Here is a 103,562-nt window from a genome sequence, read left to right as displayed (position 1 = left end):
TTCTAATTTTTTTTATTTTTTTGTGTGGTTTTTTTTTTTTTTTTTTGTTTTTTGTTGGGGGGGGGGGGGGGGGGGGGGGGGGGGGTGGGGGGGGGGGGGGGGGGGGGGGCCCCCCCCCCCCCCCCTCCCAGCCACGCCCGTGTTAGTTGCTTCGCTGCGCGCTTGATACTGAGCTAGATGCTTTAGCAAGCGGGTCGCGGTTTCTATTCGTCGTCGATGGTGCACAGCACCTCGGAGGCGGAGACTGTCCCGCCAACGCTGACCTTGAGTTTCTTGATCACACCGTCGCGGTGCGCGGTGATCGGTTGTTCCATCTTCATCGCTTCAAGCACCACGACCAGATCCCCTTCGGAGACCTTAGCGCCTTCCTTGACGGCAACCTTGACGATCGTGCCCTGCATCGGGGAGGTCAAGTCATTGCCGGAAGCTGCGGCAGCTGCGCCGCCACGTGCACGCTTAGGGCGCTTCGGTTTGTGCTGGGCGCGGGCACCCGAACCGGAGCCGAGCGAGGCCGGCAGAGCGATCTCGAGCCGGCGCCCACCAACCTCGACCGTGTAGTGCTGGATGTCCTCGTCTTCTTCCTCAGCCGGGGTGGCTTTGGTGTAGGGCTTGATGGTGTTCTTGAACTCGGTTTCGATCCAGCGGGTGTGAACCTCGAACGGCTTGTTCTCATCCTCCGGGATGAACGCTGGGTCTTCCATCACGGCGCGGTGGAACGGGACCACGGTCGCCATGCCTTCGATCTGAAGTTCCTTCAACGCGCGGCGGGAGCGTTCGGCGGCTTCCTGGCGGGTGCGGCCGGTCACGATGAGCTTAGCGATCATCGAATCGAAGTTACCGGTCACGGTCTCGCCCTGCTCAACACCGGTATCCACGCGCACACCCGGGCCGGTAGGGAACGTCAAGGTTGTGAGGGTGCCCGGGGTCGGCATGAAGTTACGGCCTGGATCTTCACCGTTGATGCGGAACTCGAAGGAGTGCCCGCGCAACTCAGGGTCTTCGTAGCCCAGGGTTTCGCCTCGTGCGATGCGGAACTGTTCACGCACCAGGTCGATCCCGCTGATCTCTTCGGACACGGTGTGCTCAACCTGGAGGCGAGTGTTGACCTCGAGGAAGGAGATCACTCCGTCCTGACCCACGAGGAATTCACATGTTCCTGCGCCGACGTAGCCGGCTTCCCGCAGGATCGCCTTCGAGGATTCATACAGGCGCTGGTTCTGTTCATCCGTCAAGAACGGTGCAGGGGCTTCCTCAACGAGCTTCTGGTTGCGGCGCTGCAGCGAGCAGTCACGGGTCGAGACAACAACCACGTTGCCTTGCCCGTCCGCAAGGCACTGGGTTTCGACGTGGCGTGGGGCATCCAGGAAACGCTCGATGAAGCATTCACCGCGGCCGAAAGCGGCGGTCGCCTCACGCACAGCGGAATCGTACAGCTCCGGGATGTCGGAGCGGTCACGCACAACCTTGATGCCGCGGCCGCCACCACCGTGGGCCGCCTTGATGGCGATCGGGAGGCCGTGCTCGTCAGCGAAGTCGAGGACCTCCTGGGTCGAGGAGACCGGGTCTTTCGTGCCCGGAACCAGTGGAGCGCCCACCTTTTGCGCGATGTGGCGGGCCTGGACCTTGTCGCCCAACGCACGGATCGCTTCAGGGGACGGGCCGATCCAGATCAAACCGGCATCGAGCACAGCCTGGGCGAAGTCAGCGTTCTCGGCGAGGAAACCGTAGCCCGGGTGCACAGCATCAGCTTTCGCGCGCTGAGCGACCGAGATGATCTTCTCGATATTCAAATACGATTCGGTAGCGGAAGCCCCGCCCAGCGCGAACGACTCATCAGCCATGCGTGCGTGCATAGCGTTACGGTCAGAGTCGGCGTACACGGCGACGGACTTGATGCCCTCATCGGCCGCCGCGCGAATAATGCGGACAGCGATCTCGCCACGGTTGGCGATCAAAACCTTCGTCAGTTCTGGCATGAGCCTGGCTGCTCCTTACGTTGCATAGACTCTGTGAGCCTATCCGATATGTGGGGAACCTCCTGAATTCTCCAGGAATTCCCGCCCCAATTGGCCTGTATTTTGTGGGAACCCTACAGGCCGTTGCATTGCCTTAAGCCTACGACGACCCACGCGCCGTGGTCACTGCCCTCACTCGTGCGCAATCTTATGCACAGCCTTGTGCGCAGTCTTGTGTTCAGCGCGGCCACACGAGCGTGAGTGGTAGCCCCAGCTGGTTGAGCATGCGCCGCAACGCCGCAGGGGAGAGGCCAACCACGGCGTGGAAGTCGCCCTCGATGCCGTCGATGAGGGCAGCGGCTCGGCCATCGACCGTGAAAGCGCCGGCGCACGGCAACGGTTCCCCGGTAGCGATGTAGGCCTCAACTTCCTCATCGGTGACGAAAGCGAACCGGACCGTGGACGAGACGCACTCGGTAGCTTTCTGCCCTGTCTGCAGGTCGATCAAGCAATGACCTGAATGCAACACGCCTTCACGGCCGCGCTGGGAAAGCCACCGCTCACGGGCTGCTTGAGGTGTGTGGGGCTTCCCGTACGCTACGCCTTCGAATTCAAAGACCGAATCACACCCTAAAACAAGCCGCGAACCGGTCGGGTTGCGGCTTAAGGTTTGGGCGACATCGGCGGCTTTCGCTTCAGCCAGTAACTGTGCTTGAGCAGCAGGCGTCAGGTGCGCTTTAGCCTCTGCGGTGGCCGCGGCGACCACAGCATCCTCATCCACATCAGAGCCTTGCTGAGAAAAAGCGATGCCCGCAGCTGTCAGCACAGCGGCACGCCCGGGGGAGGTCGAACCCAACACGAGTGCTGCAGGCGCCTCGCTTGCAGAAAGTGAAGCATTTGCGGCGCAGGCAGGCACGGTGCCGGAAGCGTCAGCGACCAAGGTGGCCCTCCAAGCGTTCGGCACGCAGCGTGACAATCGAAGGGATCAGCAGGGGAGTGAGCTCAACGCCGGTCGCGACCGTGATCAGCTCATCAGCCAAGGCTGGGTTGCGAGCCAAGACAGGCCCGTGCGGATACGTCCCGTACACGGTGCCCTTGACGGCCCCTTCCGTGCCGTCGCCGTTGCCGATACCCTCGATCACATCAGCCAACGGCTCTGTACCAGCCGAGAGTCGCGTCTGGCCGCCATGGTTCTCAAAACCGGTGATCAACGCGTCGTTGCCGCTCACGCCACGGCGGCGGGTCACAATCTCACCCACTGCACGCGGATCCCGGCGCACCGTGTGGGCATTCAACAGCCCTAAACCTTCACGCTCGTCATTATCGTGGCCGACCGTGAACGTCTCACCCAGAATCTGGTAGCCCGCACACACACCGAACACGACCGCGCCGCGCTCAACAGCGCGGCTCAGCACGCCATCGGCGGCAAGGGCACGCACCGCGGCGGTCTGCGCGCCGTCTTCACCGCCACCCAAAACATAGATGTCAGCGTCATCCGGGACCGGGGCGCCTGGCTCGGCAACATGCTCGGTCACTTCGGCGCCGCGGCGGCGGGCACGCTCGGCCAAAACCATCGCATTACCGCGGTCACCGTAGATCCCCAGCAACGACTGATACACGTTCACGATACTGAGTGAGCGGCCAGCTAATTCCAGCGGTGCGGCTGCACTGTTTGTTGGGGCTGTACTGCTTGTCGAACTCATGCTGCCCGTCGTGTTTGGGTTGTTTTTCGTGCTCACTTGGCGCCTCCCATACGACGCAAAACCTGAAACGGAGTGTAGGTAGCAATAACATCGAGGGTCGCATCCGGATCCTCAAGCATTGAGCCTGCGGTCTCAATGGCTGTACCGAGGTCCTTGATGGTTTGACACTCAACGCCCGCGTAATCGAGGCGGACGGCAAGATCAAACGTGTTCCGGCCGGTCGCGATCACTTTCCGGCCTCGCAGGGACTCAAACTCAACATCCCACAGCCACGAAACATCCCGGCCGTCAGCAAGCACCGAATCGATCGCCAGGACCAGCGGGTCACTCACACCCAGCGGCAAAGACTCAGCCCAGCCGGCAGGGTTCTTCGAAAGCATCAACCGGCACTTCACGCCGTGAATCTCGTTAAGCCCGAAACGCCCGGCAGGAGCCTGGACCTTACGCATCCCCACCAACGCGGTCTGAGTATCCACACCCAGCTCACGCACGGTAGCCAACGCGACAGCGGCGTTACCCACGTTGAAACGGCCCGGGACATTCAACTGAAGATCCAGCTCGCTACCGTTGGCATCGCGCACAGTTTCACCGCGGACCACAATCGTGGAGTCCTGCTGGTGGCGGCCACAGCCAGGGCAACGCCACGTACCGGCAAATGTGACGGTCCCGGAATCATCGACCTCCGGGTTTTCACGATCCAGAACCGTGTCACATCCCGGGCATAACACCGCGTCATCGTTCCATACCGAGCCAGGGTTGACCCAGACCGTCTCACGGGCGGTCTCAGCGGCCCACGCAACCAACGGCTCCTCCGCGTTCGCGATCACGAGCGGGCCGTCCTCACCGGCTTCCTCGAGCGCGTTACGCCACGCACGGGCCAGCCCCTTGATTTCGTGGTTGCGGTCCAACTGGTCACGCGAGAAGTTCAACATCACCAGAATCTTCGGCTTACCAACCTTCACCAGGTCAGCCACTACGCGCTCATCGACCTCCAACACGGCAAGGTCCGCTTTCGGGGCCTCTGACAACGCAGAGGCGATACCGCGATGTAGGTTTGCGCCATCGGCGTTTGTGACCAACCGGGCGGCATCCTCACCCAACGCCTCACGCACAGCGGATGCGACAAAGTGGGTGGTTGTTGTCTTGCCGTTCGTGCCGGTGACCGCAACGATGGTGCGGCCGGCGAGCAACTGCTCAAACGCGCGCGGAGCCAAGCGGGTGAGGATTGCGCCCTGAATCGATTGACCTGAGCCGCGACCCACCAACCGGGAACCGAGCCGCGCGGTGCGGCCTGCGAACGTAGCGAAAGACAAACGCGCACGGTCCAAGACCGGCATGCCGGCCCTCGCGCGAGGATTGGATGCGGGAGGTTCGGGTAGATGCTGAGAAACCATAGGTTCTATCTTCCCACGTGGGGAAGCGCCTTTCGGCACTTCCCCACGAGGGATCACAGGTTGACTCGGTCACAATACGGCCTGCGGCCGGCGGGGCTGTTAGCTCAGCTCCCGCCGCAGCGAATCCAGGCCCATGCCGCCGAGCTTCAGGGCGCGGGTGTGGAAGTCTTTAGCGCTGAACTCATCACCTTCGCGTTCTTCGACCTCCGCGCGGATCTGCATCCAGATCTGCTCACCGATCTTGTAGGCCGGAGCCTGGCCTGGCCAGCCCATGTAGCGCAGCCACTCAAATTCGATGCGGCCTTCGGACTCGAACACGTTCTTCTTCAAGAACTCAAGGCCCTTCTCAGCGGTCCAGACCCCTGCGCCCCAACGCTGCGGGACCTCGAAGCCGCAGTGCAGACCGATATCGAAGACGACGCGGGCGGCACGCAGACGCTGGCCCATGAGCATCCCGAGGCGGTCGCCTGGATCTTCGAGGTAGCCGAGCTCTTCCATGAGGCGCTCAGCGTAGAGGGCCCAGCCCTCACCGTGCCCGGAAGTCCAGGAGAATTCGCGGCGGAAGCTGTTGAGCTCATCCGAGTTCATGGTTGAGGTAGCGATCTGCAGGTGGTGGCCTGGGACGCCCTCGTGGTAGACGGTCGAGGTTTCCGACCACGTCGTGAACGTGTCCTCACCCGCTGGCACGGACCACCACATGCGGCCTGGGCGGGAGAAATCATCGGATGGGCCCGTGTAGTAAATGCCGCCCTCATTGGTAGGGGCGATCATGCACTCGAGGCGATCCATAGGCGGTTCAATATCAAAGTGGGTTCCGGCAAGCTCCCGGACAGCCTTATCCGAAAGCCCCTGCATCCATTCGCGCAACGCATCCGTGCCGTGCAGCTGGCGTTGAGGGTCCGCGTTGAGAGCCTCCATCGCTTCTTCGATGGAGGCGCCCGGCTTGATCTGCTCGGCGACTTCCTCTTGCTCTGCGATGATCCGGTCGAGCTCTTCAACGCCCCACTTATACGCCTCTTCCAGATTGACTTCAGCGCCAAGGAAGTCACGCGATGCGAGTGCGTAGTATTCGCGGCCGCACGCGTCTTCTTGGCGGGCCGATGGGCGCAGAACGGTGGTGAGGTAGTCAGCGAACTCGGCATAAGCCTTCCCCGCATCAGCTGCTGCCGTTGCGAGAGCCTCGCGGGCGGAATCATCGAGGGACGCCGGTGCCGCGATCTCGGTGAGTTTGGCGAAATAGCCGTCCTCAGCTGCGTATGCCGCACACTGCTCAGCGACGATGTCCACCTGGCGAACCGCTGGAGCCTTACCGTTGGTACGCGCCTCTTCCAGAGTTGCGCGATAACCAGCCAACGCCTCCGGGATGTGGGTTACACGGCGAGTGATCACGGCCCAGTCCTGGGCGGTCTCTTGCGGCATGAGGTCCAGTAGTGAACGAATACCTTGGGCGGGGGAAGCGAGGTTATTGAAATCCGGTACCCCGGAATCCAACAGCTCAAGTTTGACCGTGAGGCGTTCGTTCATGATGTCGAGCGTTACGGCATCTGCATCATCGACCGGTTCGATGCTTGAGATCTTCTGCAGCGTCGAAGCGTAGAGCTCACGCTCCTGCGCTGTACCGGCAGGGGAATAGTCCGCGTAATGGTCGGGGGCGTCCGGGCTCCCGATGCTCACGAGGTGTTCAGGTACGAGCTTGCCGAACGCGGTCATAAATTCCTCGGCAACGGCATCGATCGCCGAAGGGGTACGTGGTGATGTAGGTGTAGTCATGAAACTAGCCTAAAACGTTATCGCTCTAAATGAGAGCTCGGTCACGGTTGGCCGCGTTCCGCTGAGGGAGGAACCGGCTCACACGGTCCGGCCCGCCCAGGGCACGCAGCGCGTACAGGATGCACGCGAGGTCCACGACTTCCTGCAGTAGCGCGCCGAAGGTTGCCGGGATGAACCCGAACGCCGCGAAACCCATGAGGCCCAGCGAGAGGGCGATACCGATGAGGATCGCGGTGATGGCAACCTGGTAAGTCCATTTACCGACGTCGACTGCGCGGGCCACCAGCGAGATGTCTTCGCGGGTGATGACGGCGTCGGCGGATTCACTAGCGGCAGATGCGCCGCGGGCACCCATCGCAACACCCACGCCAGCGGCTGCAAGGACGGGGGCGTCGTTGATGCCGTCACCCACCATGAGGGCCGGTTGCTGCATCTGGGTGATGCGGCTGACCTTATCTTCAGGCAGAAGATTGCCGGCGATGGAACTGACGCCGATGTGTTGCCCGACTGAATCTGCAGTGGCCTGGTTATCGCCGGTCAGCAACGCGATATCGCTGATTCCCAGTTCCGTCAGGGCCGTGATGGTGCCGGCTGCTTCTGCGCGGACCTCATCGGCCATGAGGATAATGCCGCCTAGTCTGGCATCAACGCTGATGTATACAGCGGTTTGCGAAGCGTGCAGGTCAGGCTGTGAAACCTCACCGGCGACTTCCTCGATAAAGGTCTTCTTGCCTACGCGAACGTTCTGCCTGTCAACGATGGCGCTCACGCCGTTGGTGGCGATCTCGCTGGCATCGTGGGCTTCCAACATCGCGGTCCCGCGTTCTTCAGCGGCTTCGATGATGCCATCAGCCAGAACGTGGGAGGAGAACTGCTCCGCGGTTGCCGTGAGTTGTAGCAGGCGAGCCTCATCGATTCCGTCAGCGGGAATGATCCGGTCGATGCGGGGGCGGCCGAACGTAACGGTGCCCGTCTTGTCGAACGCGGCCGATTTTGCACGCGATAACGCCTCGAGGGTTGCGCCTCCCTTCACGATCACGCCCAAGCGCGAGGCGCGCGACATCCCGCCCATGAACGAGACCGGCGCACCGATCAGTAGCGGGCATGGGGTCGCCAAAACCAGAACTTCAGCGAAACGCACAGGATCGCCTGAGAGCGACCACGCAATACCCGCGACGATGAGGGACACGATCGTGAACGGGACAGCGAAACGGTCTGCAACCCGGACCGTTGGTGCTTGCTGCTGTTCGGCCTCGCGCACCAGCTGAACAATCCGCTGGTACTGCGAATCCTCAGCGGTCGCGCTCGCGCGAATGCGGATCGCTGTGTGTCCGTTCACGGAACCAGACATGAGGCGCTCGCCGCGGGTCTTCGTCACGGGCAAAGGCTCGCCTGTGAGGCTCGCTTCATCGACCGAGGCGTGCTCATCGAGCAGTTGTGCATCCACCGGAACCACCTCAGAGGGACGAACCATGAGGGTATCGCCCACCTTGACCTCTGTGACTGGAACGTCTTCAAGACCCAGCCCCGCATGTTCTTGGCCTGTTTGGTCAGGCCCTGCGCTGTCGATGCTGTGCTGCGCACCGACTGTGTTTTCCGGGGTGATGCGGTGGGCGGTATCGGGCGCGCGGTCTACGAGTGCTGTGAGTTCGCGTTGAGCCCTGGAAGCCGCGTAGTCTTCGAGCGCTTCACCGCCGGTAAGCATGAGCGCGATGATCGTGGCAGCGACGTATTCGCCGACCAGTAGCGAGGAGATCATTGCGACAACCGCGAGGATGTCGAGGCCGAAGTTGCCGCGCAGTACGTCCCGGATCATGTCGATGGCGGTCACGAGGATGATGATCGAAACATAGACGGTCGCGACCCACTGGGCGGCAGGACTGCCCAAGACCCTCAAGGTGACAACCACCGCAAGCGCGATCAATGCCGTGCACGCAAGAAAATATTTCTGTGCAAAACCTATGAATCTGCCCATGAGTCAATAGTTCGCTAAAACCCTGACGGTTTCTAGCGAAGAAAGGCTAACCATAGTGAACGCAGGCTCACTTCATCTATACGCGGAGCGTCTAGGTTCATATGGACTAAGTAATTCTCGTGTCTGAAATTCTTAGCTAAGGTGATGGTCAGATACGGTGATGTAGGTCACGCGCTGACGCGGGAATGTGAGGCTGGTTACGGCCGCACAGGAACTTGGCCAGCACCACTGCACGCCGAGAAGAAAGCCCTAACTAACGTGAGGAGTGGACCTGATGTTCATTGCGCCAGCCGCAGTGGTTCGAGCCACAACATCAGAAGACATGGCTGTATCCCGCGAGCAAGCCAAGACCTGGCGCTCCGAAGGCATGGGGATCCCGGACCGCTTCCTCACGGATGCCGCGCTTGCGGATCTCGCCGCCACGGCCGAATCCCTCGGTAACGAAACCTTCGTGCGCACCATCGCCGCGGTGCAAGCCGCACGCAAAGGCGACTACGGGACCATCCCGAGCATCGAATCAGCTGAAGCCCTCTTCAAGCAGTTCCTCGCCGATGACAAGATCGACGGCTGGGTCTATGTGCAAGAAGAAGACGGCTACCTGCACCCCTACCTTGTAGCTGATATCAAGTTTGAGCACGCGGACATCTCCCGGGATGCACGCGTCAAGATCACGATGGAAGCGGACAGCCCCACCGTGCAGCGCCCATCCAAGACGCCGCGGTTGCTGTTGCTGGAAGACTCCGCGATCGTGGGTAAAACTCCCGAGCAGGCGCTGACCGCCCAGGGTGCCTTCCATGAAACTGAAGAGCTCAAGACTGCATATCAGAAGCGCCGGGATGTCTATCAGGACATCATCGATAACGGTTTTGCCCAGCAGTTCATGTTCACAGGGACCGCGATCCGCACCGAAGACCACAAGTCGCCTAAGAACCGCACCAACCGCAAGGTCGTCCAGGATGTGAAGCCAGGCTCGATCGCCCCGCTGCGCACCGGGTCCCCGTCCGTCCTGGCTGATAACACCGACGGGCAGGGCATGGGTGAAGTGCCCGTCGTCACCGCTGTCGCTGTCTTCGACCTCGCAGCGCAAGACTACATCGACGTCAACGTTGGCGACCTCACCCCGTACGAATACGACGAAAACCTGCGCGAGAAACTCGTGTTGCCACAAGAACAGGTTGAGCTACTCGACATCCTGACCTCAGATATTTCGGTGTTCACCGGCGACATCATCGAAGGTAAATCCGCAGGCAACGTGATCCTCGCCCGCGGCCGGCCAGGCGTGGGTAAAACCTTGACAGCGGAAGTCTATGCCGAGGTATCGCACCGCCCGCTGTACTCGATCCACACCGGAACGCTCGGGATCAACCCGGAATCGATCCGTAAAAACCTCGAGACCGCATTCGAACGCGCCAAACGCTGGGATGCAGTGTTGTTGCTCGACGAAGCAGACGTGTTCGTGCTACAGCGCGGGCTTGAGCTTGAACAGAACGCGATCGTCGCTGAGTTCCTGCGCACCCTCGAGTACTACGACGGGCTGCTCTTCCTGACCACCAACCGCGTGGACGGGGTTGACGAAGCGATCCTGGCCCGTTGCGCGGTCGTGATCGACTACGACCTGCCAAGCCGCGAAGACGCCCGCACCATTTGGGGCATGCTCGCTGAAGGCCACGGAGCCAACCTCGGGGATGAGCTGCTTGACACCCTCGTGGAAACCTTCCCGAACATCACCCCGCGAGACATCAAGATGATCCTGCGCCTCGCGCTACGCATTGCCGCCTTCCGCAAGGACGAGGCGAACCTCGAAGCGTTCATCACCGCCGCGAAATACCGCGGCATCCACCCCGCATAAGCCACCGTCACGGCATCAACCCGGGTGCCGCAGCGGATCAGCAAGACCAACCCAAACCGCTTCAACTGAAACCCCGGATTCAGCTGAATAAGTTTCAACCACTAGAAGGAGCAATCATGGCTACTCATCACACCCAGGCATCTGAAGCCCGCGCCGCAGACTCCGGTGCACAGGCATCAGCCCGCTTCAAGGACCGCGCTGCCGCACATCGTGGCGATCAGCCAGTTGACCACGAGCGCGTCAACCTGCTGGCCGGTAAGGCTATCAAGGCGTTGACCGACATCGTCTACGAAGACAAGGTCTCCTACGACGAATACAACGCTTTGAAGTCTTGGCTCATCAAGGTTGGTGAAGACGGCGAATGGCCACTGTTCCTCGATGTGTGGATTGAGCACGCAGTTGAGGACGTAGCAACCGAGCACCGAGAAGGCTCCAAGGGCACCATCGAAGGCCCGTACTACGTCGAGGACTCCCCAGAGTACGAATGGGACGCCAAGATCCCGATGCGCGAGGACGAGCCAGGCACCCCGTTCCGCTTCAAGTCCAAGGTCACCGCGGTTGATGGCACCCCGCTGTCGAACGCGAAGATCGAGATGTGGCACGCGGACGAGTACGGCCTGTACTCGCAGTTCGCACCAGGCATCCCAGAGTGGAACCTGCGCGCAAGCTTCCTCGCCAACGAGGACGGCGAATTCGACATCAAGACCATCCGCCCTGCGCCTTATCAGATCCCAACCGAGGGGGCATGCGGTCAGCTGATTGAGGCCGCCGGCTGGCACGCATGGCGTCCAGCGCACATCCACGTCAAGGTCTCCGCACCGGGATATGAGCTGCTCACCGCGCAGCTGTACTTCCCAGGCGATGAGCACAACGACGACGACATCGCATCGGCAGTCAAGCCGGAGCTCATGCTCGATCCGAAGCCATCGAGTGACGGCGAAGGTGAAGAGGTCCAGTACGACTTCGTTCTCGACCCAGAGCGCTGATCCGTACAGACCGCTGACCTAGCTAAGGCGTTGGGCGACGCCTTGCGGGTGAGGTGGGAGAGTGGCTCCGACCGTGGAGGTCGGGGCCACTCGTATTTAAAATCAAAGGCTTTCATACTGTTTGCTCGCTGGTTGATACACGCTGTGTTTCAAAGTCGCTTTAGTTTCTATATTTATCCATTATGCAATCTATTTGACGTGTCGCTTGGGGCAGTTTTGTAGCTTGAGAAACCTTGGGAACATGCGCGTCTAATTGCTTCAATCTTTAGTCCATGTAAAGCGATCCCCACTATTTTTGAATAAAAGAATGTGTATTCTGTGCAGATTCATGCCGGTTGATTAACTGTTAGCTTGGTCTCAATCGCACGTTCTGTGATGTGCGTTACACCAGGAGGCAAAACCGTGCAGTTTCATATTTCCGGATATTCAACAGGCGATCCGCTCGAACAGCCAGCGGCGGGCTATGGCGTGGATAGGCCCGAGGAGCTCCCAGACACGATGGATGTTCTGGTTGTAGGGTGCGGACCGGCAGGCTCGATCGCGGCAGCACAGCTCTCGCAGTTTCCGAACGTGAACACTCGCCTGATCGACCAGCGTCCACACCGCCTCGAGCTCGCCAACGCGGACGGCGTGCACTCCCGCACCATGGAGACCTTCCAAGCCTTCGGCTTCGCTCACGAGATCTTCGCTGAGGCCCACGAGATTACCGACATGGCGTTCTGGGTTCCGGACCCGCAGAACCCAGAGAACATCATGCGTGAAGTCAGCACCGCCGAACTTGGCCCTGAATACAGTGAATGGCCGATGATGCTCATCACGCAGGTGCGCATCATCGATCACTTCAACCGGTTCATGCGCAACTCCCCAACCCGCATGAAGCCTGACTACGGTTGGGAGTTCGTTGACCTCGAGGTCGCGCCCGAGTCTGCTAAAGAGGAATACCCGGTCACGGTCACCTTGCGGCGCAACGGTGGGCCAGAGGACGGCAAGGAACGCCAGGTCAAAGCCAAGTACGTTGTGGGCGCCGACGGGGCGAAGAGCAAGGTGCGTAAATCGCTCGGCTATCGTCTTCGCGGTAACCAGGCTAACCACGCGTGGGGTGTCATGGATGTCTTCGCTGACACCGACTTCCCGGATGTGCGTAAGAAGTGCACCATCAAGGGCAACTCGGGCCGTTCGATCCTGCTCATCCCGCGTGAGGGCGGCTTCCTGGTGCGCTACTACGTCGACCTCGGTGAGGTTGCAGAAGACGATAACCACGCAGTGCGTGAGACCCCGCTGCAGACCGTGATCGATACCGCGAACGAGATCATGCACCCCTACAGCATCGACGTCAAAAACGTTGTGTGGAACACGATCTACGAAGTCGGCCACCGTGTATCCGATCACTTCGATGACCGCGACTCCACCTACACTGACGGAGATCACCCCCGCGTGTTCATCGCAGGCGACGCATGCCACACCCACTCCGCTAAAGCGGGGCAGGGCATGAACGTCTCGATGCAGGACGGCTTCAACCTCGGTTGGAAGCTCGGCCACGTGGTTTCCGGTAACAGCCCAGATGAGCTGCTGCGCACCTACGCCGAGGAACGCAAGGACATCGCCCACCGGCTCATCGAATTCGATAAAGAGTGGTCCACCCTCATGGCGACCCCGGCAGACCAGCTGCCGGACCCGCAGACCGTGCGCCGCTTCTATAACAAGACCGCGGAGTTCAACGCCGGCTACCTCACCGAATACGAGCCATCCATGCTCACCACCAATGACGAGCATCAGGGCCTGGCTACCGGATACCCACTGGGTAGGCGCTTCCGGTCCGAGATGTGTGGGCGGGTGTGCGATCTGGTCCACACCCACATCGGGCATGAACACACAGCTGATGGGCGCTACCGCATCTATGTTTTCGCTGATGCAGAAATGCCCGGCGAATCGGAGCGTCTCAACGCGTGGGCGGACTGGGCGCATGAGCACCTCGATTCGAGCTTGTTCGATGTCAAGGTGATCTTCCAACAGCACTACCGTGCATTCGATATGCGGCACGTGCACCCGGCATTCAAACCGCGCGTGGGAGACTTCCAGTTGCTCAACATGGAAAACGCGTGGGGAACCCTCGAAGACGTCGACATCTTCGAAACCCGCGGCATCTCCCGGGACGGGGCGGTAGTGGTGGTCCGCCCAGACCAGTACGTAGCCGGTATCTTCCCGCTGGATCAGACCGATGAACTCGCAGAGTTCTTAGGCCGGACCTTCAACGACGTCAAAGCTAAGGCTTCAGCTGTGAAGGCGTAACCGCAATCCACCAACGCTAAGGGCGCCGCATCCATGCAAGGATGCGGCGCCCACTCTCGCTGACGCGCAGGCTGCTGAGACGCAGGGTGTGCGCTTTACAGGTCGACGCGGTAGCGGGTGAGTTTGTCTTCGTCGATCTCAGCGCCCACGCCAGGGATGTCACGGACTGCGATGCGCCCGTCGATGATCTCGATCGGGTCGGCGAGCAGGTCATCTGCCATGTCGAGGAAGTTAGACAGCTCGCCGGCGCGTGCCGATGACGCCTTGTGTGCCGCACCGAAGGCCACCGTTGCCAGGGAGCCGATCTGGGTGTCGATCTGGTTGCCCATCGTCACGTCCACGCCGAGGCCCGTGCACAGCCCAAGGATTTCGGTCGCCTCGGTGAAGCCGGAGCGTGCGGTCTTGATGCAGATCGCGTTGCAGCCACCGGATAGCAGCTCGCGCGATGCGTCCCCTGCGGTCGGAACCGACTCATCGCCCACAATCGGGATGCGCGAGTGGGTCACCAAGCGGCGGCGGCCCATCGCCTCCTTCGCGTCATTCGGTTCTTCGAACAGCGTGATCGGGAGGTCCTCGATCTGCCGCAGAACATCCATCGCCTGGTTCGCGGTCCAACCGCGGTTGGCATCCAAATAGATCTCGACGTCGTCGCCAAGGTGCTCAACGAGCGCGTGGCAGGCCTCAACATCCTCACTGACAGGCAGCCGGCCCACCTTGAGCTTGAACGTGGTGATGCCGTACTTCTCACCGAACATCTGGGCTTCCTCAACCAGCTCAGCGGCTGGTTTGAAACCGAGCATGTGGGAGACCCGCATCGAGTCCGTGTAGCCGCCCAAAAGCTTGTGCACGGGCTGTTCGGTGATCTTGCCCGCGATGTCCCACAACGCAATATCGACGGCACCTTTAGCGACCTGATTGTGGATCGTGCGGTGCATGATCGCGCGCACCTTCTCACGATCCAACGGGTTCAAACCGATGATCTCCGGCGCGAAAACCTCGTCGATGATCGTCTTGATCGAATGCTGGGTTTCCCCGTAGGTATAAGGCCGCGGAGGGGCATCCGCGACACCCGTGACGCCGGCATCAGTGTGGATGCGCACCAGCACGTGTTCAGCGTTGTGCACCTCGCCGGAGGCGAACTTGAGCGGCTTGACGTACGGGATGTTGTACGGGATCGCCTCGATGCCAGTAATTTTCACGGTGTCCTCCCACGGTCTGTAGGTTTTTGGCTTGTGTATTTGCGGTTGCGGCTGGAAATCTCCGGTTGAGGCAATGTAGCCGCCGCGTCGATAGTGGTGGTGATGAAGTTCTCTGCGATAGGGGTCAGCGCATCACCCTTCCACGCGATGCCGAGGCTGACCGTGATATCGGTCTGGAGCGGACGAAGGATGATGGATTCCTGGAACGGGTAGTGCGCTGAATATGGTACGAACGCGACCCCGATGTTGGCGGCCACGAGCGCGTTGAGTGTGCTGGTTTCGGTTGCGGTCTGCACCACCCGCGGCCGGAAGCCGTGTTCGCGGCACGCTTGATGCGCAAGGGATGCAACAGCGGATGCGCGCGGATAACTCACGACGTCGATGTTCATGACGTCCTCGGGGCTGACCGGCCCGGAGTCTTCGGCGAGGGGATGGTTGCGGCTGATCGCCAACGCGAGCCGGGTATCCATGATGGGCTTGTAGTTGAGTTCATCGGATGAAATAGGCGGCCGCAGCACCGCCAGGTCCATCCGGTTATCGAGCAGGGCCTGCTCCATGTGAGGGGTCAGCAGTTCACCGAACACTTTGAGCCGCACCAACGGATAGCGGTGGTGGGAGAGCCGGATCGCAGCCGGCATGAGCTCGTGGGTCGCACTGCCTGTGAACCCGACCCGCAACACACCGGCTGAGCCGGCGCCGACATCGGCCACATCGCTTTGGGCTGACTCTACGGCAGAAAGAATCCCGGTTGCGCGTTCAAGCAGCAACTCCCCGGCAGGGGTCAGATCAACCCGACGCGTCGTGCGCTCAAACAGCTGGGTTCCGAGTTCTTGTTCGAGCTGCTTGATCTGTGCTGAAAGCGGCGGCTGAGCGATATGTAGGCGTTGCGCGGCGCGTCCGAAGTGCTTTTCTTCTGCCACCGCAACGAAGTACCGCAAATGGCGTAACTCCATGGGTTCTCTCCGTTCCGTCGAGGCAGTGATACTCGGTCGCGTCATCGTCGGCGCACCTGGCTGCGTCTGCGGAGGCCGGGGCGTCGAGTCCGGTGACGTATCTCACCTTAGATTCAGCTGGGTGGACTTGTGAAAGACTTTTATGAACCCTACTCATATAGCACAAGTATCAATGCCGGTGGTTTAGGTACTTCAGACTACGGTAAAGGGTGAATAGGGTGAAGCCTAGATACCCCAAGTTTCGATAGGCACAAGTTTCGATAGATACAGGACTTGTTAGGCACAAGCCTTGTTAGGCAGAAGACTTGGTACACATATACGAAGGAGATCACGATGCTGTTCCTCGCCCGCATGGACGTTAACTTCCCGGAAGATATGGACCCGGACACGATGGCCGATTTTCAGGCACGAGAGAAGGCCTACTCCTCTGACCTGCAGAACCGCGGCATCATGAAGGGCATCTGGCGCGTGGTAGGGGAGTACTCCAACTACTCGATGTATGAGGTCGATGGACACGACGAGCTCCACGCGATCTTCCAGGGCTTCCCAATGTTCAAATACATGGACGTCAAGGTGACCCCGCTGGCAACCCACCCGAATGCAACCAAGGACGACTTCTTCGCCCCTGCAACCGGGAACTGATGCCCGGGCATGAGCCGGAGTTAAACGGGCGGGCCCCAGAGAACACGTTCTCTGGGGCCCGCCCGTTTTAGTTCAGTGCGTTGTTAGCTCAGCACGTTCCGTCTGACACGTAGCTGATTAGAACGCTGGGATGACGGTTCCGTCTTTCCAGTTGTCCTCGATGAACTTCTTGACTTCATCCGAGTGCAGCAGGTCATTCAGCTTCTGGATGTTCTCGTCGATCTTGGTGGACTGGCGGACGACCAGCAGGTTGGCGTACGGGTTGTCTTCAGGCTTCTCGAGGAACAAGCCGTCCTTGGACGGGGTCAGCCCGCCTTCGAGTGCGAAGTTACCGTTGATGACTGCACCGTCGAGGTCTTCCATGACGCGCGGCAGGGTAGCGGCATCGGCTTCTACGAACTTGATGTTCTTAGGGTTCTCGGCAACATCGTGGGTCGTTGCAGAAACAGCCTCGACGCCGTCCTTGATCTTCAGCAGGCCAGCGTCTTCGAGCAGCTTCAGCGAGCGGCCCATGTTGGACGGATCGTTAGGGATAGCGATCTTGGCTCCGTCCTTGATGTCTTCGACCTTCTTAGCCTTGGACGAGTAGAGGGCCAACGGCTCGATGTGGATGCCCCTGAAGTGGGAGAATTCGTAGCCCTTCTTGTCGATTTCTTCTGTCAGGTATGGCTCGTGCTGGAAATAGTTGGCGTCGATATCGCCGTCATTGAGTGCCTGGTTAGGCAATGCGTAGTCGGTGAACTCCTTGATCTCAAGATCGAGGCCTGCGTCCTTGGCGAGGTTATCGTCCACGAACTTCAAGATCTTCGCCTGCGGGACCGGGGTCGCGCCGATCGTCAGGACCGTGACGTCGCCGTCTTTCTTACCGACGCTGTCTTTGTCGTTGCCGCCCATCAGGCCGCATCCGGCAAGGCTCACGGTGACTGCTAGCGCGGCGGTTCCTGCCGCGAACTTACGAAAGAAGCGCATTCTTCTCCTCCGAAGGGTTGAGCAACCTCAGGCAGAACTGAACCTGAGGAGTGATGGTTAGCGGTGGTTGACGCGGCGTGCGAGCCAGTCACCGAACATTTGAATAGCAATAACGATGGCGACCACCACGATGATGCACGCGATCATCGTGTCAGTCTGGTACTGGCTGTAGCCGTAGTTCATCGCAAGCGCGCCGAGGCCTCCGCCGCCAACCGCACCGGCCATCGCGGTATAGGAAACCAGCGTGACTGCAGTGACGGTCGCAGATGAAACGAGCGCGGGCAGCGCCTCGGGGATCAAGACTTGCCGTACGATCTGCCCGTTGGTGGCACCCATCATCTGTACGGCTTCGATCTTGCCTGTTGCGACCTCCCGCATCGCGCTTTCAGCGAGCCTGGCAAAGAACGGGATCGCACCCACCGCGAGCGGGACCACAGTGGCTTCCCACCCGATTGCTTTACCGACCATGAAGCGCGTGAACGGGATCAGCGCGATGATCAGGATGATGAACGGGATCGAACGCCCCAAGTCCACGATCGAGCTGATGATGCGGTGGATCACAGGGTTCGGGGCGAGCCCGCCTTTGGAGGTCATCCACACCCAGATCCCCAGCGGCAAACCGAGGATGATCGCAAACGCCGAGGAGAACACGGTCATCAGCAGTGTCTCCTGGGTTGCTGGCCACAGCGAATCCTGGATGACGGGGTTGTTGAACCACGTTTCACGCTCGGCGGCGAGCACCTGGGTTGGCGCTACCTTCAGCGGTAGCGCGGTGTGGGCTTGTGCGGCAATTGTGCTCAGTTGTGTCATCATGCGGCTTCCTCCACGTGGATGCCACGCTCAGTTAGTGTGCGTCCTAGCACGCGGGTGGCTTGCGCGTCGGTGCTGCGGATGCGCATACGGCCCACGTCCAGGCCCGCGATGCGTTCCAACGTTGCGGCTTCGACTTCCACGATCGGGGTTCCGGCGCGTTGAGCGGCATCGAAAACCTCCGCTGCGGAGAGGCCTGCGATGCTGATCTCCAGCATTACGGTGGCGTCCTCGGCGTCACGGATCGGTGCCGACGGCAGTGGGATGAGTTCGCGCGCCAGCGTCGAAGCAGGGGCGGAGAGCACCTCACGCAACGATGCGGTGTGCTGATTGCGGCCCTCAGCAAGCAAGGTCACCGAGTCGCAGATTTCACGCACCACTGACATTTCGTGGGTGATGATCAGCACGGTGATACCCAAGTCATCCCGTAGCTGCTTGATGAGGGCGAGGATCTGGGCGGTCGTGGTTGAGTCGAGTGCCGAGGTCGGCTCATCGCACAACAAAATCTTAGGTTCAGTTGCCAACGCACGTGCGATACCGACGCGTTGACGCTGACCACCCGAGAGCTGGGCGGGATGGTTGTCCTCACGGCCTTCGAGACCAACAAGAGTGATCAGTTCGCGGGCCCGCTGCATCGCCTGCTTCTTCTTGACCCCAGCGATCACCAGAGGGTGCGCGATGTTCTCCAACGCGGTCTTGGAATCCAGAAGCTCCGCGTGCTGGAAAACCATGCCGATCGAACGGCGGGCCTTCCGCAAACGTGCCCCAGTGTAAGCGGTGACGTCTTCGCCGTTGATCTCGACCGTGCCAGAGGTTGGGGTTTCCAAACCAGTCAGGCACCGAATCAACGTCGACTTACCCGCCCCAGAGCGTCCAACGATTCCGTGAATCAGGCCGGACTCAACGTGCAGATCGATGCCGTCTAAAGCGGTAGTGCCTGCGAACTCTTTACGCAAGCCTTTCAACGTAATCATCGGACCCTCCCTTCTAGATACTCTTGCTGACTCAATGCCATTGCCCGCGACACTGTGTTCTTCGGGATACTCCCGGTATTCTTCGCGACACCGCCGCGCGCGCGTGTGTGGGAAACATAAACATTTCCATAGGAAACGCGTGATCCATAAACTGGATGATTCTTGTGTTACACAAGATGTCATTAGAGCGGCTGAAAGCGCGGGTTTCGTGTCAAGGATCACGCGGTAAGTGTGCACGATGCGCAAACCAAGCCGCGCATGCTGTGTGAACCAGCGCGACACTGGGACAGAACCCAACAGGCAACCGCGGGCTGGCCGGGTGCGAATCACTCCTGGTCAGCGAACTGGGTGCGGTACAGCTCGGCGTAGCGCCCGCCGTGAGCCAACAGCTCATCGTGGCTGCCCTGTTCGAGGATCCGCCCGCCCTCAACCACCAAGATCGCATCCGCTGCCCGGATCGTTGAAAGCCGGTGCGCAATCACTAACGCGGTACGGCCTTCCATCGCCTCCGAAAGCGCGGTCTGGACCGCGGTTTCATTCGTTGAATCCAAAGCCGATGTCGCCTCATCCAAAACCACCACGGCAGGTGCCGCGAGAAGCAAACGCGCGATCGTGAGCCGCTGCCGCTCACCGCCAGAGAGACGGTAGCCACGCTCGCCGATCACCGTGTCCAGGCCATCGGGCAACGCTGCGATCACAGGTTTGAGCCGCGCCCGCTCGAAGGCCGACCACAACTGCTCATCTGTAGCGTTTGGGGCGGCGATCGTGAGGTTATCGCGGATCGACTCGTGGAACAGGTGACCATCCTGGGTGACCACGCCGATCGTATGCTTGAGCGAATCGAAACTCACATCGCGAACGTCCACGTCATTGAACGTGATGCTGCCCTCCGTCGCGTCATACAGCCGCGGAAGAAGTGCCGCGATCGTCGACTTACCGGCACCACTGGAACCCACCAGCGCGACAGTCTGGCCCGCCTGAATCGTGAAATCGATCCCGTGCAGAACCTCGGAACTCTCACGCTGATCCAGCACCGAGACGTCCTCAAGGGAAGCCAGAGAAACCTGTTCGGCTGTGGGGTAGGCGAACCGCACGTCGTTGAACGCGACCGTGACCCGACCGGAACCCAACTCGACCGCGTCCGGCTTCTCCTTGATCAGCGGGTCAAGATCCAAAACCTCAAACACGCGCTCGAAAGAAACGACAGCGCTCATGATGTCCATGCGGGCGTTCGCAAGCATCGTGAGCGGAGCGTACAGACGGGTCAACAGCATCGCAAGGGTCACAACCTCGCCTGCGTTGAGATGCCCCAGAACCGCCTGGACGCCACCCACGCCGTAGACGAGCGCCAAAGCCAGCGCCGAAACCAGCGTGAGGGCCTGAACGAACGTGGTCTGCAGCATCGCGGTCTTGACTCCGATGTCCCGCACCCGGCCCGCACGCTCGGAAAACGCCTGGGACTCAGCCCCCGGAGCGCCGAAAAGCTTGACCAGCGTTGCCCCGCCCGCGGAGAACCGCTCCGTCATGCGGGTAGACATCGCCGCGTTATAGTCAGCCGCTTCACGCTGTAACGAAGCCAACCGCCCGCCCAGCAGGCGTGCAGGGATCAAGAAAACCGGCAACAGCAAGATTGAAAACAGCGTGACCTGCCATGAGATCGTGACCATGACCGCAACCGTGAGGATCAGCGAAACGATGTTCGCAACAACACCGGAGAGCGTGTTGGAGAAGGCACGCTGCGCACCGATAACATCATTATTCAGCCGCGATACCAACGCGCCGGTTCGGGTCCGGTTGAAGAACGCGATCGGCATGGTCTGCACGTGATCAAACACCGTGGTGCGCATGTCATAGATGAGGCCTTCGCCGAGCTTCGCGGAGAAGTACCGGTTCAGAAGACTGAAACCCGCATCGGCGAGTGCGAGTGCGGCGATCGCGATGGCAAGCCACACGATCACCTCGACCGGCCCGCCGGAGGTGATCGCGTTGACAACATCGCCGGCGAGGATCGGTGTGATGACCCCGATCACCGAGATCACCACCGAAATGCCTAAGAACAAGAACAGCATCGCCTTGCGTTTAGCCGCGAAACCCCAAATGCGTTTGAGGGTCCCTTTGGAGATCTTTCCGTGGTCCTTGGTCCGTTGGGCCGCCACGGTGCGGTGCAGAACCATCCGCGGTGAGAACTGACTCATCAACATCCTCCTCAGGGCGCAAAAACTTAGACGCGCTACCTAGATGCAGTATCTAACGCGCAAGGCCGATGCGCACGTTAGGTGTACGCATCGGCCTGCCACACAGTGGTGTGGTGTTGGTTGATTAGTTGGTGAAGTATGTGCGTTATTTGCGGCGGAACAGCCCCGGCAAGCTCGTCAACTGGCCGCGGATGGTTGCAGCACGGCGCAGAATCTCGCTACGCGTGGACGGCGGGGCCTGTTCGGCTGCCTGACGCGATTGAGCTTCGGCGAGGATGACCGCGAACAGTGCCGCGATCTCCTCATCGGTCGCTTCACCACGCACCACACGAAGATCGCTCGGCTCAGGTGCCGACTTCTGTTGAGGTGCCCAGGAAAAGTTTTGTGTGGTGTTCACAGCGGAATGTTCCCATGCTTACGGTCAGGGTTGGTCGTGTGCTTATCGCGGGTTGCGCGCAAGCCCTTCACAATCTGGACGCGGGTCTCGCTCGGTGCGATCACCGCATCGACATAACCCAACTCAGCGGCCTGATACGGGTTGAGTAGCTCGGCTTCGTAGCCGTCGATCAGCTCGGTACGGCGAGCCTCGACGTCGCCACCTTCCTGCTCAACAGCTGCCAGGTCACGACGGTAGAGGATATTGACCGCACCCTGGGCGCCCATGACACCGATCTGAGCGGTAGGCCAGGCAAGGTTGATGTCCGCGCCGAGCTTCTTGGAACCCATCACAATATAGGCGCCACCGAAAGCCTTGCGGGTGATGACCGTGAGCTTAGGCACGGTCGCTTCAGCGTACGCGTAGAGCAGCTTGGCGCCGCGGCGGATGATGCCCTGATCCTCTTGATCCTTACCCGGCAAGAAGCCTGGAACATCGACGAACGTCAGCACCGGAATGTTGAAAGCGTCGCAGTGGCGCACAAAACGGGCGGCCTTCTCAGAGGCGGCGATGTCGAGTGTGCCAGCGAACTGCATCGGCTGGTTCGCGACGATTCCGACGGTCGAGCCTTCAACACGGCCGTAACCGATCATGACGTTGGGCGCATACAGCGCCTGCATCTCAAAGAATTCGCCGTCATCGAGTACGGACTCGATGACTTCACGCATGTCATACGGCTGGGACGCCGAATCCGGGATCAGGGTGTCGAGGGCCTCGTCATCCTCGGTGACCTCGAGCTCGGCCTCATCCGCGTAGAGCACCGGCGGGGAAGCGAGGTTATTGGACGGCAGATAGGAGAGTAGCTCGCGCACGAAATCGAGCGCATCCTCCTCATCCTCGGCAAGATACGTGGATGTACCCGTCTCCGTGTTGTGGTGGCGGGCGCCACCGAGGGTCTCCATGTCCACGTCTTCGCCCGTGACAGCCTTGATCACGTCCGGGCCCGTGATGAACATGTGGGAAGTCTTATCCACCATGATGATGTAGTCCGTCAAAGCAGGGGAGTAAGCGGCACCACCAGCAGACGGGCCCATGATCACCGAGATCTGCGGGATCACACCCGAAGCGTGGACGTTATTGCGGAAGATATCGGCGAACATCGCAAGGGAGGCCACGCCCTCCTGGATGCGCGCTCCACCACCATCGAGCAGACCGATCACCGGCATCCCGTTACGCAAAGCGAACTCTTGGACCTTGACGATCTTCTCGCCGTTGACGTTAGAGAGCGAACCACCAAAGACCGTGAAGTCCTGCGAATACACCGCAACCTGACGGCCATCTACCGTCCCGTAACCGGACACGAGACCATCACCGAGAGGATGCTTCTTCTCCATACCGAAAGCAGTGGTGCGGTGCTTAGCCAACGCATCGAACTCAACGAAGGAACCCGGGTCCAAGAACATATCGATGCGTTCACGCGCAGTGCTCTTACCGCGGCTATGCTGCCGTTCAACCGCAGCTTCACCACCAGGGTTGATGGTCTCAGCCATACGGCGATGGAAGTCCTCGAGCTTACCGGCGGTCGTAGTGAGATCCGGGGTGCTGTGCGGATCTGACGGCTGGGCGGTCATCGCTTGCGAACTCTCCTTCGTTTTGGTGGAAACCTCTCAAAAAGAAAGGCATCCAGGCCATTCTACGGGCTATCTTCGCTAAAGCTTTTGTCGGACTCCTACAAAAACAAGCCATAAAGCCCGGCCTGCTCCCACGGAACCCGCGGCTGGATGAGCGCTGCGCGCCACAGTTATCGCGGTAGTTACTGCCCAGTCACTTAGGCAATGTAACCTGGATCACAACACATCGTTTTCGATGCATTCGATACAGCACTGCATTCAGCGCAACCTGCACTCGGTACTGCAACGCGCACGGCAACAACAGGAGGACCACGTGAGCACATCAACCAAAACCCTCAACGGCAAAACCATCCTCATGTCCGGAGGCTCCCGAGGAATCGGCCTCGCGATCGCCCTACGCGCAGCCCGCGACGGCGCCAACATCGCGATCCTCGCGAAAACCGCTGAACCACACGCCCACCTCGAAGGCACAGTCCACACCGCAGTCCAAGACATCAACGACGCCGGCGGCAAAGGGCTCGCGATCGTCGGTGACGTACGCAAAGACGAAGACATCCAACGCGCCGTCGACACAACAGTAGAAGAGTTCGGCGGCATCGACATCGTCATCAACAACGCCTCCGCGATCAACCTCAACCCCACGCCCGCACTCGACATGAAGCGCTTTGACCTCATGCACCAAATCAACATGCGCGGAGCCTTCGCACTACCCAAAACCGCCTACCCACACCTCAAAAAGGCAGAGAACCCACACATCCTCACACTCTCCCCACCACTGAACCTCGACCCGGTATGGGCAGGCGCACACCTGGGCTACACGATGGCTAAATACGGGATGAGCATGACCACACTCGGATTCGCCCAAGAATTCGCACGCGATCGAATCGCCGCGAACTCACTGTGGCCGGCATCCCTCATCCACACCGCCGCGATCGAGAACCTCCCCGGCGGCGAAGCGATGCTCGCCGGCGCCCGCAAACCAGACATCGTCGCCGACGCCGCCCACCACATGCTGACCCAGCCGTCACACACCTTCACAGGCAAATTCCTCACCGACGAAGAAGCGCTCGCCGACGCCGGCGTCACCGACCTCACCGGCTACGCCATCAACCCAGACCACCCGCTCACCGCGGACATCTTCCTCACCAAAGACCGCATGCCGGAAGGCTCCATCTCGCCAATCCCAGGACAGTGACGCGCTGCGGCGGGGAGGGGCTTGCGGGCGAGTTGAACGCGGTATGTTCGTAGGACACCCGATTCTTAGGGCCCGTTTTCAAGGCCCGGCAACTGACGACCAACACGAGCGAAGGTTGACATGCACACACCAGAGCGCCTTGAAGCCGACATCATCACCGCCAACGCAAGCGCCGAATGGGCGGCGTTGCACGGTAGTGAACGTTCCGCCGCGTGGCCGCGCCTCATCGTCAAGGACCACACGGACTCGACGAACGAGGACGCCATCAACCTGTTAGCCAGTGGTGAACTGGGCGGCCCCGATATGCCCGATGCGTCAGGGACACTCATCGTGACGCTGGACCAACGCTCGGGCAAGGGTCGGCTTGGCCGCGATTGGGAAACACCGGCAGGCTCGGGGCTTGCCATGTCCCTCGTGATTCAAGCCCCCGCGAGTGTGCCTACCGAATCGCTAGCGATGGCCTCGACCCTTGTCGGGCTCGTGTGGCGTGACGTGTTAGCTGCAGCGACGGCCTCCGACGTGAGCCTCAAATGGCCCAACGACGTGCTGATCGACGGCGAGAAAGTAGCAGGCATCCTCGCTCAAGTTGCGCCCTCCTTGCCCGGGCCGCGTGGCGTCAGCGTCGGGGACAGCAAGACCGGTGTGGACAAGACTGGACTGACTGATAAGACCGGCGTCACCGGCAAGAACGGCGTTGCAGACAAGACCGGTGTCACTGACAAGACCGGGGGCGCAGGCGGAGCAGGTGCCGGGGGAGCAGGCGCGGGAGGCCTCAACCTCGTCGTAGGTATCGGCACCAACCTGACCCAGACCAAAGAGGACCTGCCGGTGCCCACCGCAACCTCACTCGCGCTCCACAACTGCACCACCGACGTTCACCATCTGATCTCCGCGTTCTGGACCCGCGCTATCGCGGTACTTTCCGAATGGTTGCCAGCGGGTGGCCCGCTCGATCAGCCGCTGGGTTCGCTCGGGTGCATGAGCCTCGTCGATGCGACCCGCAAACACTGCGCAACCATCGGAGTGGACGTGCGGGTCCAGTTGCCCCACGAGGTGACCATCGCCGGCGTGGCACGCGACATTGACGCATACGGCCACCTCATCGTCGAGGACGGCACGGGCAAACGGCATCAGATTTCAGCAGGGGATGTCATCCACGTACGCCGCAGCGACGGCCACTACGCCTAAAGGTGTATATCCAGGCACCCGCGGGCCGCTAAGGTACAGCGTGAGGGCGCTCTAGAGTGGATGAGAGCGTGGAGTGGATAAGAGCGTAAGCTCAGCTGAACGGAAGAGTAAGAATGGTCCCGCGGAAACTTCTACACCCTGGCGAAGAAGCTGTGATCAGAACCCGCCGCCACCCGCGCGCACTTGTGCCCATCGCTGGGGCTCTCCTGCTTATTACGATCATCGGCGCGATGCTGGGCGGATTCGCCTCACGCACCGCGGACCTCGGAGGTGCCTGGGGTTTGGTCTCCCAAGCCCTGCTGGCGCTCGTAGCGATCGGCTGGGGATGGGCGATGTTGCGCTGGGTCCTGCGGCCGTTCTTCGCATGGGTCAACACCCACATCACGCTCACGAATCAGCGTTTCTTCATACAGCGCGGCCGCAGCGTTCAGCACATTCCACTGCTCTACATCAACGGCGTGTGGTTCAAGCCGACCGACCGGATGCCGCGCGCGCCGGGAACCCTCGTCGTGAAGGTTGAGGGGCGAGAAGCCACGTTCCGAAACGTCCCCGACGTCGCGCATGTTGCTGACAGCATCAGGCGAGAAGCAGCGGCGGCCCATCAGTACAGGGTTATGGTGCCGTACGGGCTGTGAGGGCACATGTTGGCTCCCGAACCGCCCAAGTAATGCCCATATTGTGGACACTGCGTGACCTTTGACACATTTTTCGCTGTGAGGGTGTAAGAATGGACAGGGGCATTTTTGACGTCGGCTGACACATGCGCAAAGAAGAACGATTTCAACGGGAAGGACGGTGCCGGCAGTGAGCCAAGGAAACCCACCTGAGCGCACCGAAAACCCGGAACACAACTCCAAAACACAGAACCCCGAAACGCGGAACGCGAAGCCACAGGACTCGGAGACACATACCCCGGGGACACAGAACCCGCAAGAAAATGGTTCGGTCACGCACGGATTCGCGACTCAAGGTTTCGATGCAATCAAGGCCTTCGAAACGGAGCAGGACTTTGGTGTGGGCAAGCAGGGTCGCGCTCACCTCATCGATGACGGTGGCAGCGATGCAGGGCCTGGCGATGCGGGGGTCGGCGATGACGGGTTCACTGATGTGGGGTTGAGCCCGGTCCCGCCGCCGTCGTTGAAGCCCGTGACGGAAGAACCATCAGATTCCCAGCCACATGAGGCGGGCAGCACCGATCAGTCAGCGCCTCAACAGTCCGAGAGTGAACAGTCAGCCGGTGAGCGGTCAGGCAGTGAACAGCCAGGCAGCGGACGGTCAGGGAACGCTCCGTCCGAGGGGCAGGGCGAACGGGTGGTTACAGCCCAGATGCCGGCAGTCGAGATGCCAGTTGTTTCAGGCCATGTTCCCGTCACCCAGACTAAGCCGAGTGAACCTGCGATGCCGGTGAGCGCATCGAACCCTACCGTGTGGGAAGCATTGGATACCCACGCGATTGGGGCGGTCCCGGAAATCGGGCCGATCACCACGTCGATGCCGGTTTTGGAAACCAAGACCGAAACCGACGATGAGGTACGGGCTGCCGCGCACCGCCTTGAGATGCGGTTGCGGGGCTCGGCACGGACCATGCGTCGCCGCGAAATCGCGGCACACGTCGGTATCTCGCTGCACTCGGCTCGCAAACTCTGGCGGGCCCTGGGGCTTCCGCGGGTTTCAGATGACCAGGTCGCGTTCACGATGCGGGATCAGCGCGCCTTGGACACGATGGTTGAGCAGGTGCGCAAGCGTCGCTTGTCTGAGGACGCGATGCTCTCGATCGCCCGTTCGATCGGGCAGCTGACAGACCGGATGGCGATCTGGCAGATCGAGGCACTCGTTGAAGACCTCGTTTCGACTCACGGGATGAGTGACCCGGAGGCGCGCCGCCAGGTTGTGCTGATGTTGGACGAAATGTTGGATCCGCTTCTGAAGATGGTCAACTATTCGTATCAACGCAACCTTGCGGCGGCGATTCACCGGCAGGTTTTGCGTGCCGAGTCTGGTTTGCGTTCCTCGAATGAGTACCGCACTGGTACTGAGGACGATGCCGCGCTCCCGTTGGCGCGTGCGGTGGGTTTCGCTGACATGGTGTCTTTCACCTCGCTTTCGCGCGGTATGGATGCGCGGCGTTTGGCGCGGCTGGTTCAGAACTTCGAGGCCCGTTGCGCCTCGATCATTTCGACTGGTGGTGGCCGGCTGGTCAAGACGATCGGCGACGAGGTTCTCTATGTCGCTGAAACCCCGCAGGCCGGTGCGAGGATCGCGTTGACGTTGGCGCGCGCTTTCAGCCCTGAAGAGGACATGCCGGAGGTCCGTGTGGGGCTGGTGTGGGGCCGTATTTTGTCGCGTCTGGGCGATATTTATGGTGCGACCGTGAACATGGCGGCACGCTTGACTGCGATGGCGGAGCCGGGCCAGGTTTTGATCGATTCGTTGACGAGCCAGGTGCTCGATGACGATGAGCGGTTCGTGATCGATGAGTTGTCGCCGGTGGAGCTGCAAGGCTTCGGGGCGGTGACCCCGTTTGACCTCTCGCCTGGCCCTGACGCTGTATTGCCGATCGACTAACGGGTTCGGTCCGTGGCGTTATTCAAACTGTCAGACCCCTGGGGCATGATTGTTTTGTGGCATTTGAGAACGCATCGACATCATCGTCTTCTGTAACCGGTGAAGACCCCAACGAGCCCGCGGCTATTGACTCTGCGACCGTTGAGCCCGCGGCTGGAGATTCTGCGGATGTTCCTGCGCATGCGTTGCGGGAGGAATACGCGGAGCTGGTGGATAAGGTCCGTAAATATCGGCACGCGTATTACAACGAGAACACGCAACTGGTATCTGATGCCGAGTTCGATGAGCTTTTCGCTCGGCTTGAGGAGCTTGAAGCGCTACACCCCGAGTTGGTGACCAACGATTCACCGACCCAAGAGGTGGGCGGCGAGGTTTCCGCGGCGTTCTCCCCGGTTAAGCACCCGAGCCAGATGTATTCGCTCGAGGACGTTTTCAGCTATGAAGAGCTTGAAACCTGGTTCGAACGCGCCCGCGCCAACAGCGCCTCTTTCGCCCCAGGGGTTGAGGTGAAGTGGCTGACTGAAGTCAAGATCGATGGGCTCGCGGTCAACCTGATTTACCGCGATGGCGTGTTGGATGTCGCGGCAACTCGCGGGGACGGGACCACGGGTGAGGACGTGACGGATAACGTCAAGACGATCGCGGACATCCCGCACCGGCTCGAGGGTGAGGGGTGGCCCGCCGAGCTTGAGGTCCGTGGTGAAGTATTCATCCCCTCGAAAGAGTTCGAGGCATTCAACGCCTCGTTGATCGCGGAAGGTAAGGCGCCGCTAGCGAATCCGCGTAACGCGGCGGCGGGCTCGCTGCGGCAAAAAGACCCAGCCCAGACTGCTAAGCGTCCGTTGCGGATGTTCGTGCACGGCGTGGGTGCTCGCGAGGGGATGGACGTTGAATCTCAGCACGAGATTTATGCGCAGCTTGAAACGTGGGGGCTTCCGGTGTCCCCGTATAACAAGCTCTTCGATACCTCGGAAGAAGTGTTCGGCTATATCGACCAGATCGGTCAGGACCGCCACGGCTTGGTCCACGAGATCGACGGCATGGTCATCAAGATCGATGACTTCCAAGCCCAGCGCGCCCTGGGCTATACCTCGCGCACGCCTCGCTGGGCTGTTGCCTATAAGTATCCGCCGGAGGAAGTTCACACGGATCTTCTGGAGATTCGCGTGCAGGTGGGGCGCACCGGACGAGTGACACCGTATGGAGTGATGCGGCCGGTGACTGTGGCTGGCTCGACGGTTGAGCGGGCTACCTTGCACAACCGCGATGTGGTCAAGGCGAAGAACCTGCTGATCGGCGACGTTGTGGTGTTGCGTAAAGCAGGGGATGTGATCCCGGAGATCGTTGGGCCGGTTCTTCCGTTGCGTGAGGGCCGCGAGGACGAGCTATCCGAGTGGGTCATGCCGAGCGAATGCCCGTCGTGCGGAACACCGTTGCGTCCCGCGAAGGAAAGCGATGTGGATCTTCGTTGCCCGAACAGCCAGCACTGCCCCGAGCAGTTGGCTCAACGCGTCGAATACGCGGCCTCTCGCGGCGGGCTGGACATCGAGGCTCTCGGCGCGGAGGCGGCCATCGCGTTGACGATCGGCCCAGGGCCAGACCCGGCCGAAAACAGCGGGGTTCCAGCACCATCCGGACCTGGTCCATTGACGACAGAACGCGACCTTTTCGATCTGGCTGACCCGGAGTCTGAGTTATCGAAGTCGCTCGCGGATGTTCGAGTGTGGCGCGAGAAGCGTTCCAAAGGCCAAGGCACTGGCGTATGGGAGCTCCGCCCCTACTTCTATACGCGGGGAACATCCGCGAAACCGGCAGGACCGAACGCGAATACGCAGAAGTTGTTCCGTGAAGTCGCAGGTGCGATGGGCAAGGAACTGTGGCGGGTTTTGGTCGCGCTGTCGATCCGCCATGTAGGCCCGACCGCATCGCGGGCTTTGGCCCAACGCTTCGGATCGATGGATGCGCTGCGTGAAGCCGTGGCGAGCGAGAACGCGCTCGAGATCCTCTCCGATATCGACGGCGTGGGGACCATCATCGCCGAGGCCCTAGTGGATTGGTTCAAAGAAGACTGGCACGTTGAGATCGTGGACGCGTGGCAGCAAGCCTGGCGCGCGAACGGTTACGAGATGGCCGATGAACGCGACGAAGCAATCGCGGCGATCCTCGAAGGCCTCACAATTGTTGTGACCGGATCCCTCGAAGACTTCTCCCGAGATGAAGCCAAGGAAGCGATCCTCGCCCGCGGAGGCAAAGCAACCGGCTCCGTCTCCAAGAAAACAAGCGTTGTGGTTGCCGGTGAAGCCGCAGGCTCCAAACTCACGAAAGCCCAAGAGCTCGGCATCCCAGTGCTGGATGAGGACGGGTTCAAAGAATTACTCGCACACGGCCCATCCGTGCTTGAAAACGACGCAGCACGTGAGGAAAGGGACGACGCGTGAGCCACGCACAAACTGCACCAGACTCTGTGCTGGCTGAGGTGTTCGATGTCGCTCTGGGCGCTGCCCACGAAGGAGCGAAGGTTCTTGCCGCGATGCGGGGCCAGGCCGAGGTCGTCGCTGAAGCAGACACGAAATCCGCGGCAGGGGACTGGGTCACCCAAGCCGACCGCGCATCCGAGCAAGCGATCCGCGAATACATTCACGCTCGCCGGCCCGAGGATGTCCTCACGGGCGAAGAATACGACGCAAGCGGAGACATCCACGCCGAATACCGATGGTGCATCGACCCGCTGGATGGGACCGCGAACTTCGTGCGCGGGCTGCCGCACTACGCGGTGTCCGTTGCGGTGACGCGCCGCGAATACTTCCGTGAGAATCTTGATGAAGACGGCAACCCAACCGAAGACACCCCATTCGTTGAACGCTGGGTTGCCGGTGTTGTGATCGCCCCCGAGCTGCAGAAAATGTGGGCGGCCTGCGCATCTGCTGATCCGGTGTCTGCAGATACAGCGCAGGCATACACCGCTGTGTGGGAAGCGGAACACGCTCCGCGCCGGTGCGACGATGAAGCCAGTCGCAGGCTCACGGCGGAGGCATCCGACGGGGCAACTGGTCAGGCCCGGATTCTCGCCTACGGATTCGGCTACGGCGCTGGGCAGCGTCAACGCCAAACCCAAGCGCTCACGCGCCTCATTCCGCACTTCGACAACGTCCGGCGGCTCGGTTCAGCCGCGATCGATATGTGCCTTGTAGCGGACGGGACACTCGATGCCTACGCCGAAACCGACATCAACGAATGGGACTGGGCCGCCGGCTCATTCATCGCGCAAGCCGCTGGGTTCCCTGTGCAACGACCCCTCTGGAACAGTACTCACAGCTACGGGTGGTGCCTCGTAGGTGACGTACACGGCCGATGGCTCGGCCCCATTGCCGCCATCAACACGGGCGATACAGCCAGCGTTAGAGATGCAGCCAGCGGTGACGGTGAGGTCAACGCGGGTGGCATCACGCTCCGTTACGCGACCTACCACGATGATGAAGCGATCGGTGAGATCACCGAGCGAGCGTACCTGCACGAAGGCTACTTCGACTCCGCAGACGACCCCTACATGCAACAGATCGCGCAGGTAGCGGAACGCCGCCGGCACGCGCTCTTGCTCGTTGCCGAAGACCACCAGAACAACATCGTGGGGTCCGTGACGCTCGCGCTGCGAGGTAGCCTGTGGGCCGACCTCGCAGAGGACGGCGAGCTTGAGATGCGGCTGTTCGTTGTGGACCCGGAACATCAACGGACAGGGCTCGGCGGCAAGCTCGTGGAGGCGATCCTCTCATTCGCCGGGACTCTGCCGGGCATCCGCAGGGTTGTCTTGACCACCACGCCCGACTGGGAACCAGCGATGCGTTTCTATGAACGCTACGGCTTCACCCGCGAGGCTCACCGGGACGTCGACATCCCAGAGGTGCCGGGCCTGCGGCTCGCGGCGTTCAGTAAAGCAGTGGGGTCCGCCGCTGAGCCCAACGCATCCTGAACTCGTCAACAGACCTCACATACAGACCTCAAAATGCCAACGACGGCGACTGTGCCTAAACTGGTGCAAGCACTTAAGACTTTCGGGACTTTGAAAGATTGGGAGGGAAATGTCTGGAATCTCTCGTGACCAAGTGGCGCATTTAGCGACCTTGGCGCACATTGCCATGACAGAAGAAGAACTTGACAGGATGTCCACGGAGCTTGACGCGATCGTGGACGCCGTCGCCTCAGTCAGTGAAGCCGCAACGGATGATATCCCGGCAACGAGCCACCCGATCCCGTTGACCAACGTAATGCGTGAGGACGTTGTTGGAGACACGCTCACCCAAGCGCAAGCGCTTGCCAATGCTCCTGATGCCGAAGACGGCCGTTTCCGTGTGCCAGCGATTCTGGACGAGGACTGATAAACCATGGCAGAGATCTACGAACTTTCCGCCTCCGAACTCGCCGCGAAACTGCGTGCAGGAGAGGTCACGAGCGAAGACGCCGTGAAAGCCCACCTCGAGCGCATCGAAAAGCTCGACGGCGTCATCAACGCATACCTGCACGTCAACGCTGAAGAAGCGCTTGAGGTCGCCCGCGAAGTCGACCAGATCCGGGCCGCAGGCGGTGCCGAGGCTGAAGCCCTCCACCCGCTGGCTGGCGTGCCGATCGCGATCAAGGACCTCATCGTCACCAAGGGGCAACCAACCACCGCAGCCTCCCGCATGCTTGAAGGCTGGATGAGCCCCTACGATGCGACCGTGATCACCAAGATCCGCGAAGCTAAGTTGCCGATGCTTGGCAAAACCAACCTCGACGAATTCGCGATGGGTTCCTCGACCGAATACTCCGCGTTCGGTGTGACCCGTAACCCGTGGGACCTCGACCGCATTCCGGGTGGTTCCGGCGGCGGCTCCGCGGCGGCGGTCGCAGGCCATCTCGCTCCACTGGCACTCGGAACCGACACGGGTGGATCGATCCGTCAGCCATCCGCGGTCACCGGAACCGTGGGCGTCAAGCCAACCTATGGTGCCGTTTCCCGCTACGGTGCGATCGCAATGGCATCCTCGCTCGACCAGATCGGCCCTGTAGCGCGTACCGTGTGGGACGCGGCGGCGCTGCAGGAGCTCATCGGCGGGCACGACCCGAAGGACTCGACCTCGCTCGAAGGCAGCTCCGAAGGCCTCATCAAGGCCGCCGAAGAGGGTGCGGCAGGCGACCTCACCGGCGTCAAGGTCGGCGTGATTGCACAGCTGCGTGGCGGCGACGGTTTCGAAGACGGCGTGACCGCTTCCTTCGAAGAAACCCTCAAAACGCTTGAGGCGCGCGGCGCCGAGATCGTAGAGATCGAATGCCCTAACTTCACCTACGCGGTGGGTGCCTACTACCTCATCATGCCGTCCGAGGTCTCCTCGAACCTCGCTAAATACGATGGCGTCCGCTTCGGCCTGCGCGTACTCCCGGAGGACGGCCCGGTGACCATCGAACGCGTCATGGGTGCCTCCCGCGCGGCAGGCTTCGGTGACGAGGTCAAGCGCCGCATCATGCTCGGAACCTACGCGCTTTCGGCTGGCTACTATGACGCCTACTACGGTTCGGCGCAGAAGATCCGTACGCTCATCCAGCGTGACTTCGCGGCCGCATTCGAAAAGGTCGATGTGCTTGTGACCCCAACCGCACCGACCGTTGCGTTCAAGATCGGTGAGAAGATCGATAACCCGGTTGCGATGTACCTCAACGACATCGCGACCATCCCAGCGAACCTCGCGGGGATCCCTGGTATCTCGATCCCGTCAGGGCTCTCCGAGGGCCTCCCAGTGGGGGTGCAGTTCCTCGTCCCAGCACATGAGGACGCACGCATGTACCGCATCGCTGCAGCCGCTGAGGCCGCACTTGAAGAAAGCAACGGCGGCCCGATCCTCGCCCAGGCACCAAACCTCAACGAGGAAGTAGCAGCCCGCGTTCAGGAGGCTAACTAAACATGACAGAGATTGTTGATTTCGACGAAGCCCTGACGCGCTATGAGCCAGTGCTTGGCTTCGAGGTCCACGTTGAGCTGAACACTAAAACCAAGATGTTCTCCTCAGCACCCAACGAATTCGGTGACGACCCGAACACCAATGTCAACGAGGTCGACCTCGGCCTTCCGGGCGTGCTTCCGGTGGTGAACAAAGCCGGCGTCGAGTATGCGATCCTGCTGGGTTTGGCACTGAACTGCAGCATCGCGGAATACTGCCGTTTTGCCCGCAAGAACTATTTCTACCCGGACACCCCTAAAAACTTCCAGACCTCGCAGTACGACGAGCCGATCGCTTACGACGGCTACCTCGACATCGAGCTGGACTCCGGGAAGGTCTACAGGGTCGAGATCGAACGCGCACATATGGAAGAGGACGCGGGTAAGCTCACCCACGTCGGCGGTTCCTCGGGGCGTATCCAGGGTGCATCGAGCTCGCTCGTTGACTACAACCGTGCAGGTGTGCCGCTCGTGGAGATCGTGACCCGCCCCATCACGGGTGCAGGCGCTGATGCTCCCGAGCTTGCACGTAAGTATGTTGAAGCGATCCGTGACATCGTCAAGGCCCTCGATATCTCTGATGCCCGCATGGAGCGCGGTAACGTCCGCTGCGATGCGAACGTTTCGCTCATGCCGATCGGCTCCGAGAAATTCGGTATCCGTTCCGAGACTAAGAACGTGAACTCGCTGCGCTCCGTCGAACGTGCCGTGCGCTACGAGATGTGCCGCCACGCAGGCATCCTCGATGCCGGTGAGACCGTGGTCCAGGAGACCCGACACTGGCACGAGGATACCCGCACGACATCGTCGGGCCGTCCGAAGTCCGATGCCGATGACTACCGCTACTTCCCAGAGCCAGACCTCGTACCGATCGTCACGACCGCCGACCAGGTCGCTGAACTTCGCGAACGTTTGCCGGAACTCCCAGCCGCTAAACGTTCCCGCCTCAAGGCGGCGTGGGGCTTCTCGGATGAAGAGTTCCGCGACATCGTCAACGCGGGCCTCATCGACACGATCGAAGAGACCGAGAAAGCCGGCGCGAGCGCATCAGCTGCACGTAAATGGTGGATGGGTGAGATCTCCCGCATCGCTAACGAAGCGGAGAAGGACGTCACCGAAACCGGTATCACCCCGGCTCACGTCGTGGAGATCGAAAACCTCATCGCTGAGAAGAAGATCAACAACAAGATCGCCCGCCAGGTCCTTACACACGTCGCTGACGGTGAAGGTAGCCCGGCCGAAATCGTTGAGAAGCGTGGACTGGCCGTCGTATCTGATGACGGCGCGTTGACCGAAGCCGTCGAACAAGCGATGGCGGATAACCCGGACGTGGTCGAAAAGATCAAGGCTGGCAACCAGAAGGTCATCGGCGCCCTCATGGGCCCGATCATGAAGGCGACCCGCGGTCAGGCTGATCCAGGCCGAGTCCGCGAGATCATCCTCGAGAAGATCAACTAGCCTCGCTTGCTCCCCGTCTCGGGATGGTGACCGTTGGTCCTCACCACGAGGCGGGGACCAGCGGTTAACGCCCTGCCACTTTAAATAGCCTGCCACTTCATACACCGCGCCAGTTCCTACATGGCGCCGTTCATACACCGCGTCAGTGCCACACACGATGCAGTTTCGAGCATCACGCAACGTAGAGCGCATCACGCAAGGAGAGCGCGCATGAGTAAGCCAACCGTCACCGTTGTGGGGTCCACCAACCTGGACATCACCGCTACCGTGCACCGCCTACCGGGGCCAGGTGAGACCCTCCTAGGGCGTACACTCGTGCATTCCCCTGGTGGCAAGGGCGGAAACCAAGCGCTCGCGGCCTCGCGAGCTGGCGCCCGCGTCCGGTTCATCACTGCCATCGGAAGCGACGATGCCGCGCGGGAGGCCCACGAACTGCTCACAGCGGATGGTGTTGACTTGAGCCACGTGCTCGTGCGTGAAGACGAACCAACAGGAACCGCGATCATCACGGTGGACCACGGGGCAGAAAACACGATCATCGTGATCGCCGGCGCTAATCAGCACCTTGATGCAGGGGCCGTGCAGGCACGCGCCCACGCTGTTGAAGGTGTGGTTGTGTTGCAGGGTGAAATCCCGGTCACGGGAATCCAGGCTGCCTTCGCGGCGGCCGAGGACCGGGTGGTTTTCAACCTCGCACCCGTCATCGACGTCCCGGCTGATCTGATCTTGCGGGCTGACCCGTTGGTCGTCAACGAACACGAGGGCGCAGGGGCGCTGAAGATGCTCGGCGGCGACCCTGAGGGGCTGAGCGATAAGGAGATCGTCCGTGAGCTCAAAGCCGCCGGAGTGCGTTCGGTGGTCATGACCCTGGGCGCAAGCGGTTCACACGTGATGGACGAGACCGGCGAACACAAGATCCCAGCTCACACCGTGAAACCCGTTGACACCACCGGTGCCGGGGACGCGTATGTCGGGGCGCTTGCTGCGCGGCTCGCGGCAGGGGACAGCCTCGCCGAAGCGGCCTCCTACGCAAGCCGTTACGCCGCCGACACCGTGACCCGTCCCGGAGCCCAAGCATCCTACGGCGTGTTGCCAGTACGCTGACAGAACCGCTGACCTCGCCCATCCGGAAAGGCTGCCCGTCCGCAGACGCTGCCCGTCCGCAAGCGCCGGAAGCGTGGCGCTGATGTCCGCTGTTGGCTAAGCCTGAGGCTAAACCCTTGCCAAATGCTGGGGCACCTCTGAAAGGATAAGGCTATGGCTACTATCGAGTTCCAAGGTAAGACCCTCAACACGGTTGGCGACCTCCCCGCTGTAGGTAAGGCCGCCCCAGAGTTCACTACCGTCAACACCGACCTTGAAGACGTAACCCTCAAGGATTACGCAGGCAAGCGCGTTGTGTTGAACGTGTTCCCGTCGATCGATACCGGGGTGTGCGCCCAGTCCGTTCGCGAATTCAATAAGCGTGCAGCGGGCCTTGAGAACACGGTTGTTGTGACTGTGTCCATGGACCTTCCGTTCGCGCTCGGCCGCTTCTGCGGTGCTGAAGGCATCGACAACGTTGTTGCGACCTCGGCATTCCGTTCGAGCTTCGGCGAGGACTACGGCATCAAGTTCGCAGACGGGCCAATGAAGGGCCTCATGGCTCGCGGCGTCATCGTGATCGACACGGACGGCACCGTGCTCTACTCCTCCCTGACTCCAAGCGTGGGTGAGGAACCAGCGTACGACGAGGTCCTCAACGTCCTCTAAACCACACACGTGCTGGCGCCCGGGGTCACAGACCCCGGGCGTTTCGCGCATCCACGCAGCAGTGCTCATCTAACAGAACTGGGCGGGCCTTCAACAGCTCAGCCGGATGCGGCAAGTAATCTCCGGAGAAGAACGTGAACACCGACAACGATGGACAACAAATATTTCGGCGCACTGTTTGGCGCCGTGATCGTCGCGTATCTGCTCTTCTTTGTCCCTAACGTGAGCCTCATCATCGGTATCACGGTCGTGTTGATGATCGCATCCTGGTGGGCGGTTGTAGCGTTCTGGCCTATTGAACCGCCAAAGAAACCGGGCGTGCGGACCTACCGCTCGAACTAGCGAGCTCCACAGTATGAGCCCCGTAGCGAGCTCAACAGTATGAGGCCGAGGGGATTACTGCAGCAGCTCGCGGCATACGTGTGCGGCTTGAGCGGCCCGGATGATGCGCGGCTGGGTCTTCCTCAAAAGCCGGCCCCAGGTTTTCACGCCACCGCGTAGTGCGGCGTCAGCCACGCGAGTCAACGCCAATGACCCGTTCCACACGTGGGCTCGAGCCGCGAAGAACTCATCCGGGGCTGACGGGTCGATCACGTCTTGGCCGTGCCACAGGGATAGATGCGCCAGATTGATCGCTGGGTCCCACAAGGATGCTTTGTCCCAGTCGAGGATCCCGATCAGCTCGCCATCACGCCAGTGCATATTCCGGCCCGCTAAGTCCCCATGCACTAAACCACGCCGGAGTGAACCGCGAAGAGCGGCGCCTTGGCCCACCGCGGATCCCATGGCTTGCTCCATCTGACCCAGAGTAGCTAACACGGTAGCGGCACTTGCCCGCACATCGGGCTCAAGCGCATCGATCGCGGCATCGGCGCGGGCCTGGGTCCATTGAGGTTCTGCCTCCCAGGGCGCGCCAACCAGGCCTTCGTAGGCGCTCAACGGAACCGCTTGCAGGTCGGTAATAATCCGCCCCAATACTGCAGGGTCGCCTTGGTGTAGCGGGTGGGCGGCACCTGGGATGAAACGTTGGATGATCCCGCCGGCGGAATCGATCGGGGAGCGGGATTCAGGGACGAGCCACGGAACATGCGGGGCAAGCGCATCCGCTAACGCGGCACGGCGGGCTTGGGCGAGCGCCTCCTCACGAGTCCGGGCCATCCGGAACACAACCTCAGGAACCGGGTCTGCCGGGATGAGAACCAGGTTCGACTTCCCAGATTCCTCAACCCGGCCAGAAACCCAATCCGCGGCAGGGTATAAAGCGTTGGCGCGTTCAACTTCTTCGCTCGTGGGTTGCCTGGCCATGCATCCAGCCTACCGAGCATAATCGGATGCATGAGTGCCCAATCCCCACACGCACACACCCCAGACGGTGACGGCTCAGCGAAGACGCCCGGCCTGGGCGAGCTGGGGGCGCCCTCGCGAAAGGCCCTGGGGTGGGAGATCGGCATCGTCCTGGCGCTCTCTTTGGGCAAATCCGGGGTGTATGCGCTCATCGACTTGCTCGACACCATCACGCGCGGCCCCATCTCCTCCGGGACCGCGGCCCTCAACACCTCAACTAGCACGCGTGAGTGGATTGATCTGCTGTATCAGCTTGCCGGCATCTTCTTTGCGCTTGCCCCGGTAGCGCTCGTGATCTACCTTCTTTCACGCTGGCCGGGCAATAAGCCTTGGCGCAGGTGGGGCATTGACGGTCAACGATGCGGTAGCGACGCCGCAGTGGGTTTCGCATTCTTCGTGCTCATCGGCGTAGGAACCCTCGCGGTATACGCGGTGGGCAGGGCGCTCGGTGTCACGACCGCAATCACGACCTCAGGCCTGCCGGATGCGTGGTGGAGCGTGCCCGTGTTGCTGTTGGCCGCACTCAAGAACGGGTTACTTGAAGAGATCGTGGTGCTCGCCTATCTGCATGAGCGGCTCGCAACACTGAAATGGACGCCTACCGCGATCATCATCTTCTGCGCCGTAGTGCGCGGCTCCTACCACCTCTACCAAGGCATCGGGCCGTTCATCGGCAACGTAGCGATGGGCGTGATCTTTGGGCTCTACTACCTACACAAACGCCGCATCATGCCGCTCATCTGGGCGCACTTCTTACTCGATGCGGTCGCGTTTGTGGGCTACCCGCTGCTCACGGCATGGTTCGGGTACGGCAGCTAGCCCGCGCCGTCGGCCCTGTCAGCCGCCGCCGGGCCAACGCTGTTAGAGGGTTACGAGGCCCTTCGGGGTCTTCAACGTGACCGATTGCAGGCCCGGCATCCCGGAAGGGGAAGTGAAGTTGAATGTGACCTCACCCTTGAAGTCTTCACCTGGGTGGCCGAGCCATTCGTCGATGCGTTCGCGGTTACCGGAGATCGTGAGTTCCACGATTTCCCCGTGTGGCTCTTCAGCCCGGGATGGGTGCAGGTCCTCGAAGCTCTCGTCCCAGCGGAGGAAGTAGGGAAGCTGAGGGTCTGCGATGAGCCCGTTGATGCCGATCTGGCGCCACGTGAGCTCTCGCCCGTCGGGGAACTTACGCGAACCGGGGACCGCGCCGCGTTGCAGGCGCTCCTCGATAGGTGTGAGGTCCTCTACTGAGACGACCCAGCCCATCCATCCGCCACCCATCTCGCTTCGGGCGCGTACTGCCTTCCTGAACGGCTGCTGGAGAGTGGCCGGGTGGTCTAGTACCTCAACGACTTCGAGGTACTGGTGGTTGTGGAGGGGGAAGAACACGTTGCGTGTTCCGAAGCGTGGGTGCACGCCTCCTTTGACGTACCGGAGCCCGAGCTGATCGGCGATACGGTCTGCGGTGGTGATGAGGCCTTCTGGCCCGCAAGCATAAGAAACGTGATCGAGCTTCATGGGTTAAATCTGACACTGTGTGAGCCACATCTCTACTTAGGTTTACCTAAGTTGAAGTCCGGCCTGTGGATCAAACCGGGTGTGGTGGGTGTTATGTGGTGCCAGTGGGTTGGCGTGTTGTAGGCTAATTGCCAAGGTCATGAGTGCCAGTGCAAAACCCCGGTTTGCTGGCCGGCAACCCTCCGTCCGCGGCGGGGTGCCCCGGGTGAGGACCTGGTCACACGGGAATGCCGCTGTGGCAAGCGCGGGCTCTGCCCGCCCGTATCCGGGCGGACGTTACGTCAATTCAACCGGTGTATGCGGGCAAGCCCCTCCTATGAATCAAGGGGTGCACTGTATATGTCGCAACAAAAGTTCGAAACTCGTCAGATCCACGCCGGCCAGACTCCAGACCCGACCACGGGTTCGCAAGCGTTACCGATCCACCTGACCAACGCGTATGTTTTCCCTGACACCGAGGCTGCTGCCAACCGCTTTGCGCTGAGCGAGCTGGGGCCTATCTATACGCGCTTAGGTAACCCGACCACCGAGGTCATCGAGAACCGCATGGCAAGCCTCGAAGGCGGCGTCGGTGCGCTGTTCGTCGCCTCCGGAATGGCGGCTACGAGCTATGCGATCCTCAATGTTGCGGAAGCCGGCGATCACATCGTCGCATCGCCATCCCTCTATGGCGGGACGCAGAACCTCTTCAAGCACACTCTGCCTAAGCTCGGTGTCGAGGTCACGTTCGTGGAAGATCCAGACGACCTGGATGCATGGCGCGGGGCAATCAAGCCGAACACCAAGGCCTTCTTCGGCGAGACCATCGGTAACCCGCGCCAAGACGTGTTCGACATCGAAAACATCGCCGCGATTGCACACGATGAGGCAGGCGTACCGCTCATCATTGACAACACGCTGGCAACCCCGTACTCGCTGCGCCCGATCGAATGGGGCGCCGACGTCGTGGTTCACTCCGCAACCAAGTACCTGTGCGGCCACGGAACCGCGATGGGCGGGGTCATTATTGACTCAGGAAACTTCGACTACACCCAACACCCGGAGCGTTTCCCGGGTTTCAACCAGCCGGATGAGTCCTATCACGGCATCGTTTACGGCCGCGATATGGGTGTTGGCTCGCCACTGGGTGCGAACCTCTCTTACATCCTGAAGATCCGCGTGCAGTTGTTGCGTGACACCGGCGCTGCGATCTCCCCAATGAACTCCTTCCTGATCGCCCAAGGCCTCGAAACGCTCTCTCTGCGTGTTGAGAGGCACATCGAGAACGCGCAGAAGGTCGCTCAATGGCTCGAAGCGCGCGATGACGTCTCCGCGACCATCTATGCCGGCTTGGAATCCTGCCCGTGGTATGAACGTGGCCGCCACTACGCACCCGAAGGGGTGGGCGCGATCGTCTCCTTCGAGATCAGGGGAGCTGAAGACAACGAGGAAGCGGCCCGCGCCTTCGTGGACGCGCTCGAGCTGCACTCGCTCTTGGCCAACCTCGGTGACGTCCGCTCGCTCGTGGCGCATCCATCATCCACAACCCACTCCCAGCTGTCTCCGGAAGAGAAGCGAGCCGCCGGCGTAGGCCCAGGCACAGTCCGCCTCTCAGTGGGCCTTGAACACGTGGATGACATCATCGCCGACCTGCAGAAGGGCTTCGACGCCTTCCACGCCGCCCGCGCCTAGCTAGCGCCGGGACATTGGCATGTAGCAACGAAAGCGATAGAAACTCACGAAGCGAAAGCAGCGTTATGACGTTGGATGTACGAGAACACTCACAACACAACGCCCCCGAGAGCGCTGTGAAGATCCTCCCGCTGGGCCCGCTGGATCTAGAGACAGGCGGGCACCTTCCCCAAACCCATATCGCGTACGAGGTTTTCGGCGAGCTCAACGCTGAGCGCAGTAACGCGGTCCTCGTTTTGCACGCGCTGACCGGCGACACCCACGCAGCCGACGGAGCGCCGGCTAACGATGTGCCGGCTAACGATGCGTCAGTGACCGATGCGGATGCACCGCAGCCTGGTTGGTGGCGCGAGGTCGTTGGCCCGGGTAAGCCGGTGGACACCACCATGTATTGCGCAGTGGTTCCGGCGGCCTTGGGTGGGTGCTCAGGCACGATCGGCCCGGCCTCGCTGGCCGAGGACGGGCAACCGTATGGTTCGCGTTTCCCGTTCGTCACGATCCGCGACATGGTCGAGCTTGAACTGCGCCTCATGCACGCACTCAACATTGAGGCGTGGCACGCCGTTGTTGGTGGCTCGATGGGCGGGGCGCGTGCGCTCGAATGGGCCGTGAGCTATCCGCAACACGTCACCAAATGCGCGGTGATCGCCGCGACCGCTGAATCATCGGCCGAGCAGATCGCGTTCGCGCAGATCCAAACTGAGGCGATCCGGCTCGACCCACAATTCCACGGCGGAGACTATTACAGCCACGGGAACGGGGCCGGCCCGCAGCGTGGCCTAGGTATAGCTCGCCGCCTCGCCCACGTCTCCTACCGCTCCGCTGCCGAGCTGGACCATCGTTTTGGGCGTTCGCCGCAAGGTAGCGAACTTCCGCTGGGATCTGCTGGCCGTGATGAACGCGGCCGCTACGCGGTCGAGTCGTATCTGGACCATCAAGCGCATAAGCTCGTGAATCGTTTCGATGCCAACGCCTACCTGACCCTCACTGAGGCGCTCATGAGCCATGACGTTGGTCGGGGCCGCGGGGGAGTCGAAGCGGCTCTCGCCGAGGTAGTGGGCGTTGAGTTCTTCATCGCGGCCGTGGACACGGACCGTCTGTATTATCCGCAAGAGTCCCAGCGGATCGCGGATGCGCTGCCGGGTGATGTTCCTGTGCACATGGTTTCGACCCCGGTGGGCCACGACGGTTTTCTGACCGATGGGCACCAGCTGGATGCGCCGTTCCGTGCGTTTTTGGGCCCGGTGCCGCCAAGTGCGTGACAGGATGGTTATATGAGTGAAAAGTGGGAACCGTTTGTAGTTGAACATGTGCCGGAGGGCGTGAATGAGTCTGCGCCGCTCTTGGCTTTCTTGCATGGTTTTGGCGCGGATGAACGCGACCTTCTACCTATTGCGAGCATGCTTCCGGGCCAGTTCGCTGTGATGTCAGTGCGAGCACCGCTTGCACTGGGTTTTGGCGGCTACGCGTGGTTCCCGCTTTCAAGCCAGGACCTGGAGTTCAACTCGGCTGATTACAGCCAAGTCGTGGAGGACCTGACACACTGGGTCGCTGAACGGAAGAAGCACCACGAATCGGTCACGCTACTGGGTTTCTCTCAAGGTATGGCGATGGCGACCGCGGTGGCCCGCCGTGATCCTTCCGCGGTGGACGCGCTCGTGGGCTTGTCCGGTTTCACGCTGGAACAGTTCAAGGATGAAACCGGTGCGGACTTCTTCAAAGACCAAGAGCTGGCCGCACGCGAAGAGAAGCTGCCGATGTTCTGGGGACGCGATCCGGAAGACCCGGTGATCCCGGAGCGGTTCATCGAACCGACGAACGCGTGGGCGCGAGCGAACACGGACCTCACCAAGGTCAACTACCAAGGCATCGGCCACGGAGTGGGGCAAGCAGAGATCCGCCACATCGGCGAGTTCCTGACCGCTAAAGTGCTCGGCGCCCAGGTATAGGCGCCAGGCCTGGCCGCCCGAGACTGGCCGCTGCGGCTAGGCTTCGTCTTCGCGCGCCACACGCAACACGTAGTCGTGGAAGCCGACCACGTCGTCGAAATCTAGTTGCCGGCCTCGGCGGGTCTCGACCTCGCCGTTGACGGTTGCACTACCCTCAGCGATCTCTTCGCGTGCCTGCACGCCGTCTTCAACCACGTTGGCTAGTTTCAGAAACTGGCCCAAACGGATGCCTGCGGTGCGTACGGGCACGTCAATGATGTCTACCGAACTCATGCTCCAAGGTTCTCACGCGCCGAGGATCCGCGCACGCGCGCCCGGAGCGTTTCTGAGCTGGGCGAGGATTTCGCGGTGGGCACATATTTGGGCTAGCAAGGTTCAAAACGGGCCAAAAATCAGCTCAACCGTTAGGATTGACGGCAGACCATAACGGACCGCAGCCGGCGGCCCGTATCAACCGATGGAGTTCACTCAACATGGCAGCAGCGTCCAAGCTGGATAAGGTCATTTCACTCGCTAAACGGCGTGGTTTCGTTTTCCAGGCAGGTGAAATCTATGGCGGTTCCCGCTCTGCCTGGGACTACGGTCCGCTAGGTGTGGAACTCAAGGAGAACATCAAACGCCAGTGGTGGAACACGTTTGTGCGTTCCCGTTCGGACATGGTGGGCCTGGACTCTTCGATCATTATCCCGACCCCCATCTGGCAGGCTTCCGGTCACGTAGAGACCTTCACTGACCCGCTCGTGGAATGCCTCTCGTGCCACCGCCGCCACCGCGAAGACCACCTGCTTGAGGCATACGAGGCTAAGAAGGGCCGCATGCCGGAAGAAGGTCTGGCGGAGATCGTGTGCCCTGACTGCGGTAACCGCGGCAAGTGGACCGAGCCACAACAGTTCTCGGGGCTCATGAAGACCTACCTTGGCGCCGTCGATGACGAATCGGGCCTGCACTACCTGCGCCCGGAGACCGCCCAGGGTATTTTCGTGAACTTCCTCAACGTCGTGAACTCGGCGCGCCGTAAACCGCCGTTCGGTATCGGCCAGATCGGTAAGGCGTTCCGCAACGAGATCACCCCGGGTAACTTCATCTTCCGTACCCGCGAATTCGAACAGATGGAGATCGAATACTTCACCCCGCCTGAGCAGGCTTCTGAACTGTTCGATGAGTGGGTTGAGGACTGCTGGAACTGGTTCGTTGAGCTCGGTGTTGACCCGGATAACCTGCGTAAGTTCGATGTCCCTGCAGATGAGCGCGCCCACTATTCTGAGCGCACGATCGACCTCGAATACCGTTTCGGTTTCCAGGGTTCGGAGTGGGGCGAGCTCATGGGTATCGCTAACCGCACCGATTACGACCTCAAGCAGCACATCGAACACTCCAAGACGGACTTGTCCTACTTCGATCAGGCCAAGGGCGAGCGTTACGTGCCGTACGTAGTTGAGCCGTCCTTCGGTTTGACCCGTTCGATGATGGCGTTCCTGGTTGATGCCTATCATGAGGACGAGGCGCCGAACACAAAGGGCGGAACCGATGTGCGCACCGTGTTGAAACTTGACCGTCGCCTGGCGCCCGTGAAGGCCGCGGTTCTACCGCTTTCACGTAACGAGAAGCTGTCCCCGCTGGCGCGTGAGCTGGCTCGCAAGCTCGGTGCGCAGTGGAACGTTGACTTCGATGACGCGGGCGCTATTGGCCGCCGTTACCGCCGCCAGGACGAGATCGGTACGCCGTTCTGCATCACGGTGGACTTCGATTCGCTTGATGACAACGCAGTGACCGTGCGCGAGCGTGACACGATGCAGCAAGAACGCGTCGCGATCGATGAGTTGCCTGCCTACCTGGCAACCCAACTGATGGGAGCTGTATGAGTGCGGCTGAGCTTGAGGGCCTAACGTTTCGCCCGTGGGCGGAAGGTGACGATCTGCGTCTGCTTGAGGTGTGGGGTGGGCCCCGCACTCCGCAGGCGCACGAAGACCGAGCCATGTTGCGGCCCTCGAGCGATGAGCCGTTCGCTCGCTGTATTGTCGCTGAACTGGATGGCGTCCCGATCGCGGCTGGCGTGGTGTATTCCTCGAGCCTGCACCCGCAACGGTATTGGTTCTATGTTGAGGTGGCTTCGGCTGAACGTCGGCAGGGGATCGGGCATCAGCTGCTTGCGCTTTTGAAAGCGGAGCTTCCAGCGGGGGCTCAGTTGAAGTCGCGTTACACGGTGGCCGATGCGGGGGAGAACCCGGATGCCGATGGTGCGGCTGGATTTCTCGCAGCTGAGGGCTTCGGGCTGGTCAATAAGTCGATGCTGGTGGTCGTTGAGCCGTCCGCGTTGCCTTTGCCGGAGTTCGCTGAAGACGGGCTTGTGCTTGAAGAGGCGGCGACCGGTTCGGTTGAGCTTTCCACCACTGTCGCCGAGTTCTATAACGCCACACATGAGTGGGATCCTTCAGCGATGACGGTCGGGCTCACACAGACCATGTTGTTGGGGCCTCACACCGGCGCGAAGGGCGCCGTTGTGGTTCGTGACCGTGCGATGGGTGAGGGTGCGCCGATTCTCGCGTTCGCGGTCTCGTATGAGCCGGCCCGCCCGGATGCTCCGACCGAGGTGCTTCTGGGGTGGAACCCTGAGCTTGATGAGGCTCGGGCATCCCAAGCGTGCCGCGACCTCTTGGCGATGCTGGTGCATCAGTACCCGGTCCAGCTTGAGGTGGATACCGCGATGGTCCCGTTGGGCCGTGTGATCGATGAGCTTGGCCCGAAGGGTCTGGCCACGATCGTCACGACGACTCACATCGTTGCCACGGATGCGTAGAGCACGTCACCAGGGTGGTGCTGGCGGGCGTCACCGCAGCCCGCATCAGGCTGAAGGTAGCCCGCATCGTGCTGAGAACCATGCCCCTCTTGAGGTGCACGGGCATAGCCATGATGCGCCGATCGCTGATCCGCGTTTGCGGCGCCGTGCAACGATCGTTCTGACCTCGATCCTGATTCCGCTCGCATTGCTCACGATCGCCGGCCTTGTGTGGTTGTGGCCGAGCCCGAATGACCGCCCTGAGTCTTTGGGGCAACCGTATTCTGCGGCTCCAGGCGTCAGCATCGTGACGTTGCCGGTGGACAAAGTCGATTCCGAGGGCAGTTGCGCGGCCACCGAAACCCACGCCGGCCGGGTCGAGATCGAGTCGGATGCGACGTGTCGAGTCCCATACGTCACAGACCCGGAAACGGATCAGCTGGTTCCGGTGCAGATCCCACCAGAGGTTGAGAATCACGACCCGCCTGAGGTCGGGGACAAGCTGCGGGTCATGCTCATCAACACCTCCGCTGGTGAGGGAAACGCTGGCGATGGCAACGCTGGCGCGGAACCGGGTGGAGAAGCAGGCGTGGAGCCGGGCGGTGAATCCGGTGCGGAAGCCGGTGCGGAAACGACTGCGACGTTCATCGACTACAACCGTGATTTTCCTGTCGCGTTACTCTCGATCGTGTACGCGCTGTTGGTGATCGTGGTTGCTGGCTGGCGTGGTTTCCGTGCACTGATCGGGCTCGCGTTCTCATTCCTGATTTTCGGTTGGTTCATGTTCCCGGCCCTGCTCGCGGGTAAGCCCGCTTTATGGGTCGGGCTGGTGGGCGCGATCGCGATCATGTTCGTGGTCTTGTATTTCGCCCACGGGCTCTCAGCTCGAACTACAACAGCGTTGCTCGGTACTATCGTGGGGCTTTTCGTGACCGCCGGCATCGCGGTGTGGGCCACCGACAGCGCATCCCTGTTAGGCCAGGGGGAGGACTCCACCTATACGCTGAATCAGGTAGTTCCAAACGTTTCTTTGTCCGGCATCGTGTTGTGCGGCTTGTTCATCGCTGGCCTTGGCGTGCTCAATGACGTGACGATCACCCAGGCTTCGGCCGTGTGGGAGCTTGCCGACGCTAAACCGGATGCCACAGTGCGGGAGCTATTCAGGTCCGCGATGCGCATCGGCCGCGACCACATCGCATCCACTGTGTACACAATCGTGTTCGCCTACGCGGGCGGGGCGATCGCGACCCTGCTCATGATGAGCCTGTATGACTATTCGATGCTGAAGTTCCTCACCACCGGTCACCTCGCCGAAGAGGTCGTGCGAACACTCGTGGCTTCAATCGGACTGGTCATCGCGATCCCGGTGACAACGCTGATCGGTGTGATCGTGGTCAAAGCCTCGCTCCAAGGCACCGAGCCAACACGGCGGGCCGATGTGCGGCGCGGTGGCGGTTTGCGTGGCCGGCTGACGGAGGGTCGTGGCACCATAGAATCGTGACTATTGCAAGCCCTATCGCCTCGTTGAGCACCGGTGAGACTGATCATCCGGTCAAGCTCACGTTGCCTGAGTTGCGTCTTCGGGACCTCAGGTTCGCCTCGCCAGTGGTGCTTTCGCCGATGGCGGGGATCACGAACTCGGCGTTCCGCCGTTTGTGCGCTGAATACGGTGATGGCTTGTTTGTGTGCGAGATGGTGACCTCGCGCGCCTTGGTTGAACGTACCCGGGAGTCGATGCGCATCATCAAGCATCATCCGGCTGAACGGGTCCGTTCGGTTCAGCTGTATGGTGTGGAGCCTAATACGGTGCGCGCGGCGGTCCGTATGTTGGTTGAGGAGGGGCGCGCCGACCACATCGACCTCAACTTTGGTTGCCCGGCACCCAAAGTCACGCGTAAAGGCGGAGGTTCTGCCTTGCCGTGGAAGATCGATCTGTTCCAGCGTCTGCTCACAGGCGCAGTAGAGGAAGCGCACGCGGGCAACGTTCCGCTGACGGTCAAGGTGCGCAAAGGCATCGATGACGATCACTTGACCTATATCGAGACGGGCAAGATGGCCCGCGATGTGGGTGTGGACGCGATCGCACTGCATGCCCGCACCATGAACCAGCATTATTCGGGGCACGCGGACTGGAAGGCGCTTGCGCGTTTCCGCGAGGCGCTCCCTGACATCCCGGTGATCGGTAACGGCGATATTTTCAGTGCCGAAGACGCCGTGGAGATGGTTGAGCAAACCGGGGTTGACGGCGTCCAGATCGGCCGCGGCGTTCAGGGCAAGCCGTGGCTTTTCGGTGATCTTGAGGCCGCTTTGAACGGTTCGCCGGTGCGCTACAGGCCAACACTGGGCGATGTGGCCGGTGTGTTCCGCCGCCATGCTGACCTGCTCATCGAGCATTTCGAGGATGAGTTCCGTGGCTTGCAGGATCTGCGCAAGCATGTCGCGTGGTATTTCAAAGGCTATGAGGTCGGAGGGGAAGTCCGTTCTGGGCTTGCGAGGGTTTCGGCACTCGATGAGTTGGACGATCTACTCGCCAAGCTGGATTGGGACGCGCCTTATCCGGGGAGAGCCGCGGAAGGAACACGCGGGAGAGCTGGCAGCCCTAAACGGCCGCACCTGCCGCAGAACTGGCTGGATTCCCGCTACCTCAACGATGAGCATAAGGCCATGATTTCCCACGCTGAATTGGATATTTCCGGTGGCTGAGCAGCGTTCAAAGCAAGAACAGAATTCGGTGCATCCACGTTCGCATGTGGGCGTTGCAGGTGAAGCGCTCGCCTCCATCGCCGGTTATGAGACCCACGATATGGAGCGTTGGGTTCCCGAGCCGCCTAAGAAGGCCTACCGTTCGGCGTTTGAACGCGACCGTGCCCGTGTTCTGCATTCCTCGGCGCTACGCCGGCTGGGTGCCAAAACCCAGGTTGTTGCGCCGTTTTCTGATGACTTTGTGCGTACCCGTTTGACGCATTCGCTTGAGGTCGCGCAGGTGGGCCGCGAACTCGGCGCCGCGTTAGGCTGTGACCCCAACGTCGTGGATACCGCGTGTTTGTCGCATGATTTGGGGCATCCGCCGTTTGGTCACAACGGGGAGAAGGTCCTGGACCAACTGGCTGATGCGTGCGGCGGTTTTGAAGGTAACGCCCAGACCTTGCGGTTGTTGACCCGGTTGGAGACTAAGACGTTTCGCGCCAATGGCGCCTCGGCTGGTTTGAACCTGACGCGGGCGACCCTGGATGCGACGATCAAGTATCCGTGGACGCGGCAAGAGGCTCCGCTGACGCGTGAGGGCCGCCCCACCCGTAAGTTCGGCGTGTATGCCGATGATGAGCCGGTGTACCGGTGGGTTCGTGATGGCCGCGAGGATTCAGCGACCCCGCTTGAGGCCCAAGTTATGGATTTGGCCGATGACGTCGCGTATTCGGTGCACGATGTTGAGGACGCGGTGAACGCGCATCGTTTTCAGTTGCGGTGGGTTCAGGAGAAGGCACGGCGGGCGCGGGTGATCGATTACACGCGGCGTTGGTATCTCCCGCAGACGCCTGAGGATGAGATCGATGAGGCGCTGAAGCGTTTGGAGCGTTCTGAAGAGTGGGTTCCGGTGGTCGATGGCGGCCGCCGTTCGCTGGCTGCGTTGAAGGATATGACGAGCCAGTTCATTGGCCGTTTCTGTTCTGCAGCGCTCAAGGCCACGCAACAGCGGTACGGGACGGACCCGTTGACCCGTTATGCTGCGAGCCTTGTGGTTCCGCGTGAAACCGAGGTTGAGATCGCTGTCATGAAGGGCATGGCTACCGCGTATGTCATGACCGTTGATGAGCGTCAGCCGATCTATAGCCGCCAAGCTGAGGTTCTTAGTGAGCTGGTTGAGCTGCTGTTGAAGACTGAAGGTGAATACCTGGATCCGATCTTCCGTGAGGATTACATCATGGCGGTCGATGATGCCGCACGGGTCCGCGCGGTGATCGATCAGGTCGCATCGCTGACAGATTCCTCAGCGCTTGAGTGGTATCTCACGTTGGTGCGTGGCGGGCAGTTCCCGCCCGCGGTGGGCACGCATGATTTCTTCGTCCCGGTCTCTATGCCTGAGGGGAAAGCGCCTGAAGGGCGATCACTTCAGGGGCAAACACCCGAGGAGAAGCCATCCGAGGGGAAGCCCTAGAATGGTGGCATCATGGCAGGGCTGATTAAGCGTGCGGATATCGATGAGGTCCGTGAACGCACTGATATTAAAGAGATCGTCCAGGAATATGTCTCACTGAAATCCGCTGGTATCGGTTCGTATAAGGGTTTGTGTCCGTTCCATGATGAGCGCACGCCGTCGTTCCATGTGCGCCCCCAGATGGGTTCCTTCCACTGTTTCGGTTGTGGCGAGTCCGGGGATGTCATCGCGTTTTTGATGCAGATGAATTCGACGTCGTTTGCTGAGACGGTCGAGTATTTGGCTGGCCGTGTGGGTGTCACGCTGCATTATGAGGATGGCGGTTCGGGGCCTAGCAAGGAGCAGGTGGGGCGCCGGCAGCGTCTTTTGGATGCCCACAAGGTTGCGGAGGAGTTTTTCCGCAAGCAGTTGCAGACCCCGGAGGCGCAGACGGCGCGGGAGGAGCTCACGAGCCGGGGGTTCAGCGCTGAACATGCTGAGCAGTTCGGTGTGGGGTACGCTCCGCAGGGGTGGGATAACTTGTTGCGGTTGATGCGCAACCGTGGCTTCACGGAGGATGAGCTCAAAGAGACCGGCTTGTTCTCTGAAGGTCAGCGCGGTATTTATGACCGGTTCCGGGGGCGGTTGATCTGGCCGATCCGTGACCTGACCGGCGCGACGATCGGTTTCGGTGCCCGCAAACTCTATGAGGATGATCCGGGGCCGAAGTATCTCAACACCCCGGAGACTGCGATCTATAAGAAGTCGCAGGTTCTCTATGGCGTGGATTTGGCACGCCGGGAGATCGCTAAGAAGAAGCAGCTCGTGGTGGTTGAGGGCTATACGGATGTTATGGCGTGCCACCTGGCGGGGGTCACGACCGCGGTTGCCACGTGCGGCACAGCCTTTGGCGCGGACCACATCAAGGTTGCGCGGCGCTTGCTTTCGGACTTCGGCTCCGGTGGCGAGGTCGTCTTCACCTTCGATGGCGATGAAGCGGGCCAGAAGGCGGCGTTGCGTGCGTTCCGTGAGGATCAGCGTTTCGTCGCCCAGACGTTCATCGCGGTGGGCCCGGATGGCATGGATCCGTGCGATGTGCGGCAAAAGCGCGGGGATGAGGCGCTGCGTGAGGTCCTGGAGCACAAGACGCCGTTGTTCGAGTTCGCGCTCAAGGCGGAGCTGAAACAACACAATCTAGGAACTGTTGAGGGCCGGGTTTCGGCGATGCGTGCCGCGGCGCCGATTATCGCCTCGATGCGGGATTCTGCGATGCGGCCTGCTTACATCCGTGAGGTTGCCGGTTGGCTTGGCATGGAGGTTGCTGAGGTCCGGCGTGCTGTGGCCCAGGCCGGACGGGGCGGCCAGCACGGCCCCAGTGGGCAGGGTCCGTATCAGCAGGGACCGTATCAGCAGGTTTCAGCGCAGCGGGGCAGCGGCGGGCGCGGAATGCAGCCTCATGTGAACGGGTCGCCGCATGGTTTCTCGGGCGAGCCTGGGAGTCCTTCTGCACCGGCGGGCGTGAACATATCGGATCCGGCAACCAAGATCGAGTGGGATGCGCTTGAGGTTGTGATCCAGAATCCGCACCTGATCGATGCGGATGCGTGGTCTAAGTTTTTTGAGACACGGTTCTTGACTCCGGCGCACGCGGCGATCAAGGACGCGATTGTGGTGGCTGCAAGCATGCAGGTTTCAACGGCGGTGTGGGTTGAGACGATCCGTGAGCAGGTCCCGGAACCCTTGGCCGCCTTGGTGTCGCAGATGGCGGTCGCGCCGTTGCCTGCCTCAAACGAAGACGAGCTGCGGCGCTATTGCAAGGGGATCGTGAACCGTTTGCTCGCGATGCAGGTCAACCGGCAGAAAGCTGATCTTGCTGCAGAACTGCAACGGGTTGCTTCGGATAACCCCGAGCGGGTCGAGCAGCTGCATCGACAGCTTCTGGAGTTGGAGATGGAACGCCGCAAATATCAGTCGGGCGCGCTCTAAATCGGCAACGTATCAGGCGGTTTTGCCTTCCCTGTAAACCCCTGGTAAAGTCTTCTTCTGTTGTTGATCCCTCGTAGCTCAACGGCAGAGCACTCGACTGTTAATCGAGTGGTTACTGGTTCGAATCCAGTCGGGGGAGCTGAACTGAAACCCTGGAACCAAAGTTGTTCCAGGGTTTTTCTTTTCCAGGCCATAGCCGTTCCAGGTTGAAGCTGCTTCATGTTGCAGCTGTACGCGGGGGAGTGAGTCCGTGCAGTTGGTTGTTGATGCGCGTTATACGCGCACTGATCATCACGATGGGATTTCGCGTTTCACCGCGTCGTTGATTGAGGCGTTGGCTCGCAACCATGATGTGCGGATGCTGATCTCGGATGAGGCTCAGCTGCCGATGCTACCGGCGGTGCCCTATGTTGTGATCAATTCACCGACTTCGCCGCTTGAACCGTTGACGTCCTTGCGAGTGAATCGTTTGCGCCCGGATGTGGTGTTCAGTCCGATGCAGACGATGGGTTCGCTGGGGCGTCGCTTCCCGCTGGTGCTCACGCTGCATGACTTGATTTACTATCAGCACCCTACTCCGCCGGGTTTCTTACCGGCTCCGGTGCGCCTGTTGTGGCGTTTGTTCCATAAGGCGTATTGGCCGCAGAGGTTTCTACTGAACCGCGCCGATGTTGTGGCTACGGTTTCTCACACGACTGCTTCGCTGATGCTCAAGCATGAGCTCACGCGTAGACCTATCCGGATTGTCTCTAACGCTTCAGCACCGATGGGTCAGCCCCGCGATCCGAACGAGGGCGCAGCCAATGAGCTGGTCTATATGGGTTCGTTCATGGAGTACAAGAACGTTGAGACGTTGATCCGGGGGATGGCTCACTTGCCTGGCTACACGTTGCGTTTATTGTCCAAGATCAGGCCGGATAGGCGTCGTGATCTTGAAGCGTTGATCCCTGCGGGGGCCTCGGTTGTTTTCCATGATGGGGTGAGCGAGGAGGAGTATGCCGAGCTTTTGCGGCGTGCCCGGGCTTCGGTCACGTTATCGAAGGCGGAAGGGTTCGGGATCCCGCTGGTTGAAGCGATGGGGTTGGGCACGCCCGTGGTGTGTGCTGATACCCCGATCTTCCGTGAGATAGGTGCAGACGCCGCGCTTTTTGTTGACGCGGATGACGATGCGGGCTTTGCGTCCGCTGTTCGTTCGCTTGAGAATACGCATGAGTTTGCGGCCCGTAGTGGCCTCAGCCGCGAGCGTGCTGCCCACTATTCGTGGGAGCGTTCTGCCGAGGATTTATGGCGGGCTTGCCAGGAAGCACGCACTTTATATCACGCCAAAGAGAGATGACTGAGACCTGCTTGAGAGCAGGAAACTGAAACTCATCTTTCTGAGTAAACGGTGGTAGTTTTGTACAAGGAACCACTACCAGGAACCACAAGCGATTCGCACCCGGTTTGTACCGAGTGTGCTAGGAGACCGGATTTCATGACACAGCAGGAGCAGTTGCCTCAACCGCAGAACCTGCGTCAGACCGCATCTGTGATGATGCGTTTGGCCCCTAAACAGATTAATGACGAAGTGCAGTTGACTCTGCGTCAGCTCCAGGCCAAGGGCGTTTCCTTGGGCGTTGCTGTTGCACTGCTCGCCGCAGGTTTGGGCCTTTTGGGCTTGCTGGTGATCGCACTGGTTGTCGCCGCGATCGCGGGCTTGGCAACCGTGATGCCACTGTGGGTTTCCGCCTTGCTGGTCTCTGCGTTCTTCCTGATTTTGGCTTTGATCTTTGTTCTCGTGGGTGTGACCCGCGCAAAGAACATCGTTCCTGAAGCAATCGAGATCCCTAAGAACGCGGCAACGCGCCTGCGTTATGACATGGGTGTGCTTTCGCAGGGAACCGCCTTCAGCATCGCTGAGTTTGAGCAGAAGCAAAAGGAAAAGGAAGAAGAGAAGAAGCGCAAGAAGGAAGCGTCCAAGAAGCAGACCAACCCGAACTCCCGTGAGGATCACTCGCAGACCTATTCGGAGAAGCCTTCCGAGGGCGAGTTGAAGCGCCGCTTGTCCCGCCGCCGTGAGCACTTGGCTCAGTTGCGTGACACCCTGGGACGCCAGTCCGATGTCAAGGCTCGTGTGGGCTCGGTCGCTCAGCGTACCGGCCTGGTCAGCACCGGTGGTGACTCGTATGAGGCCAACCGTGCCGCTGGCGAGAAGGTCATGCCGATCCTGGGCGCGGCCGCAGGTATCGCTACGGCTCTGCTCGTGATCCTGGGCATCTCGAAGAAGCGTAAGAAGAAGAAAGCGAAGAAGGCTGCTAAAGCCTCCAAGTAGGGCTTAGAGCAGTCTCGAATCCACGCTTTGAACATTCTCTGTGAACACTGGCAGGCCGGTAACCCCGGCCTGCCAGTGCATGTCTACACCACATAACATGGTCTGGTTAGCTGTCACGGCGGCCCTCGTATCGGCCGCGTTTCTTGCCTTGGGTACGCAGCGTCAAGCCGCGGCCGTACGCAACGCGCACGGCCGTGAGGTCAGCGGGCGGCAGATCCTGGAGATGCTGAAGAACCGCACGTGGCTCATCGGTCTTCTCTTGATGATCACCGGCGTGGTCCTCAACATCGTTGCGCTCTCGCTCGCCCCGCTCACGGTGGTTCAACCGTTGGGGGCGGTGGCGCTGGTTTTGACGACCATCATCAACTCGTGGGACCGCAAGATCCGCATCAACGGTGCAACCTGGCGTGCGATCACGGTGTGCACGATCGGCGCGATCGGTTTCGTGCTGCTTGCGATCAAGGCGACTCACGAAACCTTCGTGACCGGTAATCAGCGTGTTCTGATCATCATCCTGTTGGGCATCAGCAGCCTGATCCTCGCGATCCTGGCCCTGGTTCACAGGCGCCATAAAGGCGGCGCCATTTTCTACATCGTCGGGGCGGGCATCCTGTTCGGTTTCACCGCGGTCCTGGTTCGCACGATCGCGGTGACGTTCCTGCACTGGGACCCGGAGATGACCTGGTGGAAGCAGGTTCCGTGGGGTGCGATGATCGCGATCGTGATCGTGGGCATCATGGGGCAGTACTTCAACCAGCACGCCTACGCATCCGGCCCGCCAGAACTCGTGGTTGCAGGTTTGACCGTGATCGATCCTATGGTGGGCGTGCTGATCGGGGTCATCATTTTGGGTGAGCTCATGCCTGGATTGCCGTGGTACATTGCGCTGGGAATGATCGCCGCGGGCGTGATCGCGATTATCGGGGTCTTGCAGCTGTCCCGGCACCATCCTGATTCGGTGGCCCCTGAGCGCACCGAGGTTCGATAGAAGGTTCGATAGAATTTAGAGGTTGTAGCCGATGGCGTCGAGAGAAATGGAGCCTGCGTTGGAGACCCGGGAAACTCCCCTGAGAATCCTGATCGCTTGCGATACGTATCCGCCCGACGTCAATGGGGCGGCCGTGTTCTGCTACCGGCTGGCATCCAACCTGACTAAGCGGGGCCATGAAGTCCATGTCCTTGCGGCACGTAGCGACCGCGGCCCGAGCTTTGTGGAGCATCGCCCGGAAGCCACCGTGCACCGTGTCACCTCGCATAAGGCGCCAACACACGAAACCTACCGGCTTGTGACCCCGTTGACCGCCAATAAGATCGCGGGCCAGGTCATGGATGAGATCAGGCCCGATGCGGTGCACATCCAGTGCCACTACATGATCGGCCACGCAGCCCAGAAGCAAGCCACCAAACGCGGCATCCGTTTGATCGCAACGAATCACTTCATGCCGGAGAACCTCGAACCGTTCCTCCCGTTCCCGCAGTGGTTCCTCAACATCGTCTCCCGTAACTCGTGGCGCGACATGGGCAAGATCATGGGCAAAGCCGACGTGGTCACCACACCGACCCCGCTCGCGGCGCGCGCGATGCGCGAGAACGCTGGCCTCAAACACGTCTTGCCGCTCTCCAACGGCATCGACTCGGCCCACTATGAGCTGCGCAAGGACGAGACCCTACCGCAACGCGACTATCAGACAGTGTTGTTCGCTGGCCGGCTTGCCGTGGAGAAGAACATCGATGTTCTTCTGCGAGCGATGGCCCGCCTCAAGCAGCATCCGCAACCCCACGTGCGGATCGTAGGCGAAGGTGAACAGCGGCCCAAGCTCGAAGCGCTAGCGAAGGAGCTGGATATTGAGAACCGCGTCCACTTCCTCGGATTCGTTGACGATGAAACCCTGCGTCAGGAGTACCTGTGCGCGGATGTCTTCTGCCAGCCGGGAACAGCGGAACTCCAGTCGCTCGTGACGCTCGAGGCGCTCTCAGCGTCCCGACCTGTGGTGCTCGCCGACGCGCTCGCCCTGCCGCACCTGGTCAAGGACGGCGTCAACGGCTACCTCTTCACCCCAGGCGATGATCAAGACCTCGCGGCTAAGCTCGCAAGCATCCTGGACCTTTCACCGGCCGAACGCGCCGAGATGGGGGAGGCCGGCCACCAGCTCGCGCTGACCCACGGCGAAGAGAAAACGATCTCCACGTTCGAGGCTCTCTACCGCGGAGCTGACGTCCGCGACTACCTCTAAGGGCCCTCGCGCTAGGAACTTACCGGCGCTCAGGGTTGCCCGGCTTCATCAACGATTCGGCGCCTCAGCTATGTTCGTGCTAGCTGAGGCGCCGAGTTGTCTCTATCCCTAGCTGTTCTCCCTAGCTGTGCCAGGGGTGGGTTGCGAGGAACTCGACTGCCGCTTCGATGTCGGGTGCGAGGAAACGGTCGGGGCCCGGGCCGGGCACGCTCGCGCGGAACGCTTCGATGACCTCTGCCGTGGCAGGTGATGGTTTGAGCGGGGCACGCAACTCGATTGCGCGGGCCGCCGTCATGAGCTCGATCGCCAGGACGCGACGCAACGCATCAACCGAGGTGCGGAGCTTCCGTGCGGCATGCCAACCCAGCGAGACGTGGTCTTCTTGCATCGCAGAAGACGGGATCGAATCAACCGAGGCGGGGGAGGCCAGCCGCTTCATCTCTGCAACCAGGCCTGCCTGGGTGTATTGGGCGATCATGAAACCGGAGTCCACGCCCGGGTCATCAGCGAGGAACGGCGGCAAACCGAAGTTGCGGGACTTATCGAGCATCCGGTCGCTACGGCGTTCAGAGATCGACGCCAGATCAGCCGCCGCGATCGCGAGGAAATCCAAAACATAGGCGACAGGCGCCCCGTGGAAGTTACCGTTCGAAGTGACGGTCCCGTCTTCCAACACGACAGGGTTGTCGATAGCCGAGGCCAGCTCGCGTTCAGCAACGGTTGAGGCGTGAGAGATCGTGTCCCTCACAGCACCAGCAACCTGTGGGTGGCAACGCAACGAGTACGCGTCCTGGACGCGGGAGCCTTCCTTCATGACATCGGCAACGATCGGGGAGTCTTTGAGCCAGCGGTACACGTTAGCGGCCGAGCGCGCTTGCCCCGGATGCGGACGCAACGGTTCGTGTAGCTGTGGTGCGAACACGGTGTCACGGCCACGCAGAGCCTGGATCGACATCGCAGTGGTCAGATCTGCGACATCGACCAGTTCACGCAGATCAGCCAGCGCCATGAGCAACATGCCGAGCATGCCGTCGGTGCCATTGATGAGCGCAAGCCCCTCCTTCTCTGCCAGTTCCAGCGGCTCGATGCCGGCTTCCTCTAACAGTTCAGGCACGGGACGCTCAATGCCTTCGGCATCGCGGGCCCGCCCCTCACCGAGCAACACGATCGCGCAGTGAGCCAGCGGAGCGAGATCACCTGAGCAACCCAGCGAACCGTACTCATGGACGATGGGTGTGATGCCAGCGTTGAGAAGCCCCACGAGGTTTTCAAGCACCACGAACCGCACACCGGTGCGGCCGGTGGCGAGCGTGCGGGCACGCAAGAACATGAGCGCACGCACAACCTCCCGCTCAACCTCCGGGCCGGTACCGGCCGCGTGGGAACGGATCAGGCTCGACTGCAACAGGGTGCGGCGCTCCTGCGGGATCGAGGTATCAGCAAGCGCACCGAAACCCGTGGAAACCCCGTAGACCGGGGTTGTGGAGGCCGCGAGGTCCTCAACGTGTTGGCGGACCGCATCCACCGTCTGGAAAACCTCCGGGCCCAGCTCAATTCGGGCGCCATGACGCGCCACCGCAATGACGTCCTCGGCGCTCACACCGCTCGGGTTCAGCACCACGGTGGACGGGGAAGAGTTCTCTAGATTCTGGTGTAGGGACACTGCGTGCTCCTTCATGAAATTACACAGTCAATACGTGAGCCACAGGGGCCCAGGGTGGTTAGTCGAGTGCGCCGGCGATGATGCGGCCGTTCTTCACGGTTGCGCGGACGCCGACCATGCCTGGCCGGTAGGCCATATGGATCGCGGCGGGCGCATCGAGCACGGCAAAGTTCGCAGGTGCGCTGCGGCTAAGATGCCCGACGTCGGTGCGCCGCAACGCTGCCGCCCCGCCGAGGGTTGCCGCGCGGATCGCTTCGGCAAGGGTCATCTGCTGCTGCAACACCGCGGTGGTGATGCAGAACGGAACCGAAGACGTATAGGAGGTTCCAGGGTTCAGGTTCGATGCGATCGCGACCGTAGCGCCGGCATCGAGCAGCTCCCTCGCTGGCGCTAGCGGTGCACGCGTGGACAGATCGCACGCCGGAAGGATCGTCGCGACCGTATCGGAGGCGGCGAGCATCTCAATATCTTCACTACTCAAGAAGTTCAGGTGATCAACGCTTGCCGCCCCGAGCTCAACCGCCATAGCGGCCCCGCCCGTATGCCCAATCTGGTTACCGTGCACCCGCAAACCCAGCCCGCGCGCCTGCCCGGCCTGCAGAACCCGCATCGACTCCTCGACAGTGAACGCACCCTGTTCACAAAATACATCGATCCAGCCAACATGATCGGCAACCGCATCCAGCATCGGACCACACACCAGATCGACATAGGCGGCACGGTCATGCTCGTATTCAGGCGGGACCAGGTGAGCACCTAAGAACGTGACTTCCTCAACGTGGCGGGCAGCGACACGTGCGGCGAGGGCTTCTGAATCCACATCCAAGCCGTAGCCGGTCTTGGTCTCCAGCGTCGTGGTGCCTAAGGCTGCGGCCTGCGCTACACGATCGGCAACCAGCGCATCGAGTTTAGCCTCGGACGCGGAACGGGTCGCCTCAGTTGTGACCGCGATCCCGCCGGCAGCATACGCCTGGCCAGCCATCCGGGCCTCGAACTCAGCGGAGCGGTCGCCGTCAAAAACCATGTGGGAATGAGAATCAACCCACCCCGGAACCACGGCAGCACCGGCAAGATCAACGCGCGCATCGGCGTCAGGGGCTGCCGAGGCCGGACCAGTCCACGCGATCGCGCCGTCCTCAACCACCAGCGCGGCATTAGCGATAACACCGGCATCAGCCGATGTAGCGAGCTTCGCGGAATCAACCGCGCCATGCTCGGGGTCAAACGACCACAGCTCACCAATCGAGCTATATAGGGTCGAAGTCATCAGCGCTCCTCTCAAACACGCTTGAGCTGATGTGAGTATCCGCGGATGCGGCCTAGTCCCGCACGCGTGGGTTCATCGGCACACGCACACCACGCTCATCGGCAACCTCAACGGCGCGCGAATAGCCGGCATCAACGTGCCGGAAAACACCCATCGCAGGGTCATTGGTCAGCAGCGCCGTGAGCTTGGCCGCCGCAAGCTCGGTACCGTCAGCGACACCCACTTGGCCAGCGTGGATCGAACGCCCCATGCCCACGCCACCGCCGTGATGCAGCGAAACCCAGGTTGCGCCCGAGCTGGCCGCGGTCAGCGCGTTCAACAGAGGCCAGTCAGCGATCGCATCCGAACCATCCAGCATCGACTCGGTCTCACGGTACGGAGAGGCCACAGAACCGGAATCCAAGTGGTCACGGCCAATCACGATCGGCGCGGTGACCTTACCTTCGGCAACCAGACGGTTGAACAACAGGCCGGCCTGGTGGCGCTCGCCGTAACCCAGCCAGCAGATACGGGCTGGCAAGCCTTCGAACTCGACGTGTTCAGCGGCGGCATCCAGCCAACGATGCAGGTGCTCGTTCTCAGGGAACAGTTCCTTGAGCGCCTCATCGGTCACACGGATATCCTCCGGGTCGCCCGAGAGTGCAACCCAACGGAACGGACCCAAACCCTCGCAGAACAGCGGGCGAATATAGGCCGGAACGAAGCCAGGGAAGTCGAATGCGCGCTCGAAACCTGCATGGCGAGCCTCGTCGCGGATGCTGTTGCCATAATCGAAAACCTCTGCACCGGCATCCTGGAAACCAACCATCGCCTCAACGTGGGCGGCCATCGATTCGCGTGCCTTCTTAGTGAAGCCCACCGGATCGGCCTCGGCTTCGCGGTCCCAGTCCTCAAGAGCGATCTCTGCAGGTAGATACGACAACGGATCGTGGGCCGAAGTCTGGTCGGTGACAACATCGATTCTCAGCTCACCAGCCTTGTGCCGGCGCAAAAGCTCGGGGAACACCGCGGCCGCGTTGCCTTCGATCCCAATCGAGACGGCCTCGCCAGCCTCAACGGCCTGCTGAGCGCGCGCTACCGCGGCATCCAGGTCATCTGCGATCTCATCCAAGTAGCGCTTGGAACGGCGGCGTTCAAGACGGTTGCGGTCTACATCGACCACGAGTGCAACACCGCCATTGAGCGTCACGGCGAGCGGCTGCGCTCCACCCATCCCGCCGCAACCCGCGGTCAGCGTGACGGTGCCTTTCAGGGTTCCGTTGAAACGCTTCTTAGCAACCGCGGCGAACGTCTCGAAGGTGCCCTGCAAAATACCCTGGGTTGCAATATAGATCCAGGAACCCGCGGTCATCTGGCCATACATCATGAGGCCTTCGTCTTCGAGTTTGCGGAATTCTGGCCAGTTGGCCCAGTCGCCCACGAGGTTCGAGTTAGCGATCAGCACGCGTGGGGCCCACACGTTGGTGCGGATGATGCCAACTGGTTTGCCCGACTGGACCAGCAACGTCTCGTCATCGGCGAGCTCTTTGAGCGAATCCACGATGGCGTCGTAAGCCTCCCACGAGCGTGCTGCCCGGCCTGTGCCGCCGTAGACCACGAGGTCATCTGGGCGTTCTGCAACTTCTGGGTCGAGGTTGTTCATGAGCATGCGCAGAGGCGCTTCTGCCTGCCACGAGCGGGCAGTGAGCTCGGTTCCGCGGGGTGCACGAACCTCGCGTGGTTCGTGGCCGGGGGAGGTCAAGTGGGCAAAGCTCATGATGGTCTCCTTATGTTGAAGCCGGGTTTGTGGCCTGGAGATAGCTCATCATGAAAATAGTCTCAACGCACTAAAAACCGCGTGATCACGCGAGGCGCGTCCGAGATACCGGACAATGCGAGGTCAGAGGGGGCGGTTTATGCCTCGGTGATGATGTGTGACCTGACCGAGCTGTCGTCTATATTCGCGGCTAGTTCGGGCGAGAGGACCGTCACGCCTTCTTGCTCGATGATCTCGTTCGGCTGGTGAGCGATCTTGGGTGCGAGGATGCCGAGGCGCCGCTGCAGGGTAGCTGCGGCCTCATGGAGCTCCTCAACGCGGTCGTCAAGGACGCGCTGATCAAGAGACGCCTTGCCCCGTTTCCACGTCAAAGCGATCGCGGCGATCGGCCACTTGGAAGCATCCAGGACCGGAACGGCGGCCGAACAGAAGTCCGGGCTGACCAGGCCGTCCTCCCAGCCGTAACCGAGCTCGCGCGTCATTCGGATGGCAATAGCCGCTCGCGTGCGTTCAGGGCCTGAGCGGAAAAGCGCGTTGATCTGCTGATTCGGTAGCTTCGCAAGGATCGCGCGGCCGCTCGCGGTCCGCAAAGCATCGAGGCGCACACCCACATCGGTCACGAGGCTCGTGCGGTTTTGCGCCCGAGCCTCAACGAGGTACACGGTTTCCTGCCCGCGCAGAATCGAAAGGTGCCCAGATTCGCCGACCCGATCCACAAGCGCTTCGACGATGCGGCGACCCAGGCGTGCCAAGGGTGCATGGCGGTTATAGCCCGAGGAAAGCTCATGAGCCGACGGGCCGAGGCCGTACGCGCGGTCCTCCATATGGTGGATCACATAGCCCCGGGCAACGAGTGCCTGCAAGAGGTCATAGAGGCTCGAACGTGGAATGTCTAAGGCACGGCTGATGTGACTTGCGGCTGTGGGGCGAGGTTGGGACGCCAAGTAGGAGAGGACGCGAAGTGTTGCGTCTGCCGCAGGAACTTTCGACATTGAGGCCTCTCTTTGGCGCATTACCATAATCTCCGTGATGACGTCCCCTTAGTCCACCACAAAGTTTAGGTGAAAGCCCGAATAGGAAGCCGAAACTCAAACAAGGCGAGAAAACTCTCAGCTGCATCTCAGTTTCAACATAGGCGCCTCAGTGTGCCGTGAGGATTCTTTAGGTACAGTACGGAGGCGCAGTGTCGTGGCGCGAATAGCTGATGCCAGGCATGAGCGTACCGTGCGCGCTGGACTCGCCCCGGATACTTTTTCACGCAACAGGCACGCTTCCGTTAGGCTTATCTCTCGTAGCTAGGCCGCTTCCAGCAGCCACTACGGGGCGTTAGCTCAGTTGGTTAGAGCAAAGGACTCATAATCCTTGGGTCGCGGGTTCAAGCCCCGCACGCCCTACACGTCACAACCTCGGCCAGTGCAGGCCGGTACGGCGCGCTACTGACGCCAGGTCATGACAACGATGGCGGGCTCACCACAAGTTAGTGGTGAGCCCGCCATCGCGGTTAAAAGCTATGCAGCCTCGGCCTAGTTGGTCGTCAGCGCTGTTTAGTTGGCCGCCAGTGCTGCGGGGGCGGCGGCCGCCTGCTTCATGCATTCTGGGCATTCAGGGTGCTTGCCCGCGGCAGTGCAGGCTTCGCAACGCAAGAACTGCGAACGGCACGATGGGTGCACACAGTTGACGAACACCGGAGTGCGTTCGCCACACTCGATGCACGAGCCGAGGCTTTCGGCGCCGGAACCGAACTCCATGTGCATGCGCTTATCGAACACATATAGCGATCCGTCCCAGTAGCCGTCATTGCCGTAGGCTTCGCCGTAGCGGACGATCCCGCCATCGAGCTGATAGACCTCTTGGAAACCACGGTTCTTCATGAGAACCGTCAGCACTTCGCAACGAACCCCACCGGTGCAATACGTCACGACAGGCTTGTCTTTAAGATCGTCGTATTTACCGGACTCGATCTCTTCGATGAAATCCCGCGTCGTATCAGTGTTCGGGACTACGGCGTTGCGGAAACGGCCGATCTCCGCCTCCATCGCGTTGCGGCCATCGAAGAAAACAACATCCTCACCGCGGGCATCCATGAGCTCATGCAACTGCGCAGGCTTGAGGCGCTCGCCGCCACCCACCACGCCGCTGGCGTCCACCTCGATCTCATTCGGGGTCGTGAACGTCACCAGCTCAGGGCGAACCTTGACGGACAGGCGCGGGAAGTCATCTCCCAAGCCATCCGACCACTTGATGTCTGCAGAACGGAACGGCTCATAGGAGCGCGTGTTCTTCACATATTTCTTAACATCGCTGATATCGCCCCCGAGGGTCGCGTTGATGCCATCCTTCGAGATGATCACGCGCCCCTTAAGGTTGCAACTTTCAGCCAGCGTGTACTGCCACAAACGCACAGCCTCTGGATCTGCCAGCGGAGTAAACACGTAGAACAACACAATTTTCTGAACGGACATACCCCTTATTCTACGCCGGCGATCAGCGCCGGCTGAGTGTTAGCGTTGGAATAGTGTTGAAAGTACTAAGTAGAAGCGACTATCGGTAACGACTGATAGTAATGCGTGACATTGTCACTTACCCATGGCACTGTCACCGAGGAACGATTGTGAGATTGTAAATGAGTAGAGACGAACAACAGGGCCAGGTAGAAGGTGACTTCACTCAAGACCCAATCCCGGTAGAGGGCTCACCGGGGGAGGTCTTGATCGACGGCGTGCAGATCGCTGAAGAGCGGATTCCGCAAGAGAAGCTCGCCCAAGCTACTGAACACGATGCGCACGTGCATCAGGACCGCAGGTTCATGGGCCACCCCATGGGGTTGTTCGCGCTGTTCAACCTCGAGATTTGGGAGCGTTTCTCTTATCTGGGTTTCCAAGCGATCCTCGCTCTGTATTTCGCTGATGCGATCGCCAACGGAGGGCTCGGCTACGAAGAGTCCACCGCATCCTCGATCGTGGCGGCATACGGTGCCTTGGTCTACCTGCTGGGTATCGCTGGCGCGTGGGTTGCCGACCGCATCGTGGGCACAGGGCGGGCGACCCTGTGGGGCGCGATCATCATCGCGGCAGGCCACATCTGTATGGGCCTGCCTGCCGAGGTGACCACATGGATCGGCCTAGGGTTGATCATTCTCGGTACGGGCCTGCTCAAGCCGAACGTCGCGACCCAGGTCGGTGAGCTTTACGGTAAGGGCGATGCCCGCCGTGACTCCGGTTTCGCGATCTACTACGCCGGTATCAATATCGGTGCGTTTCTCGGCCCGCTCGTTGCAGGCTGGCTGGGTCAGAACATCAACTGGCATCTCGGGTTCGCATCGGCCGCGGTGGGCATGGTCCTCGGTCTTATCCTCTATATCGCGATGGGCCGGAACCTGGGTGGTAAGCGCCGCCAAGTGCTCGTGCGTGCCGCGTTCAAACCGGATGCCAACTTCTGGATCATCGTGACCGCTGCCGTAGCGGTTGTGGCCGTGGGCATCTTCTTTGGGACCCGTTCGACTGACGGATTAGATAACGTGGTCAACGCGGTTAGCATCATCACGATGATCGTGCCGGCAGCGTTTCTGCTGTGGATGTATTTCTCCAAGAAGGTCACCGCGGTTGAACGCCGCAACCTCGGGCCCTACGTGTTGTTGCTGATCGCCTTGATCGCCTACAACCTCACTTACTTCCAGACCGGTAACACGCTGAACTTCTTGGCGTTGAACAAGACCGATAACACCGCGTTCGGCTTCGACTACCCATCCACGTGGTACATCTCGCTGACGGCGATCGTCGAGATCATCATGGGGCCGGTTCTGGCGTGGCTGTGGGTCAAGCTGGGCCGGCGCCAACCGTCGGTTGCAACCAAGGTCGGTATCGGTACGATCCTCGGCGGGCTTGCGTTCTTGACCGTTGCGATGGGTGCCGCGGTAACCCCTGCGATGGGTCTGCTGGCTAGCGCCTGGCTCATCGGCTGCTATATCTTCCTAGGCCTAGGCGACCTGATCCTGCAGACCTCCGGGATGAGCGCGACCACCAAGCTGGCCCCGCGTGCATTCGCAAGCCAGACGATGGCGGTCTGGTTCGCCGCGATGGCGCTGGTTCAAGGCTTGCAGGCCCAGATTGTGAAACTGTTCGACTTCGATAACTTCTCTAACGCTACTGCCTACTTCGGTATTCAAGGCGGGCTGATTGTGGCTTACGGTGTGTTCCTCATTCTGGTGAGCCCATGGATGACCCGCCGCATCCAAGCAGTCGCCTAAATCCGCAGCGTAGAAGCCACAACTTAGAGGTAGGGATTGGACATGCTGAAACCTGAAGACCTTCCGTTTAAAGTCGAGATCGTTGAGGACTGGATTCCTCTCAGCGATGGCACCCGTTTGTGGATGAAAGCGTGGATGCCTGTAACTGATGATCCGGTTCCAGCGATCCTGGAGTATCTGCCGTACCGCCACGGTGACTGGACTGCCCCGCGCGATCACGAACGGCACCCGTTCTATGCAGGCCACGGCTACGCATCCATTCGCGTGGACATCCGCGGCCACGGCAGCAGTGAAGGCGTACCGGGGGATGAATACGATCAGCAAGAGCACGATGACGGGCTTGAGGTGATCGAGTGGATCGCCAAGCAAGACTGGTGCACGGGCAAGGTTGGTATGTTCGGCATCAGCTGGGGCGGGTTCAACTCGCTGCAGCTAGCGAGCTATCAGCCAGAAGCGTTGAAAGCGATCGTCACAGTGTGCTCAACTGATGACCGCTACGACAACGACGTGCATTATTTCGGCGGCTCGATGCTCGGGATCGACATGCACGCGTGGGCCGGAACGATGCTCGCGTTCGAATCCCGCCCGGTTGATAAGCGGGTGTGGGGCGAGAAGTGGCTCGATCAGTGGAAGTACCGGCTTGAGAACATCGAGCCGTTCATCGACACGTGGGTTGGGCACCAGGTCCGTGACGACTACTGGAAACACGGCTCTGTGTGCGAAGACTACAGCTCGCTTGACGCCGCGGTCATGGCGGTGGGCGGCTGGTATGACCCATACCGTGACACCGTCCTGCGGCTGACCGAGCATCTGTCCGCACTCGGTAAGAATGTCCGCGGCATCGTAGGCCCGTGGGCGCATCAGTATCCTGACCGCGACTTGCGCCCCGGCCCGCACATCGACTTCTTGGGTGAGACCCTGCGCTGGTGGGATCACTGGCTCAAGGGCGAAGACAACGGCGCGATGGATACTCCGCTATTCCGGGGCTGGATCACCGATTCGGTGCCGCCGCGTTCCGCCTATGACAAGATGCCGGGCCGCTGGGTTGCAGAAAACCAGTGGCCTAGCCCGCACATCAAACCAACCGAGCTGAGCCTGGACGGTGCGCATGTTTCACCGTTCGCCGCGCAGAGCACCAACAGCGATGGCGCTCTTGAGGTGCGTGTGGCCTCAGCACAGGATGTGGGTGCAGACGCCGGCCGTTACTTCCCGTACGGCAACGCAGCTGACTTGCCGGTGGACCAGCGTAGCGATGACGGTAAGTCAGTTGTTTTCGACTTCCCCGTGACAGAAGACATCGACGTGCTCGGCAACGCTTCAGTCAAGCTACGGGTCTCATCGCCGACCGAACGTGGCCAAGTGTATGTGCGCATCAACGATGTCGCTCAAGACGGCTCTTCGACCCTGGTGACCCGCGGCAACCTGAACTTCAGCGCCCGCGAAGGCCGCGATCAGGCCGTAGCGATGCCTGTTGGTGAGTGGGTTGATGTTGAGGTCCCGATCACGGGCGTGGGCTACCGTTTCCCTGCCGGCCACGTGCTCCGTGTAGCTGTTTCGAGCGCCTACTGGCCGTGGGTCTGGCCGCAGCCAGGCGGGGAAGGGTTCAGCATCGATCCTGCTGCGAGCGCGCTGGTGCTGCCGGTGCGTGAACCCACCGATGGAGAAGGCGCGGCAGAGCGTGCCGCTGCGGATGCTTCGGTGAGCTTCGATGATCCAGTCCGGCTGGTTCCGTTGGATGTGAAGTATCCAGAGGCAGGCGAAGCAGGGGCTGCGGGTGCGGCGCGCCCTGAACGGCTGATCTCTCAAGACGTGGTCGCCAACGAGACCGTGTTGCAGGTGGACCCCGCCTATGGTGGCACGCGCGTGTACCCGGATGGGTTGCATTATGACGAAGACACGGTTGAGACCTACTGGATCAATAAGGACGATCCGCTCTCTGCACGCACCGAATCGGTCTGGACTGTGGGGATGCGCCGGCCAGACATGGACTGGGACACCAAGGTTGTTGCGGCAACACGCATGAGCTGTGATGCCGAGAACATCTACACCTACTCACACGTTGTTGCCTACAACAACCAGGAGCCGATCTTCGAAAGGACCTGGGAGAAAACTCATCCACGTGTTGCAAGCTAGGTGAACCACACCAAGGTAGCGGAGCTAACGTCCAGACCCTCACCATCCGGTCCTTTTATCGTCCAGCCCTTCATCGTCTAGTCCCTGGCGGGGTGTTCGCATCCGGCCATAAGACGGAAGGCTGTTTCGATAACAGCGTTCGAGGGTCTTTATACGTGACGTTAGCTCCGCTACCTGTCTTTAAACCCCAGTGGACGCAGCGTTGATCGCACGGGCCACCCGAGGCGACGGTCCCGATGCGCTCGCCGGCGGTGACGTGTTGGCCTTTGGTGACTGTCGCATCGACCGGTTCGATGGTTGTCCGCCAACCGGAAGGCAACCGGATAGCGACCACGGGGCGGCCGGCAACCTTACCTACAAAGCTGACCACGCCATCGACGGGTGCCACGACCGCGTCCCCTTTCGCGGCTTTCAGTTGAACACCGCGGGTTCCTGCGCTCCAAACCTGTTCAGGTGCCTCGAAGCCACGTAGCATGCCGACGTCCTCCCAGGTTTCGGAGCCGGTGGGCTCACGCCCGGTGGGTGGCACGGGTTTCGCGGCGGTCAGCGTCACCGCACTCACTGCCAGAAGGATGCACAACAGTGCTGAACGGAGAGTTCCGGGGGAGAGGGTGCGGGTTTTCATGGTTACAGTCCACCTCGTGATCCAAGCTGCGGGGCGCTAGCGGACGAGAATGTGGATAAAAGACCGAGGCTTGAGAGGGTGTGGATCAGCGGAAAATCGGCACCAGAACATGCTGTAGACTAGTGACAGCAGTTTTGTGCGCGCGTTTTCGTGTGCCCGAAACTGACTTCGCGTGACAACGCTGCCCGTCACATGTGTACGTCTGAAATATCCCAGGCGAACATATCGGTGACGCGCACGCCCATCCCACGGTCCAACAACAGCCAAACCTGTCCAGGCTTGGTGCGATGTTGGAAACGGATGAAGCGACCAAACGGTGCGTTTTCACTAGGGGCCGGCGCAATGCCTGGCCAATAACCGTCAAATACAACAGGGCCACCGTGCCCGTACAAGGAGAACGCAATGTCCGTCGTGACCATGCGCCAGTTGCTCGATTCCGGTGTCCACTTCGGCCACCAGACCCGCCGCTGGAACCCAAAGATGCGCCGCTTCATCATGACCGAGCGCAACGGCATCTACATCATTGACCTGCAGCAGTCGCTGTCCTATATCGACCGCGCATACGACTTCATCAAGCAGACCGTCGCCCACGGTGGCACGATCCTGTTCGTCGGCACTAAGAAGCAGGCCCAGGAAGCCATCGCTGAGCAGGCTCAGCGCGTGAACATGCCATACGTCAACCACCGCTGGTTGGGTGGCATGCTCACCAACTTCGCTACCGTTTCCAAGCGTGTTAACCGCATGAAGGAACTCGAAGAGATCGACTTCGACGACGTAGCAGGTTCGAAGTACACCAAGAAGGAACTGCTGCTGCTTGAGCGCGAGCTGACCAAGCTGCGCGCAAACCTCGGCGGTATCCGCAACATGAACCGCACCCCATCCATGCTGTGGGTTGTTGACACCAAGAAGGAACACCTCGCAGTCGACGAGGCAACCAAGCTGGGCATCCCAGTTGTCGCGATCCTCGACACCAACTGCGACCCAGATGAGGTCCAGTACCCAATCCCAGGTAACGACGACGCCATCCGCTCCGTATCCCTGCTGACCCGCGTTGTCGCAGACGCCGTCGCAGAGGGCCTCATGGCTCGCCAGGGCGGTAACAAGGGCGAAGCCGAAGAGCCAATGGCGGAGTGGGAGCGCGAACTCCTCGAGGGTGAGAACCCAACCGCACAGGCTGAGGAAGCTCCAGCTGAGAAGGCTGAAGAAGACGGTGGCCAGGCGGCTACCGAGTCCAAGTAATTTTCCGTCCATCACAACTTCCTACGAACGGGGATAACTCGAATGGCGAACTACACCACCGCAGACATCAAGGAACTGCGTGAGCGCACCGGCGCCGGCATGATGGATGTCAAGAAGGCTCTCGACGAGGCTGACGGCGATACCGCTAAGGCCCTCGAGATCATCCGCGTGAAGGGCCTCAACAAGGCATCCAAGCGTGAAGGCCGCGCAACCGCTGAAGGCCTCGTGGCCGCAAAGGTTGTTGACGGTGCAGGCTACATGCTCGAACTCAACGCTGAGACTGACTTCGTCGCTAAGAACGAGAAGTTCGTTGAGCTGGCAAACAAGGCCCTCGATGCCGCAGTAGCTAACAACGTCGCTGACGTTGACGCGTTGCTGGCCGCAAAGATCGGCGAGAACACTGTCGCCGAGGAGATCGAGGAGCTCAGCGGTGTTCTGGGCGAGAAGATCCAGCTGCGCCGCATCGAAAAGGTTGAAGGCCCACTCGTGAAGGCATACCTGCACAAGACCTCGCAGGACCTGCCGGCACAGGTTGGCGTTCTCTTCGCAGTCGACGGCACCGGTGAAGCCGCTGAAACCGCAGCTCACGACGTGGCTGTCCACGCAGCAGCTATGGCTCCTGTCTACCTCACCCGCGAGGACGTCCCAGAGGACCTGGTCGCTGAAGAGCGCCGCATCGCTGAAGAGACCGCACGCGCCGAGGGTAAGCCAGAGCAGGCACTGCCGAAGATCATCGACGGCCGCATGACCGGCTTCTTCAAGGAGAAGGTCCTGGTTGATCAGCCATTCGCTAAGGACACCAAGCAGTCCATCCAGCAGGTCCTGGATGCAGCTGGTGTTAAGGCTGTCGCCTTCGCACGTTTCCGCGTTGGCGCCTAACAACGCTGGTAGGGGCCTCATGCTCCGATAGACACCAGGTGTGCCCGCACTCGTCACGAGTGCGGGCACAACCGTTTAAAGCCAGCCATAGTGATTGATTCCGCATCCAAGGCCGGCGGCGCGTCGTGCCGATCCACGCTGAGGCGGCATAGCTCGTGTGATCCGCATCATCCTGGAGTGCAATGGGGCAGGGCTCGTGAGTGACGCAACTGACACGCCTCGAATAGTGGCGGGCGGCGTATGCGAAAATAAAGGTCGATTGCCTACCCACCTTGAACGCCTAAAGGAGCCTTGATGTCGAACACCCCTAGCAAGCAGCGTCGGCGAGTCCTATTGAAGCTCTCGGGAGAGGTGTTTGGTGGCGGCAAGCTGGGCGTGGACCCGGCGACCGTGCGGCGCATCGCCGAACAGATCGCCTCGACTGTGGGCGAGGTAGAAACAGCGATCGTTGTTGGCGGCGGCAACTTCTTCCGCGGAGCTGAGCTCGCGGAATCCGGTATGGACCGTTCCCGCGCTGACTACATGGGGATGCTCGGAACCGTCATGAACTGCCTGGCGCTTCAGGACTTCCTGGAACAGACCGGTGTTGAGACCCGCGTCCAGTCCGCCATTTCGATGTCCCAGGTCGCTGAAGAGTACATTCCACGCCGCGCGATCCGTCACCTGCAGAAGGACCGCGTTGTGATCTTCGGTGCAGGTGCTGGCCTCCCATACTTTTCAACCGATACGGTCGCGGCCCAGCGGGCGCTTGAAGTCCACGCTGACCAGGTTTTGATGGCCAAATCCGGTGTCGACGGTGTCTATACCGCGGACCCGAAAACCAACCCTGACGCCAAGAAGTTCGAGAAACTCACTTACAGCGAAGCCCTTGCCGGCAACATCCGGGTCATGGATCAGACCGCGATGACGATGTGTAAGGATAACGGCCTGGAAATGTTCGTTTTCGGTATGGAAGGCGAAGGCAACGTTGCGGCAGCGATCCGCGGCACCGCCCAGGGAACTCACGTCACAGTCGCCTAAAGTGGCGGCCTAGCCCATGGGGTAGGTGGTAACGCTAGAAGCCAAACAGGGTAGCCCTGGGGCTTAGCAAAGCGAGTGAGTAGCCTAAGATGTATGACAAGATGCACCTTTGGTACGTATAACCTGTGGTGCACGTTGACGGTGTAAATAGAACCCTCGAAGGAGTTCCGATGATCCAGGAAGTGCTGGGCGAAACCCGCTCCGCTATGGAACGTACGATCGAAGCAGCTCAAGAAGACTTCGCAACTGTCCGTACCGGCCGGGCAAACCCGGGCCTATACGCCAAAGTGATGGTTGAGTACTACGGCTCCTTCACCCCGCTTCAGCAGCTGGCCTCCTTCCAGGTGCCGGATGCGCGCACTATCCTCATCAACCCTTACGATGCCTCCTCGATCCGCGCGATCGAGAAGGCGCTTTCCGATTCGGAGATCGGCGCTAACCCATCCAACGATGGCCGTCAGATCCGCATCACGATGCCGGAGCTGACCGAGGAACGCCGTAACGAGTACGTCAAGCTTGTGCGCACCAAGGCTGAAGAGCACAAGGTAGCCCTGCGTAACCATCGCCGTAAGGGCAATGACATGCTCAAGGAACTCGAAGAGGACGGCGGCGTTGGCGAAGACGACGTCAAGCGCGGCGAGAACGAACTGAACCAGATGGTTCGTGAGTTCGGCGAGCAGGTCGACGAGTTGACTAAGAACAAGGAAGCCGAGCTCCTCGAGATCTAATGACGCACACGTCTGGTTTCCGGAATGAGTCCAGCCCTGTCGAGGGGCTGGGCTCATCGGTGTCTGTTGATGAGACGCGAGCGCGCCGTGCCGCATCGACGTATGTCGATGCGCCATCGCGCGCTTCAAGGCGTCCTGCAGCACCCGGGAGCAGGCGGGCACGTCGTCAAGCCGAGCGAGCAGCAGCTGCGGCAGCCGCGGCAGCGGAAGCGGAAGCCCTCGAAACGACGGATCTTGAGGCGCCGGATCTCGAAACCGGCAACGCACAAGCCGACACCACCGAACCCGTGGCTGAGGCCAACACAGTGCAGGAGACTCACACAGCGCCGCAGCCTATCGTTGAGGCGCCGGATCCAGAGCCGGCTGTTATGCCAGGGTGGAGGGCCGACCAGAATGCGGCGTGGGAGCCTGCCTACGATGAAACGCCTGAGCCTGTCGCTGCTGTGGAGGCTGAGCAGGATGCAACCGCGCTGTATGAGCAGGATGCAACGGCAGCGCATCAAGAGGAAGCACCGGCGCGGTTCGGACACGATGCAACTGCCCTGTTTGAACAGGATGCAACTGCAACGTATGACAGGGATGCGTTGGCTGGGCAGGATGCCGTGCCTGAAGAAGGTGCGCTACCTGCACCGTACGGGGCGCTGGAACCGCTGAGTGTTCCTGATCCGAATGATTTGCCTGAGCCGAAACCGTCTAAAGCGGGCCGTAACCTTCCGGCGGCGATCGGCGTGGGCGCGGGTCTTCTCGCCGTGCTTGGTCTCGGGCTTTTTGTTTTTCCCTATCTGCTGATCGCGCTCGGTTGCTTGGTTGCAGGTATCGGTTCGTGGGAAGTCTCGCGTGCGCTCAAGGCGCGCACGGGTATCCCTATTCCGTTGGCACCACTTCTCATCACGAGCGTCGCTTTGCCGTTGCTTGCGGGCATCTACGGGCCTGTCGCGCTCTCCTTGGGGTTGACCGCCTGCCTTGTGCTCGTGGTGATCTGGAACCTGCTTGAGGGGCGTTCGCACGGCTCACAGTCGATCGGGCTGAGCGTTCTAGTGGTGGGGTGGGTCCCGCTGCTGGCCTCTTTCGCGTTCTTGATTTTCCAAACCGAGCGTGGCGCTGCCGCGTTGCTCACGGTTGTTCTGCTGGTGGTCTCTAACGACACATTCGGCTACATCGTCGGGGTGACCCTGGGTAAGCATCCGATGGCGGCACGCATCAGCCCTAAGAAGTCCTGGGAGGGCTTCGCAGGTTCGCTACTGGGCGCGACCATCGTGGGTATCGCGTTGTGCCTGTGGGTTCTGCAGATACCGTGGTGGCTTGGCGTTGTCTTGGCTATTGCGACGGTCGTGTGCGCCACGTTGGGCGATTTCGCTGAGTCGATGGTCAAGCGTGCGCTCGGGGTCAAAGACATGTCTAACTTGTTGCCGGGGCACGGCGGCATGATGGACCGCCTGGATTCTCTCTTGTTTGCGATGCCTTTCGGCTACGCAGTGGTTATGTTGGCTGAAGCGCTGGCCTAACCCTCAGATAAACTCTCACTTGCACATACCTCTATCGAAGGAGCGCCACGGTGGCTCGAACGGATAACGCCGGTCTGGCTGGCACTTTGTTTGCACGGGTGGCTGACGACGCCTTTGGATACGACACCGGTCAGGTCGAGGATTTCTTGGCGCGTGCCCGTAAGACGTATGAGGCGGAGAACCTGAACAGGGACGTTGTCACGAGCTCTGTAGTGCGGCGGGCGACGTTCGACCCGGTCAGGGGCGGCTATGATCCTCGCGAAGTCGATGCGGCTTTGGACAGGCTCGAGGACGTCTTCGCGGCCCGTGAACGCAACGCCCTGATCGAGTCTGAAGGCCACGACCGTTGGCTTGAGAATATCTCTCAGGTCGCGATGGTGTTGCGGGCTCGTCTGCATCGAGCGCCGGGGGAGCGTTTCCGCCGTCCATCCAAACGGAACGTACCGTCCTATAACATCGCAGACGTCGACGCGTTGTGTGACCGTCTCATCCAGTACTTCGAACACGATGTCCCCCTGAGCGTTGACGATGTACGCCGTGTGGTGTTTAGGCGCGCTGAGGGCGATGAAGGCTATGAAGAGAACCAGGTGGATGCGTTCTTGGACCGCACCATCGAACTCATGGCCGCGATCGACTAACGCGGCCAAGACGACCCACTAGAACGATGACCCACTAGCGCGTTGTCAACGCTTGGGCTCGGCACCACAAGGTGCCGGGCCCAAACGTTAGATAACTGTATTGCTCAAATATTATTGCTCACCTGTTATTGCTCAAGGGTGTGCGGTTACGGAGCACAGCTACGCATATCAGCTACGTGTTTTAGCTACAGAGATCAGCGTGTCAGCTGAGTTCGAAGTGGTCTTCGGCGACGATTTCTCCGCGCGCGTTGGAGAAGTCCCTGGTCTGGTCGACTTGTTTGAAACCGCGGCCTTCAAGGATTTTGTGTGTTCCCACGTTGTCAGCCACCACGGATGCGCGAACGGGCCGTTGCGGGAATTCCTCGAGCATCGCTTCCACGGCGGCGGTGGTGACTCCCTGGTTCCAGAAGGATTTATCAGTCCAGAAGGAAAGCTCCGCGTAGTCCTCGTGGAAAGCCATGACGATCGAGCCGGCTACTTCACCATCGTGCTCAATGGTGCGCACCTGGATTTTAGGGTCGCGCAACATGAGGCCCCAGTGATAGTCGAAGACGCTGCGGTCGCTGGGGTTGCGGGCGCTGAAGGCCGCCATATGGTTGGCGTCCGGGTCCTGTTGGTGAGCGAAGAAGTGCTCGAGGTCCGCAGGTTCAACGGGGCGCAGGCGCATGTTTCCTCCGGGTGCTAATGAATGAATATGTATTGCTTATCTATCTTAGGCCAGATGGTGCCCACCTGGGTTTTGCCTCAATGTTGGGCTATCACCGGTTTCGGGTGCCAGCTGCGTTGGCTAGTCGTGGCACACTAGCAGGGGCGCGTTTGCCTGTAGATGCTGGGGCGCTTCCGCAGCAGTGTGGTGGGGTTGCTGGTTTTTATTGTTGATGCTGGGTTGTTCGGTTTGTGAGGGAGCTTGTTGTGGCTAGGTCTGTTGTGATTGTGGGTTCGACGGGGTCGATCGGTACTCAGGCTTTGGCGCAGATCGCCCGTGCGGGGGACCGGTTTGCGGTCCGGGCTATTTCTGCGGGGCAGCAGGCTCGCGAATTAGCGTTGCAGGCGGTGGCGTTCCGCACCAGTGTGGTGGGTTTGGCTGGCGCTGAGGAGATGAGTGCCGACGATGTGCGCGGCGGCTTCTTGCTGCATCTGGCAGGTGCTAAGGAGGTTGCTTCACGTGAGGGGCGGCTTGAGCTTGCCGGTGTCGGTGAGGTTGAGGTCGATGGCGCGGGCCTGGACGCTTATGTACCTGAGGTTGTGGTTGGTGACAACGCGGCGCGCGCGTGTGCGGCGTTGCCTGATGTGGATGTGGTGCTCAACGGGGTCACGGGTTCGCGCGGTTTGCGGCCTACGCTGGCGGCTATTGAGGCCGGTTCTGTGGTGGCGTTGGCTAATAAGGAGTCGCTGGTTGCTGGCGGCCGGCTGGTGATGGATGCGGCATCGCCGGGGCAGATCGTTCCTGTGGATTCGGAGCATTCAGCGATCGCGCAGGCCTTGCGTTCGGGAACCCGTAGCGAGGTTGAGCGTTTGATCATCACCGCATCAGGCGGTCCGTTCCGCGGCTGGAGTGCCGAGCAGCTTGAGGATGTCACCCCGCAGCAGGCGTTGGCTCACCCTACCTGGGATATGGGGCGTGTGGTCACAACCAATTCGGCGACCTTGGTGAATAAGGCGCTTGAAGTGATTGAGGCGCATCTGCTGTTCGACGTCCCGCTGGAGCGGATTGTTCCGGTGGTGCATCCGCAGTCGGTGGTGCATTCGATGGTCGAGTTTGTGGATGGTTCCACGATTGCGCAGGCGTCTCCACCGGACATGGGGTTGCCGATCGCGTTGGGTTTGAATTGGCCGGATCGCTTGCCGGGGGCGTGCACACCGGTGGATTGGACGCAGGCTCATACGTGGGAGTTTTTCCCGATGGATCATGAGGCGTTTCCTGCTATCGAGCTTGCGAAGAAAGCGCAAGAGGCTTCACCGACGCACATGGCCGTGTATAACGCAGCCAATGAGGAAGCGGTGGATGCTTTCCACGACGGCGCGATCGGTTTCCGGAGGATCGTCGAGGTCGTGGCCGAGGTGGTTGAGGCTTATGACTCGGATGCGAACACGGCAGAGTATGGCCGTAGTGTTGAAGGGGTTTTGGCCGCCGAAGAGTGGGCGCGCGATAAAGCCCGCAAGCTGTGGGCTTGAGTTTTACCGGTTGGGATTGAGATGGATCAGGTTCTGGCGTATGTGATTGGCGCGCTGGTGATGCTGGTGGGTATCGGCATCTCGATTGCGTTGCATGAGGTGGGGCATTTACTGCCGGCTAAGGCTTTCGGTTTGCGCGTGCCTCGCTACATGGTGGGTTTTGGGCCTACGCTGTTCTCTTTCCGTAAAGGGGAGACAGAGTACGGGATCAAATTGCTGCCGCTGGGTGGGTACATCACGATGATCGGTATGTATCCGCCGCATCAGGACGGCAAGCAGCGGCCTACACGCACCGGTATTTTTCAGCAGTTGTCCGATGAGGCGAAGAAGGCTGAAGCTGAGACTCTGCAGCCTGGCGATGAGAAGCGATTGTTTTTGAACTTGCCGGTGTATAAGCGGATCATCATCATGCTGGGTGGCCCGTTTATGAACCTGCTTTTAGCGTTCGTGTTCTTTGGGATTGTTCTTACTGGTTTCGGGGTCGCGACTCCTACGACCACGGTGTCTGAGGTGTATCAGTGTCTTCAAGCAGTGGATGACGAGAACACGCGCCCGGCGGGGGAGGGACAGAGCTGCCCTGAGGGTGCCCCAGCTGGGCCGGCGTATGCGGCGGGCTTGAAGCCTGGGGATGTCATTACCTCGGTTGACGGTGTTTCGCTTGACGACACTGATTGGTCTGCACTCACGGACCGGATCAAGGCAAGCCCTGATCAAGAGCTCAGCATCGGTTATGAGCGCGATGGTGTCGCATCGACCACAACGTTGGTTCCGGTTGAGACGGCTCGGCCTGTTGTTTCGCCTTTGGGGATGGTTGAGAAGAACCGTGACGGTACTGCCAAGGTGGAGTCGGTGGGTTTCGCTGGCATCGGTTCGACAGCTGAGATCCGGCCGCGGCCGGTAGGTGAGGTCCCGGGTTTTGTGTGGGAGAACGTCAAAGCTGTTTCTGGTGTTGTGACTCAGCTTCCGCAGAAAGTTGCTGGCGTTGCCCAGGCCGCGTTCAGCCCAGCTGAACGCGATCCGAACGGGCCGATGTCCGTGGTAGGGGTGGGCCGCATCGCCGGCGAGATCACCTCTTTCGAGCAGATCAGCGTCAAAGATAAGCTCGCAAGCTATCTGAGCCTGATGGGTTCGCTGAACGTCGCGCTGTTCGTGTTCAACCTGATCCCGCTCTTGCCGCTTGATGGCGGGCATATCGCCGGGGCTTTGTGGGAGAAGATCCGCAAAACGTTCAACAAGATTTTCAAGCGCCCTGACCCGGGACCGGTGGATCTTTCGAAGATGCTGCCGGTCACCTATGTTGTTGCAGGTTTATTGCTTGTCATGGGTGTGATCTTGATCTATGCCGACCTCGTGAAACCGGTGTCCCTGCTGTAGCTTGCCTCAGATGTCGCCTCAGGCATGTGAAGGTGCCGGCAGTGGCATGGGAAGATAGAGCACAGCAGTGGATTCGTTTATCACGTATGAGTTCTTGGAGGACACCTCGTGTCATCGGTTAATTTGGGAATGCCTACACCACCACCTATGACGTTGGCTCCGCGGCGCAAGACCCGCCAGATGATGGTCGGCAACGTCGGTATGGGCTCGGATCACCCGATCACCGTGCAGTCGATGACGACCACGAAGACTCACGACATCGGCGCTACGTTGCAGCAGATCGCCGAGCTCACCGCCGCTGGCTGTGACATTGTCCGTGTCGCGTGCCCAACAGACAAGGACGCCGATGCGCTGAAGGTCATCGCGCAACAGTCCACGATCCCGGTGATCGCGGATATCCACTTCCAACCCAAGTACGTCTACGCAGCCATTGAGGCCGGTTGCGGTGCGGTGCGTGTCAACCCGGGCAACATCCGCAAGTTCGATGACCAGGTTGCAGAGATTTCCGCTGCCGCGAAGCAGCACGGGACCCCGATCCGCATCGGCATCAACGGCGGCTCCCTCGATAAGCGCCTGCTGGAGAAATACGGCCGCGCAACCCCGGAGGCTCTCGTTGAGTCCGCGTTGCAGGAAGCCGCGCTGTTTGAAGAAAACGATTTCTACGATTTCGGTATCTCCGTCAAACACTCTGACCCGGTCGTGATGATTCGCGCGTATGAGCTGCTCGCTCAGAAGGGCGACTGGCCGTTGCACCTGGGTGTCACCGAGGCAGGTCCTGCCTTCCAAGGCACCATCAAGTCCGCAACCGCTTTCGGCGCGCTGCTCTCCCAAGGTATTGGCGATACGATCCGTGTCTCACTTTCGGCCCCACCTGTCGAAGAGATCAAGGTCGGCGAGCAGATCCTCCAATCGCTGAACCTGCGTCCACGCCAGCTCGAAATCGTCTCGTGCCCGTCCTGTGGACGCGCCCAGGTCGATGTGTATGAGCTCGCCAACAACGTGACCGAAGGCCTCAAAGACTTCAAGGTTCCGCTGCGTGTGGCCGTCATGGGTTGCGTCGTCAACGGGCCAGGCGAGGCACGAGAAGCCGACCTCGGTGTCGCATCCGGCAACGGCAAGGGCCAAATCTTCGTCAAGGGCGAGGTCATCCGCACGGTCCGTGAAGACCAGATCGTGGAAACCCTGCTCGAAGAAGCCCACCGCATCGCCGAGGAGATGGGCGCAAGCGAGACCGAAGGCGCATCGCCTTCCGTGTCCGTCCACTAGGTAACGGTCTCAACGTCAATGGTGATCCGGCAGATCGTGAACCGGGCCGGCGCCCGGATGGCGGATCTGCGCTCGCCGGACCCCAGCATCCGCACCCTCACGAATGAGGACGCGCCAGCGTTGCTCGCGTTGATCGCGCGCAACCCTGTCCAGCATGCTTTCGTTCAGCAGCAACTCGATGTTGTTGGCGGCAAGATCGATGTGTTGCCTGGCGCGCGCATCCTGGGCCGCTTCGATGATGCAGGCGTGATGGTTGCGGCGTGCTGGCTGGGCGCGAACGTGGTGCCTGTGACCGCGGATGAAGGCGAGCAAGCCCGGGAACACGGTGAAGCGTTCGGGCGGCGGGTCCTGACCAGCCGTAAGCGCTTCGCCTCGATTTTCGGTCCGAAAGCAGGAGTTGAAGGGATCTGGGATGTGGTGAAGACCAGCCCGGCCTTCTACCCGCGTAGTGTGCGGCTCACCCAGCCGTTCATGACGTTGGAAGGCCCGGCTGTGATCGAAGGGTCTGGCCGAGTCCGGCAAGGGTATGTGAGTGATTTCGATGCGTTCTGGCCGGCTTCCGTTGCGATGTTCACCGAGGAGCTTGGCTATTCACCCCTCGATGTAGGGGAGGCCTCCTATAGGGCGCGGGTCAAACAGTTGCTGGCGTGCGGGCAGGCTTTGCTCGAGCCGGGTGCGGCGGGCACAACGGTGCGGTTCAAAGCCGAGCTCGGGGTTGTGACCGGCCAAGCTACACAGATCCAGGGCGTGTGGATGCATCCGGACCACCGCGGCATCGGGCTTTCAGCGAGCCGCGTGGCAGATGTCGTGGCCCATGCGCACACGTGGGCGCCCGTGACGAGCCTGTACGTCAACGACTACAATCACGCGGCTCGAGCCGTCTATGAGAAGGTGGGTTTCCAAACCACCGGGATGTTCGCGACCGTCCTGCTATGAGCATCGAATCCCGGGACGGGCACGCGGCAGCGCGCCACATAGCCGGCCGCTATGCGTGGGCAGACTACACTGGACACGAGCCGTCACCGGATACTAACGGTGAACGCAACCGATTTGCTGATTCACTCTGCACACCCCGATCCACCCTGAAAGGGGAGGCCCTGTGGTAACACGCCTTTCAACGTTCTTTCTCCGCACGCTGCGCGACGACCCTGCTGAAGCTGAGCTCGCAAGCCACAAGTTGTTAGTCCGGGCTGGCTACATCCGCCGTGCGGCACCCGGGATCTATTCGTGGCTGCCGCTGGGGCTCAAGGTCCTGAACAAGGTTGAGAACATTGTGCGTGAAGAAATGAACGCGATCGGCGCTCAGGAAGTGCATTTCCCGGCGTTGCTTCCGAAAGAGCCCTATGAGGCGACGGGCCGCTGGGAAGAATACGGAGACAACATTTTCCGTCTGAAGGACCGCCGTAAGGCCGACTATCTACTCGCGCCAACGCACGAGGAAATGTTCACCCTCTTGGTCAAAGACATGTACTCCTCGTATAAGGATCTGCCGGTGTACCTGTACCAGATCCAGACGAAGTACCGCGACGAGGCCCGCCCGCGCGCTGGCCTGTTGCGTGGCCGTGAGTTCATCATGAAGGACTCCTATTCCTTCACCCTGGATGAGGAAGGCCTCGACGAGGCATATGCGGCTCACCGCGCCGCGTACCTCAAGATTTTCGAGCGTTTGAGCCTCGAAATCCGCCCGGTGTTCGCGATGGCGGGAGCGATGGGTGGCTCGAAGTCGGAAGAGTTCCTGCACCCAACCGAAACGGGCGAGGACACGTTCGTGGTCTCCCCAGGCGGTTACGCCGCCAACGTTGAGGCCGTGACGACGCCGCCGCTGGACCCGATCGACTACACCGACGCGCCGGCCGCCCACGTTGAGCTGACCCCGAACAGCGAGACCATCGAAACGCTCGTTGACGCAGCGAACGAGAACCACCCGAAGGACACCCCGTGGACCGCCGCGGACACACTCAAGTGCGTTGCGTTGGTTGTTGTGACACCGAACGGTGAGCGAGAACTCGCCGTCGTGGGTGTGCCCGGCAACCGCCAGGCTGACCTCAAACGAATCGAGGCGACCATCGGTGAGCTCATGGGTATCGTCGGCGAATCCCAGGTTGAGGTTGCCACAGATGATGACCTCGGCCGTCACCCTGAACTGGTCAAGGGCTACATCGGCCCTGGCTTGTCCAAGGATGAGGCCGTTTTGGGTCGTGAAGCACGTTCGGGCGTCCCATTCTTTGTCGATCCTCGCGTGGTCGAAGGCTCGAGCTGGATCACGGGCGCGAACCTCCGTGACCATCACGTGTTCGGTTTGGTTGCAGGCCGTGACTTCGGCTGGGATGGTGTGCTTGAGGCTGTTGCGGTGGAAGACGGCGACCCCGCACCCGATGGTTCCGGTCCGTTGAAGACGACCCGCGGCATCGAGATGGGCCACATTTTCCAGTTGGGCCGCCGCTACGCTGAAGCGTTGGACCTGAAGGTTTTGGATCCCAACGGTAAAGCGCAGGTTGTCACGATGGGCTCCTACGGCGTGGGCGTGACCCGCGCGGTTGCGGCTATCGCTGAGGCCCATCATGATGACAAGGGCTTGGTGTGGCCTCGTGCTGTGGCACCTGCCGATGTTGTGGTGATCATCGCTGGCAAGGGGGAAGAGCTCACGGAAACCGCCGAGGACATCGCGGGCAAGCTCGATGAAGCCGGCTTGGAGGTCATGCTCGATGACCGCGCCAAGGTTTCTGCGGGCGTGAAGTTCCGTGACGCTGAGCTGATCGGTATCCCTACCACTGTTGTTGTGGGCCGCGGCGTGGCCGATGGCGTGGTTGAGGTCAAGGACCGCGCCACGGGCGAGGCCGAGAATATCGCGCTCGATGCCGTGGTTGAGCACGTTGCCCAGCTCGCAGCTCACTAAGCTCGCCTATGGACTACATCCTCACGGACACCGGCGCGCTCAACATCGGGTTGATCCTGTTAGTTTTGGGCGCCGGTTTCCTTGCGGGATGGGTCGATTCGGTGGTTGGCGGCGGCGGGTTGATCCAGCTTCCGGTCGTGTTGCTGATTCCGGGGCTGACCCCGGTTCAGGCTTTGGCCACGAATAAGGTCGGCTCGATCTTTGGTACCACGACATCGGCTATCACGTATGGTCGGCGTGTGCGGCCGGACCTCGCCACGAGTCTGGGTCTTGCTCTCACCGCGGGGCTCGCCTCGGTGGGTGGGGCGGCCGTAGCTTCGATACTGCCGACCGAGGTTTTCAAGCCCATCATCCTCGTAGCGCTTGTTGTGGTTTTCGTTTTCACGCTCGCTAAGAAGAACATGGGGGCCTCAACCGCGCTCAAGCATGCGAGCATGAAGCACCATGTTCGGGCGTGGGGGATCGGTATCGCGATCGGGTTTTATGATGGTGTGCTGGGGCCGGGCACAGGATCGTTTTTGGTGATCGCCTTGGTTGGGGTTTTGGGGTATTCGTTCCTGGATGGATCAGCGTGCGCGAAGATCGCTAACTGGGCCACCAACTTCGGTGCGTTGTGCTTCTTCATCCCCGCAGGCCACGTCGTGTGGCCGCTCGGTATCGGACTGGGGATCGCGAACATGTTCGGGGGCTATATCGGTTCGCGTATGGCAGTTTCAGCTGGTTCACGTTTTGTGCGGATCGTGTTCCTCGTGGTCGTGACCGCGCTCATCATCAGCGTTGGGGCTGACACCCTTCGGCAACTGAGCTAGCTCGCTGAGTTAGTGAGCCCGGCTAGCTAACGCGTGTATCCGGCGAGCTGGAAAGACAAAGCCATGAGCACGATGCGCGCCTCGCCGTGATAGTGCGCCGCGAGGTGTTGCAGCGGTTCAGCAAGTGATGCTTGCGCTGAAGCGAGCTTTTCAGTCCCGGATGCGAGGTAGTCTTCCCGCGGCCCGATGGTCGCAGCAGCATAAGGGTGCCCGGACGCTTTCCCGAGACCGAGCGTGAGATCGCGCGAGGCTTCGAACCATTCCTGATTGCTGTCTGCTGGGTTTCGGTGCGCGATGATGCGTGCCGCTTCAGTGATTTTGGCTGATGTTCTGCCCGTCCGATCCCACAAGGCGGCGGCCTGTTCAGGCTCGCTGGGGTCCGCTAGGGCAACCACGCCCCCTAAAGCCGCCACGGGGTCGGTGAGGCTTGCGGAAGCTAACGCTTCCTTGATCACTGCGGCCGCATCGTTATCTAGGGGTGGGGCACCGGCTTTCTGGGAAGCCGAGTACAGCGTGACGGAGGCTGCGATCAGCCGGGATGCATCCTCACGGCTCAGCTGCTCATTATCGCTAGGACGCAAGGCCAACTGCATAAGCTCACCGGAGAGGACGGCGGCGTCTTTAGCGTTATCCTGCCCGCTGGCTTTCTGAGCGGCTACATGTTCTTCGATCCACCGCATCTCACGGTTAGTAGCCGGCCCACCCCAGGCGTCCGAGCCACTCAACAGCTCATAGGCTGTGCGTGCCGCGGCCGTGACATCCTCGCCGCTATAGGCCTGATCCACCTGCGCGAGCAAAACCCGGGCACGGTACACAGGGCTGTGTTCGGTCCGGGACACCGCCTTATCGAATATAGCGTCTCCAGGCCTTGCGTTAGCGGAATAGCTGCTCGTGGTGGTTGTGACGCCTAACCAGCATGTGCTCACCATCAGCACAGACACGGCGGCGCGGCCCATCCGTGAACCGGAACCGCGGGACTGTTGGGTATCCCGCCGTGCCCGCCGACCGTCGCCTGGGGACTGTTGGTCGATACCCTGGGCCTGCTGGCCGTCGCCGGAGGTCTGCGGAGCTTCCTGAGTTGCCGGCGACGTCTCCTGTGTCGCTGGCTCCGTGGAATCCTGTACTGAACGCATAACGCTATGGTGCCATGCGGGTAGGGTAGATCTGTACAGACACAGCGTAAAGGGAGGAATAGCGTGTCATCCCACAGCATGCCAGCCGATAACGCGTCGAGGCACGAGGGTTCGCCATGGGCTCCTGAAGCAATCACGCGAGCTATCGAGTCTGTGATCAGCGATGCTGGTTTGATCGTTGAAGACGTCACGGTCAAAGGTGGGAACACGCCAACCCTGCAGATTCTGGTTGATCTGCCAAGCGGTACGGATGCGGTGGATCTCGATGTGCTCGCCGAAGTTTCGCAGCAGGTGGGCGAGGTTTTGGATAACGGTTTGCTTGCCTCCTCGGGTGCTTATGAGCTTGAGGTTTCCTCGCCGGGGGCTTCGCGTCCGCTCACACAGCCTCGCCACTTCCAGCGCAACGTGGGCCGTGTGATTCGTGTGGTGGGCGAGGATGAAGACTTCACAGGCACCGTGCTTGAGGCCGACGACGAGGGCATTGTGATCGAGCCGATCAAGCCTGCGCCTAAGAAGGGCATGAAAGATAAGGTGCTTGATCCGGTGCGGCGCGAGTATGCTGACATTCGTCGCGCGAAGGTTGACATCGAGGCGACGGCGGCGGCACGGTTGGCTGCCGTAAAGGACGCCGAGGATGTGGCAGAAGAGTCAATGGAAGATCCAGCACAGTCAGGTCTAACGGGCGAGGAGGCCTAAGAATGCATATTGATATGACGGCGTTGCGTCAGCTTGAAAAGGACCGCGATATTCCGCTGGATCGGCTGATCAACGCGATCGAGCATGCGCTTGTCCTCGCTTATGACAAGGAGCCGGGCGCTATCCGCGGCGCGCGTGCGGAATTGGACCGTAAAACCGGTGTCGCCACCATTTGGGCGCCTGAGGTTGATGAGAACAACCAGCGGATCGGTGAGTTCGATGACACGCCTGCGGACTTCGGCCGGGTAGCAGCAGCGACGGCGCGGCAAGTGATCTTCCAGCGCCTGCGCGATGCTGAAGACGAAGCCGTCCTAGGCACCTTCCGCGATAAGCAAGGCGAGATCCTCTCCGGAGTGATCCAGCAGGGCCGTGATCCACGCATGGTCCAGGTTGATCTTGGAACCCTTGAAGCGGTCCTGCCGCCACCGGAGCAGGTACCGGGCGAGGATTACAGCCACGGGCGTCGTCTGCGCGTGTATGTCACCGATGTGCACCGCGGCCCTAAAGGCCCCTCGATCACGGTTTCACGCACCCACCCGCAGCTGGTGCATAAACTGTTTGAACTTGAGGTCCCGGAGATCCAGGACAAGACGGTCGAGATCGTTTCGATCGCACGTGAAGCGGGCCACCGCACCAAGCTTGCGGTGCGTGCGCGCGTTGAGGGCCTCAACGCTAAGGGAGCCTGCATCGGCGAGATGGGTTCTCGTGTGCGCGCGGTGATGACCGAGCTCAACGACGAGAAGATCGACATCATCACGTGGGATCCAGACCCTGCACAGTTTGTAGCTCACGCGCTTTCGCCAGCCAAGGTGCTCTCGGTTGAAGTTTTGAGCGAAGACCTCCACCACGTCCGCGCTGTTGTCCCGGACGATCAGCTCTCACTTGCGATCGGCAAGGAGGGGCAAAACGCTCGTCTTGCGGCCAAGCTCACGGGCTGGAGAATCGACGTTGTCTCGCCAGCGCGTCAGAGCGCGGTAGACTAGACAGGTCAGAAGTTCAGTCTGTTGCGCCCAAATACGGGGCGGAGGATGGGAGTCCGTGGTGAACAAAGGTTCTTCACGTCGCCCCATCCGGACCTGTATAGGGTGCAGGCTCACCGATGACCAAGCCGTTCTTTTGCGGCTAGTGCGAAACCCCGGAAGTGCGCGAGTGGTTCCGGATCCGCAACGCCGTAAAACGGGGCGCGGTGCTTGGGTGCACCGTAACCCCGAGTGTGTACGGCGGGCAGTGAATCGGAACGCAGCGAACAGGGCCTTCAGGGCTCGCAGTGTCGTTGATGAAGATGAGTTGCTTGCCGTCATCAACCTGGGCATAACCGGTGTCCAGGGTTCAACCATGACCGATCAGAAAGCGGGTTAAGAAGAGTGGCAACCCGATGAACACGCAACGGTGATGGGCCAGAGATGAACAACCTCAGGCTCGGAAATCAGCGTGCGTTCCGCTTAGCGGGGCGCACACCACGAAATCTAGGGTCCGTGGTCTTACGCGTCACGTGCAACGCTTTTACTTGATGCGCGTGAGCGTTCAAAAGGATACGCGGACCAGAGAAGGAGAACTGTGGCCAAGAAGGTCCGCGTACATGAGCTCGCTAAAGAGCTCGGCATTCCGTCAAAGGAAGCCATGGCAAAACTTGAGGAGATGGGCGAGTTCGTCCGCTCAGCTTCCTCCACGATCGAGCCGCCGGTCGTCAAGCGTTTGCGGGAAGCATTCCCGAACGCAGCAGGCGGCGATTCCGCTCAGGCGGATCAACCGAAGGTGAAGACTGCGCAGGTTCAGGGTGCGGGAACCCGAACCTCCGATCCAGCTCCAGCGGCTGCCGCTAAGCCAGCTGATGATGCCCCTCAGCCGGAAGCTAAGCCAGCTACCGCAAAGAAGGCGGCATCGGCGGAGAAGCCAGCGCCGAAACCGGGCCCTAAGCCTGGACCTAAACCGGGTCCTAAGCCCGGCCCGAAGCAGGCCCCTAAAGCCGATGAGAAGCCTGACGCTAAGCCGGCGCCAGCGGCTAAGCCAGGCCCGGCTAAGAAGGCTCCGGCAACGCCTCAGGCGACCCCGCGCGCTGCTGCGCCGAAGCCCGGTCCAAAGCCAGGCCCACGCCCAGGTAACAACCCGTTCAGCACCCCATCCTCACAGGGTCGCGGCAACGATGCTGGCCCACGCCCACCTCGCGGTGGCGCACGCCCAGGCCCACGGCCGGGTGGAGGCCGTGGTGGTGCCCCACGTCCAGGCAACAACCCGTTCTCAAACCAGCAGGGCATGCGCGGCGAAGGCGGCGGCCGCGGCGGGCAACGTCAGGGTTCTGCAGGTTCGGGCGGCCCACGTCCAGGCGCGCCACGCCCACCACGCGGTGCGGCCTCGGGTTCAGGCGGCCCCCGCCCTAACCCGAACATGATGCCTAAGAAGCTCGACCTCAACGTCAATCAGCCGCGTCCAGGTGGTGGCCGTTCAGGTGGTGGCGGTCGGCCAGGCGGTGGCGGACGTTCCGGTGGCGGAGGCGGTTTCCGTGGTGGCCGCGGCGGCGGTCGCGGTAACGCGGCAGGCGCATTCGGTCGCGGCGGTCCACGCCGTGGTCGCAACCGCAAGTCCAAGCGCGCCAAGCGCCAGGAGATGGAGCAACAGGGCGCACCAGTCATCGGCGGCGTGGTTGTTCCACGCGGCGATGGCAACACGGTAGTTCGGTTGCGTCGCGGTGCGACCTTGGCTGACTTCGCTGAACGCATCAAGGCAGATCCAGCCGCACTTGTGACGGTGCTGTTCCACCTCGGTGAAATGGCTACGGCTAACCAGTCGCTGGATGAATCGACGTTTGAGATCCTCGGTGAAGAGCTGGGCTATAAGGTCCAGGTCGTGTCCCCGGAGGACGAAGAGCGCGAATTGTTCGAGTCCTTCCACATCGACCTCGAGGCAGAAGCCGAGGCCGAGACCGAGGACATGCTCGAGCCTCGTCCACCTGTGGTGACCATCATGGGTCACGTTGACCACGGTAAGACCCGCACGCTGGATGCGATCCGCCGCTCCAACGTAATCGAGGGTGAAGCCGGCGGCATCACCCAGCACATCGGTGCATACCAGATCTCTACGATGCACGAAGGTGACAACGGTGAAGAGGAACGCCTCTTGACTTTCATTGACACCCCTGGTCACGAAGCCTTCACGGCGATGCGTGCCCGCGGTGCCAAGGTCACTGACATCGCTGTGCTGGTTGTTGCAGCTGACGACGGCGTCATGCCGCAGACGGTTGAAGCGCTCAACCACGCTCAGGCGGCAGACGTGCCGATCGTGGTTGCGGTGAACAAGATCGATAAGCCGGAAGCCAACCCTGAGAAGGTCAAGGGCCAGCTCGCTGAGTACGGTCTGGTCCCTGAGGACTACGGTGGCGACACGATGTTCGTGCCGATCTCCGCTAAGCAGGACATCGGTATCCATGACCTCTTGGATGCGATCCTTCTGACCGCGGACGCAGCGCTCGAGCTACGTGCTAACCCGGATAAGGACGCTCGCGGTATCGCGATCGAAGCGAACCTGGATAAGGGCCGCGGTGCGGTCACGACCGTTTTGGTTCAGTCGGGTACGCTCGCGGTCGGCGACACGATCGTTGCCGGTAAGGCGCACGGTCGCGTCCGTGCGATGTTCGATGAGAACGGTGAAGCGCTCGATGTCGCGTTGCCTTCGCGTGCGGTGCAGGTCTTGGGTCTTTCGAACGTTCCGCGCGCTGGTGACACGTTCATAGTGACTCCGGATGAGCGTACGGCCCGCCAGATCGCAGAGCGCCGCGAGGCAGCGGACCGTAACGCGATGCTCGCTAAGCGCCGTAAGCGCATTACGCTTGAGAACTTCGATGACGCTGTCGCTGAGGGCAAGATCGATACCCTCAACCTCATCCTCAAGGGTGACGTATCCGGTGCTGTTGAAGCGCTTGAGGATTCGCTGCTCAAGATCGATGTGGGCGATGAGGTTCAGTTGCGTGTGATCCACCGTGGCGTGGGTGCTATCACGCAGAACGATGTCAACCTGGCAACGGTCGATAACGCGATTATCATCGGCTTCAACGTCCGCCCTGCAGAGCGTGTCTCTGAGTACGCGGATGAAGAAGGCGTTGACATGCGTTTCTACTCAGTCATCTACCAGGCGATCGAGGACATCGAGAACGCGCTCAAGGGCATGCTCAAGCCTGAATACGAGGAAGTTGAGCTTGGCTCGGCGGAGATCCGCGAAGTGTTCCGTTCCTCGAAGTTCGGTAACATCGCCGGTTCGATTGTCCGTAGCGGCCTGATCCGCCGTAACGCGAACGCTCGTTTGGTCCGTGACGGCAAGGTCGTCAATGACAAGCTCACGATCGAGTCGTTGCGTCGCTTCAAGGATGATGCCACCGAGGTCCGTGAGGGCTACGAATGTGGTATCGGCCTGGGTGGCTTCAACGACATCAAGGAAGGCGACATCATCGAGACGTGGGAGCTTCAAGAGAAGCCACGCGCCTAGTCTGCTGACCACGAGCCTAGTCTGCTGACCAGTAGCTAGCGTTATAAACACAAAGCCCGCGGCGGGTTGAGAGCACATGTGCTCTTGCCCGCCGCGGGCTTTCGCGTTGGCGAGACCGGCTGGTGTCAAGGCAGGGGCTACGCACCGATAGGATGGAGGCAGAGAATATTGTTGGTAGCGCACGCAACTGTTGGTGGTGCGCAGGGAAGGAGCACATCATGACTGGTTCGCCGCGTGCAGCTAAGTTGGCCCAGCGCATCAAGGTGGTTATGGCGCAGGCTCTCACGAAGGTGGTTCGTGATGATGCGATGGAGTCTGTGACGGTCACGGATGCGCGCGTGACGAATGATCTTCAGAATGCGACCGTCTACTACACGGTTTTGGGTGACGATGAGCAGAAGGCTCAGATTGCTGAGCTGTTCGAAGCCAACCGTGGCCGTTTGCGTAAGGAGCTGGGCTCGCAGCTAACAACTCGCTTGACCCCAACCTTGGAGTTCGTTCCGGATGAGGTCCCGATGAACGCCTCCCACGTTGAGGAGCTGTTGCGTGCCGCCCGTGAAAAGGACGCTGCGGTAGCTGAGCTTGCCGAGGGCGCAGAATACGCTGGGGATGCTGAGCCGTATAAGGCACCGGAAGACGAGGCTTAAGCGCTGTATGTCTCAAGCGCAGACTGAACCGACCCCGGGCCTGGTTGTTGTTGATAAGCCCGCTGGGATGACCAGCCACGATGTGGTGGGTCGCTTGCGGCGGCTCGCTGGTACCCGGAAAGTGGGGCATGCGGGCACGTTGGATCCGATGGCGACCGGTGTGCTGGTTGCCGGTGTGGGTCGAGCTACCCGGCTTCTGACCTATATCGTGGGCGAATCGAAGACCTATGTGGCTACGATTCGTTTGGGGGAAACCACCACGACTGAGGACGCCGAAGGGGAGATCCTTGAGCGTCGTTATGTTGCGGCGGTGACTCGCCCCCAGCTTGACGATGCGGTGGCCGGGTTGACGGGGGAGATTCAGCAGGTGCCCTCGGCTGTTTCGGCGATCAAGGTGGACGGTAAACGCGCTTATCAGCGGGTCCGTGACGGGGAGAACGTGCAGTTGCAGGCCCGGGCCGTCACGGTGAACCGTTTCGATGTTTTGGATGTTCGCCGCGCCGATGACGGCACGACGATGGACGTTGACGTTGTGGTCGATTGCTCTTCTGGCACATACGTGCGCGCCTTAGCGCGCGACTTGGGCGAGGCTTTAGGTGTGGGCGGCCATCTGACCGCGTTGCGGCGCACGCGTGTGGGTGGCTTCAATTTGAGCCAGGCCCGCACGTTGGAGCAGCTGGGACAGCAGTTCAGTGTGTTGTCGCTCGCGAATGCTGCCCGCGCGCTGTTCCCGGTCCGGCACGTGAGCGATCAGGAAGCGATTGAGCTCGGGCACGGCCGGCGCATCACGCCGTCGGAGTCGGCGGGGGTGACCGCGGCGATCGACCCGGCCGGTGACTTGATCGCTTTGATCGAGAACAAGGCTCAAGGCACGCATTCGATGGCCAAACCCGCCTTGGTTTTCGCGCCGCGCTAGGCACAGACCCGCCTTCGGTGGTTTTCTAGCTTGCTGGTTTCTCAGTTGTTGGCTTTCTAGGTTGTTGTTCGAGGAGATTCTGTAGTCGTGTTGATGGATGGCTTCGCGATCGCGGGCGTTGTGGTGTGCGTGATCTCGATGATCGTTGGTATCGCGATGACGGTGATCCGCACCTTCCCGGCGGACTCTTCGATTCTGAGCCTCGCGTTGGTTGAGCTGTATCTGGTGGTGTACGGGATTCAGGCCGCGGTGCGGCATGCCGGCTCTGCCCCGCTTCTAGGCGCTGGATGGGAGTTCTGGGGATACCTCGCGACCGCTTTGTTGCTGGTTCCTTTGGCGGCATGGTGGGCGATCGGGGATAAGTCCCGCTGGTCCAACACCGTGATGGCCGCGGCAGGCTTCACTGTGCTGGTCATGCTGGTTCGTATGCAGCAGGTGTGGCACGGTCAAGGATTCTTTGCCGGCTAGGGATTCGGTGGGCTAGGGATTGATGAGTGGAATGGATAATCACGTGAAGGATACGGCACAGCCAGATAACGCACCGCAGCCAGATAACGCACCGCAACCAGATAACGCACCGCAGTCAGATAACGCAGTGCAGCCAGATAGCCCAGTGCAGACGAAAAATAAGGGCCTTGGCCGGATCCTGGTTGCGGTGTATGGCGTGTTTGCGTTGTCGGCTCTTGCGCGTTCTGTGTATCAGATTGCGACTGATTTCTCGCTCGCGCCGGTCGCGTTCTCGCTCTCGGCGCTCGCGGCTGTGATCTACATCGTGGCTACGGTCGCACTCGCTCTACCGGGTGTCACAGCCTGGCGTGCGGCGTTCGCGGCGGTGATTGTTGAGTTCGTTGGTGTGGTTGCGGTCTCGATCTTGTCGTATATCTCGCCTGAATTGTTCCCGAAGGCGAGCGTGTGGAGCCATTTTGGTCAAGGCTACGGTTATGTTCCGTTCGTTCTGCCCATCATCGGTTTCTGGTGGCTGTGGGTTCACCGGCCCCACAAGGTCGCGGCGTGAGCGTAGAGCGCAGCGGTCGTGGCGTTCGTGAGAGAATAGCGCGGGGTGTCACGGACGGGTGCTTATCCGGCCCGGCCACCGCATCGTGAGGTGACAAGCGCACACCGCGGTGACGTGAGAATCGATCTTCAGCACACGAGGAGTCTTTGTGCATATTTGGACGGATCCTTCTGAGGTTCCGGAGTCGCTGACGTGTTCGGTGGTGACGATCGGTAATTTCGATGGCGTTCACCGCGGGCACATGGCCTTGCTGGAACGGGTTGTTGAGCTCGCTGCCGCGAGCGAGCCGCCGTGTGCCGGTGTTGTGATGACGTTTAGCCCGCATCCTGCCACGGTGCACCGGCCGGCGTTTGCGCCGGTCCCGATCATGGCTGATGAGATCAAGGACATCCACTGTGCTGAGGCCGGGGTTGACGCGGTTCTGCGCCTGAACTACACGTGGGAGTTCGCGCAACAGACCCCTGAAGAGTTCGTGAAGAACTACGTGGTGGATGTGTTGCATGCCCGTGCCGTGGTGGTGGGTGAGGACGTGCGGTTCGGCCTGGACAACGCTGGTGACATCGAGTGTTTGCGCACGCTGGGTGAGAAGTTCGGTTTCGAGGTTGTCACGCTGGCTGATGTGGGGCTGCAACGGCGCTGGTCCTCGACGTGGGTGCGTGAAGCGCTGCAGGTGGGGGATGTGAAATCCGCGGCGGAGGTTTTGGGCCGTAATCACCGCATGTTCGGGACGGTGGCGCACGGTTTCGCGCGCGGCCGCGAGCTCGGTTTCCCTACCGCGAATCTGGCCGATGACGCGACCGGTCTGATGCCGGCTGACGGCGTGTATGCGGGCTGGTTGATCGATCAGGCCGGGGTGTGGTGGCCGTCTGCGATCTCGATTGGTACGAACCCGACGTTCGATGGCGTGGTGCGTGTCGCTGAGGCGTTTGTGATGGACCGTCCCGAGGGCGAGCAGGTCGAGGACTTTAACTTGTATGAGCAGGATGTGGTGCTCGAGTTTGTGGACCACTTACGGCCAACCATCACCTACCGCGGCCCTGAGGCGCTCATCGAGCAGATGCACATGGACGTTGACCGTGCTCGTGAGATTCTGCGCGCTGATGCCAAAGCCCGCCCTGACGTGGTCAAAGTAGCCGCTGGTTGAGAACGGTTCAGGTTTGACGGGGCAAGTCCCGAATCTTCCGCAGCGCGGGCCGAATCTGGCTGGCGCGAAGCGTGCGTTGATCGGTTCTGCGTGGGCTGGTTCGGGTGCCGACTACGATGCGGTTCGGCCCACCTATCCGCGGTGGTGCGTGCCGTGGTTGCTGGGTGGTAGCGCTATCCGTCGCGTGGTCGAGGTCGGCGCGGGGACGGGCTTGTTCACGCGCGACCTGGTTGCATCGGGGCATCGGGTGATAGCGGTTGAACCTTCCGTATCGATGCTTGAGGTGCTGCGGAAACAGGTTCCTGGGGTTGAACACACGTTGATCGGCACGGGGGAGTCCACCGGGCTGGAGGAAACGGTCGATGCGGTGGTTGCCGCGCAAGCGTGGCATTGGGTTGATCCGATCGAGGCTGGCGCCGAGGCCGCGCGCATCACCCAGGCAGCGAGTGACCCGGTGCTGGGGCTTGTGTGGAATCAGCTGGATGTGCAGGTTCCGTGGGTGCACCGTTTAGCGCGGATCATGCATGCCGGAGATGTGCATCGGGATGCTCAAGCTGCCGCGCGGGCGGGGCCGCTGTGGCGTATCGAGGCGGTCCGCGAAGACCGTTGGGTGCAGCGGCTCAGTGTTGAGCAGGTGTTTGAGCTGACCCGCACGCGAGCCTATTGGTTGCGGGCGAATCAGAAGACCCGGCAACGGGTTGAAGATAACCTGCGCTGGTACTTGCACGAGCATCTGGGATTTGAGCCGGGGGAGTGCATCGAGCTTCCGTACAGGACGCTCGCGGTACGCAACACACGCACGTGAGACTCGCGTGAAGCGGCCCGCCGCCGCTGTGTTCTGAGGCTCATCGCGGGCTTTGGATCGGCTTGATAGACTCATAACTGGTGTTAGCTGCAGTCCGCGGTGGCTACCACCCCCGGCGACGATGGCCCAGCGATATCAGTTGAGGGCGATCCCGTGCGGGTTCACTGTACGCGGCACACTCTCAAGGAGTAAATACATGGCTCTTGACCAGGCCGTAAAGCAAGAGATCATCAAGGAATACGCGATCCACGAGGGCGACACTGGTTCCCCTGAGGTTCAGATCGCTGTCATGTCCCGTCGTATCTCTGACCTGACTGAGCACCTGAAGCATCACAAGCACGACCACCACACCCGTCGTGGCCTCATGGCCCTGGTCGGTCGCCGCCGCCGCATGCTCGGCTACCTCAAGTCTGTAGACATTGAGCGTTACCGTTCGCTGATCGAGCGCCTCGGTTTGCGCCGCTAATGTCTCACGTTTAACGCCCCGGAAGACCTTTCCGGGGCGTTAACGCATCAGAAGTTCAAACATCAATATCTAATCCAATACAGCGTCACCGACGTTCACGCTAACTAGAGAATCGCGTGTGGTCCTCGGTAGTGGCCCGCGGTGCAGTATGTCCGGAACACGTCCTCAACAGGGCGGCCGGATGTTCGTCCTCAAGAGGGCGGCCAGATTGCAGTACCGATGGCCTCGATCGAGCACCAACCGCGAAAACGCGTTTCGTTGTTGACGTGCATTTTGAGGAGAAAACTGTAGTGGAAGCTACTGACATTCAATATTCAGAGGCCGTGATTGATAACGGCCGTTTTGGTAAGCGCACCATCCGTTTCGAGACCGGCCACGTAGCCAAGCAGGCTGCTGGTTCGGCGATGGTGTTCCTCGATGATGACACCTCGATGCTCTCGGCAACCACCGCCGGTAAGCATCCGCGTGAGGGCTTCGATTTCTTCCCGCTCACCGTCGACGTTGAAGAGCGCATGTACGCCGCGGGTAAGATCCCGGGCTCGTTCTTCCGTCGTGAAGGCCGTCCATCGACTGAGGCGATCCTCGCGTGCCGTCTGATGGACCGCCCGCTGCGCCCGTCCTTCGTCAAGGGCCTGCGTAACGAGGTTCAGATCGTGGTCATGGTGACCTCGATCAACCCGGATGATTACTACGATGTGGTCGCTATCAACGCTTCCTCGATGTCGACTCAGCTTTCGGGTCTGCCGTTCTCCGGCCCGATCGGTGGCGTGCGCATCGCGCTTATCGAAGACAGCGAAGGCCCACAGTGGGTTGCGTTCCCAACCAAGACCCAGCTTGATGACGCCGTGTTCAACATGGTTGTTGCAGGCCGCGTTGCTGGCGATGATGTTGCGATCATGATGGTCGAGGCTGGCGCTACCGATCACGCGTGGGAACTCATCCACGATCGCGGGGTCACGGCACCGACCGAGACCGTTGTAGCTGAAGGCCTCGAAGCCGCCAAGCCATTCATCCGTGCACTCGTTGAGGCGCAGGCTGACCTCGCATCGCGCGCGGCTAAGCCTGCCCGTGAGTTCCCGATCTTCCTCGACTTCGAAGACGACGCCTACGAGGCAGTCGAGAAGATCGCTGCGCAGAAGCTTGCAGAGGTCTACCAGATCGCTGATAAGCAGGAGCGCCAGGACGCTGACGATGCGCTGAAGGAAGAGGTCCTTGAGGCTCTGGCCGGTGAGGGCAAGGAGTTCGAGGAACGCGAATCCGAGGTCTCCAAGGCATACGGTGCACTCACCAAGCACATCGTGCGTCAGCGCATCTTGAAGGACCAGGTCCGCATCGACGGCCGTGGTTTGACTGACATCCGCCAGCTGCTGGCCGAGGTCGAGGTTCTGCCGCGCGTTCACGGTTCCGCGATCTTCGAGCGCGGCGAAACCCAGATCATGGGTGTTACGACCCTGAACATGCTCAAGATGGAGCAGCAGATCGATTCGCTCGCCCCAGAGAAGGCGAAGCGCTACATGCACCACTACAACTTCCCGCCGTTCTCCACGGGCGAGACGGGCCGTGTCGGCTCGCCGAAGCGCCGCGAGATCGGCCACGGCGCCCTCGCGGAACGCGCCCTGGTTCCGGTTCTGCCATCGCGTGATGAATTCCCATACGCGATCCGCCAGGTTTCTGAGGCGTTGGGCTCCAACGGTTCGACCTCGATGGGGTCAGTCTGCGCATCGACTTTGTCGATGTACAACGCTGGTGTTCCGCTCAAGGCCCCTGTTGCAGGTATCGCGATGGGCCTGGTCACCGACACGGTGGACGGCGAGACCCGTTACGCGGCCCTGACTGACATCCTCGGTGCTGAAGACGCGATGGGTGACATGGACTTCAAGGTGGCCGGTACCCGCGATTTCATTACCGCGATCCAGCTGGACACCAAGCTCGACGGCATCCCAGCCTCCGTGCTCGCTGCCGCACTCAAGCAGGCTCACGAGGCCCGCGTTCACATCCTGGACGTCATGGATTCTGCGATCGACGCCCCAGACGAGATGTCCCCATACGCTCCACGCATCATCTCGGTGAAGATCCCAGTGGACAAGATCGGTGAGGTCATTGGTCCTAAGGGCAAGATGATCAACCAGATTCAGGAAGACACCGGCGCTGAAATCTCGATCGAAGATGACGGCACGGTCCTGATCGGCGCCACTGACGGCGCTGCGGCTGAAGCTGCACGCGCAACGATCAACGCGATGGCTAACCCGCAGATCCCTGAGGTTGGCGAGCGTTACCTCGGTACCGTGGTGAAGCTGACCTCCTTCGGCGCGTTCATTTCGCTCACGCCAGGCAAGGATGGCCTGCTGCACATCTCCGAGTTGCGTAAGCTCAACGGCGGCCAGCGCGTCAACGACGTCGAAGACGTTGTGGGCGTGGGCCAGAAGCTCCAGGTTGAGATCACCAAGGTTGACGACCGCGGCAAGCTCTCGCTCGCCCCAGTCGTTGACGAGGAAGCAGCTGAGAAGGACGCCGAGTAAGGCGTCAGCGCACGCGTGGCGTGATCGCTTGAGCTGATTCGCTGATACGCGGGCCCCGGAACCAGTCAACGGTTCCGGGGCCTTTTGCTGTAAGGGGGTCTTGTGCTGTAAGGGTCTGTGCGTCTGGTGCCCACGTCATGCATCGTCATTGGTTTGGGTTGCGAGTGAGGCGTGGATCACGATGGTTAGCATTGTTAACCAAACGCTCTTAACTAAGCATTACTAACCATCGGCGCAGTTGTATTGGATTCTGGAGGGGCGATGTCTGCAGTAGAGGCGTTCTTGGCCGGGGTGGCATCCGGTTCGATAGAGATGGTGGATCTTACGGCGCCGTTGTCGTCTGAGACTCCGACGTTGACGTTGCCTGACCCGTTCCCGAACCTGAATGACTTCAGCCTCGAACAGGTCTCGGCCTATGACGAGCCGGGCCCGTTCTGGAAGCACCACAACATCCGTACCGGTGAGCACATCGGAACCCATTTGGATGCCCCGATCCACTGGATCAGCGGCCGCGAGGGTAAGGACGTATCCCAGATCGATCTGCCGCGGCTGACTGGCCCGGCGGTGGTCTTGGATTTCACCGCTGAGGTTGAGGCTGACCCGGACTTCCTGGTTGATGTCTCACACCTGAAACAGTGGCAAGAACGTCACGGCGCGTTCTCGGAAGGAGCGTGGCTTTTGTTCCGCACCGGCTGGGATCAGCACGACCACAGCGAGGAAGCGTTCCTGAACGCGGACGAGGCCGGTTCCCACACCCCAGGCTTCACGGTCGAATGCGCCCGCTACATGGCGGATGAGCTACCGATTTCGGGTATGGGCGTTGAGACGGTCGGGATCGATGCCGGCCGCGGCGGGGAACAGGACCCACCGTTCCCGGTGCACTACTATCTGCTGGGTGCGGATAAATACGGGATCACGTCGTTGAAGAACCTCGCGAAGCTACCAACAAATGGTGCGATGATCTGTGTGGCCCCGCTACCGATCGTGGGCGGCACCGGCTCCCCATGCCGTGTCTACGCGTTCCTTGAGAAGCAAAGCAGGCGCTGAGAAGTAGAACAAGCACGGCGAAGTAACGCCTCCGGTGCGAACTCGGCCCTGCCGTCACTGAGGTTGGGTGCCGTCGCTAAGGCATTGGAAGATTGAAGAAGTGGTTATGAACGTCGCTGAACAGGTCGCAGCCCTGCTGGCCCAGTTGGGTGTGGGGCACGCTTTCGGTGTGGTGGGTAGCGGTAATTTCGTGGTCACGAACGCGTTGAAAGCCCACGGGGTCCCGTTCACCGCGGCCCGTCACGAGGGCGGGGCGGCGAACATGGCGGACGCGTATGCCCGTGTTTCGGGCAAGGTTTCGGTGCTGAGCGTGCATCAGGGCTGTGGGCTGACGAACGCGACCACCGGGATCGGTGAGGCCGCGAAGTCCCGCACCCCGATGATCGTTCTGACCGGTGAGTCCGCGGCGAGCGCTGTGAGCTCTAACTTCGCGATGGATCAGGATGGGCTAGCGGAGTCGGTGTATGCGGTCTCGGAGCGGCTTCATTCTGCTGAGACGGTGGTGGACGATGTGGTGCGCGCCTATCGCACGGCGGTCAACGACCGCAGGACGGTGGTTTTGAACCTCCCGTTGGATGTTCAGGTTCAGCCCGCGTACGCTGATCAAGCCGGTCCGGCCCGCGCTGTTCCAGCCGCTGAGCGTCTACATCGGGCGGAACCTGTGCGGCCTTCGCGGGTGAGCGTTGCCGCGCTCGCGGAGCTGATCATTCGGGCGCAGCGCCCTGTGTTCGTTGCTGGGCGCGGCGCGAAGCACGCAGGTGGTGTGATCTCGCAACTGGCGGAGCATACGGGTGCGCTGTTGGCTACCTCGGCGGTTGTGAAGGGGCTTTTCAACGGCAAGGATTACAACCTCGGGATCTCCGGGGGATTCTCATCGCCTGTGACGGCCGAGCTCATCAGCAACGCGGATCTCATTGTGGGGTTCGGGTGCGCGATGAACATGTGGACCATGCGGCACGGAACCCTGATCAGCCCGGATGCGGCGGTGGTGCAGGTCGATTGTGAAGACGCCGCGCTGGGGCGTAACCGGCCCATTACGCTCGGGGTGCTCGGCGACACCGCCGAAACCGCCGCCGATGTGCTTGAGCACATCCGTGAACAGCACCCGGCACCTCGCACCGGCTACCGGACGCAAGCCAACCGCGAACTCATCGCTTCCCGCAGCTCGTGGGCGAGCGAACCCTACAGCGACTTGTCCACTGACGCCGGAACGCAAGCGCGCATCGACCCACGTACGTTGACCATCGAACTCAACAAGATCCTGCCTGCCGAACGCATCGTGAGCATCGATTCGGGTAACTTCATGGGGTATCCGAGCCAGTTTCTGGATGTTCCGGACGCTGACGGGTTCTGCTTCACGCAGGCTTTCCAGGCGATCGGGCTGGGGCTGGGCACCGCGATCGGCGCGGCGCTGGCCCGGCCGGACCGGATGCCGGTTCTGGGAACCGGGGATGGTGGATTCCATATGGCGATCGCGGAGCTTGAGACAGCGGTCCGGTTGCGGCTTCCGCTCGTGTGCATCGTCTATAACGATGCCGCATACGGAGCCGAGATCCACCACTTCAACGCGGACGGTTCAGAACCTGACATGTCCACGGTCACGTTCCCGGATACCGACATCGCGGCGATCGCCCGCGGTTTCGGAGCCGAAGGGGTTACGGTGCGTAGGGTCCAGGACCTCGCGGCGGTACGCGAATGGCTCGCTAGCGATCCTCAAGCGCCGCTCGTGATTGACGCGAAGATCGCATCGGACTCCGGGGCGTGGTGGCTCGCGGAAGCCTTCAAAGGCCACTGAGCTACCTCAGCCGCGGTGCTGTATAACCACTGAGTCACATAACCCACTGAGTCGTATAACCTACTGAGTTGCATAGCTTGCTGAGCTATATAACCTAGCGCGAAAGGATTTCGTTGTGCCGATAGATTTGCCGTTGGTCCCGTCCCCTGAGCGTCTTGAGCAGACGCTTCGGCAGGATGAGGACGGCTCGGTGGTTCGCCGCACGGTTTTGCCTTCAGGGGTTCGGATTCTGACGGAGCACATGCCGGCGGCACTTTCGGCTTCGGTGGGTTTCTGGGTGGGCGTGGGTTCCCGTGATGAGGCTGAAGGCCAATACGGTTCCACACACTTCTTGGAACACCTGTTGTTCAAGGGCACCCCGACCCGTTCGGCCTTCGATATTTCCTTGGCTTTTGACCGCGTGGGTGGGGAAGCGAATGCCGCAACCACCAAGGAGACCACGTGCTATCACGCCCGCGTTTTGGGTGAGGACCTGCCGATGGCGATCGAAGTCATCTCTGACATGGTGACCCAGCCCCTCCTGGACCACGAAGAAGCCGAACGGGAGCGCGGGGTCATCTTGGATGAGCTTGCGATGGATGCCGATGACCCGCTCTCGATGGCCCACGAGCAGTTCTCTCGGCTCATCTTCGGGGAGCATCCACTGGCCCGCCCCGTCGGCGGTACGCGTGCCGAGATCCGCGAACTCAAGGTTGCAGAGTTCCGTGACCACTACAACAAGTATTACTCCCCGGAAACGCTCGTGATCACGGCGGCGGGCGCGGTAGAGCACGATGAGGTGGTTCGGTTGGCTACCCAGGCCCTCAAAGACGGTGGCTGGGATCTAGAGACCGAACGCACTCCGATGCCGCGCCGCACCGGCGTGTACGGGGTAGAAGTGGACGCGCAGGCGCTGGCAACCCACGACGGTATCCCTGAACCTGTTGAGGAGCTGCGGGCAATGCCGGGATCCCAGTCCGGTGTTTTCCGCATCTATAAAGACATCGAACAAGCCCAAGTGTTCCTGGGCGTTCCGGGCCTGCCATCGGATTCAGAGAACCGCTTTGCGCTCTCGATCCTCTCCACGGTGCTAGGCGGGGGAATGTCCTCACGCCTCTTCCAGGAAGTGCGTGAACGCCGCGGACTCGCGTACTCAACCTTCGCGATGACCGCCGGCTATTCAGACACCGGGTTCTTCTCACTGTATGCCGGATGCGCACCCGAAGACGCCGAAACCACGCTCACGGTCTTAGGGGAGCAGTTCGATCTCATCGCAGCTGCCGGCATCACCGAGGACGAACTCGACTGGGCAGTCGGCTCACTCGCCGGCCAATCCGTTTTGACCGGCGAGGACCACGGGCCACGCATGTCACGCCTGGCAGGAGCTGAACTCATGACCGGCCACTACGTAACCCTCGAAGAAACACTCGAGAAACTGCGGGCTGTAACCGTCGATGAGGTCAAGGCGCTCGCCGCCCGTCTAGCCGCGCAACCGCGAACCGCCGTGATCCTCGCGCCCGAGGCTTTCATCGGCCAGGCCGGTGATCTAACTGAGCCCGGTTACGTCACTGAGCCTGATTACGTAACTGGGGCTAGCGGCGCCGCCACCCGGTAACCTTAACGGCAACTGCGCTTTACAACGGCAGAATTAGGTTTCACGGGCAACCGTGTCAGGAGGAATCGTGGCTGAAAAGAACATGGCGAACGTCGAGAGCTTCGAGCTTGACCACACCGCGGTCAAGGCTCCCTATGTACGTCTCATCGCGGTAGAGCACGGTCCTGAAGGCAACGGAGTCATCTCCAACTTCGACCTGCGTTTGCTACAACCCAACCACGAGGCGATCGACACCGCTGGCCTACACACCATCGAACACCTCCTGGCGGGCCTGCTACGCACCCGGTTGGATGGCATCATCGACTGCTCTCCATTCGGATGCCGCACCGGCTTCCACCTCATCACGTGGGGCACCCCCAGCATCGAAGAAGTGGCCCGCGCGCTCAAGTCCTCACTTGAAGCGATCCGCGACACCGTCGAATGGGAAGACGTCCCAGGCACCACCGAGGTTTCGTGCGGTAACTTCAAAGACCACTCGCTGCACTCAGCGAAGGCCTGGGCAGAACGCATCCTGCGCGATGACTTCTCACTCGACCCATTCGACCGCAGCGCCACGGTTTAGAAACGGCACAGTTCGAATACCGCACCGCATCAGAACGCTAAAACCTCACTTTGGAGCAGCACATCGTGACTGACACGCAGACCACCTCGCCTCTCCGCGTAGCCGTGATCGGCGCCCGCGGGCGCATGGGATCCCAAGCCGTTGAGGCCGTCGGGAACGCACCGGATATGGAGGTGGTCGCACAGATCGGGCGAGGGGACTCGCTGGATGCGATGCTCGATGCGAACGCGACCCACATGGTGGATCTGTCCGTTCCATCAGCGACTGCCGATAACGTCGCGTTCGCTATCGAACACGGGATCCACGCGGTTGTTGGCGCTACCGGCTGGGATGCCGACCGCCTCGCCGCAGTCCGCACCCAGCTTGAAGGTCAGCCGGAGGTTGGGGTTTTGATCGCCCCTAACTTCGCGCTCGGTGCCGTGCTTGCCGCACAGTTCGCCGCTCAAGCGGCACCGTATTTCGAATCGGTTGAAGTGATCGAGATGCATCACCCCGACAAGGTCGATGCGCCCTCCGGCACCGCGGACCGCACGGCCCGCATGATCGCCCAAGCGCGTGCCGAAGCCGGACGGGCACCAAGCCCCGATGCAACAGAAACCGACCCGCACGGAGCGCGCGGGGCCGTGGTCGACGACGTTCACGTCCACGCGGTGCGCCTACGCGGCCTCGTGGCTCATCAAGAGGTGCTACTGGGCGGTGAAGGCGAGATGCTCACGATCCGCCACGACTCTTTCGACCGTGTCTCCTTCATGTCTGGGGTCCTGCTCGGCTTGCGCACCGTCGCGCAACGGCCCGGGCTGACCCACGGGCTGGAAGGCTACCT

86 protein-coding genes, 2 tRNA genes and 1 riboswitch (1 of these 89 running past the window's edge) are annotated in these 103,562 nt (G+C 60.9%); of the genes, 63 read left to right on the top strand and 25 right to left on the bottom strand.

Features of this window, described 5'->3' with window-relative positions:
- Positions 1 to 203: 203 nt before the first annotated feature.
- The 6 genes from MHJ63_RS04965 to MHJ63_RS04940 all read right to left on the bottom strand — a co-directional run bounded on the left by MHJ63_RS04965 (position 204) and on the right by MHJ63_RS04940 (position 8,710).
- Entirely contained in the window at positions 204 to 1,976 is a 1,773-nt protein-coding gene (locus MHJ63_RS04965; protein WP_239446401.1) for an acetyl/propionyl/methylcrotonyl-CoA carboxylase subunit alpha, read from the bottom strand.
- A 217-nt stretch (positions 1,977 to 2,193) separates the two neighbouring features.
- A complete protein-coding gene (locus MHJ63_RS04960) occupies positions 2,194 to 2,895 on the bottom strand; it encodes a Maf family protein (protein WP_239446400.1) in 702 nt (233 codons plus the stop codon).
- Positions 2,885 to 3,694, bottom strand: a complete 810-nt coding sequence (locus tag MHJ63_RS04955) for a type 1 glutamine amidotransferase (RefSeq protein ID WP_198020672.1) — start codon at positions 3,692 to 3,694, stop codon at positions 2,885 to 2,887. The genes MHJ63_RS04960 and MHJ63_RS04955 overlap by 11 nt, the downstream gene beginning before the upstream one ends.
- Positions 3,691 to 5,052, bottom strand: coding sequence for a Mur ligase family protein (locus MHJ63_RS04950; protein ID WP_239446399.1), 1,362 nt, complete (start codon positions 5,050 to 5,052; stop codon positions 3,691 to 3,693). Before MHJ63_RS04950 ends, MHJ63_RS04955 begins: the two co-directional genes overlap by 4 nt.
- Before the next feature lie 99 nt (positions 5,053 to 5,151).
- Positions 5,152 to 6,822: a DUF885 domain-containing protein gene (locus MHJ63_RS04945; protein WP_239446398.1), complete on the bottom strand. Its 1,671-nt coding sequence runs from the start codon at positions 6,820 to 6,822 to the stop codon at positions 5,152 to 5,154.
- A gap of 25 nt (positions 6,823 to 6,847) precedes the next feature.
- A complete protein-coding gene (locus MHJ63_RS04940; protein WP_239446397.1) occupies positions 6,848 to 8,710 on the bottom strand; it encodes a heavy metal translocating P-type ATPase in 1,863 nt (620 codons plus the stop codon).
- 361 nt (positions 8,711 to 9,071) lie between these two features.
- Here MHJ63_RS04940 and MHJ63_RS04935 point away from each other — a divergent pair, with 361 nt between their 5' ends.
- From MHJ63_RS04935 to MHJ63_RS04925, 3 genes are all read left to right on the top strand, one after another.
- Complete coding sequence (locus MHJ63_RS04935; RefSeq protein WP_239446360.1) at positions 9,072 to 10,646, top strand: AAA family ATPase; 1,575 nt, start codon at positions 9,072 to 9,074, stop codon at positions 10,644 to 10,646.
- A gap of 116 nt (positions 10,647 to 10,762) precedes the next feature.
- Positions 10,763 to 11,632, top strand: a complete 870-nt coding sequence (gene catA, locus MHJ63_RS04930) for a catechol 1,2-dioxygenase (protein WP_239446343.1) — start codon at positions 10,763 to 10,765, stop codon at positions 11,630 to 11,632.
- A gap of 402 nt (positions 11,633 to 12,034) precedes the next feature.
- Positions 12,035 to 13,921 carry an FAD-dependent monooxygenase gene (locus MHJ63_RS04925; RefSeq protein WP_239446323.1) on the top strand — a complete coding sequence of 629 codons (1,887 nt, stop codon included), beginning with the start codon at positions 12,035 to 12,037 and terminating at the stop codon, positions 13,919 to 13,921.
- A 95-nt stretch (positions 13,922 to 14,016) separates the two neighbouring features.
- Here MHJ63_RS04925 and MHJ63_RS04920 read toward each other — a convergent pair whose 3' ends face one another.
- Both MHJ63_RS04920 and MHJ63_RS04915 read right to left on the bottom strand, forming a co-directional pair.
- Positions 14,017 to 15,120, bottom strand: coding sequence for a mandelate racemase/muconate lactonizing enzyme family protein (locus MHJ63_RS04920; RefSeq protein ID WP_239446322.1), 1,104 nt, complete (start codon positions 15,118 to 15,120; stop codon positions 14,017 to 14,019).
- Complete coding sequence (locus MHJ63_RS04915; RefSeq protein ID WP_070490678.1) at positions 15,117 to 16,073, bottom strand: LysR family transcriptional regulator; 957 nt, start codon at positions 16,071 to 16,073, stop codon at positions 15,117 to 15,119. The genes MHJ63_RS04920 and MHJ63_RS04915 overlap by 4 nt, the downstream gene beginning before the upstream one ends.
- A 333-nt stretch (positions 16,074 to 16,406) precedes the next feature.
- On the opposite strand from MHJ63_RS04915, the gene catC reads away from it, so the two are divergent.
- Positions 16,407 to 16,715 carry a muconolactone Delta-isomerase gene (gene catC, locus MHJ63_RS04910; protein WP_070490679.1) on the top strand — a complete coding sequence of 103 codons (309 nt, stop codon included), beginning with the start codon at positions 16,407 to 16,409 and terminating at the stop codon, positions 16,713 to 16,715.
- 117 nt (positions 16,716 to 16,832) lie between these two features.
- Here catC and MHJ63_RS04905 read toward each other — a convergent pair whose 3' ends face one another.
- The 6 genes from MHJ63_RS04905 to MHJ63_RS04880 form a co-directional block, all read right to left on the bottom strand.
- A complete protein-coding gene (locus MHJ63_RS04905; protein WP_070490680.1) occupies positions 16,833 to 17,684 on the bottom strand; it encodes a MetQ/NlpA family ABC transporter substrate-binding protein in 852 nt (283 codons plus the stop codon).
- Positions 17,685 to 17,741: 57 nt separating this feature from the next.
- Positions 17,742 to 18,497 carry a methionine ABC transporter permease gene (locus tag MHJ63_RS04900; RefSeq protein ID WP_239446321.1) on the bottom strand — a complete coding sequence of 252 codons (756 nt, stop codon included), beginning with the start codon at positions 18,495 to 18,497 and terminating at the stop codon, positions 17,742 to 17,744.
- A complete protein-coding gene (locus MHJ63_RS04895) occupies positions 18,494 to 19,468 on the bottom strand; it encodes a methionine ABC transporter ATP-binding protein (RefSeq protein WP_239446320.1) in 975 nt (324 codons plus the stop codon). The genes MHJ63_RS04900 and MHJ63_RS04895 overlap by 4 nt, the downstream gene beginning before the upstream one ends.
- A gap of 326 nt (positions 19,469 to 19,794) precedes the next feature.
- Entirely contained in the window at positions 19,795 to 21,663 is a 1,869-nt protein-coding gene (locus tag MHJ63_RS04890) for an ABC transporter ATP-binding protein (protein WP_239446319.1), read from the bottom strand.
- A 145-nt stretch (positions 21,664 to 21,808) separates the two neighbouring features.
- Positions 21,809 to 22,060, bottom strand: coding sequence for an acyl-CoA carboxylase subunit epsilon (locus tag MHJ63_RS04885; RefSeq protein ID WP_035756836.1), 252 nt, complete (start codon positions 22,058 to 22,060; stop codon positions 21,809 to 21,811).
- Complete coding sequence (locus tag MHJ63_RS04880; protein ID WP_239446318.1) at positions 22,057 to 23,670, bottom strand: acyl-CoA carboxylase subunit beta; 1,614 nt, start codon at positions 23,668 to 23,670, stop codon at positions 22,057 to 22,059. Before MHJ63_RS04880 ends, MHJ63_RS04885 begins: the two co-directional genes overlap by 4 nt.
- A gap of 355 nt (positions 23,671 to 24,025) precedes the next feature.
- Here MHJ63_RS04880 and MHJ63_RS04875 point away from each other — a divergent pair, with 355 nt between their 5' ends.
- From MHJ63_RS04875 to MHJ63_RS04820, 12 genes are all read left to right on the top strand, one after another.
- Positions 24,026 to 24,865 carry an SDR family oxidoreductase gene (locus MHJ63_RS04875; protein ID WP_232219311.1) on the top strand — a complete coding sequence of 280 codons (840 nt, stop codon included), beginning with the start codon at positions 24,026 to 24,028 and terminating at the stop codon, positions 24,863 to 24,865.
- Positions 24,866 to 24,985: 120 nt separating this feature from the next.
- The gene (locus tag MHJ63_RS04870) at positions 24,986 to 26,053 is read left to right on the top strand and encodes a biotin--[acetyl-CoA-carboxylase] ligase (RefSeq protein WP_239446316.1); all 1,068 of its coding nucleotides are present in this window, start codon (positions 24,986 to 24,988) and stop codon (positions 26,051 to 26,053) included.
- A 152-nt stretch (positions 26,054 to 26,205) separates the two neighbouring features.
- On the top strand, positions 26,206 to 26,688 hold the full coding sequence (locus MHJ63_RS04865; RefSeq protein WP_141739870.1) for a YdbT family protein: 483 nt from the start codon (positions 26,206 to 26,208) through the stop codon (positions 26,686 to 26,688).
- Between the two features lie 169 nt (positions 26,689 to 26,857).
- Complete coding sequence (locus MHJ63_RS10035) at positions 26,858 to 28,618, top strand: adenylate/guanylate cyclase domain-containing protein (protein ID WP_239446315.1); 1,761 nt, start codon at positions 26,858 to 26,860, stop codon at positions 28,616 to 28,618.
- 56 nt (positions 28,619 to 28,674) lie between these two features.
- Positions 28,675 to 31,056 carry an NAD-dependent DNA ligase LigA gene (gene ligA / locus MHJ63_RS04855; protein ID WP_370977526.1) on the top strand — a complete coding sequence of 794 codons (2,382 nt, stop codon included), beginning with the start codon at positions 28,675 to 28,677 and terminating at the stop codon, positions 31,054 to 31,056.
- Complete coding sequence (locus tag MHJ63_RS04850; protein WP_239446314.1) at positions 31,053 to 32,585, top strand: inositol monophosphatase family protein; 1,533 nt, start codon at positions 31,053 to 31,055, stop codon at positions 32,583 to 32,585. Before ligA ends, MHJ63_RS04850 begins: the two co-directional genes overlap by 4 nt.
- Positions 32,586 to 32,694: 109 nt before the next feature.
- Positions 32,695 to 32,991, top strand: a complete 297-nt coding sequence (gene gatC, locus MHJ63_RS04845) for an Asp-tRNA(Asn)/Glu-tRNA(Gln) amidotransferase subunit GatC (RefSeq protein WP_035756845.1) — start codon at positions 32,695 to 32,697, stop codon at positions 32,989 to 32,991.
- Positions 32,992 to 32,997: 6 nt separating this feature from the next.
- The gene (gene gatA, locus MHJ63_RS04840; protein WP_239446313.1) at positions 32,998 to 34,548 is read left to right on the top strand and encodes an Asp-tRNA(Asn)/Glu-tRNA(Gln) amidotransferase subunit GatA; all 1,551 of its coding nucleotides are present in this window, start codon (positions 32,998 to 33,000) and stop codon (positions 34,546 to 34,548) included.
- A 2-nt stretch (positions 34,549 to 34,550) separates the two neighbouring features.
- Complete coding sequence (gatB, locus tag MHJ63_RS04835) at positions 34,551 to 36,044, top strand: Asp-tRNA(Asn)/Glu-tRNA(Gln) amidotransferase subunit GatB (protein ID WP_035756848.1); 1,494 nt, start codon at positions 34,551 to 34,553, stop codon at positions 36,042 to 36,044.
- 210 nt (positions 36,045 to 36,254) lie between these two features.
- Positions 36,255 to 37,148 carry a ribokinase gene (locus tag MHJ63_RS04830; RefSeq protein ID WP_070490686.1) on the top strand — a complete coding sequence of 298 codons (894 nt, stop codon included), beginning with the start codon at positions 36,255 to 36,257 and terminating at the stop codon, positions 37,146 to 37,148.
- A gap of 153 nt (positions 37,149 to 37,301) precedes the next feature.
- Entirely contained in the window at positions 37,302 to 37,796 is a 495-nt protein-coding gene (tpx, locus tag MHJ63_RS04825) for a thiol peroxidase (RefSeq protein ID WP_070490687.1), read from the top strand.
- A gap of 150 nt (positions 37,797 to 37,946) precedes the next feature.
- Positions 37,947 to 38,138: a hypothetical protein gene (locus MHJ63_RS04820; protein WP_239446312.1), complete on the top strand. Its 192-nt coding sequence runs from the start codon at positions 37,947 to 37,949 to the stop codon at positions 38,136 to 38,138.
- A 54-nt stretch (positions 38,139 to 38,192) separates the two neighbouring features.
- On the opposite strand, the gene MHJ63_RS04815 is transcribed toward MHJ63_RS04820, so the two are convergent.
- Positions 38,193 to 39,101 carry a phosphotransferase family protein gene (locus MHJ63_RS04815; protein ID WP_239446311.1) on the bottom strand — a complete coding sequence of 303 codons (909 nt, stop codon included), beginning with the start codon at positions 39,099 to 39,101 and terminating at the stop codon, positions 38,193 to 38,195.
- 30 nt (positions 39,102 to 39,131) lie between these two features.
- Here MHJ63_RS04815 and MHJ63_RS04810 point away from each other — a divergent pair, with 30 nt between their 5' ends.
- Positions 39,132 to 39,959 (top strand): CPBP family intramembrane glutamic endopeptidase, encoded by an 828-nt coding sequence (locus MHJ63_RS04810; protein ID WP_239446310.1) that lies wholly within the window; start codon positions 39,132 to 39,134, stop codon positions 39,957 to 39,959.
- Between the two features lie 42 nt (positions 39,960 to 40,001).
- Here MHJ63_RS04810 and MHJ63_RS04805 read toward each other — a convergent pair whose 3' ends face one another.
- A complete protein-coding gene (locus tag MHJ63_RS04805) occupies positions 40,002 to 40,643 on the bottom strand; it encodes a VOC family protein (RefSeq protein ID WP_035756861.1) in 642 nt (213 codons plus the stop codon).
- Between the two features lie 135 nt (positions 40,644 to 40,778).
- Positions 40,779 to 40,894, top strand: a riboswitch (SAM riboswitch).
- Positions 40,895 to 40,982: 88 nt separating this feature from the next.
- Between MHJ63_RS04805 and MHJ63_RS04800 the strand changes: the two genes are divergently transcribed.
- From MHJ63_RS04800 to MHJ63_RS04790, 3 genes are all read left to right on the top strand, one after another.
- On the top strand, positions 40,983 to 42,314 hold the full coding sequence (locus MHJ63_RS04800) for an O-acetylhomoserine aminocarboxypropyltransferase/cysteine synthase family protein (RefSeq protein ID WP_239446309.1): 1,332 nt from the start codon (positions 40,983 to 40,985) through the stop codon (positions 42,312 to 42,314).
- A 65-nt stretch (positions 42,315 to 42,379) separates the two neighbouring features.
- The gene (gene metX, locus MHJ63_RS04795) at positions 42,380 to 43,576 is read left to right on the top strand and encodes a homoserine O-acetyltransferase MetX (RefSeq protein ID WP_239446308.1); all 1,197 of its coding nucleotides are present in this window, start codon (positions 42,380 to 42,382) and stop codon (positions 43,574 to 43,576) included.
- A gap of 12 nt (positions 43,577 to 43,588) precedes the next feature.
- Positions 43,589 to 44,263, top strand: coding sequence for an alpha/beta hydrolase (locus MHJ63_RS04790; protein ID WP_070490691.1), 675 nt, complete (start codon positions 43,589 to 43,591; stop codon positions 44,261 to 44,263).
- A 36-nt stretch (positions 44,264 to 44,299) separates the two neighbouring features.
- On the opposite strand, the gene MHJ63_RS04785 is transcribed toward MHJ63_RS04790, so the two are convergent.
- On the bottom strand, positions 44,300 to 44,536 hold the full coding sequence (locus tag MHJ63_RS04785; RefSeq protein WP_239446307.1) for an RNA-binding S4 domain-containing protein: 237 nt from the start codon (positions 44,534 to 44,536) through the stop codon (positions 44,300 to 44,302).
- A 200-nt stretch (positions 44,537 to 44,736) separates the two neighbouring features.
- Here MHJ63_RS04785 and MHJ63_RS04780 point away from each other — a divergent pair, with 200 nt between their 5' ends.
- The 11 genes from MHJ63_RS04780 to MHJ63_RS04730 all read left to right on the top strand — a co-directional run bounded on the left by MHJ63_RS04780 (position 44,737) and on the right by MHJ63_RS04730 (position 57,705).
- Complete coding sequence (locus tag MHJ63_RS04780) at positions 44,737 to 46,125, top strand: glycine--tRNA ligase (RefSeq protein WP_239446306.1); 1,389 nt, start codon at positions 44,737 to 44,739, stop codon at positions 46,123 to 46,125.
- Entirely contained in the window at positions 46,122 to 47,060 is a 939-nt protein-coding gene (locus MHJ63_RS04775) for a GNAT family N-acetyltransferase (protein WP_239446305.1), read from the top strand. Before MHJ63_RS04780 ends, MHJ63_RS04775 begins: the two co-directional genes overlap by 4 nt.
- Positions 47,053 to 48,540, top strand: a complete 1,488-nt coding sequence (locus tag MHJ63_RS04770) for a YibE/F family protein (protein ID WP_239446304.1) — start codon at positions 47,053 to 47,055, stop codon at positions 48,538 to 48,540. The genes MHJ63_RS04775 and MHJ63_RS04770 overlap by 8 nt, the downstream gene beginning before the upstream one ends.
- A 23-nt stretch (positions 48,541 to 48,563) precedes the next feature.
- On the top strand, positions 48,564 to 49,742 hold the full coding sequence (gene dusB / locus MHJ63_RS04765) for a tRNA dihydrouridine synthase DusB (RefSeq protein WP_070490749.1): 1,179 nt from the start codon (positions 48,564 to 48,566) through the stop codon (positions 49,740 to 49,742).
- A complete protein-coding gene (locus MHJ63_RS04760; RefSeq protein WP_420876133.1) occupies positions 49,735 to 51,195 on the top strand; it encodes a deoxyguanosinetriphosphate triphosphohydrolase in 1,461 nt (486 codons plus the stop codon). The genes dusB and MHJ63_RS04760 overlap by 8 nt, the downstream gene beginning before the upstream one ends.
- A 12-nt stretch (positions 51,196 to 51,207) precedes the next feature.
- Complete coding sequence (gene dnaG, locus MHJ63_RS04755) at positions 51,208 to 53,160, top strand: DNA primase (protein WP_239446303.1); 1,953 nt, start codon at positions 51,208 to 51,210, stop codon at positions 53,158 to 53,160.
- Positions 53,161 to 53,227: 67 nt separating this feature from the next.
- A tRNA-Asn gene (locus MHJ63_RS04750) sits at positions 53,228 to 53,299 on the top strand.
- A 111-nt stretch (positions 53,300 to 53,410) separates the two neighbouring features.
- The gene (locus tag MHJ63_RS04745; RefSeq protein WP_239446302.1) at positions 53,411 to 54,496 is read left to right on the top strand and encodes a glycosyltransferase family 4 protein; all 1,086 of its coding nucleotides are present in this window, start codon (positions 53,411 to 53,413) and stop codon (positions 54,494 to 54,496) included.
- A gap of 138 nt (positions 54,497 to 54,634) precedes the next feature.
- Entirely contained in the window at positions 54,635 to 55,471 is an 837-nt protein-coding gene (locus MHJ63_RS04740) for a phage holin family protein (RefSeq protein ID WP_070490698.1), read from the top strand.
- 79 nt (positions 55,472 to 55,550) lie between these two features.
- Positions 55,551 to 56,459, top strand: a complete 909-nt coding sequence (locus MHJ63_RS04735; RefSeq protein ID WP_239446301.1) for a DMT family transporter — start codon at positions 55,551 to 55,553, stop codon at positions 56,457 to 56,459.
- Between the two features lie 31 nt (positions 56,460 to 56,490).
- Positions 56,491 to 57,705: a glycosyltransferase gene (locus tag MHJ63_RS04730; RefSeq protein WP_070490700.1), complete on the top strand. Its 1,215-nt coding sequence runs from the start codon at positions 56,491 to 56,493 to the stop codon at positions 57,703 to 57,705.
- A gap of 121 nt (positions 57,706 to 57,826) precedes the next feature.
- Here MHJ63_RS04730 and hutH read toward each other — a convergent pair whose 3' ends face one another.
- The 4 genes from hutH to MHJ63_RS04710 form a co-directional block, all read right to left on the bottom strand.
- Positions 57,827 to 59,368, bottom strand: a complete 1,542-nt coding sequence (gene hutH / locus MHJ63_RS04725) for a histidine ammonia-lyase (RefSeq protein WP_239446300.1) — start codon at positions 59,366 to 59,368, stop codon at positions 57,827 to 57,829.
- A gap of 58 nt (positions 59,369 to 59,426) precedes the next feature.
- The gene (gene hutI / locus MHJ63_RS04720) at positions 59,427 to 60,635 is read right to left on the bottom strand and encodes an imidazolonepropionase (RefSeq protein ID WP_239446299.1); all 1,209 of its coding nucleotides are present in this window, start codon (positions 60,633 to 60,635) and stop codon (positions 59,427 to 59,429) included.
- Between the two features lie 52 nt (positions 60,636 to 60,687).
- Positions 60,688 to 62,391 carry a urocanate hydratase gene (hutU, locus tag MHJ63_RS04715; RefSeq protein WP_239446298.1) on the bottom strand — a complete coding sequence of 568 codons (1,704 nt, stop codon included), beginning with the start codon at positions 62,389 to 62,391 and terminating at the stop codon, positions 60,688 to 60,690.
- A 137-nt stretch (positions 62,392 to 62,528) separates the two neighbouring features.
- Positions 62,529 to 63,383: an IclR family transcriptional regulator gene (locus MHJ63_RS04710; RefSeq protein ID WP_052048560.1), complete on the bottom strand. Its 855-nt coding sequence runs from the start codon at positions 63,381 to 63,383 to the stop codon at positions 62,529 to 62,531.
- 328 nt (positions 63,384 to 63,711) lie between these two features.
- Between MHJ63_RS04710 and MHJ63_RS04705 the strand changes: the two genes are divergently transcribed.
- Positions 63,712 to 63,785 (top strand) — tRNA-Ile (locus MHJ63_RS04705).
- Between the two features lie 150 nt (positions 63,786 to 63,935).
- Here the strand turns inward: MHJ63_RS04705 and trhO are convergent.
- On the bottom strand, positions 63,936 to 64,853 hold the full coding sequence (gene trhO, locus MHJ63_RS04700) for an oxygen-dependent tRNA uridine(34) hydroxylase TrhO (protein ID WP_035756889.1): 918 nt from the start codon (positions 64,851 to 64,853) through the stop codon (positions 63,936 to 63,938).
- A 161-nt stretch (positions 64,854 to 65,014) separates the two neighbouring features.
- On the opposite strand from trhO, the gene MHJ63_RS04695 reads away from it, so the two are divergent.
- Together MHJ63_RS04695 and MHJ63_RS04690 are read left to right on the top strand one after the other, a co-directional pair.
- On the top strand, positions 65,015 to 66,637 hold the full coding sequence (locus MHJ63_RS04695) for a peptide MFS transporter (RefSeq protein WP_239446296.1): 1,623 nt from the start codon (positions 65,015 to 65,017) through the stop codon (positions 66,635 to 66,637).
- Between the two features lie 42 nt (positions 66,638 to 66,679).
- Positions 66,680 to 68,770: a CocE/NonD family hydrolase gene (locus tag MHJ63_RS04690; protein WP_239446295.1), complete on the top strand. Its 2,091-nt coding sequence runs from the start codon at positions 66,680 to 66,682 to the stop codon at positions 68,768 to 68,770.
- Between the two features lie 70 nt (positions 68,771 to 68,840).
- On the opposite strand, the gene MHJ63_RS04685 is transcribed toward MHJ63_RS04690, so the two are convergent.
- Positions 68,841 to 69,395 carry a M23 family metallopeptidase gene (locus tag MHJ63_RS04685; RefSeq protein WP_239446293.1) on the bottom strand — a complete coding sequence of 185 codons (555 nt, stop codon included), beginning with the start codon at positions 69,393 to 69,395 and terminating at the stop codon, positions 68,841 to 68,843.
- 402 nt (positions 69,396 to 69,797) lie between these two features.
- On the opposite strand from MHJ63_RS04685, the gene rpsB reads away from it, so the two are divergent.
- The 6 genes from rpsB to MHJ63_RS04655 all read left to right on the top strand — a co-directional run bounded on the left by rpsB (position 69,798) and on the right by MHJ63_RS04655 (position 75,404).
- Complete coding sequence (gene rpsB / locus MHJ63_RS04680) at positions 69,798 to 70,634, top strand: 30S ribosomal protein S2 (RefSeq protein WP_035756896.1); 837 nt, start codon at positions 69,798 to 69,800, stop codon at positions 70,632 to 70,634.
- Positions 70,635 to 70,676: 42 nt separating this feature from the next.
- On the top strand, positions 70,677 to 71,513 hold the full coding sequence (tsf, locus tag MHJ63_RS04675; RefSeq protein WP_239446292.1) for a translation elongation factor Ts: 837 nt from the start codon (positions 70,677 to 70,679) through the stop codon (positions 71,511 to 71,513).
- A gap of 294 nt (positions 71,514 to 71,807) precedes the next feature.
- Positions 71,808 to 72,533: a UMP kinase gene (gene pyrH / locus MHJ63_RS04670; protein WP_035756906.1), complete on the top strand. Its 726-nt coding sequence runs from the start codon at positions 71,808 to 71,810 to the stop codon at positions 72,531 to 72,533.
- A 170-nt stretch (positions 72,534 to 72,703) separates the two neighbouring features.
- On the top strand, positions 72,704 to 73,261 hold the full coding sequence (gene frr / locus MHJ63_RS04665; RefSeq protein ID WP_035756909.1) for a ribosome recycling factor: 558 nt from the start codon (positions 72,704 to 72,706) through the stop codon (positions 73,259 to 73,261).
- Positions 73,261 to 74,766 carry a phosphatidate cytidylyltransferase gene (locus tag MHJ63_RS04660; protein ID WP_239446291.1) on the top strand — a complete coding sequence of 502 codons (1,506 nt, stop codon included), beginning with the start codon at positions 73,261 to 73,263 and terminating at the stop codon, positions 74,764 to 74,766. The genes frr and MHJ63_RS04660 overlap by 1 nt, the downstream gene beginning before the upstream one ends.
- 50 nt (positions 74,767 to 74,816) lie before the next feature.
- Positions 74,817 to 75,404: a DivIVA domain-containing protein gene (locus MHJ63_RS04655; protein WP_370977533.1), complete on the top strand. Its 588-nt coding sequence runs from the start codon at positions 74,817 to 74,819 to the stop codon at positions 75,402 to 75,404.
- Positions 75,405 to 75,606: 202 nt separating this feature from the next.
- Here the strand turns inward: MHJ63_RS04655 and MHJ63_RS04650 are convergent, their stop codons facing one another.
- Positions 75,607 to 76,071, bottom strand: coding sequence for a GNAT family N-acetyltransferase (locus tag MHJ63_RS04650; RefSeq protein WP_052048563.1), 465 nt, complete (start codon positions 76,069 to 76,071; stop codon positions 75,607 to 75,609).
- Positions 76,072 to 76,316: 245 nt separating this feature from the next.
- Between MHJ63_RS04650 and dxr the strand changes: the two genes are divergently transcribed.
- From dxr to MHJ63_RS04620, 6 genes are all read left to right on the top strand, one after another.
- Positions 76,317 to 77,579, top strand: a complete 1,263-nt coding sequence (gene dxr / locus MHJ63_RS04645) for a 1-deoxy-D-xylulose-5-phosphate reductoisomerase (protein ID WP_239446290.1) — start codon at positions 76,317 to 76,319, stop codon at positions 77,577 to 77,579.
- 21 nt (positions 77,580 to 77,600) lie between these two features.
- Complete coding sequence (locus MHJ63_RS04640; protein WP_035756917.1) at positions 77,601 to 78,953, top strand: M50 family metallopeptidase; 1,353 nt, start codon at positions 77,601 to 77,603, stop codon at positions 78,951 to 78,953.
- Positions 78,954 to 79,082: 129 nt separating this feature from the next.
- Complete coding sequence (gene ispG, locus MHJ63_RS04635; RefSeq protein WP_035756919.1) at positions 79,083 to 80,219, top strand: flavodoxin-dependent (E)-4-hydroxy-3-methylbut-2-enyl-diphosphate synthase; 1,137 nt, start codon at positions 79,083 to 79,085, stop codon at positions 80,217 to 80,219.
- 18 nt (positions 80,220 to 80,237) lie between these two features.
- A complete protein-coding gene (locus MHJ63_RS04630) occupies positions 80,238 to 81,155 on the top strand; it encodes a GNAT family N-acetyltransferase (protein ID WP_052048564.1) in 918 nt (305 codons plus the stop codon).
- Between the two features lie 163 nt (positions 81,156 to 81,318).
- Positions 81,319 to 83,115, top strand: a complete 1,797-nt coding sequence (locus MHJ63_RS04625) for a proline--tRNA ligase (RefSeq protein WP_239446289.1) — start codon at positions 81,319 to 81,321, stop codon at positions 83,113 to 83,115.
- 8 nt (positions 83,116 to 83,123) lie between these two features.
- Positions 83,124 to 83,924 carry a sulfite exporter TauE/SafE family protein gene (locus MHJ63_RS04620; RefSeq protein ID WP_070490709.1) on the top strand — a complete coding sequence of 267 codons (801 nt, stop codon included), beginning with the start codon at positions 83,124 to 83,126 and terminating at the stop codon, positions 83,922 to 83,924.
- Between the two features lie 26 nt (positions 83,925 to 83,950).
- On the opposite strand, the gene MHJ63_RS04615 is transcribed toward MHJ63_RS04620, so the two are convergent.
- Entirely contained in the window at positions 83,951 to 85,057 is a 1,107-nt protein-coding gene (locus MHJ63_RS04615) for a hypothetical protein (RefSeq protein WP_239446288.1), read from the bottom strand.
- Positions 85,058 to 85,120: 63 nt separating this feature from the next.
- Between MHJ63_RS04615 and MHJ63_RS04610 the strand changes: the two genes are divergently transcribed.
- The 17 genes from MHJ63_RS04610 to dapB all read left to right on the top strand — a co-directional run.
- On the top strand, positions 85,121 to 85,753 hold the full coding sequence (locus tag MHJ63_RS04610) for a ribosome maturation factor RimP (protein WP_239446287.1): 633 nt from the start codon (positions 85,121 to 85,123) through the stop codon (positions 85,751 to 85,753).
- A gap of 2 nt (positions 85,754 to 85,755) precedes the next feature.
- Complete coding sequence (nusA, locus tag MHJ63_RS04605; RefSeq protein WP_035756929.1) at positions 85,756 to 86,736, top strand: transcription termination factor NusA; 981 nt, start codon at positions 85,756 to 85,758, stop codon at positions 86,734 to 86,736.
- 55 nt (positions 86,737 to 86,791) lie between these two features.
- Positions 86,792 to 87,112, top strand: a complete 321-nt coding sequence (locus MHJ63_RS10100) for a YlxR family protein (protein ID WP_083285540.1) — start codon at positions 86,792 to 86,794, stop codon at positions 87,110 to 87,112.
- Positions 87,113 to 87,310: 198 nt separating this feature from the next.
- Positions 87,311 to 90,229, top strand: a complete 2,919-nt coding sequence (gene infB, locus MHJ63_RS04600; RefSeq protein ID WP_338110374.1) for a translation initiation factor IF-2 — start codon at positions 87,311 to 87,313, stop codon at positions 90,227 to 90,229.
- Positions 90,230 to 90,447: 218 nt separating this feature from the next.
- Positions 90,448 to 90,876: a 30S ribosome-binding factor RbfA gene (rbfA, locus tag MHJ63_RS04595; protein ID WP_035756935.1), complete on the top strand. Its 429-nt coding sequence runs from the start codon at positions 90,448 to 90,450 to the stop codon at positions 90,874 to 90,876.
- A gap of 7 nt (positions 90,877 to 90,883) precedes the next feature.
- Positions 90,884 to 91,792, top strand: coding sequence for a tRNA pseudouridine(55) synthase TruB (gene truB, locus MHJ63_RS04590; protein ID WP_239446286.1), 909 nt, complete (start codon positions 90,884 to 90,886; stop codon positions 91,790 to 91,792).
- Between the two features lie 93 nt (positions 91,793 to 91,885).
- Entirely contained in the window at positions 91,886 to 92,260 is a 375-nt protein-coding gene (locus MHJ63_RS04585; protein ID WP_035757076.1) for a hypothetical protein, read from the top strand.
- Positions 92,261 to 92,291: 31 nt separating this feature from the next.
- Positions 92,292 to 92,807 (top strand): hypothetical protein, encoded by a 516-nt coding sequence (locus MHJ63_RS04580; protein ID WP_239446285.1) that lies wholly within the window; start codon positions 92,292 to 92,294, stop codon positions 92,805 to 92,807.
- A gap of 148 nt (positions 92,808 to 92,955) precedes the next feature.
- Positions 92,956 to 93,951 carry a bifunctional riboflavin kinase/FAD synthetase gene (locus MHJ63_RS04575; RefSeq protein ID WP_052048567.1) on the top strand — a complete coding sequence of 332 codons (996 nt, stop codon included), beginning with the start codon at positions 92,956 to 92,958 and terminating at the stop codon, positions 93,949 to 93,951.
- A gap of 13 nt (positions 93,952 to 93,964) precedes the next feature.
- Positions 93,965 to 94,756: a class I SAM-dependent methyltransferase gene (locus MHJ63_RS04570; protein ID WP_239446284.1), complete on the top strand. Its 792-nt coding sequence runs from the start codon at positions 93,965 to 93,967 to the stop codon at positions 94,754 to 94,756.
- 196 nt (positions 94,757 to 94,952) lie between these two features.
- The gene (rpsO, locus tag MHJ63_RS04565; protein WP_035756943.1) at positions 94,953 to 95,222 is read left to right on the top strand and encodes a 30S ribosomal protein S15; all 270 of its coding nucleotides are present in this window, start codon (positions 94,953 to 94,955) and stop codon (positions 95,220 to 95,222) included.
- A 290-nt stretch (positions 95,223 to 95,512) separates the two neighbouring features.
- On the top strand, positions 95,513 to 97,741 hold the full coding sequence (locus MHJ63_RS04560; protein WP_239446283.1) for a polyribonucleotide nucleotidyltransferase: 2,229 nt from the start codon (positions 95,513 to 95,515) through the stop codon (positions 97,739 to 97,741).
- Between the two features lie 261 nt (positions 97,742 to 98,002).
- Positions 98,003 to 98,788: a cyclase family protein gene (locus MHJ63_RS04555; protein ID WP_239446281.1), complete on the top strand. Its 786-nt coding sequence runs from the start codon at positions 98,003 to 98,005 to the stop codon at positions 98,786 to 98,788.
- A 106-nt stretch (positions 98,789 to 98,894) separates the two neighbouring features.
- On the top strand, positions 98,895 to 100,583 hold the full coding sequence (locus tag MHJ63_RS04550; protein WP_070507810.1) for a thiamine pyrophosphate-binding protein: 1,689 nt from the start codon (positions 98,895 to 98,897) through the stop codon (positions 100,581 to 100,583).
- 127 nt (positions 100,584 to 100,710) lie between these two features.
- Positions 100,711 to 102,177 carry a M16 family metallopeptidase gene (locus MHJ63_RS04545; protein WP_084590481.1) on the top strand — a complete coding sequence of 489 codons (1,467 nt, stop codon included), beginning with the start codon at positions 100,711 to 100,713 and terminating at the stop codon, positions 102,175 to 102,177.
- Between the two features lie 67 nt (positions 102,178 to 102,244).
- A complete protein-coding gene (locus MHJ63_RS04540; RefSeq protein WP_332253787.1) occupies positions 102,245 to 102,739 on the top strand; it encodes an S-ribosylhomocysteine lyase in 495 nt (164 codons plus the stop codon).
- A 65-nt stretch (positions 102,740 to 102,804) separates the two neighbouring features.
- Positions 102,805 to 103,562 carry the 5' portion of a 4-hydroxy-tetrahydrodipicolinate reductase gene (dapB, locus tag MHJ63_RS04535; protein WP_256276263.1) on the top strand. It continues 16 nt past the right edge of the window, so the window shows 758 of its 774 coding nt (coding positions 1–758); it begins with the start codon at positions 102,805 to 102,807; its stop codon lies off the right edge, out of view.

Source organism: Pseudoglutamicibacter albus, from assembly GCF_022346425.1.
In the GTDB taxonomy this organism is placed as follows: domain Bacteria; phylum Actinomycetota; class Actinomycetes; order Actinomycetales; family Micrococcaceae; genus Pseudoglutamicibacter; species Pseudoglutamicibacter albus.
The sequence above is the reverse complement of the archived record's forward strand: the minus strand, read 5'-3'. Positions and strand labels throughout refer to the sequence as shown.

Coding starts and splice junctions, on each gene's coding strand:
- MHJ63_RS04965 (WP_239446401.1), bottom strand. CDS start 1,976: ATGCCAGAACTGACGAAGGTTTTGATCGCCAACCGTGGCGAGATCGCT.
- MHJ63_RS04950 (WP_239446399.1), bottom strand. CDS start 5,052: ATGGTTTCTCAGCATCTACCCGAACCTCCCGCATCCAATCCTCGCGCG.
- MHJ63_RS04945 (WP_239446398.1), bottom strand. CDS start 6,822: ATGACTACACCTACATCACCACGTACCCCTTCGGCGATCGATGCCGTT.
- MHJ63_RS04935 (WP_239446360.1), top strand. CDS start 9,072: ATGTTCATTGCGCCAGCCGCAGTGGTTCGAGCCACAACATCAGAAGAC.
- catA (WP_239446343.1), top strand. CDS start 10,763: ATGGCTACTCATCACACCCAGGCATCTGAAGCCCGCGCCGCAGACTCC.
- MHJ63_RS04915 (WP_070490678.1), bottom strand. CDS start 16,073: ATGGAGTTACGCCATTTGCGGTACTTCGTTGCGGTGGCAGAAGAAAAG.
- catC (WP_070490679.1), top strand. CDS start 16,407: ATGCTGTTCCTCGCCCGCATGGACGTTAACTTCCCGGAAGATATGGAC.
- MHJ63_RS04905 (WP_070490680.1), bottom strand. CDS start 17,684: ATGCGCTTCTTTCGTAAGTTCGCGGCAGGAACCGCCGCGCTAGCAGTC.
- MHJ63_RS04900 (WP_239446321.1), bottom strand. CDS start 18,497: ATGATGACACAACTGAGCACAATTGCCGCACAAGCCCACACCGCGCTA.
- MHJ63_RS04895 (WP_239446320.1), bottom strand. CDS start 19,468: ATGATTACGTTGAAAGGCTTGCGTAAAGAGTTCGCAGGCACTACCGCT.
- MHJ63_RS04890 (WP_239446319.1), bottom strand. CDS start 21,663: ATGAGTCAGTTCTCACCGCGGATGGTTCTGCACCGCACCGTGGCGGCC.
- MHJ63_RS04880 (WP_239446318.1), bottom strand. CDS start 23,670: ATGACCGCCCAGCCGTCAGATCCGCACAGCACCCCGGATCTCACTACG.
- MHJ63_RS04875 (WP_232219311.1), top strand. CDS start 24,026: ATGTCCGGAGGCTCCCGAGGAATCGGCCTCGCGATCGCCCTACGCGCA.
- MHJ63_RS04870 (WP_239446316.1), top strand. CDS start 24,986: ATGCACACACCAGAGCGCCTTGAAGCCGACATCATCACCGCCAACGCA.
- gatC (WP_035756845.1), top strand. CDS start 32,695: ATGTCTGGAATCTCTCGTGACCAAGTGGCGCATTTAGCGACCTTGGCG.
- gatA (WP_239446313.1), top strand. CDS start 32,998: ATGGCAGAGATCTACGAACTTTCCGCCTCCGAACTCGCCGCGAAACTG.
- gatB (WP_035756848.1), top strand. CDS start 34,551: ATGACAGAGATTGTTGATTTCGACGAAGCCCTGACGCGCTATGAGCCA.
- MHJ63_RS04830 (WP_070490686.1), top strand. CDS start 36,255: ATGAGTAAGCCAACCGTCACCGTTGTGGGGTCCACCAACCTGGACATC.
- tpx (WP_070490687.1), top strand. CDS start 37,302: ATGGCTACTATCGAGTTCCAAGGTAAGACCCTCAACACGGTTGGCGAC.
- MHJ63_RS04820 (WP_239446312.1), top strand. CDS start 37,947: ATGGACAACAAATATTTCGGCGCACTGTTTGGCGCCGTGATCGTCGCG.
- MHJ63_RS04815 (WP_239446311.1), bottom strand. CDS start 39,101: ATGGCCAGGCAACCCACGAGCGAAGAAGTTGAACGCGCCAACGCTTTA.
- MHJ63_RS04810 (WP_239446310.1), top strand. CDS start 39,132: ATGAGTGCCCAATCCCCACACGCACACACCCCAGACGGTGACGGCTCA.
- MHJ63_RS04805 (WP_035756861.1), bottom strand. CDS start 40,643: ATGAAGCTCGATCACGTTTCTTATGCTTGCGGGCCAGAAGGCCTCATC.
- MHJ63_RS04800 (WP_239446309.1), top strand. CDS start 40,983: ATGTCGCAACAAAAGTTCGAAACTCGTCAGATCCACGCCGGCCAGACT.
- metX (WP_239446308.1), top strand. CDS start 42,380: ATGACGTTGGATGTACGAGAACACTCACAACACAACGCCCCCGAGAGC.
- MHJ63_RS04790 (WP_070490691.1), top strand. CDS start 43,589: ATGAGTGAAAAGTGGGAACCGTTTGTAGTTGAACATGTGCCGGAGGGC.
- MHJ63_RS04785 (WP_239446307.1), bottom strand. CDS start 44,536: ATGAGTTCGGTAGACATCATTGACGTGCCCGTACGCACCGCAGGCATC.
- MHJ63_RS04780 (WP_239446306.1), top strand. CDS start 44,737: ATGGCAGCAGCGTCCAAGCTGGATAAGGTCATTTCACTCGCTAAACGG.
- MHJ63_RS04775 (WP_239446305.1), top strand. CDS start 46,122: ATGAGTGCGGCTGAGCTTGAGGGCCTAACGTTTCGCCCGTGGGCGGAA.
- MHJ63_RS04770 (WP_239446304.1), top strand. CDS start 47,053: ATGCGTAGAGCACGTCACCAGGGTGGTGCTGGCGGGCGTCACCGCAGC.
- dnaG (WP_239446303.1), top strand. CDS start 51,208: ATGGCAGGGCTGATTAAGCGTGCGGATATCGATGAGGTCCGTGAACGC.
- MHJ63_RS04740 (WP_070490698.1), top strand. CDS start 54,635: ATGACACAGCAGGAGCAGTTGCCTCAACCGCAGAACCTGCGTCAGACC.
- MHJ63_RS04735 (WP_239446301.1), top strand. CDS start 55,551: ATGTCTACACCACATAACATGGTCTGGTTAGCTGTCACGGCGGCCCTC.
- MHJ63_RS04730 (WP_070490700.1), top strand. CDS start 56,491: ATGGCGTCGAGAGAAATGGAGCCTGCGTTGGAGACCCGGGAAACTCCC.
- hutI (WP_239446299.1), bottom strand. CDS start 60,635: ATGACTTCGACCCTATATAGCTCGATTGGTGAGCTGTGGTCGTTTGAC.
- hutU (WP_239446298.1), bottom strand. CDS start 62,391: ATGAGCTTTGCCCACTTGACCTCCCCCGGCCACGAACCACGCGAGGTT.
- MHJ63_RS04710 (WP_052048560.1), bottom strand. CDS start 63,383: ATGTCGAAAGTTCCTGCGGCAGACGCAACACTTCGCGTCCTCTCCTAC.
- trhO (WP_035756889.1), bottom strand. CDS start 64,853: ATGTCCGTTCAGAAAATTGTGTTGTTCTACGTGTTTACTCCGCTGGCA.
- MHJ63_RS04695 (WP_239446296.1), top strand. CDS start 65,015: ATGAGTAGAGACGAACAACAGGGCCAGGTAGAAGGTGACTTCACTCAA.
- MHJ63_RS04690 (WP_239446295.1), top strand. CDS start 66,680: ATGCTGAAACCTGAAGACCTTCCGTTTAAAGTCGAGATCGTTGAGGAC.
- MHJ63_RS04685 (WP_239446293.1), bottom strand. CDS start 69,395: ATGAAAACCCGCACCCTCTCCCCCGGAACTCTCCGTTCAGCACTGTTG.
- rpsB (WP_035756896.1), top strand. CDS start 69,798: ATGTCCGTCGTGACCATGCGCCAGTTGCTCGATTCCGGTGTCCACTTC.
- tsf (WP_239446292.1), top strand. CDS start 70,677: ATGGCGAACTACACCACCGCAGACATCAAGGAACTGCGTGAGCGCACC.
- pyrH (WP_035756906.1), top strand. CDS start 71,808: ATGTCGAACACCCCTAGCAAGCAGCGTCGGCGAGTCCTATTGAAGCTC.
- frr (WP_035756909.1), top strand. CDS start 72,704: ATGATCCAGGAAGTGCTGGGCGAAACCCGCTCCGCTATGGAACGTACG.
- MHJ63_RS04660 (WP_239446291.1), top strand. CDS start 73,261: ATGACGCACACGTCTGGTTTCCGGAATGAGTCCAGCCCTGTCGAGGGG.
- MHJ63_RS04650 (WP_052048563.1), bottom strand. CDS start 76,071: ATGCGCCTGCGCCCCGTTGAACCTGCGGACCTCGAGCACTTCTTCGCT.
- MHJ63_RS04640 (WP_035756917.1), top strand. CDS start 77,601: ATGGATCAGGTTCTGGCGTATGTGATTGGCGCGCTGGTGATGCTGGTG.
- ispG (WP_035756919.1), top strand. CDS start 79,083: ATGCCTACACCACCACCTATGACGTTGGCTCCGCGGCGCAAGACCCGC.
- MHJ63_RS04630 (WP_052048564.1), top strand. CDS start 80,238: ATGGTGATCCGGCAGATCGTGAACCGGGCCGGCGCCCGGATGGCGGAT.
- MHJ63_RS04620 (WP_070490709.1), top strand. CDS start 83,124: ATGGACTACATCCTCACGGACACCGGCGCGCTCAACATCGGGTTGATC.
- MHJ63_RS04615 (WP_239446288.1), bottom strand. CDS start 85,057: ATGCGTTCAGTACAGGATTCCACGGAGCCAGCGACACAGGAGACGTCG.
- nusA (WP_035756929.1), top strand. CDS start 85,756: ATGCATATTGATATGACGGCGTTGCGTCAGCTTGAAAAGGACCGCGAT.
- rbfA (WP_035756935.1), top strand. CDS start 90,448: ATGACTGGTTCGCCGCGTGCAGCTAAGTTGGCCCAGCGCATCAAGGTG.
- truB (WP_239446286.1), top strand. CDS start 90,884: ATGTCTCAAGCGCAGACTGAACCGACCCCGGGCCTGGTTGTTGTTGAT.
- MHJ63_RS04585 (WP_035757076.1), top strand. CDS start 91,886: ATGGATGGCTTCGCGATCGCGGGCGTTGTGGTGTGCGTGATCTCGATG.
- MHJ63_RS04580 (WP_239446285.1), top strand. CDS start 92,292: ATGGATAATCACGTGAAGGATACGGCACAGCCAGATAACGCACCGCAG.
- rpsO (WP_035756943.1), top strand. CDS start 94,953: ATGGCTCTTGACCAGGCCGTAAAGCAAGAGATCATCAAGGAATACGCG.
- MHJ63_RS04555 (WP_239446281.1), top strand. CDS start 98,003: ATGTCTGCAGTAGAGGCGTTCTTGGCCGGGGTGGCATCCGGTTCGATA.
- MHJ63_RS04550 (WP_070507810.1), top strand. CDS start 98,895: ATGAACGTCGCTGAACAGGTCGCAGCCCTGCTGGCCCAGTTGGGTGTG.